Below are 105,880 nucleotides of genomic sequence, written 5' to 3' on the forward strand. Positions count from 1 at the left end.
GGCCCGGCCGCGCATCACTGCTCGCTCCCCGCGGTGCTGCCGGACTCCCGGCGGCTGCCGCTCGTCCTGCCCGGACGGCCCGGCGGCCTGGTGACGGCGGCCGCTCGCCGGGATCCCGCGGGCAGGCGCCCCCGGCGCGGCTCCCGGCGCCGCCGCTCCTCCCGCAGGCACTCCCGCAGCCCCTCCGGGTCGATCCCCTCGTTGCAGGCGTGGTGGAGCAGCTGCGCGAAGCGGTACCCGTCGTCCGCCCGCAGGGCCAGCCCCAGGGCGATCCTGGCCGTCGGCTCGTCCCCGGTGGACCAGGAGACCCAGCCCGCCAGGGTGAGGGGAGCCGCCGCGTGCTCCCCGTAGGCCCCGACGCAGCGCCGGGCCAGGGCCCGCCACAGCCGCAGGGCGGGGGCGGCCTCCTCGCCCTCCATCCACTCGGCGGCGATGTCGCGGATCTCGCGGTCCTGGAGCCCGAGGATCAACGAGGCGGCCTCGTCGTGGCCCAGCAGCCCGTCGTCCCGGGCGTCGGCTCCGGCGCCGCCTTCGGCCGGCGGGGCCAAGGTCATGCGCTGGATCAGGGCGCGGGCGAGCAGGACCGTCTCGGCCCCCACCTCCTCCCGGGTGGCCCCGTCGAGGATCTTCGGCACCAGGGCGACGGCCGCCCGGTCCAGAGCCGCCTCCATCTCGTCGGCCACCGCCCCGCCCAGCGGTGTCAGCCGGCGCTCGATCTCCCGGAGGGAGCCGCGCACCTGGAGGCCGGCGAAGGTGGCCGCGGCGGCCATCACCGAGGTGCCGGGCGCGGCCAGCGCGCTGCCCTCGGCGGGGCAGCACCGCTCGTCCGGGCAGCAGTAGGACCAGTACCGCCCGGCGGAGAGGCACAGGGCCTCCAGTACGGGGACGTCCAGTGCTCCGCAGGCCAGCCGGATCCGCTGCGCGAGCGGGCGCAGCCTGGTCATCACCCGCTGCGGACTCTCGCTGCGGTGCGGGTCCTGGCAGAGGAAGACGATGATGCCGTCGGGCCTGGATCCGCGCCGCACGCTGCCGCGGATCAGACAGTCGGCGACCTGACGGGCGGTGTCCTCCCATTCGTCGGGGGCGGCGGGGATGCCCACCCGGAGCCGGCCGCCGAAGCGGCCGGCCTCCCCGTGGACGGCCACCATGACGAGGGAGTCACTCGGATGGAACCCGAGCATGTAGGGCAGCGCGTCGGCCAGTTCGGCCGGGCTGCGCAGGGTGATCCTGGACGCGTCGACTCCTCCGGACGAACCGGTGGACGACGGGGACGCGGAGGACCCGGGCCCCGACGCGGAGAACGCGGAGGACCCCGGTCCCGACGCGGAGGACGCGGATTCGGACGGGTTGTGTGCCGCTTCGTGGTTGTTGTTCGTCATGTCCCGAAGGTCCCGTGTCCGGCCGGATCCGGAAACCCCTGTGGATAAGTCCCCGGCACCGGCGGGCCGGTGGCGCCATGGGGTGGGCTCCGCCGGCCACCGGCCGCCTCCTCACCCAGCCGACCGGATACCCGGCGCGCCGCGCCACACCTTCGGCATAGGAGGCTCCCCCCTCCTATGGGGATCGACCGCCCCGTCAATGGGGCGGTCGAGGCGCTCTCACCCCGCCAGGGCGAGGGTCAGAGGGAGCACCTGCTCGGCCCCGCCCTGGCGCAGGACGCGGGCGCCCACGGCCAGGGTCCAGCCGGAGTCGGCGTAGTCGTCGACGAGCAGGACCGGTCCCGGGGTGGCGGCCAGGGCCGCCGCGAGCTCGTCGGGGACGGCGAAGGAGGCGGCCAGGGCGCGCAGCCGCTGGGCGGAGTTGCTGCGGTGCGCGCCGTACTCGCCGGCCTGCGCGGTGTAGGCGAGGGTGCCCAGCAGCGGGAGCCGGCCGACCCGGGCCAGGCCCTCGGCCAGTGAGCCCACCAGCTGCGGGCGGGAGCGGGAGGGCATGGCCACGATCCCCACGGGCCGGGCCATCGCGCCGGCCGAGCCACTGGCCCAACCGCCCGGGGACCGGGCCCAGTCGGCCACCACCGTCACCACGGCCGCCAGTACGTCGTCCGGGACCGGCCCGTCCGCGGCCCGCTCCGACAACAGCGGGCGCAGGCGGTTGCCCCAGCCGATGTCCGACAGCCGTCCCAGCGCGCGACCCGTGGCGGCCTGCTGGCCGACGGGGATGCGGCCCTTGAGATCGACGCCGACCGCGGGCATGCCCGAGGGCCACATCCGGCGGGGCTCGACCTCGACCCCCGGGCGGTCCAGCTCGCCGGTCGCCGTGTCGAGGGCCCCGTGGGAGACGGCGGGGTCGAGCCAGGGCCCGGCGCAGGAGTCGCAGCGGCCGCACGGGGTGGCCTTCTCGTCGTCGAGCTGCCGCTGCAGGAACTCCATGCGGCACCCCGTGGTCGCCACGTAGTCCCGCATGGCCTGCTGCTCCGCCTGCCGCTGCCGGGCCACCCACTCGTAGCGCTGCGCGTCGTACTCCCAGGGCTGCCCGGTGGAGGTCCAGCCGCCCTTCACGCGCTTGACCGCGCCGTCCACGTCCAGAACCTTGAGCATGGTCTCCAGCCGCGAACGCCGCAGGTCCACCAACGGCTCCAGCGCCGGCAGCGACAACGGCCGGCCCGCCTGCTCCAGCACGTCCAGGGTCCGCCGCACCTGCTCCTCGGGCGGGAACCCCACCGAAGCGAAGTGCGCCCAGATCGCCTCGTCCTCCCGCCCCGGCAGCAGCAGCACGTCGGCGTGGTCCACGCCGCGCCCCGCACGCCCCACCTGCTGGTAGTAGGCGATCGGAGACGAGGGGGAGCCCAGGTGCACCACGAACCCGAGGTCCGGCTTGTCGAAGCCCATGCCCAGCGCGGAGGTCGCCACCAGCGCCTTCACCCGGTTCGCGAGCAGATCCTCCTCGGCCTGCAGCCGGTCGGCGTTCTCCGTCTTCCCGGTGTACGAAGCCACCGGATACCCGCGCTGCCGCAGGAACGCGGCCACCTCTTCGGCGGCCGCCACCGTCAGCGTGTAGATGATCCCCGAGCCCGGCAGGTCCCCCAGCCGCTCCCCCAGCCACGCCAGCCGGTGCGCCGCGTTCGGCAGCTCCAGCACCCCGAGGCGCAGGCTCTCCCGGTCGAGCGGGCCGCGCAGCACCAGGGCGCCGCCGCCTCCCGTGCCCAGCTGCTCGGCCACGTCCGCCGTGACCCGGGCGTTGGCCGTCGCGGTGGTGGCGAGCACGGGCACGCCGGGGGCGAGCTCGGCGAGCATGGTGCGCAGCCGGCGGTAGTCGGGGCGGAAGTCGTGGCCCCAGTCGGAGATGCAGTGCGCCTCGTCGACCACCAGCAGGCCGGTCGTGGCCGCGAGCTTGGGCAGGACCTGCTCCCGGAAGTCGACCGAGTTGAGGCGCTCCGGACTCACGAGGAGGACGTCGGTCTCGCCCCGCTCGACCTCCCCGTAGATCGTCTCCCACTCCTCCGGGTTGGCCGAGTTGATCGTCCGCGCCTGGATTCCGGCCCGCGCAGCCGCCTCGACCTGGTTGCGCATCAGCGCGAGGAGCGGCGAGATGATCACCGTCGGACCCGCGCCGCGACGGCGCAGCAGGGCCGTCGCGACGAAGTAGACCGCCGACTTTCCCCACCCCGTACGCTGCACCACCAGCGCCCGCCGGCGCTCCTCCACCAGGGCCGACACCGCCTGCCACTGGTCCTCCCGCAGCCGCGCCGCACCCCCTGGGGCACCGACCAGCTCAGCGAGGATGGCGTCGGCTTCAGCGCGGAGCTCCAGGTTGTCCATGCCCCCATGCAACCCGATGCCTAGGACAATCGGCCAATTCACCCAGCGTGACGCGCGGCCCACAAGCCGTCCGGATCGCCGCGCCACCACTGACGGCGGGCGGCCGCAAGGACGGTGTTCCCCCCGGCGGCCACGCTCCGGACTTGACGGAATGAGTCATCTTCGGCGTGGCGGGGCAAGGATATGAACGGCATACCGGCGAATTCCGGTCGGCGGCTCCAATTGCTCGTTGCCGCATGCTCACGGGCCACGCGAGAATTGTGTTGCTCCCGCTCGGCTCGACGGCGCTCTCCTGGGCCGTGCCGCGGCGCGCCCGCACCCCAGCTGTGCCCGTTCGCGGGCGTGTACCCGAAGGGAGGACAGTGTCCTTCGGATTCGCCCGGCCATCGACCACGTCCCTGACCACGACCACCGGCGGCGTCAGCCGGCACGGCAGACTGCTGGAGCCCTCCGAGTGGATGGCGTCGGGCGTCCCCCTGCTGCGCAATCCGCGCGAGGTCGTCAGCGGACTGCATTCACGGCACGGCCCCGTCCCGTCCACAGCGATCATCGCCGTCCTCGGGCCCGAGGAGCGGCTCGTGGCCAGCGCCTCCTTCGTTCAGCGCTCCACCGCCGCCGACGGCTGGGAGTACCGCAACGCGCTGCTCTCCCGGCTGCGCCGGGTCATCCCGCACGACCTGCGCCGGCGGACCCCGGTACGGACCGCCGTGCTGTTGTTCTGCCGAGACGGCGACGAGCGCTGGACCGAGGAGGACGGGGCCTGGATGTGGGGGCTGCGCGACGCCTGCACCCTGCACGGGCTGCGCTGCGGCGCGTACATCACGCTGACCCGGGGCGGCTGGCAGGTGCTGGGCGAAGGCCGCGGCGGCCGGAGTCCCAGTTCGGACTCCCGGCCCGAGCGCCTCGGTGAGGCGCCGTCCGAGTTCGCGCCGCTCGCCCTGCGCGGGGGCGGCGGAGCCTCGGAGGCCCTGCGCCGCACCGCCGCACGCTGAGCCGGCGGGCCCGCGTACGCACCACCGCACCGCCTACGCACCTGCCTCTACGCGCCTGCGCCTGCCCTGCGCCTACGCACCACCGAGCCCGCGGGGCCGCGTACCCGGGAACGACCAACGGCCGTACACCCGGATGCGGGCGTACGGCTGGTCAGGCCTCGGACTTCGGCAGGGCCGGCTACGAGCCCGGCCCGCCCCTCGACCGTGCGGGGGTACGGGGCGTCAGACGCCCGCCCCCAGCACGGAGTTGATCTGCTGCGGCTCGCCGCACACGATCAGGATCGCGCCGGCTCGCGCGAGGGCGACCGGCAGGGCTCCGGTGGCGGCTTCGACAGGTCCGCCGTTGACCGCGAAGACCACGACGGGACGGCCGGCCGCGCGCTGCGCCTGCGACGCGTCGGCGTAGAAGACGTCGTCCCCGGCATCGTGCAGGGCCCAGTACGCGGCCTCGCCGAAGGACAGCTCGTGCGCGGCCCACGGGTGCGGGTCGCCGGTGGTGAGCACCAGGATGTCACCGGGCGCGCGCCCGGTGTCGAGCAGCAGGTCGACGGCCTCTTCGGCCGCGTCCAGCGCACCCTCGGCGGAGGCCGGGATCAGCTGGACCTGCGGCACGGACGCCGAGACCGAGGGGGTGGTGGGGGCTACGGGACCGCGGGCGGCCTGCGGCTTCCGCGGGGCGGGCGGCGCGGGCCTGGGAGCGGGACGGGGACCGGGAACGGGACGGGGGGTCTGCGCGCTGCGGCTCGCGGCCGGAGTGACGCGGGGACCCTGGGCACTCTCGTGAATCTGAGGCTCCTCGGGGGCGGGGGTGAGAGGCATGAGCTGATATTTATCAAACACCGGTGCGAAACGTACCGGTTGGTGGCACCTTCGTGCGATCAGAAATCGAAGCCGAGTTGGCCTCCGTTTTCCAGCTCCATCGCTTCCTCGCTGCGGCGCACCTTCTTGAGGTGGCTCCAGCGGGGCAGCGCGTCGAGGTAGGACCAGGAGAGCCGGTGGTACGCGGTCGGACCCTGCTCCTCCAGTGCCGCCCGGTGCACGGGCGAGGGGTATCCGGCGTTGGCGGCGAAGGCGAAGTCCTCGATCCCGGCGCCCTGTTCACCGATCTCGGCCATCATCCGGTCGCGCCGGACCTTGGCGATCACCGAGGCCGCGGCGACGGCGACGCAGGACTGGTCGCCCTTGATCACCGTCCGGACCTGCCAGGGAGCACCGAGGTAGTCGTGCTTGCCGTCGAGTATCACCGCGTCGGGCCGCACGGGCAGCGCCTCCAGGGCGCGCACCGCGGCGAGGCGCAGGGCGGCGGTCATCCCCAGCTCGTCGATCTCCTCCGGGGAGGAGTGGCCCAGGGCGTAGGCGGTGACCCAGTCCTCCAGGACGCCGACGAGCGCGTCGCGGCGCTTGGGGGTCAGCAGTTTGGAGTCGGTGAGTCCCGCGGGCGGCCGGCGCAGACCGGTGATCGCCGCGCAGACGGTGACGGGACCGGCCCAGGCCCCTCGTCCGACTTCGTCGACCCCGGCGATGACCTTGGCGCCGGTGGTCGCTCGGAGGGAGCGTTCGACGGTGTGAGTGGGTGCTTCATACGGCATGGCGCCAGCAAGGTTACGCCGCCCCGGGCCGCCTGCACACCCCGCCCCCTCCCCGCCGGGCCGCCGTGCCCTCCCCGCCGGGCCGCCGCCCCCTCCCGGCCGGGGTCCGGCCACCTCCGCGCCGCGCCGGCGACCCCGGCCCGTCTCACACCCTGAGCAGCGGGACCATCACCCCGTCGATCATCTCGGCGATGTCCCCGTCGGCCCATTCGCTCCCGCACACCTTCGCGCGATACATCATCAGCGCCGGGACCACGTCCACGAGAAACGGACCGGTCGCGTCCGATCGGACGTCCCCCCGGTCGATTCCGCGATGGACCAGCTCCCCGATCAGCCTGTGCGCCGGCTCGTGCAGCCCGGACCAGATCAGGCCGTGGAACCGCTCCGCATGACTGTGATCGCATTCGTGAAGCACCGCCCGCAGGGCCTGCCCGGCCCGGGAGTGCATGACGTCCCGCATCCGCACGCACAGCGCGTACAGGTCCTCGCGGATCGACCCCAGGTCCTGGATCTGGCCGAGCGGGGGCAGTCGCGTCCGCAGCGCCTCGGCCACCAAGTCCGCTTTGGAGGGCCAGCGCCGGTAGAGCGCCGCCTTGCCGGTGCGGGCGCCCGAGGCCACGCCCTCCATGGTGAGGGCGTTCCAGCCGACGGTGCCCAGCTGCTCCAACGCGGCGTCGAGAATCGCCCGTTCGAGTTCGGGCCCCCGCCTGCGCCCCGGGGCCGCCACTGACCAGCGCGAACTCATCACTCCCCAACCCTCCGCCCCGCACGCGCGTCCCACGCACGCACGTACAAGCTTAGTGAACGCTTGCGTTCACTAAGGCTGGCTCCTACCTTGTTCTCGCTGTGAACGCCTACGTTCACTATTTCACTTTGGGGGGATCCACAGTGACAACTCCTCAGCTCTCCAAACTCCGGATACCCGGCGCGGCCCGTCGGGAGGGGCGCCCGGGAGTGGCGCTCGCCGTCATCGCCGCCTGCCAGCTGATGGTCGTCCTCGACGCGACGATCGTGAACATCGCGCTCCCGCACATCCAGACCGACCTCGCGATCTCGACCACCGACCTTTCCTGGGTGATCAGCGCCTACACGCTCGCCTTCGGCGGCCTGCTGCTGCTCGGCGGCCGCGCCGGCGACATCCTGGGCCGCCGCCGGGTCTTCCTGACCGGCATCCTGCTCTTCACCCTGGCCTCCCTGCTCGGCGGATTCGCCGAGGAGCCCTGGCAGTTGCTCGCGGCCCGCGCGCTGCAGGGCGTCGGCGGCGCCATCGCCTCGCCGACCTCCCTCGCCCTGGTCACCACGACCTTCGCCGAGGGCCCCGCACGCAACCGCGCCTTCGGCGTGTTCGCCGCCGTTTCCGCGGGTGGCGGCGCGGTCGGCCTGCTGGCCGGCGGCATGCTCACCGAGTGGCTCGACTGGCGCTGGGTCTTCTTCGTCAACGTTCCGATCGGGTTGCTGATCGCGTTGCTGACCCCGCTCTACATCAGCGAGTCCGAGCGCCACCCGGGCCGCTTCGACATCGCCGGAGCACTCACCTCCACGGTCGGGATGACCTCGCTGGTCTACGGGTTCATCCGCGCCTCCCAGGACGGCTGGCGCGACGGCGTGACCATCGGCGCGTTCGTCCTCGCCGTGATCCTGCTCGCGGCCTTCGTGCTCGTCGAGTCGCGGGCCGCCGATCCGATCATCCCGCTGCGCATGTTCGCCGAGCGCAACCGCACCGGCGCCTACGTGATCATGCTCAGCCTCGCCGCCGCGATGTTCGGCATGTTCTTCTTCATCGTCCAGTTCGTGCAGAACGTGCTGGACTTCAGCCCGATCCGATCCGGCATCGGCTTCCTGCCCATCACCGTCGCCATCGTCACCGCCGCCGGACTCTCCCAGCGGCTGCTGCCGCGCTTCGGCCCCAAGCCGTTCATGGTCCTCGGATCGGCGCTGACCGGCATCGGCCTGACCTGGCTGACCTTCATCGAACCCGACAGCTCCTACGCCTCGGGGGTGTTGGGTCCCATGCTGCTGTTCGGTTTCGGCATGGGCCTGAACTTCGTCACCCTCACCCTCACCGCCGTCTCCGGAGTGGCCCCGCAGGAAGCGGGCGCGGCCTCCGGACTTCTCAACGCCAGCCAGCAGGTCGGCGGCTCGCTCGGACTGTCCATCCTGGTCACCGTGTTCGGCACGGCCGGCCGCAACGAGGCCCACCAGCAGGTCCCCGACTTCATGGCCCACGCCGACCAGGGCCAGGCCGCGGCCTTCCAGCAGACCGGCATGCTGCCCGACCCCTGGGGGGACGCCGTCCTCACGCAGGGGATCTCCACCTCGTTCATCGCCGCCGTCGCCATGTCGGGGCTCGCCCTCGTCACCGCGCTGCTAGTGATCCGGGTCCGCAAGAGCGACCTCGAGGCCCTGAACGGAGCCGCAGCCCAGGCCGGTCCGGCCGCCTGAGCGGGCGGTCCGTACGAGGGGCCCGGCGCGGGAAGCCTCCGCGCCGGGCCCCTCGTCGGCCAAGACGGGTCCTGGGGGTGTCTAGTACTCGATCCGGCTCCCGAAGGTTCCCAGGCTCCTGCACTGCCCGTACGAGGCGTTCGCCCCGCGCTCGCCCAGGATCTCCCGGGCCCGGCGCTCCGCCAGGCTCGTCGCGTACCAGGGTGTGCGGCCCGCCGCCTCCAGCTCCCTGGCGATCCCGCGCAGGGCGCAGGAACGTTGAGGCTCGGGCAGCCGGTCCAGGGCGGGCACCGCGTCCGCCGACAGCGACTGGAAGTAGGCCAGGTCGATCTTTCCGGACCGCTCGTACCGCGTGACGTTCCCCTCCGCGATCACCCCGTCCGGGGACATCAGCCCGAAGGCCAGTACGGCCGCCACGGCGCTCCCCGCGACCGCGCGGGGCAGCCACCGCGCGCCGAACAGCCCGCCGGCCATGATCAGTACGATCACCAGCCCGAGCCACAGCTCCATACCGGCGACCGAAAGCCGCAGCCTGGTCAGCCCGTACGCGTCCACGTACAGGTCCATGCGGCGGAGCGCCGAGGCGACCACCACGAGGGTGAGCGCGCAGAGCGTGCCGAGCACGACGCGCACCAGCCGCCGGTCGCCGGCTCCCGCGCGCGGGGCCCAGCGCAGGGCCAGCGCGATGACGGCGAGGGTGAGCAGGGTGGCCCAGAGCAGCTGCCAGAAGCCCTGGCGCGCGTACGCGGCGTAGGTGAGGCCGGTGGCCTCCAGGACCTTGCGGTAGCCGCCGAAGAGGACGGCGAGCTGGACGGCGTTGAACGCGGCGAAGAGCAGGTTCAGCACGATGAGCGGAAGGGCCCATTCGACCCGGGAGCGCGCCTTCCCCGGACGCACCTCGATCCGGTCCCAGCGGGAAGGGGCGGCGCCCGCGCGGGCGACGGCGATCGCGACGAGCAGGCCCAGCCCGAAGAGCAGGAAGCGGACCGGGCCGCCGATGCCGCTGATATCGGGGGTGAGCCCGCTCAGCAGGTCAGCGAACGCGGCGTCCGCGGAGGCGAACAGGGCGCCGAAGAGAACCAGCAGGACCACCGCCACCACGACTGCCTTCAGCACCGGCAGCAACCGCTCCCGGCGCCCCTCGCCGCGCGAGCGCAGGCCCTGCCAGACCCAGCGCACGCCGAGGACGGCCGAGTCCAGGAGGCCGACCGGGCCGAGCAGGATGCCGGGCCAGGTCCGGCTGCCGTGCAGGGCCAGGGCTCCGGTCAGGAGGGCCGCGAACAGGGCCGCCACGACAGGCCAGGCGGAGGCGCGCAGGGCGGGCACGGCGAGCAGCGCGAGACAGCCGAGCGCCCAGAGGGCGGTCCACGGCCGCAGCCTGCGGCCGGCCGCACGGGCCGCCGCGTGGGCGGCGACGAGCGCGGGCAGCACCGCGAGGAGCAGACCCGGGCCGAGCCCCTCGCCGAGGAGCAGGGAGACGGCGATGCCGGAGGCGATTACGGCGCCCAGCACGACGGCCGGCACCGGTCCGACGGCGGCCGGGCGCGCGGCCTCGGCCCAGGCGAGCGGGGCCATCGACCAGGCACCGGAGGCGGCGCGCTCCTTGCGCGTCTGGTGCCTCTGCCAGCCCTTGGGATCCCACCCCGGCGGCGCGGGTGGAGTGGCGTTCCCCGGCCCGGCGTTCCCCGGCCGGGCGTTCCCCGCACCGCCGGTGTTCTCCGTCCCGGCGTTCCCCGCACCGTCGGTGTTCTGCGTCCCGGCGTTCCCCGGCCCGGTGTTCCCCGCACCGTCGGTTTTCCCTGCTGACATCGGGTTCCCCTCCCCTGTCGGCCTCCCCCCGCCGTCGGGCGGGGATGGCGAAGCCGACAGGGTAGGCCGGTCCTATGCGGTTTTGAACAGGCTCAAAAGATGCCTGTGGCAGGACCGTGACAAAGGGAGGGCCACCCCTTGCACCGCTACCCGCTACCCCGCCGCCTCCGGCAGCCAGGCCGGCAGCGCCTCGGTCCGGGCCAGCCAGGCCGACGGCAGCACCGCGTCCCCGCGTGCGCCCAGCACTCCGCCGACGATCGCGCAGGTCGTGTCCACGTCTCCGCCCACCTGGGCGGTGGTCCAGAAGGCCCGCTCATAGTCCTCCAGGCCCCGCGCCGCCGACCACAGGGCGAACGGCACGGTGTCGTGGGCGCTGGTGCGCCGCCCGCAGCCCAGTACGGCGGCCACCGTGGTCGCGTCGCCGTAGTCGAGCATGTCGCGCGCCCGCCGCACCCCGGCGCCCACCGCGCTCCGCGGGACGAGCGCGATCACCCCGTCCAGCAGGTCCGCGGCCTTCGGCGGCCCGGCCGGATCGGCCGCCAGCGCGGCCGCGGCGGCGACGGCCATAGCGCCGCACACCGCCTCGCGGTGCTGGTGGGTGGTGTAGGCGGAGATCTCCGCCTGGTGGGTGGCCTGCTCCGGGTCGTCGGCGTACCAGGCGCCCAGCGGGGCGACCCGCATGGCCGCGCCGTTGCCCCAGGAGCCCTGGCCGTTGAACAGCTCCGCGGCGAGCGTGCGCCAGTCGGCGCCCTCGCGGACCAGGCGCAGCATCCGGTTCACGGCGGGCCCGTAGCCGCGGTCGAAGTCGTGGTGGTGGGCGAAGGAGGCGGCCAGCGCGTCCTGGTCCACCCGGCCGTGCCCGGCGAGCACGGCCACCACCGAGCAGGCCATCTCGGTGTCGTCGGTCCACTGCCACGGATCGCTGCCCTCGGGCAGCTCGCGCCGCTTGAGCAGCGGGTAGTTCACGGGGACGAAGTACTGGGAACCCAGTGCGTCGCCCAGGGCCAGCCCGCGGAGGCTGGCCATGGCGCGTGCGTAGCGCCCTTCGGGAGAGGAGTCAGCGGTCATCGCGCGTCACTCTAGCCGTCCAGGTCGTAAGGCTCGGGTGTGGTCCACCGCTCAAACGGGCGGTCCATCCGGTACCGGCCGTCGGAGCCCAGCATCAGCACCCGGTACTCGCCGTTGCACGGGTTCGACAGGGCCTCGAACTCGGCCACGGACCAGTGGAACCAGCGCATGCAGAACAGCCGCATCGTCAGGCCGTGGGTCACGAGCAGCACGTTCTCCGGGTGGTCCGGGGCCTCGAAGCTGCGGTAGAGGCTCTCCAGGAAGGCCCCGACCCGGTCGTACACGTCCGCGCCCGACTCCCCCTGTGCGAAGCGGTAGAAGAAGTGCCCGTACGCGTCCCGGTACGCCTTCTGCAGCCGTACCTCCTCCCGCTCCTGCCAGTTCCCCCAGTCCTGCTCGCGCAGCCTCGGCTCCTCGCGCATCCGTACGCGCGTGGGGTCCAGGCGCAGCTCGCGGAAGGTCTGCAGGGTCCGGCGGTAGGGGGAGACGTACGCGCTGACGTGCTCGTCCCCGAAGAGATCGCGCAGGCGTACGCCGGCCTCCGCCGCCTGCTCGCGGCCGGTGGGGGTCAGCCGGAGGGCGTGGTCGGGCTCCCGCTCGTACACCGTGTCATCGGCATTGCCCTCCGATTCCCCGTGTCGGACAAGGACGATGCGCCGTGGTCGAACCATCCCACGACCCTATTCGGCCACCGCCGGGCCCACCGACCGGGGCTCGCCGGTCGGACCCGGCGGCCATACAGTCAGGTCGTCAGTCAGGGCGCCGGCCAGGTCCTCGGGCAGGTCCTCGGGCATCCTCGGGCAGGTCGCCACCCAGGCCGTCAGCCAGGCCCCGTCACACCGTCCAGGACGGTTCGAGGTCGACGACGTCCCCGGTGAGGGCCTCCACGTCGGCCTGGATCTGGGCCCGCAGCGACAGCCGCTCCACGCGCTCCTGCCGGTACTTGCCGTGTTCGGCCGCCGCGTGCCACATCGACAGCACCAGGAACTCGCGGCCCGGAGCCTCACCGAAGAGGCCCCGGACCATGCCGGGCGATCCCGCCATGGCCGGGTTCCAGACCTTCTCCTGCATGAGCGCGAAATGGTCCACGCGACCCTCCCGCACCCGGGTGTGGGCGACCCGGACGACGTCGGCGTCGGTGAAGCGCGGCTCGAAGCCGGTCTTCACGTCGAAGCGGTGGTCGAAGAGCGTGACCCGCGCGTCGGTGTAGGTGCCGTTCTGCGAAGCGGCCAGCCGGTCGTGGGAGCGAGCCATGAAGGAGTCGTAAAAGGAACGGCTCTCCCAGAAGGTGAAGACGTGCGCCACCCCCTGCCGGCCCCGGCTCCAGCCGCCGCCCTGCCCCCGGAATCCCGGTTCGCCGGGGAGCCCGGCCCATTTGCGCTGCCCACGCTCGAACCCGCGTCGGTCCGTCACCGTGCAGCGAATCCACTTGACCAGCACTGCGCCATCGTACGGGCCCGACGGGGCCCGGGTCAGTCCTCGGCGCGGTATAGCCGAAGGAGTTCGGTCTCGTCCCGCTCGGACAGCCGAATCCCGAACTCCCGCCCGATCAGGGCGAGCAGCTCCCCGGCAGGCACCTCCCGCCGCTCGATCCGCCCGTCGGGGAGCAGCCGGGAGAGCTCCCGCCCCACGAGGGCCAGGCGCTCGGAGTCGGCCTGCTTCTGGACGACGACCCGGCCGACGAAGGAGGAGCGGGGGTGCGAGGAGCTGTAGTGGTTCAGCACCACGTAGTCGACGGGGTGGTAGGGCTGCGGGGAGAAGGCGTACAGGTCCCGCCAGACGCCCTCGCGCGGTACGCACAGCACGAGGACCCCGTCCGCCTCCTCCCGGACGCGGAACACCCACTCCCCTTGCCGCACTTCGGCGCCGGGGCGCGCCAGCGGCACGGGTTCGCGCGGCCCCTGCCACCCGAACCCGGCGTCGCAGAGCCAGGGCTCCCCCTCGACGGTGACGACGAGGACGGCGTGCGTCACCGCGGTCAGGGCGTCCCCCCGGGTGCGGTTGCGGGCGCCGCGTCCCGAGACCTCGAAGCCGATCCGCTCCAGGGCGGCGGCCAGCAGGGTGTTCTGCTCGTAGCAGTACCCGCCGCGGCGGTCGTGCACGAGCTTGCCCTCGACCGTCTTGACGTCCAGCCCGACGGTGCGGCCGAACAGTACGTCCAGGCTCTCGAAGGTGATCACACCGACGTGGGCCCGGTGTACTGCCTTCAACGTCGCGAGGTCCGCACGGAGTTCCCCGCCCTCCCAGCCGATCCTCGCCAGGTAGGCGTCCAGGTCCAGTTCGTCACCGCTCCACATGGCTTCCCCGTTCTGCGCATCACGATTTCGCGGGGAGTTCCCCGTCCCCGCCTCGCACCATCATCCCGGCACGGAAAACGGGGACCGGCACCCGGCCGGTCCCCGTTCCTTCGACCACCCGGTCAGATCGGCGGTCAGGCGCGGCAGCGCAGCATCTCCAGCGGGGGGTTGGCGTGGAGGTCCGCCCAGTGGTCCGCGCCGAACTCGCGCAGACCGGCCTCCGACACCTCCAGCGGGACCCAGGTCAGCTCGCTGAACCCGGCCGCCTCCAGGGACTTCTCGTAGACCTCGCGACGCGGGCGGTTGGCGACGAAGGAAACCGGCGGTTCGAGCAGCGCCGTAGTCCTGACCTTCGGTCCGGTCTCGCCCTCCTCGCCGGTGAGCACGCTGCGGAAGCCGTACTTCTCCGGCGTCGGCCCGTCGAAGCGGTAGTCGGGCGACTGGTTGAGCAGGAACAGCTCCGCGCCGGGCTTCAGGCTCCGGTGGATGTTGCGGCACATCAGCTCGGTGGTGGCGGTGTCCGGCGCGTAGTTGAGCAGCTGGACCGCCAGACCGACGTCGAAGCGCTGCTCGAAGGCCCGCAGTTCGGACGCGTCGCCCACCTCGTAGCGCACACCCAGCGGATTCTGTTCCTCCAGCTTCTGCGCGACGGCGACCATCTCGCCGGAGATGTCGATGCCGAGCACGTCCGCGGCACCGCGCCGCTTGAACTCGCGGCTGTAGAAGCCGGTGCCGGAAGCCAGGTCGAGGACCGACTTGCCGCTCACGTCCCCGACCAGGGCCAGGAAGCCGGGCACCACCACGAACTGCTCCAGAGGCAGGGCCTTGAATCCCTCGTACGCCTCGCCTATCTCGTCATACTGCTGTGCACTCATCGTGTTCTCCCCCGTGGTTCGTCGTGTTCACGGCCTCGGCCCCCGTCCCCGGGGTGCGCCTCGGCCTCCGACGGGCAGTCTTCCCGCCCGCCGGCGGACCGCCGTACTGGCAAAACCCACAAAGATCATTGCCGCGCACAGGCCACAAACACGACGAAGGGGACCGACCCCAGGCCGGTCCCCTTCACGAAGCTGCTGGTCGACTCCCTGCACGCACTACGTCGGAGCGCGCCCGAGGCGATGCCGCCAATGTACTGGCGGAGACCACCTATTCCTGGCGTCCGCTATTCCGCGACATCCGGATCTCGATCGGGGAACGCACGCAGCCTGAGCCGCGGCGCCCTGTGGTCGGCGAGCCACCGCATCCGGTTGTCATCCGCCGCGAAGCCGGCGCGAGCGGTGTGGGTCCACGCCTCTCGGTCGAGGACCTCGAGGTACGTCAACCGGAACTCTTCCTGCTGCGCCGCAGTGCACCCCGCAGCCTTGGGAGGCTCCGTGGTCAGGTGCTGAGTGAGCAGCGCGATGGTGAAGTAACGCTCGATGGTCGGGCTGAGCGAACCCACATGTCGAGCATGAGCTTCCAGGACCATTCCCGAATGGGGGTAGTGAGCGAGGGTGAGCCCCATCCCCGCGCAGTCGCTCATCATATGGAGCAGCCGCCCCATATGGTCGACCATCTCGCTGTCTGAATCGAGGTCTGCAAGCGCCTCATGGAGCTTGGCCACTGTGGCGACCTTGCCGGCGAAGTATCCGTTGAGGAAGTCGCCGTCACAGGCCCGGCGAAGCAGCCAGGGCCGGGCAGTTGGATCGTCGAGTCTGCAGAGTGCTTCAACGACATAGACGCGTCCCCAGCCTGTGACTCGCTCCGCGAGCCAGAGCAGGGCTTCGACTCCTCCGGCCTGCCGCTCGAAGGCATGTGCCGCCAGCGGCCCGAAGCGGTCGGAGAGCAGCCCGATCGTCTGGATCAGTGGGATGTCGTCGACGGTTCCCACAACGGCGAGCAGGGCAAGCCCGACGGTTACTGAGCAGCGATCAAGGCCATGGCGGACGAGCCAGCGGCCCGTTTGACGAGCGCGTTCCGTGTCCACCCGCTCAGCCACGGCGGCGATGTGCTCGTTGTGGTGGATCGGGACGTAGACGTCGTGGAAGACATCGGCCAGTTCGCTGGGCAGGGCAGAGGCCCTCGCGAAATGCGCGTCCAGAATGCGTGCAATATCCCTGCCGGCCGAGTGCCGGTCTTTGGGTGCCTTCGAGCCTCGGCGACGGTGCGACGCGTCGTCGGGAAAGGGGTACCCATCGCGCGGAAGCGGCTCATCTGGAGCCAGGAGATGCAGCCGCAGCGCGTGGTCGAACAGTGTTGTCGGTGATCCGGGCAGTCCCATCCCGGTCGTCTCGCTCATCGGCGGACGGAGGACTCGATTCTCTTGATCATGGCCAAGAGGATGTCACGACACCGGTTGCCGCAACAAGCCGTCGACGCAGCGGCTCGTTGCATCGGCAGCCACGCGCGGGTCCCCCGCCGTGAGTTCCTCCACCAGCCGGTGAGTTTCCGCTGAACAAGTTCAGCGTCAGATCCGCCCCTCTGCTCATGTTGCATGGAACGCAACATCGTCGAATTGCTTACGCAGCCCAGGTCACGGGCACGACGAAGGGGACCGGCCAAAGGTCGGTCCCCTTCGTGAGCTGCTGGTCAGCTACGTGCGCGGGCTACGTCGGATGTTGCGTCCGACGCGATTCCGCTCAGTTTCAGCTGCAGCCGCTGGTGGAGCCGCAGCCCTCGCAGATGTAGCAGGAGCCGGCGCGCTGCATCTTCGTACCGCAGGAGAAGCAGAGCGGGGCGTCGGCGGAGACGCCGAGCTGCATCTCGACCAGTTCGGCGTTGGAGTGCGCCGTCTTGGGGGCCGGGACCGGGGCGAGCGTGACCGGCTTGACGACCGGGACGGTCTGGACCGCGGCGACCGGGGCCGCCTGGGTCAGGGACTCCGTGTCGAGCTCCTCTTCGAGGGGCTCGTAGGAACCGGTGTCCAGGTGGCGCTGACGCTCCTCGGCGGAGTGGATGCCGAGGGCCGAGCGGGTCTCGAAGGGCAGGAAGTCGAGCGCCACGCGACGGAAGATGTAGTCGACGATCGACTGCGCCATCCGCACGTCCGGGTCGTCCGTCATGCCGGCCGGCTCGAAGCGCATGTTCGTGAACTTCGCGACGTACGTCTCCAGCGGGACGCCGTACTGCAGACCGACCGAGACGGCGATCGAGAAGGCGTCCATCATTCCCGCGAGGGTCGAACCCTGCTTGGACATCTTCAGGAAGACCTCGCCGAGACCGTCGTCCGGGTAGGAGTTCGCGGTCATGTAGCCCTCGGCGCCACCGACCGTGAAGGAGGTGGTGATCCCCGGGCGGCCCTTCGGGAGGCGCTTGCGGACCGGGCGGTACTCGATGACCTTCTCGACCGCCGTGCGGATCGTGTCCTCGGCCTTGGCCGTGACCTCGACCTTCTCCTCTTCCTTCTTCTTCGCGGAGAGGGGCTGGCCGACCTTGCAGTTGTCGCGGTAGATCGCGAGCGCCTTGACGCCCAGCTTCCAGGCCTCGAAGTAGATCTCCTCGATCTCTTCGACGGTCGCCGTCTCCGGCATGTTGACCGTCTTCGAGATCGCGCCGGAGATCCAGGGCTGGATCGCGGCCATCATGCGCACGTGGCCCATCGCGGAGATGGAACGCTCGCCCATCGCGCAGTCGAAGACCGAGTAGTGCTCCTGCTTCAGGCCCGGGGCGTCGACGACCACGCCGTGCTCGGCGATGTGGGCGACGATCGCCTCGATCTGCTCTTCCTGGTAGCCCATGCGACGCAGGGCCTGCGGCACGGTGCCGTTGACGATCTGCATCGAGCCGCCGCCGACGAGCTTCTTGAACTTGACCAGGGCCAGGTCCGGCTCGACGCCCGTGGTGTCGCAGGACATCGCGAGACCGATGGTGCCGGTCGGCGCGAGGACGGAGGCCTGCGAGTTGCGGAAGCCGTTCTTCTCGCCGAGGCGGATCACGTCCTGCCAGGCCTCGGTGGCCGCGGCCCAGATGATGTTGTCCAGGTCCTCGGTGCGCGGCGCGACGGCGTTGGCGTCGGCATGCTGCTTCATGACGCGCTTGTGGGACTCGGCGTTGCGGGCGTAGCCGTCGTACGGGCCGACGATCGCGGCCAGCTCGGCGGAGCGCTTGTACGCGGTACCGGTCATCAGCGAGGTGATCGAGGCGGCGAGGGTGCGGCCGCCGTCGGAGTCGTACGCGTGGCCGGTGGCCATCAGCAGGGCGCCGAGGTTGGCGTAGCCGATGCCCAGCTGGCGGAAGGCGCGGGTGTTCTCGCCGATCTTCTGCGTCGGGAAGTCCGCGAAGCAGATGGAGATGTCCATCGCGGTGATGACCAGCTCGACGACCTTGGAGAAGCGCTCGGCGTCGAAGGACTGGTTGCCCTTGCCGTCGTCGTCGAGGAACTTCATCAGGTTCAGCGAGGCGAGGTTGCAGGACGTGTTGTCCAGGTGCATGTACTCGCTGCACGGGTTGGACGCGGTGATGCGGCCGGACTCGGGGCAGGTGTGCCAGTTGTTGATCACACCGTCGTACTGGATGCCCGGGTCGGCACAGGCCCACGCGGCCTCGGCGAGCTTGCGGAAGAGCGACTTGGCGTCGACCGTCTCGATGACCTCGCCGGTCATGCGGGCGCGCAGGCCGAACTCGGTGCCGTTCTCGACGGCCGTCATGAACTCGTCGTTCACGCGGACGGAGTTGTTGGCGTTCTGGTACTGGACGGACGTGATGTCGTCGCCGCCCAGGTCCATGTCGAAGCCCGCGTCGCGCAGGGCGCGGATCTTCTCCTCTTCCTTCACCTTGGTCGCGATGAAGTCCTCGACGTCCGGGTGGTCCACGTCCAGGACGACCATCTTGGCCGCGCGGCGGGTGGCGCCGCCCGACTTGATCGTTCCGGCGGACGCGTCGGCGCCGCGCATGAAGGAGACCGGACCGGAGGCGTTGCCGCCGGAGGAGAGGAGCTCCTTGGAGGAGCGGATGCGGGAGAGGTTCAGGCCGGCGCCGGAGCCGCCCTTGAAGATCATGCCCTCTTCCTTGTACCAGTCGAGGATCGACTCCATGGAGTCGTCGACGGCCAGGATGAAGCAGGCGGATACCTGCTGCGGCTGGGGCGTGCCGACGTTGAACCACACCGGGGAGTTGAAGCTGAAGATCTGGTGCAGGAGCGCGTAGGTCAGCTCGTGCTCGAAGATCTCCGCGTCGGCGGGGGACGTGAAGTAGTCGAAGTCCTCGCCGGCCTTCGTGTACGTCTTCACGATCCGGTCGATGAGCTGCTTCAGACCGGTCTCGCGCTGCGGGCTGCCGACCGCACCGCGGAAGTACTTGCTGGTGACGATGTTGACCGCGTTCACCGACCAGAAGTCGGGGAACTCGACGCCGTACTGCTCGAAGTTGACCGAGCCGTCGCGCCAGTTGGTCATGACGACGTCGCGGCGCGCCCAGGTCACCTCGTCGTACGGGTGCACGCCCGGGGTGGTGTGGATGCGCTCGATACGCAGGCCGCTCTTGGCAGTCTTGGTGCCCTTGGCGCGGGAACCTCGTGCCGAGCTGCTCGCCGTCTCTGTCATGCCGTTCCTCCCAATGCGGGCAAAACGCCCTAAAGTGCCAGCGCTATTCCGCGGCACGGTGCTGTGTGTCTTGTATCTACGTCTTCTTCGCCGGACCCACCGACCGTTCCGCGACGCGCGTGCGACGGGGAACGGGCAGGCCGGTCAGTCGGCGGCGGAGGCGGGCACGGGGACCGGAGCGGTCCCACCGGGCTCGCACTCTTCATGAGGCCGCGGCACGCGGAGTTCCGCGATGGCGGTCTCGAAGTCTTCGAGTGTGTCGAACGCCTTGTAAACGGACGCGAACCGGAGGTACGCGACCAGATCGAGGTCCTGCAACGGGCCGAGTATGGCCAGACCCACGTCGTGGGTGGTCAGCTCGGCGCTCCCGGTGGCGCGCAGCGCCTCCTCGACCCGCTGGCCGAGTTTGGCGAGGGCGTCCTCGGTGACCGGCCGCCCCTGGCACGCCTTGCGCACGCCGGAGATGACCTTGGTACGGCTGAAGGGTTCGGTCACCCCGCTGCGCTTGATCACCATCAGTGAGGCCGTCTCCACCGTCGTGAAGCGACGGGAGCAGTCGGGGCACTGGCGGCGCCGGCGGATCGACGTGCCGTCGTCGGTGGTGCGACTGTCGACGACACGGCTGTCGGGGTGCCTGCAGAAGGGGCAGTGCATGGTTCCCTCACCCTCCTCTTGACACGACTGAATCACCTCGTGAGACCCCTGAACGGCAGAGTCGAAGCTCTGTCGGAGGCTCTCGAAGCAGCCACAAGCATATGCGATGTCGGGGGCCCCGGCAGACCGAGGACCACAACTTCTGGGTGGCAGCGCTCATCCAACCACTAGATCTTGGGTTGTGGTGGATTTACACCGCTCCGCGTGTCGCGGCGTCCGGTGGCCGGATAACAGGCCTCGCGGTGCCACACTGGGCGCAGACCCGGACGGTGGCGACCCGACCCGGAAGGGTACCGTAAGCAGTGGCTCCGGAGCCGAACCTCCGTTCGGCCCGGACGGCCCCAGCGGCGGCATATACACCTCACGAAGTGAACACGGTGGGTGATCTCCGATTTTTCACTCGAACGTGTGTTTGGCGCAACCTTTCGAAAGCAACTACCGTTGTCCAGCTAGGGAGAACATTTCGAGAGGGGCCGACGTGACCACCACCGCAGACAGTGCCACCATCACTGCCCAGAACCGCTCCCAGAGCCGACTTGAGCCGGTGCATGCCATGAATGACGCAAGTCTGAACCCGGAGGCGGAGCCCGTACGCCCCGCACGCTCGCTGCCCGGGCGACCTCCAGGCATCCGCGCCGACAGCTCCGGGCTCACGGACCGGCAGCGGAGGGTCATCGAGGTCATTCGCGACTCGGTGCAGCGGCGCGGCTACCCGCCGTCGATGCGGGAGATCGGCCAGGCGGTCGGCCTGTCCAGCACCTCGTCGGTCGCGCACCAGCTGATGGCCCTGGAGCGCAAGGGCTTCCTGCGCCGCGACCCCCACCGCCCCCGGGCGTACGAGGTCCGCGGCTCCGACCAGCCCAGCTCGCAGCCCACGGACACCACGGGCAAGCCCGCGGCCTCGTACGTCCCCCTGGTCGGCCGGATCGCGGCCGGCGGCCCGATCCTCGCCGAGGAGTCGGTGGAGGACGTGTTCCCCCTCCCCCGCCAGCTCGTGGGCGACGGAGAGCTGTTCTGCCTCAAGGTCGTGGGCGACTCGATGATCGAGGCCGCGATCTGTGACGGCGACTGGGTGACCGTCCGCCGCCAGCCCGTCGCCGAGAACGGCGACATCGTCGCCGCCATGCTCGAAGGCGAAGCCACGGTCAAGCGCTTCAAGCGCGAGGACGGCCACGTCTGGCTGCTCCCGCACAACGCCGCCTACCAGCCGATCCCCGGCGACGAGGCCACCATCCTCGGCAAGGTCGTGGCGGTACTGCGCCGGCTCTGACTGCCCGCGCCCTCATCCAGCTCCGGGACCTACTGCGCCGGTCCCGGAGCTGCTTTGTGTCTCGGCGCTACGTGCCTTCGGCCTGGGCGGCCGCATCGATCGCGGCGAGCGAGCGGCGGACCTGGTTGCGGTCCGTGGTGTACCAGAAGTCCGGCAGCGTGGCCCGCAGGAAGCTCCCGTACCGGGCCGTGGCCAGCCGGGGGTCCAGGACCGCCACGACACCCTTGTCCCCGGTGGCCCGAACGAGCCGACCCGCGCCCTGGGCCATGAGCAGCGCCGCGTGCGTCGCCGCGACGGACATGAAGCCGTTCCCGCCGCGCTCCTCGACCGCCTTCTGGCGGGCGCTCATCAGCGGGTCGTCGGGGCGCGGGAACGGGATCCTATCCATGATCACCAACTGGCAGCTGGGCCCCGGAACGTCCACGCCCTGCCACAGCGACAGGGTCCCGAACAGGCAGGTCTTCGGATCGGCGGCGAAGGCCTTGATCAGCTCACCGAGCGTCTCCTCGCCCTGGAGCAGGATCGGGTTCTCGAGCCGGCCGCGCAGTTCCTCGGCGGCGGCCTTCGCCCCGCGCATGGAAGAGAACAGTCCGAGGGTGCGGCCGCCCGCCGCCTCGATCAGTTCCGCGAGCTCGTCCATCATGTCGCCGCGGGTGCCCTCGCGGCCGGGGGTGGCCAGGTGCTTGGCGACGTAGAGGATGCCCTGCTTGGGATAGTCGAAGGGCGAGCCGACGTCGAGGCCCTTCCACTGCGGCACGTCCTCGCCCTCGACGCCCTCCGGGGACAGGCCCATGGACGCCGCGACGCCGTTGAAGTCGCCGCCGAGCTTGAGGGTCGCCGAGGTCAGGACCACCGAGCGGTCCGCGAACAGCTTCTCGCGCAGCAAGCCGGACACCGACAGCGGAGCCACCCGGAGGGTCGCTCCGAAGCGGTCGTGGCGTTCGTACCAGACCACGTCGTACTCGGAGCCGGCCGTGATCCGCTCGGCCACCCCGTGCACGCTCTCCACCGCGGCGAGCGCCTGCTTGCGGACGGCGTCCTCGTCGTGGACGGACTTGTCCCGCGTGTTGCCGATCGCGGAGATCACGGTGCGCGAGGCGTCCCGCAGGGCCATCAGCGCGTACCCGAGGTCCTCGGGGATCTCCTCCAGCCGGCCGGGGAGCGCCAGCTCCATGACCCGCTCGAAGGTCTCGGACGCGGTCTGCAGGGAGTCGGCGGTCTTCTCGTCGACCAGCTTCGCCGCACGCTTCACGGCGCGGTTCACCTGACCCGGGGTGAGCTCTCCCGTGGCGACGCCGGTCACCCGGGACACCAGCTCGTGGGCCTCGTCGACGATCAGCACCTCGTGCTGCGGGAGGACCGGGGCGCCCTCGATTGCGTCGATGGCGAGGAGCGCGTGGTTGGTGACGACCACGTCCGCGAGCTTGGCCCGCTCACGGGCGGCCTCCGCGAAGCACTCCGCGCCGTACGCGCACTTCGTCGCGCCCAGGCATTCGCGGGAGGAGACGGAGATCTGCGCCCAGGCCTTGTCGGAGACGCCCGGGGTGAGGTCGTCGCGATCGCCCGTCTCGGTCTCGTCCGCCCAGTCGCGCAGCCGCAGCAGGTCCTGCCCCAGCTTGCTCGTCGGGGTGGCCGCCTCGAACTGGTCGAAGAGGCCCTCCTCCTCGTCCTGCGGGGCACCCTCGTGCAGACGGTGCAGGCACAGGTAGTTGGAGCGGCCCTTGAGCATGGCGAACTGCGGGCGGCGGCGGAGCTGCGGATGCAGCGCCTCCACCGTCCGGGGCAGGTCGCGCTCGACGAGCTGGCGCTGGAGGGCCAGCGTCGCGGTGGCCACGACCACGCGCTCGCCGTGCGCGAGGGCCGGCACCAGGTAGCCCAGGGACTTACCGGTGCCGGTACCGGCCTGGATGAGACGGTGGGAACTGTCGTCGATCGCTTCGGCGACGGCTTCGGCCATGGCCACCTGGCCGGGGCGCTCCGTGCCGCCGACGGCGGAGACGGCGGCGTGCAGCAGGTCGGGGAGGGAGGGCTTCGTCATAGCAGTGCCAACCCTACGGGGCTCCACCGACAGTGACCGCACGGGCGAGCGTTCATGACCGGTGGAGGGGGTTCGGCACGGTGCCGTACCGCACGGCGTGCGGGCGGTCCGGCCGGTCGCGGTAGCCGTCCTCGTAGAGGCGGTTCCTGTTCAGGCAGAGCCTCACGATGCGTTCACCGAGGAGGTCGAAGAGCTCGTAGCGCTCCTTGAGCTCCGGGAAGCGGGCCTGGTGACGCAGGATCTCCGCCCGTACGAGGGACCAGAACGTGTCCTCCGGAACCCCGAGCCGGTCCTCGCAGAGGGCGGAGAGGTAGCGGAAGACGCCGACGAAGAGCCCCGAGTGGATGAACTGGGGCAGGAAGTCCGCGGGCGCGGTGAGCAGGACCGCACGTACCTCGTCGGGCATGGCCGCCAGCTCGGGCAGCGGTTCCGCGCTGATGTTGACGTCGTCCACGAAGTCCTTCACCGCGAGCCGGACCGGGACGTCGTGCTCGTCGAAGATCACGACGGCGTTCTCGCCGTGCGGGGAGAAGACGGTGCCGTAGCGGTAGAGGAAGCGGAGCAGCGGAGGCAGCAGGGCGGCGAAGAGGTGCTGGAGCCAGACCGCGGGGCTCAGGCCGGACCGGGCGACGAGCTCGGCGGTGAAGGACCGGCCGCGGGGGTCGGTGTGCAGGAGCGAGGAGAGGGTACGGGCCCGCTCGCCCGGGGCGAGGTGGCCGGCCAGCGGCTCGCGCCAGATCGCGCCGAGGAGCTCCTTGTACTGGTACGGGACTTCGGGGAGCGCGTCGTATACGGGGTGGCGGACCGTGACGGAGGCGACTTCGCCGAGCAGGATCACTCCGCATTCCTGGCGGAGGAAGGGGTCGCCGTCGCGCAGCGAGTGGATCCAGGCGGTGACGGCGGGCGCCGCGAGGGCCAGGTCCGAGGGCAGGCCGCGCCAGACCATGGTGTTGAAGACGGAGAGCGGAAGTTTGACGCTGTGGCGGTCGGGGCGGGTGAGGTTGAGGAAGGTGCGGATCGACTGCTGGGGCAGGCGCAGGTCGGGGTCCGCGGGGAGCGGCACCAGGGTGCCCTCGGCGAGGGCCGGGGCGAAGAGGGGCAGCAGGACCTCGTCCCACTGCCAGGGGTGTACGGGGAGGTAGAGGTAGCCGAGCGGATCGAGGCCGCGGTCGCGCAGGGTCCGGTCGAAGAGGGCTCGGGTGACGGGGTCGAGCTCGGCGGAGTAGAGGCGGGCGGGATCTTCCAGGCCGGCGGTGCCCCGGTAGTGCGCGAGGGAGGTGTGGGCCGCCAGCCAGGGGAGGCGCTGGGCGGTGCGGGCCTCGGGCGCCCAGGCGGCGGTGTCGGAAGCGGAGAGTCCGATCCGCCCCTTGTTGAGGACCAGCCAGGGATGGCCGGTCTGGTGCCCTTCGAGGGCCGCGTAGTCGAGGTCGGCGAGGACGTCCGCGGTGAGCGCGGTGTGGTCGATGCGCGCGTCGGCCGCGAGCGTGGCGCTGAGCTCGCGGACCAGGTGGCCGAGGGTGGCGCCGTCGAGGCCGAGGAGGGTGCGCGCGCGGATGAGGAAGGCGTACGGGTCCCCGAAGGCGGTCGGTGACCCGGCGGAGGCGGGCTGCGGGGTGAGGGTGATCGTGTCGGGTGTGACGTGCCAGCTGCCGTACGCGCGGCGGCGCGCACGGAAGCCGAGGCTGCTGCCGTCGTCGAGGGTCAGCGTCCAGGCGTCGCCGGAGGCGGCCGGGGCGGGGACCGGGGTGATGATCTCCTCGTACGCGAACTCGCCGAGCATCTTGGCGAGCAGGCGGCGGGCGGCGAAGTCCCAGGTCAGCCGGTTCAGTTCGGGCGGCGTGCACGGATGCTGGGGCGACAGGGGCACGGTGTCCGGGAAGTGCGGACCTGAGGAGTCGGGGGCTGCGGAGAAATTCTGCACGGGACTCCTCGGGTCGGAAATTTTGCTGCGCGACGCAGGGTTTTAGGGGTGATGCGTGCGGGCACTGACGAGGTAGACGTGAACTGCGGGACTCCGGGGCAGTGCTCAGAGGTCGTCCTCAGAGGTCGCCCTCAAAGGTCGTTCTCAGAGATCTCAGAGACGTCGGAGGCCTCAGAGGAGATTGCGCAGCGCCCGCTCGCGGATCATCAGGGCGGCACGTTTGCCGGGCAGTTCGATCTCGGCGGGACAGCGGAAACCGGAGTTCAGGAAGGCTGATACGGAGGGGGTGTTGCGGATGTCCGGTTCGGCGATGACGCGCATGCAGCGGGGGCGGTTGTCGAGCACCAGGTCGGCGACGGCGCGCAGGAGCGCGGTGCCCAGACCTCGGCCGCGGTTCGTGCCGTCTCCGATGAGCAGGTGGATACCCGTGTCGTGGGGCCGCGCCGGGTAGTGGGCGGAGAGCGGGTCGAGGTCGGCCCGGTAGATCTCCCAGTAGCTCATCGGCGTGCCGTCGAGGAGGCCGAGACACGGGATGCTGCGGCTGTCCCCGTCCAGCTGCGCCCGGACGTGGGCGGCGGTGACGGCTGCCGGGCCGGAGAGTTCCCAAAACGCGTCCACCTCCGGGTCGTTCATCCACCGCGCGAGCAGCCCCAGGTCGCGGGCGAGCCGTACGGGTTCGAGGCGAAAGACTCCAAACCGCGTCGTGACGCCGCCCCAGGCCGCCGGGGAGTCGAGTAGATCCGCTTCGGCGAGCCGGGGCAGCGACTCGGCGCTGAGCCGCGGCGACGCGATGGTGCGGTGCCCATCGGTCGCGACGGTGCGGTGCACATCGGTGAGGAGCACGCCGGTGTGGAAGTCGGTGGAGGGCATCGGGGGCTCTTCTCCGTTTCGAAGCTGACGGATCAATCGTGGAGGGGGTTGGCGATGGTGACGTAGACGGACTGGGTATCGACGGGGCCGACGAGCTCGTCCAGACCTCCGAGGCGGGTGAGCAGATTCGCCTTGCAGCGCAGGGTGGGCGAGTCGAGCAGCCTCTCGGGGAGCGGGCCGAGGCCCCTGGCCTTGTTGAGGAAACGACGGAAGGCGGCCAGCAGAATGCGCTCGTCGGCGAGCCGCTGGGATCCGAAGGCCCCGATGAGACCGAGCACGTTGTTGATGCCGAGGTAGTAGGCGAAGCGTTCGTCGGTGACGGCGTCCGAGACGAAGGTGTCGCTCGTGGCACCGATTCCGGGGAGCCTGCGCTCCAGTTCCGCGCGACGGGAGGAGCGGAAGTAGTAGCCCTGGTTGTCGCGGTAGCGGCCGCCGACCGGCCAGCCGGCCGGGTCGAGGAGGACCAGCGTGTTCTGCTGGTGCGCTTCGAGGGCGATACCGGCGAGTGCGTCGAAGGCGAGGACCGGCAGGACGACGTGTTCGAGGTAGCGCAGGAACCACTCGGCGGCGACGGCGGAGGTCGTCCGCCCGGTGGTGGTGGCGAGGCGCGAGACCGTCTCGGCGAGCCGGGAGCTCATGGTGGTCCGCCCGGGCCAGGGGCGGGGTGCGGTGAGCGCGGCGATACAGAGGGCGTCGTCGCCCGGTCGGAAGGGGTTGTGCCGGAGCAGGACGTCGAGTCCGGGGACGGGGGTGCCGTCCGGGGCGTCGGCGGCGACCCACGCGGGATCGCGGACGATGTCGAAGCCGGGGTGGGCGGCCTGCCACCGCTCTGCCAGTCCGGTGCGGAGCAGCCGGTGCACCTCGATGCCGCGGTGCAGTTCCTTGCGGAGGTTCTCGCGGCGGGAGTTGGTGATGCGCAGGCCCAGGGAGAGCTTGAGCATCGCGGGGGCGCCGGGCTGGTGGACGGTGCGGATGGAGGAGGTCGGATACCAGGGGGCTCCGTACGGGCCCAGGTCGTGCAGGAGTCCCGCGTCGCGGAGGGCGGCCGCCGCGGGGCGCTGGAGCAGGTCGCGGGCCTGCCAGGGGTGAAGGGGAAGGGGGGTGGCGCCGTCGGGCACCGGAAGCCCTGGGGCGAGGCGGCCCAGGAGCCGGGCGGCGGAGACCGGGCGACCGCGTTCGGTCCAGGCGGAGTCGGTGGCGAGAGCGGCGGGTGCGATCGCCACCCAGTGCAAGGGGAAGGAGCCGTGCAGTTCGGGTGAGTAGCGGCGGACTTCGGCTTCGGAAAGCCCTTCGCGGCTCTTCGGGGTCGGGTGCAGGGGATGGCCGAGGAGAAGGGACTGTTCGGCGGTGAGGAACCGGTCCCCGGCGACGGGGACGGGTGCGGCCGGGCGTTGACGGCGGTCCGTGATGAATTCGGCGGTCCGGCGAACGGAGTCGGCGACCCGCCCGACGAGGTCGGCGCCGCCGGGGGCGCCGACGTTGGGAGCGCCGGTTGCGGGAGCACTGGTTGCGGGGTCGTCAGTTGCGGGATCGTCGCCGTGTTCGTGGGGGCCGATCGCGCGGGCGCCCTCCCCGTGGGCGGGGTTCCCGTGGGCGGAGGTCCCGTGGGCGGAGGTCCCCTGGGCGGCTTCGCCTTCGCGGGAGATCAGCGCCGCGAGGGTGACCGCGTCGACGGCGGGGGCGGCGGCGGGAACGCCTTCGATGCGGGCCGGGCCGAAGCGGTGCCAGCCGGCTGCGGACCAGTAGCGGATCGCGACGAGCAGGGCAGCGCCCGATGCGGGGAGGGGGATGCGCAGGACGGGACCGGCGGGCTGTTCGAGTCCGGTCTCACGGACCCAGCAGCGCAGCAGGTTCTCCACCGAAGCGGCCTCGGCGGCGACCCTGGGGTCGGGGTGGTCCAACGGATCGGCCGCTCCCGCGCGGGGGCGGGCGGAGCCGTCCTTCTGCCGTGGCACCGCGGCAGGTTGCTGCGGCTCGGCCGGCGGCCAGGGCATGCCCGCGGCCGGCATGCCCGGGAAGGCGCCGGCGGGACCGGTGAAACCCTCACCCGGCGCCGCAGACGCTGCGGCCCGCTCCCCCGGTCCGGCTGCACCCTGTCGCGAGGACACCGGGTCCGCGGCGGCGGTGGGCGTACCGGTGGAACCCGACGCCGAAGTGGCCGCCACGGAAGTCCCCTCGGGCGCGGCCTGGCCCTGTCCTCCCGAGGACGGCTCGTCCGCACGTCCCCCGCCGGGCGGCGCCGGGTCGGCCGACGAGCCGGGGCCGGACGCAGCTCCCCGAACCTCCGCCCCGCGGGAGCCCGTCGGCACATCAGCGGACCCCTGCGCGGGCCGACCCTCCGCCAGGTCTGCCACACCGGGGACCGACCGCGAAGCCCCGGTCGAGGACGCACTGTCCACAGCGTCACCGAGAGCCGGTGTCCCGGGGCGCGCCAAGGAACCGGCCAACGGCGGCCGGCCGGTGGGGGCGGCCGAATCATCGGCGGCCTGATGGGGACGGCTCGCTGAAGCCAGCAGCGGCGGCCAAGCGGTGGGGGCAGGCATAGACCCGCTTGGCACAGCCGCATCGGCGGCGGACCGGGGGGAACCGCCCTCCGGAGCGAGCAACGGCGGCCACACCGTGGAGGGAGGCATGGACGCACCGGATCCCTGCGGATCCAGGGCGGGCCGGGGGTATCCGCCCTCCGGAGCGAGCAGCGGCGGCCACGCCGTGGGAGGAGGTGTCGCCCCGCGGGGCACGAGCGGCTCGGCGGCGGGCCGGGCAGAACGTTCCGCCAGTGCGGGTGGCGGCTGCCAAGCCGCGGGAGGAGGTGTCGCCCCGCCGGGCTCGGTGGCGGACGGGGTAGAACGTTCCACCGGTGTGGGTACCGGCTGCCCTGCGGGGGCGGCGAGTGAGAGCTCGCTGCCCGGGGCTGTGGGAGAAGCAGGCGACTCAGGTCCGGGCGTAACACCCGCAGGTGACGGAGCGGGCCAGGTGTCCGAGGAAGGGGAGAGGCCTGCCCATGCCGAGACAGACGTTTCGGAGGAGGTGGCGCTGACCGGGGCCGCCGCCTCCGGGGCCCCCGGGCCTGCCGGGTCCGTGAGCGGACCGGGAGCAGCGGGCTCGGTACCGACGGCCGTCGCCGCCCGGGTCGCCGGGTACCCGACGGATGCCGCCAGGGACGGTGAGGGTCCATCGTCCAGAGGCGCCGCCAACCCTGCACCCGGGGCCGCGGCCGGGGCCGACGGCGGCACGGTCCCGTCTCCCGGGGCCGGGGCTGAAATCGGCGTAGGCGCAGCACCCCAGGCCGGGGCCGATGGCGGCATGGGCGCCTCTCCCGAGGCCGGGGCCGGGGCCGACGGCGGCATGGGCACGGCTCCCGAAGCCGAGGCCGGGGCCGACGGTGGCATGGGCACCTCTCCCGAGGCCGGGGCCGGGGGCGGGGGCGACATAGGCGCGGCTTCCGAGGTCGAAGACGACAACAACAGGGAGCCAGCACCCGGGGCCAGGTCGGCTGGCGGCGTAGCCGCGGCTGTGGAGGCCGGGAGCGACGGCGACACGAGCCCGTCTCCCGAGGCCGGGGCCGAAAGCGGCATGGGTGCGGCTGCGGAGACTGGGGACAACGGCAACATAGGCGCGGCTTCCGAGGTCGAAGACGACAGCAACAGGGACCCAGCACCCGGGGCCAGGTCAGCTGGCGGCGTAGCCGCGGCTGCCGAGGCCAGGAGCGACGGCGACACGAGCCCGTCTCCCGGGGCCGGGGCCGGGGCCGGGGCCGGGGCCGACGGCGGCATAGGCGCGGCTGCGGAGACTGGGGGCAACGGCAACATAAGCGCGGCTTCCGAGGTCGAAGGCGACAGCGACAGGGACCCAGCGCTTGGGACCGGGGCAGGCAGCGGTGTGGGCGCGGCTGCGGAGGCTGGGAGCGACGGCGGCATGGGCGCGGCTTCCGAGGTCGGGGTCGGGATGGGTGCGGGTTCGATGGTCGGGGGCGACGGCGGCTTGGAGACGGCTGGGCTGACGGGGGACGGCGTAGGCGCGCTCTCCGCTACGGGCCGGGTCTCGGGGGCGGGCGGCGGCTGCGGGAGCCCTGCGTTCGGAAGCCGCGAGGGCCGGTGTCCGGCCGCAGCAGGCGAACCCTGCGCGGCCGCCGGGGGCGCCCCGACCATGGGTGGGACATCGGGATGAAGGGCTGACGCCGTCGAGGGGAGCCCGGGTTCTCCGAGTGCAGGCCCCGGTGGGGAGCCGTCGGGGAGGAGCATCGAGGGCGTGTGCCCGTACCCGAGAGCAGCGGAGGGGCCTGAGGTGTCCGGAGAGGGGGCCGGACCAACCCCTCCACCGAGTGGCATATCCAGGGCCGGTACCGACATCGCCGGTGGCTCGGCGGACACCGGGAGCGGCGCCGTCGCAGCGATGGGGGACCGTAGCGGATCGGGATACGCAGACAGCGGTAGCCCGGTGGCGGGCGCGGACGGCACCGGCGATGGGGGCACGGGGTCACCCGGAGCGGACAGGGAGCGTGGCTCATCGCCAGGCGGCACGGGAGGTCTCACCGAAGCAGTCGGCGCGAGCAGCGAGCCCTGTCGATCAGTGGGCACCGAGGGAGGAGGGGACGCGTGGGTGGGCGAGGAAGCCGATGGCAGCAGCGGATTGACCGGCGACCACGACGGCGACCACGACGGAGTAGCGGACTCAGGCGCCGCGGATAGGTGCCGTGGTGCGCCATCGAGCACCGCGGCGGGTGCCGCGGATGTAGTCGGAGGGAGCGGCGGACCCAGTCGATCAGGAGAACCCGTCAGAGCGGGGACGGGAGCCGACGGAGAGTCCGGCTGCGCCGGCAGTGGCTCAGCGGGCGTCGGCACCAGCGGCGCAGGCTCGGCCGGAGCGAGCCCCGGCCGTTGTGGATCGGCAGCCACGGACGAGGGCGGCGCGGAAGCAGCCCTCAGGGCGGGAGAAGGCAGAGAGTCCGGCGAAGCCGGCGGATCGGCGGGCATCGGCATCCGCATCGGCATCGGCATCGCGGGCTCGGCCGGAGCAAGTGGGGACCGTAGCGGAATGGTTCGCGCCGGCGACGGGTCGGGCTCGGTCGGAAGGTGTGCGGACCACGGCGGCGTGGGGAGCTGCGAGGGCGAGGTGGCAGCGGCCTGAGGTCGTACAGACCCGAGCGGAGCCGGGGGCGCGGGAGGTTGGCTGGCAGCGGCCGAAGTCGGCGCTGCTTGCGGGGGGTTGGCGGGCGGTTGCGCGGACACCGGCACCCCGAGGGCGGGGCCCGCGGGGGTGAGCGGCGGCGCGATGGACGGGGCCTGGGACTCCGTGGGCGCCGCCGAGGTGGACGCGGCGCCCGACACCGCTGCCGGCGCCACCGCCGAACTGGCCGAGTACCCCGTAGGGGCGGGCGAGAAGAGGACAGCCCCCGACGCTGCCGACGGCTCCGTGAGCGCGGCCGAGGTGGGGGTGGGGGGTGGGGAGGGGGGCGAGGGGTGGAGGGGGTCGGGCATGGGGGTCCTTAGCGGCGGGTGGCGGCGGAGATGGCGTCGGCGAGGCGGTCGAGGACGGCCGCGGCCTGTTCGTCGGTCAGGGTGAGAGGCGGAAGGAGGCGGACGACGCTGGAGTGGCGGCCGCCGAGTTCCACGATCAGACCGCGGTCCAGACAGGCCTGGCGGACGGCTCCGGCGAGGGCGGGCGCGGCCTCCCCCGTGTCCGGGTCGGCCAGTTCGACGCCGAGCATCAGGCCGCGGCCCCGTACGTCCACCACGCACGGATGCGTCGGCATCAGGCCGCGCAGCGCGGCGAGCATGTGGGCGCCCAGGGTCCGCGCGCGCTCCGCGAGGCCGTTCTCCCGGACGTAGGCCAGGGTCGCGGTGCCCGCCGCCATGGCGAGCTGGTTGCCGCGGAAGGTGCCGGCGTGGGCGCCGGGGGCCCACTGGTCCAGCTCCGCGCGGTACACGATCACCGCGAGCGGCAGGCTGCCCCCGATGGCCTTGGAGAGCACCATCACGTCGGGGACGACCCCCGCGTGGTCGACCCCCCAGAAGGCCCCGGTGCGCCCGACCCCCGTCTGCACCTCGTCTGCGATCAGCGGGATCCCCCGCTCCGCCGTGATCTCCCGCATCCTGCGCAGCCAGGCGTCGGGGGCGGGGTGGACTCCGCCCTCTCCCTGGACGGGTTCGAGGATCATCCCGGCGGGTTCGGGCACCCCGCTCTTGGGGTCGTCCAGCAGGCTCCGCGTCCAACGGGCCGACAGTTCCGCCCCCTCGGCCCCGCCGACTCCGAACGGGCAGCGGTGGTCCTGCGGATACGGCAGCCGGGTCACCCGGACGTCCGTGGCCCCGCCGGAAGCGGCCAGCGCCCCCGTGGTCATGCCGTGGTAGGCGCCGGTGAAGGCGAGCAGCCCCGACCGGCCGGTCGCGGTGCGGACGAGGGTGAGCGCGGCCTCCACCGCGTCCGTCCCGGCCGGTCCGCAGAACTGGATGCGGGCATCGGCGGCCAGCTCCGCCGGCAGGTTGGCGAACAGCTCGGTGGTGAAGGCGTCCTTGACCGGGGTCGCGAGGTCCAGAACGTGCAGCGGGGCCCCCGAGTCGAGGACCCCGCGGATGGCTTCGAGCACCACCGGGTGGTTGTGGCCGAGGGCGAGGGTTCCGGCGCCGGAGAGGCAGTCGAGGTAGCGGCGTCCGTCCGCGCCCTCGATGGTCAGCCCCCGTGCGCGCACGGGCACGATGGGCAGGGAGCGCGCGTACGTCCGTGCCGCGGACTCCCGTTGTGCCTGTCTGCGCAGGATCCCCTCCCCCGCACCCCCGTCGGGCGCCGGACCCGGCCCGGCGAAGTGCCCTGTCTCCGTCGCCCGGTCCGCCTGCGGCGGGACCTGCGCCCCGGCCGTGGCCCGCTCGGCCTGCTCGCCCGTCCAAGCCGTCAAAGGCACGAGTGTCGCTCCTCCCGCACGGTTGCTCTTCCGGGGTGCGCCTCGAACACCCACGCTGCTCCCCCATCCCCCGTACGTACCAACGACGGTGGCGGCGACGGATCACGGGTGGTCCCAAGATCCTTGCTCCGGCCCAAGATCCATGCCTGGGCCCAAGATCCATTCCCCGCCCCAAGCCCCTTGCCCCAGCCCTTGCCGCGGCCCGGGCCCCACCCCGCCCCCGCAACCGCGGAACCGGCGCCCCGGGCTGTGCCGTCCCCCAAGGCAGCGGCATAGTGGGGTGCTGCAACCCCGGCGCCCGTCAACACAGGCACCATCCCGAACCACCGAACCACCAGGGGGATTCACGACATGCGACCGATCCGACCGGTCACCGCGATCCTGTGCTCGGCCGCGCTCGCACTGACCGCCGCGGCGTGCGGGCCCGGCGACAGCGAGGCCGACGCCAAGCCGAGCGTGGCGGTGAGCCTCCCCACCAGCCTCGACGGGGTGCAGATCCCGGACGGGCTCAAGGACAAGCTCAAGGAGCACGGCATCGACCTGGAGAAGTGGAAGGGGGGTGAGTGGAAGAACTGGAAGAAGGAGGACTGGCTCCGCGAGGCGGGCGACTACATCAACCCGATCATCGAGGACCTCTGGGACCCGGACCGGATGCGCGACGCGGCCAAGACGCCGCAGCCGCCCGCCGTCGATCCCGATGCGGGCAAGGACCAGGGCGTCACCGACCCGACGCCGCCTCCGGTACGGGCCAAGGCCGCGGCCGCGCCCTACCACCAGAGCGTCCCCGCCTCCGGCAAGGTCTTCTTCGACGGCCCCGAGGGCTCGATGGTCTGCTCGGCGACCGTGGTCAAGGACCCGGCGCACCCCGGCAAGTCCAACATGGTCTGGACGGCGGGCCACTGCGTGCACGCGGGCAAGGCCGGCGGTTGGTACCGCAACATCGCCTTCGTCCCGTCGTACAACAACAAGGGCAAGTCCGCGGCCGCGCTCAAGGGTGCGCCCCGCGAGGAAGTGGCCCCGTACGGCGTGTGGTGGAGCGACTGGGCGCAGACCTCCGACCAGTGGATCGCGACCGGCGGTCCGACCGGCGGCGCGGGTGCCCCGTACGACTTCGCGGTGCTGCACGTGACCCCGGAGAAGGGTGGCGGCAAGTCGCTGGAGGAGACGGTCGGTACGGCGCTTCCGGTGGAGTTCAACGCCCCGGCCGCGCCCAAGATCGCGAAGATGACGGCCACCGGCTACCCGGCGGCGGCTCCGTTCGACGGCCAGAAGACCTTCCAGTGCGTCGACAAGCCGGGCCGGCTGTCGCTGAACGCGACCGACCCCACGATGTACCGCATCGGCTGCACGATGACCGGCGGTTCCTCGGGCGGCGGCTGGGTCGCGGCGGGCAGTGACGGCAAGCCCGCGCTAGTGTCGAACACTTCCATCGGCCCCGCCAAGGCGGGCTGGCTGGCCGGGCCCCGGCTGGGTCCGGAGGCGAAGGGCGTCTTCGACGCCGTGAGCGGCAAGTTCAAGTAACCGCACCCGCGCACCACATGACTGAGGGCCCCCGCTGCTGCGGGGGCCCTCGGCCGTTCATCCGGAAGGCGTTACGCGTTCCTCGTTACGCGTTCCTCGGCACGCGTAACGCGTTCCTCGGCAGGCGTCACCCGGTACGCATTACGCGGTACGCGTCAGTGCTTCGCGAGCACGTACGGAGCGAACTCCGCCGCCAGTTCGGCGTGCACCCGCGCCTTGAGCAGGGTGCCCTCCTCGATGTGCTCCTCGGAGATCACCTCGCCCTCGGCGTGCGCCCGGGCGACCAGCCCGCCGCGCGTGTAGGGCACCACGGCCTCGATCTCGATCGCCGGCCGCGGCAGCTCGGCGTCGATGAGCGCGAGGAGTTCCTCCATGCCCTGACCCGTGCGGGCCGAGACGGCGATGGAGCGCTTCTCGATCCGCAGCAGGCGCTGGAGCACCAGCGGGTCGGCCGCGTCCGCCTTGTTGATCACCACGATCTCGGGCACCTTGACGGCGCCGACCTCGCGGATGACCTCGCGGACCGCCGCCAGCTGCTCCTCCGGCGCCGGGTGCGAGCCGTCCACGATGTGCAGGATGAGGTCGGAGTCGCCGACCTCCTCCATCGTGGAGCGGAACGCCTCGACGAGGTGGTGCGGCAGGTGCCGGACGAAGCCGACCGTGTCGGCCAGGGTGTAGACCCGGCCGGACGGCGTCTCGGCCCGGCGCACGGTCGGGTCGAGGGTGGCGAACAGCGCGTTCTCCACCAGCACGCCCGCGCCCGTGAGGCGGTTGAGCAGCGAGGACTTGCCGGCGTTGGTGTATCCGGCGATGGCGACCGAGGGCACCTTGTTGCGGCGCCGTTCCTGCCGCTTGATGTCGCGGCCGGTCTTCATCTCCGCGATCTCCCGGCGCATCTTCGCCATCTTCTCGCGGATCCGGCGCCGGTCCGTCTCGATCTTGGTCTCACCGGGGCCGCGGGTGGCCATGCCGCCACCGCCGCCGCCACCCATCTGCCGGGACAGCGAGGCACCCCAGCCGCGCAGTCGCGGCAGCATGTACTGCATCTGCGCGAGCGCGACCTGTGCCTTGCCCTCTCGGGACTTGGCGTGCTGGGCGAAGATGTCGAGGATGAGCGCGGTCCGGTCGACCACCTTCACCTTGACGACGTCTTCGAGGGCGATGAGCTGGCCGGGGCTGAGCTCGCCGTCGCAGACGACGGTGTCGGCGCCGCTCTCCATCACGATGTCGCGCAGCTCGCGCGCCTTGCCGGAACCGATGAAGGTGGCCGGGTCGGGCTTGTCGCGGCGCTGGATGACGCCGTCGAGCACGAGCGCGCCCGCCGTCTCGGCGAGGGCGGCGAGCTCCGCGAGGGAGTTGTCGGCGTCCTGCACCGTGCCGGAGGTCCACACGCCGACGAGCACGACCCGCTCCAGGCGGAGCTGGCGGTACTCGACCTCGGTGACGTCTTCGAGTTCGGTGGAGAGGCCGGCCACGCGGCGCAGGGCCGCGCGCTCGGAGCGCTCGTACTGGGCGCCGTCCCGGTCTCCGTCGACCTCGTGGCTCCAGGCGACGTCCTCTTCCATCAGGGCGTCGGCCCGAAGGCTCTCGGTGAAGCTCTGCGGACCCGGCGCATCCTGTGCGTCGTCCCGCGCGTCCTGGGAAGGGGAAGAAGAGGAGGTCATTGGATCCTTACGTCGTTTTCGAATGCGTCCGCGTCAGGCGAAGCGGAGCCAAGGCCAAAGCTACTCCCGCGCGTGACATAACACTGTCACGTCCAACGTGTGACACTCCCCTGGGATTCCCCCGGACTGCGGAGATTCCCCGGGTGGTGCCCAGCGCGGCGGCCCCGTCGATGGTGGCATGCCCGTTCCGCGGACGTCACACGCTTTTCGGGGCGCTCCACTCCGGGTGCCCCGGCATGGCGGGGGTCTTCTTCCCGTACAGCCACGGCTCCAGGAACGCGCCCAGGTCCCGGCCCGCCTCCTGCGAGGCCAGCCGTACGAAGTCCTCCGTACCCGCGATCGCGTCCCGGTGCTCCCCCACCCAGCGCCGCTCCACCCGGTCGAAGGCCTTGACCCCGATCTCCTGCCGCAGCGCGTACAGGATCAGCGCGGCGCCGTCGTAGACCGCCGGCCGGAACAGCCCGATCTTCTCGCCCGGGGCGGCCGGCTTGGGCGCGGCCGGGGGGCCGCCGGCCGCCCGCCACTGGTCGGAGCGCTGGTACGCCTCGCGCATCCGCCGCTCCAGGGAGTACTTGCCGAGGCCGTCCGCGTACAGGGCCTCGTACCAGGTGGCGTGGCCCTCGTTGAGCCACAGGTCGGACCAGGTGCGCGGGCTCACGCTGTCACCGAACCACTGGTGGGCCAGCTCGTGGACCATCACGGACTCGACGTACCACTCGGGGTAGCCGCCCCCGCCCGCGAACAGCGCGCTCTCGAACAGGGACAGGGTCTGCGTCTCCAGCTCGAAGCCGGTACGGGCCTTCGCGATCAGCACCCCGTAGTTCTCGAAGGGGTAGCGGCCGACCCGGGCCTCCATCCACTCGATGTGCCCGGCGGTCTTCTTCAGCCACGGCTCCAGCCGTTCCCGGTCCGCCGCCGGGACCACGTCGCGCAGCGGCAGTCCGTGCGGCCCGGTGCGGTGGATCACGGCCGAGTCGCCGATCGAGACCTGGGCCAGCTCGGTGGCCATCGGGTGCAGGGTCCGGTACGTCCACGTGGTCGCGGCGCCCGCCCGGTGGGCCGGGAGCGCGCCCGGCACCCCGTTGGCCACGGCCGTCGTCCCGGCTGGCGCGCTCACCCGGAAGGTGAAGTACGCCTTGTCGGCGGGGTGGTCGTTGCACGGGAAGACCCGGTGGGCGGCGTCGGCCTGGTTCGCCATGGCCAGCCCGTCATCGGTGACCACCCAGCCGCCGTCGCCGCGGCCGCGCGGGTCGCTGGTGTGCCGGATCGTGATGTGGAGGGGCAGGTCCGGTTCCACCGGCCGGGCGGGGGTCAGGACGAGGTCCTCGCCCACGCTCGCGAAGGCGGCGGGTTCCCCGTTGACCTCGGCCGAGGCCACCTTCCCGTGGGTGAAGTCGAGGTTGACGGTCTCCAGCCGGGTGAGGCTGCGCGCGTCGATGACGGTGACCGCGTCGAGGGGGCTGCTGTTGTTCTTGTAGGCGAAGGACAGGTCGTACGAGAGCACGTCGTAGCCGGGGTTCCCGAGCTCGGGGAACAGCACGTCGCCGATGCCGAGCGCCTTGGGCGGGGGCACGACGGCGGCGACGAGGGTGAGGGAGGCCGCGGCCAGCAGGGCGGCGCGCAGGCGCGGGGAGGTGAGCTGCATCCCCCACCGCTTATCAGCGCCCGCCACGCGCCCGCGAACGGCGCGCGACGGCTCCACCCGAAAGGGGTCGGACCGGTTACGCCCGGCTGACGTCGTAGACCCCCGGCACGTCCCGCATGGCCCGCATCAGCGCCGGGAGGCCCGTCGCGTCGGGCAGCTGCAGGGTGTAGCTGTGCCGCACCCGCTGTTCGACGGGCGGCTCCACGGTCGCGGACACCACCTCGACCCCCTCGCGGGCGATGGCCTCGGTCAGATCGGCCAGCAGGTGTGGGCGGCCGAACGATTCGGCGAGCAGGGTGACCCGGCAGTCCGCGGTCGCCCGCCAGTGCACGGCGACGGGGGTGCGACCCACCGCCCGCATCTGGGCCACGCTCGCGCAGTGGACCCGGTGCACGGTGACGACCCCGCCGCGGATGACGAACCCCTCGACGGCGTCGGGCGGCACCGGGGTGCAGCACCCCGCGAGCCGCACGGTGGCGTCCGGCAGGTCGGCGACGGCGTTGCCCCCGCCACTGCGCAGGCCGATCACCGAGAGCGGTGCCCTGGGGGCCGCGTCGGCGGGCCGGGCCCCGTCGGGGTGGGCCTCCAGCCAGCTGCTGACGGCGATCCGGGCGGCCGGGGTCCTGGCGTGGTCCAGCCAGTCGGCGGTGGGTCCCGAGGAGGCGTCGTGCGAGAGCAGGAGCTGGACGGTGTCCCCGTCCGAGAGCCGGGAGGACAGGGAGGTGAGGCGCCCGTTGACCCGGGCGCCGATACAGCCGTGGGCCGCCTCGCCGTACTGCGCGTAGGCGGCGTCGATACAGCTGGCACCGGCCGGCAGGCCCAGCGTGCCCCCGTCGGCCCGGAACACGGTGATCTCGCGGTCCTGGGCCAGCTCCGAGCGCAGGACGTCCCAGAAGGTGTCGGGGTCGGGCGCCGACTGCTGCCAGTCGAGCAGCCGCGAGAGCCAGCCGGGCCGGGTCGGGTCCACCCGCTCCTCGTCGCAGTCGGACGCCGCGATCGGCTCCGCCGACGGCGGGGAGGTGTACGGATTGCCCAGCGCCACCACGCCCGCCTCCGCGACCCGGTGCATCTGCCGGGTCCGGACGATGACCTCGGCGACGTACCCCTCGGGCGTGGCGAAGGCGGTGTGCAGGGACTGGTAGAGGTTGAACTTCGGGGAGGCGATGAAGTCCTTGAACTCGGAGATGACCGGGGTGAAGCAGGTGTGCAGCTCCCCCAGCACGGCATAGCAGTCCGCGTTCTCCCCCACGAGGACCAGCAGCCGGCCGAAGTCGGAGCCGCGCAGCTCCCCGCGCTTGAGGGAGATCCGGTGCACGGAGACGAAGTGCCGGGGCCGCACCACGACCTCGGCCGCGATGCCGGCGTCGCGCAGGACGGCCCGTACCGAGTCGGCGATGGCGGGCAGCGGGTCGCGCTCGCCCGCGTGGGCCGCGATGAGCGCGCGGGTGTGCTCGTACTCCTCGGGGTGCAGGATCGCGAAGACGAGGTCCTCCAGCTCGGTCTTCAGGGCCTGCACGCCGAGCCGTTCGGCGAGCGGGATGAGGACGTCGCGGGTGACCTTCGCGATGCGGGCCTGTTTCTCCGGCCGCATCACCCCGAGGGTGCGCATGTTGTGCAGCCGGTCGGCGAGCTTGATGGACATCACGCGGACGTCGTTGCCGGTGGCGACGAGCATCTTGCGGAAGGTCTCGGGCTCGGCGGCCGCGCCGTAGTCGATCTTCTCGACCTTGGTGACGCCGTCGACGATGAAGCAGACCTCGTCGCCGAACTCCTCGCGGACCTGATCGAGGGTCACGTCGGTGTCCTCCACGGTGTCGTGGAGGAGCGAGGCCGTCAGGGTCGTGGTTTCGGCGCCCAGTTCGGCCAGGATGAGCGTGACGGCGAGCGGATGTGTGATGTACGGCTCACCGCTCTTGCGCATCTGGCCGCGGTGCGAGGTCTCGGCGAGCAGGTACGCGCGGCGCAGGAGCGACAGGTCCGCGTCGGGGTGATGGGCGCGGTGCGCTTCGGCGACATGGCCGATGGCGTCCGGCAGCCGGTCCCGGGGCGTGGGTCCGAGCAGCGCGGCCCGTCCGAGTCGTCGCAGGTCAAGCCTGGTCCTGCCACGTCTGCGAAGTTCAGGCAGCGCTTCGGGACGTGCTTCGGGGTTCGTGGCCTCTGCACTCATGGGCACCTCCGACGGCATCGACCGGCGGTGGTGGGCATGGGGTGAGCCCTCAGGGCCGGTGCCTGATGCTACCGACCCCACCACGTGGCGCAGTCCACCTCTCGCTCAGCGTGAAACGGATCACCCATTAGAGGGAAGCTTCAGGCGAAAGCCGTTTCGGTGAGCCAGGCGGGATCGAACTCGCCCTCGGCCACGATCACGGCGGGTCCGGTCATCTCGATCCGCCCGTCGGGGTGCTCGGTGATGACCAGCGTGCCGCCGGGCAGATCGACGGTGTACGTGGCCGGCGCGCCGGTGACGGCCGGGTCGACGCCGTCGCGGCGGATGGCCGCCACGGCGACCGCGCAGGCGCCGGTGCCGCAGGAGCGGGTCTCGCCGGAGCCGCGCTCGTGGACGCGCATGGCGACGTGCCGGGGGCCGCGGTCGACGACGAACTCGACGTTGACACCCGTCGGGTAGGCGGACGCCGGGCTGTACGGGGGCGGGTCCAGCAGCTTCCCGGCGTCGTCCAGGCTGTCAACGAAGGCCACCGCGTGCGGGTTCCCCATGTTGACGTTGCGCGCGGGCCAGGAGCGCTCGCCGACGGAGACGGTGACCTCGCCCTCGGGCAGCTCGGCCCGGCCCATGGAGACGGTCACGTCGCCGGTCTTGTCGAGGTGCACCCGCTTGACCCCGCCGCGCGTGGCGACGGCCAGGTCGCCCGGCTCCACGTGTCCGGCGTGCTGGAGGTAGCGGGCGAAGACGCGGACGCCGTTGCCGCACATCTCGGCGATGGAGCCGTCGCTGTTGCGGTAGTCCATGAACCACTCGGCCTCGCCGGCCAGGTGCGCGGCCTCGGGGTGCGCGGCGGAGCGCACGACGTGCAGCACGCCGTCCGCGCCGATCCCGGCGCGCCGGTCGCACAGCCGCGCCACGGCGGAGGCCGACAGCTCGATGGCGTTGTCCGGGTCCGGGACGATCACGAAGTCGTTCTCGGTGCCGTGGCCCTTGAGGAAGGAAAGGCTGGTCTGCGTCACCCGCCCATCGTACCGAGGCCGCGCACCGTACGGCCGGGCCGCCCCGCTAGCGGAGCCGGGCCACCCGGTACACCGCGAGCGCCACCACACCCAGCGCGACCAGCGCGTACAGCAGGGCGAGGCGCCAGTCGGGGCGCTGCCCCGAGCCGCGGGCCGGGAGCCCCGGCAGGGCGTAGCCCACGCGGCGCGCGGCCATCAGGCCCCAGCCGCCGGCGCAGCAGCTGATGAGGAATCCGAGCATCGCGACGACCGCTCCGCCGTCGCCGAACTCGAAGGCGAGCGGGAAGGCGAACATCAGGGAGCCGGCCGCGGCCAGCATGACGATGGGGGCGATCTGCCAGAGCCTGAGCCTGCGCTGCGGGCGCAGTTCCACCTCGAAGGCGGGGGCTGCGGCGGCCTCCGCCTCGGCGGAGTCGGGCGCGTCCGGACCGTCGGGGGTCAGCCGCGCGGGATCGGCGGGCAGTCCGAGACCGTCGGCGTCGGCGGGCAGGGCGAGGGCGTCCGCGTCCACCGGCGTTCCACCGAGCGGGCCGTCGCCATCGGCGAGGGCGCTGTGTAGCGTCGGGTCCGCTTCCGGCCGGGTGTCGTCCCGACCGGTGTCACGAGGGCCGGCCTCCATCGCCACGCGCCCTCCCCACGTTGGACTTCGTACGCTGCCGTACACCGCCGGTGACGGCACCGGCGGAAGTTTGATGATGGCACGCCGTCAGGCCCCGGACGGGCGTGCGGGGCGTCCCGATGCCATCACGTGATCAGGCTGTGACCGCTCGTTCGACCAACGACTGCGCGAGTCCGGCCAGTTCTCCCCGGTCCTCGGCGGCCCCGCTGAGCCAGTGCACCCGCGGGTCGCGGCGGAACCACGAGTCCTGTCGGCGGGCGAACCGCTTGGTGGCGCGCACCGTTTCGGCGCGCGCCTCCTCCTCCGTGCAGTCCCCCGCGAGGGCGGTCAGCACCTGCTGGTAGCCGAGCGCCCTGGAGGCGGTGATTCCGCCCCGCAGGCCCGCGGCCTCCAGCGTGCGGACCTCGTCCACCAGCCCGTCCTCCCACATCCGGTCCACGCGCAGCGCGATCCGCTCGTCGAGCTCGGGCCGGGCCACGTCCACGCCGATCTGGACCGTGTCATAGACGGACTCGTGGCCGGGCAGGTTGGCGGTGAACGGCCGCCCGGTGATCTCGATGACCTCCAGCGCGCGCACGATGCGGCGGCCGTTGCTGGGCAGGATGGCCTGCGCGGCGGCCGGGTCGGCGGCGGCGAGGCGGGCGTGCAGGGCGCCGGGGCCGCGCAGGGTGACCTCGGCCTCCAGCCGGGCCCGGACCTCGGGGTCGGTGCCGGGGAACTCCATGGCGTCGAGCGCGCCGCGCACGTAGAGGCCGGACCCGCCGACGAGGACCGGCGTACGGCCCTGGGCGAGCAGCTTGTCGATCTCGGCGCGGGCGAGCCGCTGGTACTCGGCGACGCTCGCCGTCTCGGTGACGTCCCAGATGTCGAGGAGGTGGTGGGGGACCCCGCCGCGCTCCTCGGTCGTCAGTTTGGCGGTACCGATGTCCATCCCCCGGTACAGCTGCATCGAGTCGGCGTTGACGACTTCGCCGTCGAAATGACGGGCCAGGGCTACGCCCAGATCGGACTTTCCGGCCGCGGTGGGTCCTACGACGGCGATGACCCGCGGGGCGGGGGCTGCTTTCCTCACCGCACCAGTCTCGCAGCCCTCCGTCAAGGCATCGCCATGTACCCGATCGAGCTACGTGACGGGACCTGAGCGGGGTCGTTGCCCTGACGGGGTTCCGGCCGGGCGTACGCCTGCCGTGCGGCGGCCCGTCCACGGCGGAACTTCACTCACACGAGTAACGTTATAGGAGTAGACATGGGCATTTTGGACCGGCTTCTCGGCCGCAAGACCCCGGCGACGACCGAAGAGGCCGTTTCCGCGGATCTGACGGCGGAGTCCGCGACGGCCGACGAGGCCGGGACCGAGCAGGCTGTGGCGGAGGAGAGCGCGGCGGCCGAGGCCGTCGAGATCCCGAAGCAGCAGACGGCGGAGGTCAGCGCGGACAGCGAGGCCGCAGAGGGTGCCCGTACGTAGCCTCGCTATTGGAAGGTGACCCATGGGCCTGCTGGACAATCTGAAGGCCAAGCTCGCGCCCGCCAAGGACAAGGTCGGCGACCTCGCTGCACAGCACGAGGGCAAGATCACCCAGAATCTGGAGAAGGTGGCCAAGGCCGTCGACTCCAAGACCAAGGGCAAGTACAGCGGCCAGATCTCTAGCGGCGCGGACAAGGCGAAGGACGCCCTGGGCAAGATCGCGCACAAGGACGCTCCCGGCGGGCCGACGCCGCCGGCCGCTTCCTGACGCGGTCCCGGAATCCTCCGGACTCCCCGGTACGACGGAAGGGGCCCGGCACCACGTGGTGCCGGGCCCCTTCTCCGTTCCATGCAGCCGCCGCTACGGCCTACGACCAGGCGGCGACGAAGTACCCGACCCCGTACGGGGCGTCCTCGTACAGCAGCCGTCCTTCGAGTCCGGCTCCCTCGGCGGCGCCCGCGAGGACCTGCCAGGGGGCCCGGCCGGCGACCTGCAGCTCGGCGGCGAGTCCCGCGTCGAGGGCGGCGAGGGCGGGCAGGTCGGCGGCGCCGAGCGCGCGGGCGGCCTCGGCGTCGAAGCCGGCGGCCCGTTCGTCGAGGTAGCCGGGGGCCTTGAGGGTGCGCCGCGCACTGCCGTCGCCCATGACGAGCAGGGCGACCCGGTCCTCGCGTACGGCGAGCTCCCGGCCGGCCTCCAGGCACCGCTCGGTGTCCAGCGGCCCGGCGACCCCGAACCCCTCCAGGGGCGCGGCGCCCCAGCCCGCCCGGCCGAGCAGCCAGGCGCCCACGGCGAGCGGGGTGGGCAGCAGCCGCGGCCCCTCCTCGCCCTCGCCCAGCCGTACGTCGGCCGCGACCCCGAACCCCCGGAAGGTGCCGCGGGCACCCTGGGGGTAGGCGCCGTGATGGTCGGGATCGCAGGCTCCGACCACGACGAGCAGATCGGGCCGGGAGGCGGCGAGCACGGACAGCGCGTCGGAACAGGCGGTCCGGGCGTCGGCGAGTTCGGCGGCGGCGCCCGTGGCGAGCTCCGGCAGGAGCATCGGCGGGGCGGGGCAGACGGCGGCGGCTACGAGCATGATCCGCAGCGTAGCCGCCCGTGCTTCCTTACGCGCCGGACTCCGTCCGGCGGTGGCCGGTCGGGGTCCTGCGCAGCGGGGCGGAGCCGGTAAGGCCGCCAAGGGGCCGCACCGCGCGAGCGACGCCCTAAGAAGGCGTGGGGCTGGCGCAGCCCGAGGTCGTGGCCGGGAGGGGGGCCGGGACGCCCAGGGTCGGGATGCCCAGGAGGACGCCCTTCGGCTGCGCCGGAGCCGCGTTGCGCTTCTCCCACGCGTCGCCCGCGCGGGTACGGCGTACCGCACCCGTCGGGCCCTCCGCGAGGAGGTGGTGGGGGGCCGCGTAGGTGATCTCGACGGTCACCACGTCGCCCGGGCGGACCTCGTCCTCGGGCTTCGTGAAGTGGACCAGGCGGTTGTCGGGGGCCCGCCCGGACAGCCGATGGGTGGCGCCGTCCTTGCGGCCCTCGCCCTCCGCGACCATGACCTCCAGGGTCCGGCCGACCTGCTTCTTGTTCTCGTCCCAGGAGATCTCCTCCTGGAGGGCGACCAGGCGCATGTACCGCTCCTGGACGACCTCCTTGGGGATCTGCCCCTCCATGTCGGCGGCCGGGGTCCCGGGGCGCTTGGAGTACTGGAAGGTGAAGGCGTTCGCGAAGCGCGCCTCGCGGACCGCGTGCATGGTCTGCTGGAAGTCCTCCTCCGTCTCACCGGGGAAGCCCACGATGATGTCGGTGGAGATCGCCGCGTGCGGGATGGAGGCGCGGACCTTCTCGATGATGCCGAGGAAGCGGTCCTGGCGGTACGAGCGGCGCATGGCGCGCAGGATCGTGTCCGATCCCGACTGCATCGGCATGTGCAGCTGCGGCATGACGTTGGGGGTCTCGGCCATGGCCGCGATCACGTCGTCGGTGAAGTCGCGCGGGTGCGGGGAGGTGAAGCGGACCCGCTCCAGGCCCTCGATGGCCCCGCAGGCGCGCAGCAGCTTGGAGAAGGCCTCGCGGTCGCCCAGGTCGGAGCCGTAGGCGTTGACGTTCTGGCCGAGCAGGGTGATCTCGGAGACGCCCTCGGCGACCAGTGCCTCGACCTCGGCGAGGATGTCGCCGGGCCGGCGGTCCTCCTCCTTGCCGCGCAGCGCCGGGACGATGCAGAAGGTGCAGGTGTTGTTGCAGCCGACGGAGATCGAGACCCAGGCGGCGTACGCGGACTCGCGCCGGGTCGGAAGCGTGGAGGGGAAGGCCTCCAGCGATTCGGCGATCTCGATCTGCGCCTCTTCCTGGATGCGCGCGCGCTCCAGGAGGACGGGCAGCTTGCCGATGTTGTGCGTGCCGAAGACCACGTCGACCCAGGGGGCGCGGTCCACGATCGTGTCGCGGTCCTTCTGCGCGAGGCAGCCGCCGACGGCGATCTGCATGCCGGGGCGCTTGGTCTTCATCGGCGCGAGCCGGCCGAGGTTGCCGTAGAGCTTGTTGTCGGCGTTCTCGCGGACCGCGCAGGTGTTGAACACGACGACGTCGGCGTCACCGTCGGAGCCCTGGGGCGCGCGGACGTACCCGGCGTCCTCCAGCAGGCCGGACAGCCGCTCGGAGTCGTGCACGTTCATCTGACAGCCGTACGTCCGGACCTCGTACGTTTTCACAACAGTCGCCTCGCCGCTCTCGGTACTCACCCAGCAAGGGTACGGGTCGGGCGTGGCGGCCCGGGCCGGGCGTGGGCCGGAGCGGGCCGGGGAGGCCCGGCGGGGCGGGCGGGCCGTGACAGGACGGCGGGTCGGTGGCAGGATCGCGGCCATGCCTCTCGTACCGCCCCGGATCAGCAGGCGCCGTGCCCTGCGGGCCCTGGTGGCCGTCCTGGCGGTGCTCTGTGCCCTCGTCTGGTGGCTGCGGCCCTTCGGCCGGCCGGAGCTCACGGGTGAGATCACCTTCAGCACCGGCGTCCAGCAGGGGGTCTACCACCGCTACGGCCTGCTGCTGGAGAAGGCGCTCGCCGAGGACGTGCCCGGGGTCCGGGTCCGGCTGAACACGAGCGAGGGTTCGCAGCAGAACCTGCAGCGGGTGGCCGCGGGCGAGGCCGACTTCACCGTGGCGACGGCCGACGCGGTGGCCAAGTACCAGGTCGACCGGAAGCCCGGAGCGGACCGGCTGCGCGGGCTGGCCCGCCTCTACGACGACTACGTCCAGCTCGTGGTCCCCGCCGGCTCGCCCGTCCAGTCCACCCGGGACCTGCGGGGCAAGCGGGTCGCCGTCGGCCAGGAGGGCTCGGGCGTGCGGCTGATCTCCGAGCGGATGTTCAGGGCCGCGGGCCTGGACCCCGCCCGCGACGTCACCCCGGTGGCCATCGGCATCGACACCGTGCCGGCGGAGCTGGAGGCCGGCCGGATCGACGCGTTCTTCTGGTCGGGCGGGCTGCCCACCACCGCCGTGCGGGAGCTCTCGGAGCGGTTCGAGATCCGGCTCGTGCAGCTCGGCGACCTGGTGGAGGCGCTCCAGGCCAGCGGCAGCCCGGCGCGGTACTACCGGGCGGCGGTGATGCCGCAGGACGCCTACGACCACATCCGCAGCAACGCGGCGGTGTCCACCGTCGCGGTGCCGAACCTGCTGGTGACGCGGGACGACGCGGGCGCCGAGCTGACGGAACAGTTCACGCGCACGGTGATCGACAGCCGCGACCCCATCGGCAAGCAGGTGCACGCGGCCCAGCTCGTGGACCTGCGGACGGCGATCTACACGGATCCCCTGCAACTGCACGAGGGCGCGGCCCGCTACTACCGCTCCGTCAAGCCCTGAGACCCGCCGCTCACTGCCGCAGCAGCATCGCCGCCGCGGCGGCGGCCCCGATCAGGCCCGCGTGGGTGCCCAGCGTCGCCGGGACGACCTGGAGGTCCTTGACGAAGGACAGGGTCGCGTACGAGGCCAGGTGCGCGCGGACCGGCCCGAAGAGGGTGTCCCCGCAGGCGGCGACGCCGCCTCCGATGACGGCGATGTCGGTCTCGACGAGGGTGGCGGTGGCCGCGATGGCGGCGGCCAGTGCCCGGCCCGCGCGGTCGAAGGCGGCGAGGGCGACGGGATCGCCCGCGGCAGCGGCGGCGGCCACCCCGGCCGCGGTGGCGTCCCCGGCCGGGACCCATCCCTGGGCCAGGGCCCACGCCGCGATGGCGGTGCCGGAGGCGAGGGACTCCACGCAGCCGCGGCCGCCGCAGGCGCAGGGCTCGCCGTCGAAGGCGACGCTGATGTGGCCGATGTGACCCGCGTTCCCGGTGGGGCCGGTGTGGAGCTGGTTGTTCAGGACGAGTCCGCCGCCGACCCCGGTGGAGACCACCATGCAGAGCGCGTTGGCGTGCCCGCGGGCGGCGCCCAGCCAGTGCTCGGCGGCGGTCATCGCCACCCCGTCGCCGGCCAGCACCGTCGGGATCCCGGCCCCGTGCCGCGCGAGCTCGGCCTCCACCCGGGCCTGGACGGGGAAGCCGCGCCAGGCGCCGATGTTGACCGGGCTGACCGTACCGAGCGCGGTGTCCACCGGGCCCGCGCTGCCGATCCCGCACCGGACGGCCGAGGACCACAGCGGGGACTTCGCGAGCTCCGCGAGGACCTCCGCGACGGCGGCGAACACGGTGTCCCCGTCGGCGTCGCGCGGGGTGGGCCGGCGGGTGGTGGCCGTCATCGAGCCGTCGGAGTCCACCAGTGCTCCGGCGATCTTCGTACCGCCGATGTCGATCGCGACCGTCGGCCCGGAGTCGGCCGGCGCACCGGCGCGCGGGGCGGGGAATGCGGAGGTGGGGGTGGGAGTGGTCACGATGGCGCTCTCCAGGAAGGGGTCGGTTTCAGTATGCGGCCGGCGGCGGCGCCGTACTCTCGCGGGGCTCCAGCCTGGGCAGCTCGCTCTCGCGGGACCTCGGCGGGCCCCCCGCGAGGAGGGCGAGGAGCTCCTCGGCGGCGAGCCGGCCGAAGCCGGCGGTGTCGCGGACCAGGGCGGTGAGCCGGGGGCGGGTGACCCGGCAGAGCGCCGAGTCGTCCCAGGCGACGACGGAGAGCCCGCCCGGGACCGGGATGCCCAGCTCGGAGGCGACGGCCACGCCGGCCACCGCCATCACGTCGTTGTCGTAGACGATCGCGGTCGGCGGCTCCGGCTCGGCGAGGATCCGCCGGGTGGCCTCCGCCCCCTCGGCGTCGGAGTAGTCGGTGGTGACCGAGCGCACCTGACCGGGTCCGAGGCCCAGGCGCCGGGCCTCCGCGCGCAGCGAGACCATCCGGCGGTCGGTGTGGGCGAGTCCCGGCATTCCCGCGACGTGCGCGATCCGGCGGTGGCCGAGCCCGTAGAGGTGGTCGAGCACCTGTGCCATGGCACCGGCGTCGTCGGCCCGGACGGCGGACAGGGCGACGGGGGCGGCGGGGGCAGCCGAGTCGAGGCCGGCGGGGTCGGGGACGGCCGAGGCCGGTCCCGCCTCCCCCACCGTGACGGCCGGCAGCGCGAGCTGTTCGAGCAGGGCGGGGCGCGGGTCGTCGGTCCTCGGGTCCACGACGACGACCCCGTCGACGCGCCGCTCGGCCCACCAGCGGCGGTAGACGGCGCATTCCGCGTCGAGGTCCTCGACCACCTGGAAGAGCAGCGCGATCCGGCCGGCGGCCAGCACCTCCTGGATGCCGGAGACCAGCTGGAGGAAGAAGGACTCCACGCCGAGGGTGTGCGCGGGCCGGGCGAGGACCAGGCCGACGGCGCCGGAGTGTTCCCCGGAGAGGGCGCGCGCGGCGCTGTTGGGCTGCCAGCCGAGTTCCTCGGCCACCCGCCGGACGCGGGCGCGGGTGTCCTGGGAGACCCCGGGCCGGTTGTTGAGCGCGAAGGAGACGGCGCTCTCGGACACCCCGGCTTGGCGGGCGATGTCCTTGATGGTGGGTCTGCGGGCCATGGCCTGTCTCATCCCTCGCTGACGTGGACGGCAATGGCCGGACCGTACGCGATCCTGCCCTGGCAGACCGCCTTGACCACGATCCAGTACTCCCCGGCGGGGGTGGTGAGCGGCGGCCGCAGCTCGAAGAGGACTTGCGTCTCGCCGTCCGCCGGAACCTCCACGGGCAGCACGGCTGGGGCCGTCAGCTCCCAGGTGCCGAACGGGGAGACGGCGTACGCCTGCCCCGTCAGGGCGCTGCGGATGCCCGTGGAGCCGATCCGCGCCCGTACGAGGCCCCGCCCGCCGGGGGCGACGGTGACCGTGTCGACGGGGTCCGGCGCGGCCACCCACAGCCCGGCCGGCGACGCGGCCGGGCCGCCGGGCACGGTGACGGTGAGCACGTCCTCGAAGGTGCCCCCCGGGGTGGTGGCGAGGATCCGGACCAGGTGTTCGCCGGGCCGCGCTCCGGCGGCGGGCTCCACGGCGAGCGGGAAGGAGAGGTGACCGCCGGCCGGGAGCTCGGCCCGCCGCCGGGTCCAGGAGGTGGTCCAGCCCTCCGGGGCCCGGACCTCCAGCCCGACGGGACCGCCGTCCGCCCGGCCGTGGGCGGCGAGGGTGACCGTGGCTCCGGCGGGAACGCCCTCGCACGTCACCGTGTACGGGGCGTCGCCGAGCGGGGCCGTCCCGGTGTTGTGCAGCCAGTACCGGCTGAACACCGGCTGGTGCGCCTCCCGTTCCGCTTCGCGCAGCGGCATGCCGGATTCCGTGAGCAGCAGGAGCGTGGTCGTCGCGGCGCCCTGGACCTGCCCCTCGAAGAACCCGGTGGGGCGGTCCAGCAGATCGGCCTCGGCGGCCGGATCCGTCGGCCACAGGGTGTCCGCCATCACCGGGCGGCCGTGCGTTTCGCGCAGCCGGACGGCGAGGTCGGCGCGGTCGCCGGAGCCCTCGGCCCGCTTGACCGTCTCGATCAGCACCCGGTCGGCCGGCTCCACACCGAGCAGCGAGCGCGCGGGTGGCCGGGGCCCCTCGGCCGGGGCGGCCGTGACCGCGGTGAGCGGCTTGTTGAACTCCCGTCCGCGGCGTGCGAGGTCCACCGCCCGCCAGTCCCCGGAGCCCGCGACCAGCGCGTGCTCGAAGACGTGGGTCCAGTGCTGGAGTTGGAAGGAGCTGCCGTCGGGGGCGGTGCGGCGCGGCGGGTCCATCCACTCCCCGCTCGGGCGGCCGGTGCAGGACCGCATCAGGGTGCTGTGCAGCCGCCCGGCGGTGTCGACGGCGAAGCTGGGCGTGCCGCGCACCAGGATCCCGACCGTGCGGTCCGCGTACGCCTCCCCGTGCGGGTCGGCCGTCCCGTGCGGGTCCGCCGTCTCGTGCGGGTCCGCCGTCTCGTGCGCATACGCCTCCTCCTGCGCGCCCGCTCCCATGGCGTAGCCCGCCGGAGTCGTGGCGTCGATCCGGCCCGACGCGGCGACGGCCCGGGCGAGTTGCTCCGGGGGCCCGGCGTGGACCAGGACCGGCAGGTCCCGCGGGCCCGTCAGATCGCAGCCGGGGCTCCAGAGCGAGCGGAGCCCCGCTCGGGCCGCGATCCAGACCTGCCCGTGTTCCCGTAGGGCTTCTCGCAGGGCCTTCTCGTGGACGGGACCGGCCGATTCCAGCAGGGCCGCCGTGAAGGGGTTCTCCGCGGGGCCGCCGAGCGCGATGCGGAAGTCGGGCAGGCTGCTGTCCGCCGCCAGGTCGCCCCAGCGCGGCCCGGCCGCCCGGGTCGGGGTCGCGGTGACCCCGTACCGCCCGAGGGCGGTGACCAGCTCCCGGAGTCCGGGCGGGGTGAACGCGTCCGGAAGGACGATCTCCGCCGCGCCCAGGGCCCGGCCTCCCGGCCCGGTCATCGGCGCCGAGAGCGCGAACCAGTTCAGGCAGGGGCTGTCCAGGGTCCAGGGCGCCCGGGTGTGGTCGGCTCCGGTGTCCGCCTCGGGGAAGGCGAACCCGCGCCCCACCGCGGCGGCGGCCGTCTCGGCGACGGGCAGTGCCCCGGGCACGTCGGCCGGGATCCGCAGCCGCAGCAGTTGGTCGGAGCCTTCGAACGCGTGCACCGTCGTGGTGAGTTCCGCCCGGTCCAGGCCGTCCCACAGGGTGGTGGTCCGGGTCCAGCGGACGGGCCCGGTGCTCCCGGTGGCCACGATGCGCGAACCGAGCGGCCCGCGCTCCGCCCGGCAGGACTCGGCGGGCCCGGCGCCCGAACCGGTGCCCGGCCCCTTGGGCAGCAGGTGCCAGGGGCCCTCCTCGAAGTAGGGGTGCTTGTCGTACTCCTCCTGCACGACGAGCTCGTCCACCTCGCCGGGGGTGAGGATCTCCTGCCCGGTGCGCCGGTCCAGCAGCCGGGCGAGGCCGCCGCCGCGCGCGGGGTCGGCTTCGGCGCGCAGGAACTCGTTCTCCACGGTGTGCCCGGGCGCCGGCTCCCAGCCGCCCGAGAGCGGCAGCTCCGACGCCGCGAGCCACCAGGTGCGGTGCCCGAGCGAGGGCACGTCCGCGGCGAGGAAGATCAGCTCGGCGGTTCCGTCGGCCACTCCTTCGACGTGCACGGGCGCCGCGCGGCCCGCCTCGTCCAGGACGCTGATCAGGTCGGCGCGGTCGTCGGCGAGGCCGAGCGCCGCCGGCTCGACGCGGGTGCGGACCAGGTCGGTACGGGTCCACGAGACCGGGTTGTGCACGGTGACCGCGAGCGGACCGGGGCCGCGGGTGTCGGCCTCGGCGGTGAGTGCGGCGAGCGCCTCCTCCCGTACGCCGTCGGCCAGTTCGCGGGCCTCGCGCCAGGTGGGGAGCAGGTCGAGGTACACCTGGTCGGAGAAGGTGCCGGTGACGGCGTCGTGGTGGGCGGCGTGCAGCAGGTGGCGCCAGGCCTTGGCCAGGGTCTGCCCGGGGTAGGCGGTCAGGCCTTCGGCGCAGGCGAGCGCGGCGAAGGTCTCGGCCTGTTCGAGGAGGTTTTCGGCGGCCCGGTGCGCCTGTTTCACATCGCCGTAGGTGACGTCCTTGCCGGTGTAGACCGGGCCCATCTCCCGGGTGACCGGGAGCGGCTGCTCGCCGCGCGCCGCGAGTTCGGCGCGGACGGCGTCGAAGTGGGCGCGCGGGCCGGTGTGTTCCATGCGGGGCCAGCAGTAGCGGCGGTTCCAGGCGTGCTGCACGTCCAGGCCCCAGCGGTGCGGCCAGGAGAAGTCGGTGCCCATCGGGATCAGGACGTTCTTCGTCGCGGCGGCGGTGCGCAGCAGCTCGTACAGGTCCAGCAGTTGTTCGGCGGCGGCCTCCGCGTCCGGTGCCTGGTGGGAGAACCAGCCGGCGGAGTAGTGCGCGGGCAGGTAGTGCAGGAGCAGGCCCTGCCCGCCGCTGTCGCCGGGGGCGATCCACTCGTACTCGGCGGGCAGCTGCATGGCGGCGGGTGCGCGCAGCTCGTCGCCCCAGGTGTCCATCATCGGGCCCCACTGGTGGTGGGGGCCGCGGGCGAGGACGGCGGAGTCCAGTCCCACGCCGGCCATCAGGGCGGGGAAGGAGGGGTCGTGGCCGAAGACGTCGAGCTGCCAGGCGGTGCGCGGGTCGGCGCCGAGGGTGCCGCGGTGCAGGGCCAGGCCGTGGACGGCGGAGCGGATGGTGGTCTCGGCGGAGGTGAGGTTGGTGGAGGGCTCGTTGTAGGTGCCGCCGACGATCTCCACGCGGCCTTCGGCGATCAGCGCGCGCAGCTCGGCGCGTTCGGCGGGGTGGGTGTCCCAGTAGGGCTTGAGGTAGTCGACCTCGGAGAGCACGAAGCGGTACGCCGGGTCCTCGCGCGCCTGCTGGAGGTGGAGCGGGATCAGGGTGAAGGCCGGGACGCCGGTGTACTCCCAGCCGCGCTCGGCCTCGCCGGGTTTCAGCGGGGCGTCCCACAGGGCGGTGTAGGCGGCCTGGGTGTTCCACCACATGGGGTCGTAGTGGAAGTGCGGGACCAGCCGTACGGTCCAGCCGGGCTCGGCGACGACCAGGCCGAAGGGCAGTTCGGCGAGCGGCCGGCCGTCGGGGGTGGTGACGCGGACGGTGGCGGGCAGGACGGTTCCGGGGGCGGCGCCCGGGGTGCGGACGGCGACCTCGACGGTGGACTCCACAGCCGCGGCCCCCGGCCCGGCCGGATCCGCGCGGGCATCGGTGCCGGCGTAGGCCTCGGCGGTGTCGGCCCGCACGACGCGGGGGTACGGGGTGGTGATGCCGTCGCCGTGCACCGCCACGTGCAGCGGGCCGGCCGGGCGCGTCCTGCGGATGCGGACCCGGACGACCTGCGAGGGGGTTTCCGGCGCGCCCGTGAAGAGGGCCGGCGTGGTGACCGACGTGACGGTAATTCCACTGTCCATTTCCGCACACTTCCTTGGGTGACAACACCGCTCAACAAGAACTAAACCGCATTAGTCCGCCCAGTTTCAAGCGGCTGAAATCCGCCTGTCAACTGGGCTGAAGCGCATAAGTACCAGTGTCCCCGAGGTCAGGACTTTCATCCCGCCACGTCGGGACGTTCGGAGATAAGGCCGCTGTTGACTTATCCCCCGCGCAGGCGGCAGGTTGTGGGCATCCGGCGAATTCCCCCTGAACTCCAGGACCCTTCATGCACGACGGCAACGCCGCCTCCGCACCCGCCCCCGCTCCCGGCTCCGCACCCGCCGCGGCTCCAGCCTCCGCACCCGTCCGGCCCTTGCGTTTCGGCGCCAACTACACGCCGACGCGCGGCTGGTTCCACCACTGGCTCGACTTCGACCTCGACGAGGTCAGGGCCGACCTCGACTCGATCGCCGGCCTCGGCCTGGACCACGTACGGGTCTTCCCACTGTGGCCGGTGTTCCAGCCGAACCGGACGCTGATCCGCCCGCGCGCCGTCGAACAGCTCGTCGCGCTCGCCGACGCGGCCGCCGAACGCGGCCTCGACGTCAACGTGGACGGGCTCCAGGGGCACCTGTCGAGCTTCGACTTCCTGCCCGCGTGGACCGGCACCTGGCACCGGCGCAACATCTTCAGCGATCCGCAGGTCGTCGCCGGGCAGGAGGAGTACCTGCGCACGCTGGCCGCCGCCCTCGCGGACCGGCCGAACTTCCTGGGCATGACGGTCGGCAACGAGATCAACCAGTTCTCCGACGATCCGCACCCGTCCCCCGACCGGATCACCCAGGAGCAGGCCGGGCGCTGGCTGGAGCGGATGCTCACCGCCTGCGAGGAGGGCGCGCCGGGCCGCATGCACCTGCACGCCGAGTACGACGCCGCCTGGTACCAGGACGGCCATCCCTTCACCGTGGCCCAGGCGGCCCGGCTGGGCGCCGCGACGGCCGTGCACTCGTGGGTGTTCAACGGCACCGCGCAGCGCCACGGCCGGACCGGGACGGCGACCGAGCACCACGCCGCGTACCTGATCGAGCTGTCCAAGGCCTGGGCCCGCGATCCCCTGCGCCCGGTCTGGCTCCAGGAAGTGGGCGCGCCCGCGCCGCTGATCCAGCCCGAGCACGCCGCCTCCTTCACCGAGGCGACCGTGGCGAACGCCCTGGACTGCCCCGGCCTGTGGGGCGTGACCTGGTGGTGCTCGCACGACGTGTCGCGCGAGCTCGCGGACTTCCCCGAGCTGGAGTACGGGCTCGGGCTGCTCACCAACGACCGCCGGACCAAGCCCGCCGGCGAGGTCATCGCCCGGATCACCGGGGAGTGGCGGGGCCGCGAGCACCGCCCGGCCGTGCGCGGGGCCGCGCTCGCCGTGGACGTCGGCGGCGCCGAGTCCGCGCCGAACCGCTCGGTGTGCGCCCCCGGCGGGGCGTTCTTCGAGGCCTGGGCGGAGCTCACCGCCCAGGGGGTCCGGCCGGCGGTGGTCCTGGCCGAGCTCGCCGGGGACGCGGAGCACCTGGCCGCCCGCAGCATCACCGAGGTACTGCACGTGTCCGACGTCACCGCCCGGGCCTGACCGGCCCCGGCCCCTACGGAGGAGATCCCTCATGTCCGAGACCGACAACGGCGTCGATCCTCGAACCGCCCGCCGCCGCCCCGGCACCCCGCTCCCGACCCGGCGCGGGATGCTGCTCGCCGGAGCGGGGGCGGGCGCGGGCGCGGCCGGCCTGCTCTGCGGGACGGCCGCCTCCGCGGTGGCCGCTCCCGCGGTGGCCGCCCCGGCCGCCCTCACACCGGCCGGACCGCCCGCGGACCTCGCCCCGTACGCCTCGTACTGGTTCCCGGACTCGCTCCCGGCGGGCACCCCGGGTCCCGGGATCACCTGGCGTTCCCTGCTGCGGTGGACCCCCGAGTCCGACCCCGATCTGGCCCACAACACCGCGACCGTGCCGCTGGCGCCCCGCTTCACCCCGGTGCCGCCGAACACCACGGCCCGCGCCGGCCAGGCCCGTATCGCCTCGCTCGTCTCCTTCGGGAACACGGCCGGCAACCCGGCGCAGGGGGCCCCGACCGCCGACTACTACGCCCTCACCCACTGGGCGTACATCGACGAGCTGGTCTTCTGGGGCGGCTCCTCCGGCGAGGGCATCGTGCTCGCCCCGAACGCGCCCGTCACCGACGCCGCGCACCGCAACGGCGTCCGGGTGATGGGCAACGTGTTCCTGCCGCCGGTCGCCTACGGCGGCGACCTCCGGTGGACCCGCGACCTGGTCCGCCAGGACTCCCTCGGCCGGTTCCCCGTCGCCGAGAAACTGGTGGAGGTGGCGCGGGCGTACGGGTTCGACGGCTGGTTCGTGAACGCCGAGACCGCGGGCGGCGACAGCGAACTCGCGGGCCGGACGCAGCGGTTCCTGCGGGCCCTGCGCGCCGCCGGCGAACCGCACGGCCTGAGCATCACCTGGTACGACGCGATGAACTCCACCGGCGGGGTCGGCTGGCAGGGCGCGCTGAACGAGCTCAACCAGGAGTTCTACGAGGACCGCCGCGGCAAGGTCTCGGACACCATGTTCGTGGACTTCCGCTGGACCCCGGCGAAGCTCGCCGCCTCCGGCGACCTCGCCGACCGGCTCGGCCGCAGCCGCCACGAACTGTGGGCGGCCGTGGACATGGAGTCCAACGGATGGAACTCGAAGGTGAACTGGGACGCGATCGTCCCGCGCGGGGGCGACCACATCGTCTCCTACGGCTTCTACCGGCCGGAGTGGACCCGCAACCATCTCACCGACCGCTCCCCCGGCGCCTTCCACCGCGCCGACGACCGGTTCTGGACGGGCGAGTCCCTCGACCCGGCCCACCCCTCCCCCACGGACGCCTGGCGCGCCCCCGCCACCGTCGTCGCCGACCGGTCCACCGTCACCGCGCTGCCCTTCGCCTGCTCCTTCAACACCGGGCACGGGGAACGCTGGTACGAGGACGGACGGCCCGTCTCCGACACCGGCTGGAACCACCTCGGCCTCCAGGACCGGCTCCCGGGCCGCCGCTGGGCCGTGCACACCACCGGAACCCGCCCCGAGGTCACCCTCGACTTCGCCGGGGCCTGGCGCGGCGGCTCCAGCCTCCTCGTCACCGGTGAGCTCACCGCCCCGGCGACCGTGGGACTGCACGCCACCCGGCTGCCGCTGACCGGCTCCTGCTTCGCCGAGCTGGTCCACCGCACCGAGCGGGGCCCGGTGACCGTCGAGCTCGGCGTGGCCACCCGCGAGCCGTCCGGCCCGGGGCAGGAGGTCCCGTACACCTGGCTGACGGCGGAGACCCTCGGGACCGGGCAGGGCTGGCGCACGACGAGGGTCCGGCTGTCGGAGCTGGCGGGCACCACCGCCCACGCCCTGGCCGTACGGATCACCCGACGCGGGAAGGAGCCGGTGCGCTGGCGGCTCGGCGCGGTGACGGTACGCGAAGCCGCCGCGCGGCCCCGCCCGGCGACTCCGGGCACCCCGGCCGTGTCCGCCTCGGCCCAGCGGTCCGGCAAGGCCGCCGTCCGACTGGCCTGGCAGCGTTCCGCCGGGCCCGTCCGCCATTACGAGGTGTCCCGCGTCCTGCCGGACGGCGCCCGCCGCTTCCTCGGCGGCACCTGCGGAACCGCCCTCTTCCTCCCGTCCGTCGAACGCGCCGGCCGGGAGAAGGCGGCCGTCTTCGAGATCCGGGCCGTGGATGAGCTGTACGCCGTCTCCGCCCCCGCCCGCACCACTCTCACCTGGACCGAAGCCCCCGCGCCGGCGGCGTACGGCTCGGTCCGTTCGAGCCGGTGACCCTGCGGTTCGCTCGGCCCTAGGGGTTCAATCGGGCCCGGCGGTTCAATCGGGCCCGGCGGGTCAATAGGGCAGGGCGGCGGGATCGGTGCGCGGGACGGCCAGCGTCACGCGCAGCCCGTGCGGCGGGTTCTTCTCGTAGGAGAGGGACCCGCCGCCCGCCGCGAGCAGGATGCGGGAGATGGAGAGGCCGAGCCCGGAGCCCTTGATGTTCTGGTGGCGTCCGCTGCGCCAGAACCGGTCCCCGATCCGCAGCAGCTCCTCCTCGGTGAGCCCGGGGCCCCGGTCGGCGACCACGATCAGCACCCGGTCGCCCTCCACGGAGAGCGCCACCTCGACGTCCTCACCCGCGGGAGTGAACTTGAGGGCGTTGTCGATGACGGCGTCGAGGGCGCTGGAGAGCGCGATCGGGTCGGCCCAGCCGGTGGCGGCGCTCCGCCCCGTCCCGGTGAGCCGCACGCCCTTCTCCTCGGCGAACGGACGCCAGGCGGTCACCCGCTCCGCGGCCAGCCCCGCGATGTCTATCAGGCTGATCTCGGCGGCGGCGTGCTCGGCCAGGGCCAGGTCGAGCAGGTCGTCCAGGACCTGGGTCAGGCGCTTGCCCTCGGTCCGCACCGAAGCGATCTCCTCGTTGCCCTCGGGCAGTTCGAGGGCGAGCAGCTCGATCCGCAGGAGCAGCGCGGCGAGCGGGTTGCGCAGCTGGTGGGAGGCGTCGGCGACGAAGGCGCGCTGCTGTTCCAGCACCTCTTCGACGTTGTCGGCCATCTCGTTGAACGAGCGGGCCAGGCGCCGGAGTTCCGGGGGGCCGCCGCCCGCCGCGACGCGGGAGTTCATCCGCCCGGTGGCGATGCCGTGGGCGGCGGCGTCCAGGGTCTGCACGGGCTTGAGCACCCAGCTGGTCAGCCGCAGGGCCGCGCCGAAGGCCACGAGCATGGCCGCGCTGAGCCCGGCGGCGATGAGCAGCCAGCCCCGCAGGGTCCGGGCGCGCATCTGGTCGGTGGGCGACTCGGTGGCGACCACGGCGACCACGTCCCCGTCGAGGACGACCGGGGAGGCGACGAGGAGCTTGCCGTTGGTCTGCCAGGGCCACACCTGGCCGGGGTCGTGGCTGCGGCGTCCGGCGAGCGCCTGGATGAAGGCGTCGTCCGCCTCCCACTCCGCGGGCAGCTTCCACCCGTCGGTGGAGCGGGCGATGGCGGTGCCGTCCCGGCGGAAGATGCCGGCGCGGATCCCGTACAGCTGCTGGTACCGGGCCAGTTCCTGCTTGAGGGTTTCGAGGCGTTCGTCGGCACCGCTGGACTTCGAGCCCTCGGCGTCGATGACGAACTGGGTGAGCGCGGCGAAACGGGCGCTGTCGTCGATCCGGTCGACGACCACCCGCTGCTGCTGTCCCGCGGCCAGGGCCACCGCGAGCGGGAAGCCGAGGGCGAGCAGGACGCCCGCCATCAGGACGACGAGCAGCGGGAGCAGACGGGCGCGCACGACGGGTGGCCGCTAGACGGCGGGCGGCGCGGAGGCGGCGGGCGGGGCGGGGGCCGCCGGGGCGGGCGGTACGACGAGCCGGTAGCCGACACCGCGGACGGTCTCGATGAGGGCCGGCATGCGCAGCTTGGACCGCAGCGAGGCCACGTGCACCTCCAGCGTCCGGCCGGTGCCTTCCCAACTGGTGCGCCAGACCTCGCTGATGATCTGCTCGCGGCGGAAGACCACGCCGGGGCGCTGCGCGAGCAGGGCCAGCAGGTCGAACTCCTTGCGGGTGAGCGCCACGTCGACGCCGTCCACGCTGACCCGGCGGGTGGACAGCTCGATGCCGACGCTCCCGAGCCGGACCACGCCGGGCGTGCCCGCGGTACCGGTGGCCGCGCTCTCATCGGGGGCGCCGGTGCGCCGGGCCACCGCGTGGATGCGGGCGAGGAGTTCGCCGGTGTCGTAGGGCTTGGTGACGTAGTCGTCGGCGCCCATGTTGAGTCCGTGGATGCGCGAACGCACGTCGGCCCGCGCGGTGACCATGATGACGGGCGTGCTGGTGCGCTTGCGGATCTTGCCGCACACCTCGTACCCGTCCTGGTCGGGCAGGCCGAGGTCGAGCAGGATCACCCCGTACGGGGAGGCCTGCGGCGGGGCGCCCGCCGACAGCAGGGCCTGCAGGGCCTCCTCGCCGCTGCGGGCATGGGTGACCTTGAAGCCGTGCCGGGCGAGGATCGCGGACAGGGCGGCGGCGACGTGATCGTCGTCCTCGACGAGCAGCAGTCTCATGTCGTCCCCCTCTCCATCTCTTGATCTCTTCGCGTTCGCATGGCGGACATCATGGGCCACCAAGCATCCACGCCGATGTGGACTCCCACGTCAAGACGGTTCCGGTCCGTCGGGGGTTCCGTTATGGACCCGGTACGGCCACGGCCGGTGCGGGACGCCCGCGAGTACGGAGCGTATCGGTGCGAGGCCGGATCGTTATGCTCAATTCTCCCTCAGATGTGATGACGCTGTGCGCGCCACGTCACTACTGTCCTCCCAACCGAGGAGGACGGAGCCACAAGCCGATGAGCGGAGTATCAGTGACCAAGGACGTGCAGGACGCGGCAGGTGCCGCGGACGACCTGGTCGTGCTGAGCAACGTCAACAAGCACTTCGGCGCGCTGCACGTGCTTCAGGACATCGATCTGAGCATTGCCCGCGGTGAGGTCGTCGTCGTGATCGGCCCTTCGGGGTCGGGCAAGTCCACGCTGTGCCGGACCATCAACCGCCTGGAGACGATCGATTCGGGCAGCATCACCGTCGACGGCAAGCAACTGCCGTCGGAGGGCAAGGCGCTGGCGAAGCTGCGCGCCGATGTGGGCATGGTCTTCCAGTCGTTCAACCTCTTCGCGCACAAGACGGTCCTGCAGAACGTGATGCTGGGCCAGCTCAAGGTCCGCAAGGCGGACTCGGCGGCGGCGACGGAGAAGGCGAAGTCCCTCCTCGACCGGGTGGGTGTCGGCTCGCAGGCCGACAAGTACCCGGCGCAGCTCTCGGGCGGCCAGCAGCAGCGCGTGGCGATCGCACGCGCCCTGGCGATGGACCCGAAGGTGATGCTGTTCGACGAGCCGACCTCGGCCCTCGACCCGGAGATGATCAACGAGGTGCTGGAGGTCATGCAGCAGCTCGCCCGGGAGGGGATGACCATGGTCGTCGTCACGCACGAGATGGGCTTCGCCCGCTCCGCCGCGAACCGGGTCGTCTTCATGGCCGACGGAAAGATCGTCGAAGAGGCCACGCCCGAGCAGTTCTTCAGCAACCCGCGGAGCGACCGCGCCAAGGACTTCCTCTCGAAGATCCTGCACCACTGACCTTCGCATCTGGTAGTGATCCGGTGACGGATCGTCGTCCAGCACGCACGTCGTACGTCGTACGTCCCACTTCACCGCTGTCTCACGTCTCACTTCGAGGGAAGTCCACCATGAAGCTCTCCAAGGTCGGCGCGGCCGCCGCCATCGCCGTTGCTCTCGCCCTGACCGCGACCGCCTGTGGCGGCAGCGACAGCACCAAGCCCGGTGACGCCGGTTCCTCGGCCGGTGCCAAGAAGGACAAGATCGTCATCGGCATCAAGTTCGACCAGCCGGGTGTGGGCCTCAAGACCCCCGACGGCAAGTTCACGGGCTTCGACGTGGACGTGGCGACGTACGTGGCCAAGGAGCTCGGCTACGCGCCGGACCAGATCGAGTTCAAGCAGGCCGTCAGCGCCGAGCGCGAGAACCTGATCGCCAACGGCGACGTGAAGCTGGTCGTCGCGAGCTACTCGATCAACGACAAGCGCAAGGCGCGGGTCGACTTCGCCGGTCCGTACTTCCTCGCGCACCAGGACCTGCTGGTCCGCGCCGACGACACCTCGATCACCAAGGCCGAGGACCTCAACAAGAAGAAGCTCTGCTCGGTCACCGGCTCCACCTCGGCGCAGAACGTCAAGGACAAGCTGGCCCCGCAGGCCGACCTGCAGCAGGTGGGCGGCTACTCCGAGTGCCTGACCGGCCTGGAGAACAAGAACCTCGACGCGCTGACCACGGACAACTCGATCCTGGCCGGCTACGCGGCGCAGGACAAGAACAAGGGCAAGTTCAAGCTGGTCGGGCTGAGCCTGAGCAACGAGAACTACGGCATCGGTCTGAAGAAGGGCGACAAGGAGCTCCAGACCAAGGTCAACGCCGCCATCAAGAAGATGGAGGCCGACGGTGCCTGGGCCGCGGCCATCGAGAAGAACTTCGGCCCGGCCGGCTACAAGGCCGAGCCGGCGCCCGCGGTCACCGAAGGCAGCTGACCCGGCGGCCGGTCCGCCGGCCGATCCATCGGTGAGGAGCGTCGCCGCCCGCCTGCCGCGGGCGGCGCCGTGACCCACCGGCCCACCTGGCCATCCTGGGGAGAGCGCAGGCCATCGTGTTCGATTTTCTTGATTCCGGGCAGTACGACGTGCTCGGAGCCTTCTGGGTGACGGTTCAGCTCACCCTCTACTCGGCCGTCGGGTCCCTGATCTGGGGCACCGTACTGGCCGGGATGCGGGTCAGCCCGGTCCCGCTGATGCGGGGCTTCGCCACCGCGTACGTGAACCTCGTGCGCAACACCCCGCTGACCGTGCTGATCATCGGCTGTTCGCTGGGCCTCAACCAGACCCTCGGCGTCACGCTCGGCGGCGGCACGTTCAAGGAGATCGGCTTCCGGCTCGCGGTCCTCGGGTTCATCGCCTACACCGGCACCTTCGTCTGCGAGGCGATCCGCTCGGGCATCAACACGGTCCCGGTCGGCCAGGCCGAGGCCTCCCGCGCCCTGGGCATGAGCTTCGTCCAGACGCTCACCCTGATCGTGCTCCCGCAGGCCTTCCGAGCGGTCGTCGCACCGCTCGCCAATGTGCTGATCGCCCTCACCAAGAACACCACGGTGGCTGCGGCGATCGGTGTGGCCGAGGCCGCGCTGCTGATGAAGGAGATGGTCGAGAACGAGCCGCAGGACCTCTTCGCCGTCTTCGGCGTCTTCGCCCTCGGATTCGTTCTTCTGACCCTGCCCACCGGCCTGCTCCTGGGCTGGGTGGCCAAGCGCGTGGCGGTGAAGCGATGACCTCGGTGCTGTACGACGCCCCGGGCCCCAAGGCCAAGGCGCGCAACTGGATCTACAGCGGGATCTTCCTCGCCGTGGCCGCCGCCCTCGCATGGTGGGTGGTGTCCGCCTTGGCGGACAAGAACCAGCTCGACGCAGACAAGTGGAGGCCCTTCCTCACCGGCGAGGTGTGGACGACGTTCCTGCTCCCCGGACTCGGCGAGACCCTGCGGGCCGGCGCCATCTCCATGGTGATCGCTCTGCCCCTGGGCGCCCTCCTCGGCATGGGCCGGCTCTCCGACCACGCGTGGGTACGCAGCATCGTGGGCACCTGGGTCGAGTTCTTCCGGGCCATCCCGGTCCTGATGCTGATGCTCTTCGGCTCCGCCTTCTACGTGCAGTACACGGGCGTCGACTCCGAGGTGCGGCCGCTGTACGCGGTGGTCACCGGGCTGGTCCTGTACAACTCCGCGGTCATCGGCGAGATCGTCCGGGCCGGCGTCGAGTCGCTGCCGAAGGGCCAGACCGACGCCGCGAAGGCGATCGGCATGCGCAAGGGCCAGGTCATGACCTACGTCCTGATCCCGCAGGCCGTGACCGCGATGCTGCCCGCGCTGGTCAGCCAGCTCGTGGTGATCCTCAAGGACACCGCCATCGGCGGTGCGGTCCTGGGCCTCGCCGAACTGCTGACCCAGTACCGGCAGATCTCGGCGAACTTCAGCAACACCATCCCGACCCTCATCGTGATCGCGGCGATCTACATCGCGGTGAACTTCGCCCTCACCTCCTTCGCCTCCTGGCTGGAGGGCCGGCTGCGGAAGTCGACGCGGTCCACCGGGGCGATGGTCCCGGTCAGCCAGTTCGACGCGGGCAACAACGCGGGCGGCGGCGCCGCCTGACCGGACCCCCGGCAGAACATCGGACATGCGCTCGAACCCGCGTCCGGCACCCGGCCTGACAGACGGTCAGTACACTTGCGGGACACGTGTGGTGCGGCGGAACTCATCCGTCGCACCACACAGCCTTGTCCGGCCCGGCGTCACTTGACGCAGGCACCTCCAGTGGGTTGCATACGTTCTGTGATCACATACCGGACACCGGGAGCCACATCATGGACCCGGTGATCGTCGTCGGCGCGGGGCCCGTCGGGCTGTCCCTGTCCCTCGCCCTGGCCGGCCAGGGCGTGCCCTGCGTCGTGCTCGACGAGGGATCCGGCAAGGACGAGCTCCGCCCCGCCCGCACCGTCGCCCTGCACGCCGACACCGCCGCGATGGTGCACCGGCTGGGCTGTACGACCCTGCGCGACGAGGGCGCGTACTTCACCGCCTGGCGCACCATGCGCGGCGGCCGCGAGTCCCAGCGGATCACCTTCGAGGACGGCCCGGCGCCGATCCACTTGCCCCAGCACGCCCTGACCCGCGGACTGCGCGACGCCGCCACCGCGCACCCCCTGGTCCAGCTGGTCACCGAGAGCAAGCTCGACGCCCTGGAGCAGGACGACCGCGGGGTCACCGCCCACACCCGGGGCGCCGAGACCACGTGGTGGCGCGGGAGCCACCTGGTCGGCTGCGACGGGGCCCGCTCCACCGTGCGCAAGCTGCTCGGCATCCGCTTCCCCGGCCGCACCGCCGTGGAACGGCACGCCGTGGCCGCCCTGCGCACCGAACTGCCGTGGCCCGGCGAAGCGTTGCTGCACCGCAGCCCGCCCGAGGAAGTCACCGCCCGGCCGCTGGCCGACGGGGTGTACCGGCTGGACTGGCTGCTCCCGGCGCGCGGCGAGCTCGTCACCCCCGACGCGCTGGTGACCCGGATCCGCGACAGCCTCGCGCTGTGGTGCGGGGGCACGACACCCCCGTACGAGCTCCTCGACACCGGAGTCCACACCCTGCACCACCGGCTCGCCCGGCGCTGGCGCGACGGCCGCTGCTTCCTCGCCGGGGACGCCGCGCACCTGCTCGGCGCGCTCGGCACCCAGGGCGTGGAGGAGGGGCTCCGCGACGCGGAGAACCTCGCCTGGAAGCTCTCCCTGGCCTGGCACCAGGGGGCTTCCGAGGAACTCCTCGACAGTTACGAGGCCGAGCGCCGCAGGGCGGTGGCCGCCCGGCTGCGCGCCGCCGACCAGGCCATGCCCGTCCTGCGCACCGGGGGCGGCCTGCGCGCGTACCTCCCCGGAGCCTCGCGCGCCGCGGAACTCCTCCTCACCGACGGCCACTTGGGTCGCGGCCCGCTCGGCGCAGGGCCGGTGTACGCCCCGCCCGTGGCCGTCCACGACGTGCCCACCACCACCGAGCCGGGCGGGCCCGTGGAGAACGTCCCGGTGACCGCGCCCGACGGCTCGACGGTGCCGCTGCGCGACCAGCTGGGGCGGGGCCGGCTCCTCGTCGTCCTCGTCGCCCCGGGCACCGGGGTCTGGGACCGGCGGCACTGGGTGGGCGCAGGCCTGATGCCCCGCCTCGCGGCGGCGGTCTCCGCGCTGCCGGTCCGGGCGGAGCTGCTCGTGGCGGACGGCTACCCGGGGGCCGCGGCGCACACCGTGCTCCTCGTACGACCGGACGGGCATCTCGCCGCCACCTTCGCCGGGGTCCAGCCCGCCGAGCTGTACGAGGCCGCCGACGCGCTCCGGCACGGCGCGCCGGAACCTCCCCCGACCAGGCCGGCCCCCAGGGCACTGCCCGCCGCCGCACCCGTGATCGATTGACCCTCCGGCCGAGTCGTGCTTCACTCGCGGACATGACCGGCAACGACGTACGCCTGTGGCGGAGGGTCCATATGGACCTGCTCCGCTACGCGGGCTGCGTGTGTCGCCCTTCCTGCTGATTCGCCTTCCCTTCGCGCGCCCCCATGTGGATGTGCCGCGCACTCTCGCGAACCCCCAGGACGGTCACCCTCCATGTCTGCACCCACGCACGCCCCTGCCCCGGCCGTCTCGGCGGTCTCGGCGGCGGATCTCCTCGCCTTCACCCGGCGCATCGCCTCCGACCCCGAGCTGATCGCCGCCCTCCCGCTCGACCCCGAGGGCCGGACGTGGATCCGCCTCGACGGCCCCGGCGGCAGCGAGGCCTGGCTGATCGGCTGGCCGCCCGGCACCGGAACCGGCTGGCACGACCACGCCGAGTCGCGGGGCGCGTTCACCACCGCGCGCGGGCGCCTCACGGAGAACTCCCTGGCGGTCCGCCTCCCTTCGGAGGGCTGGCAGTCCCTGTCCCTGGCCCCCGACGTGGACCGCACGCGCGCCCTGGACGCGGGCACCGGGCGGGCCTTCGGCGAGCACCACGTGCACGAGGTGCTGAACGAGTCCGCGACGGAGCACGCGATCTCCGTGCACGCGTACTACCCGCCGCTCCCCCTGATCCGCCGCTACAGCCGCACCGGTCCGGTGCTCACGCTGGAGCAGGTCGAGCGTCCGGCGGACTGGCAGTGAGCGGCATCGACGCGCTGATCGACCGGCTGCGGACCACGTACACCCGCGTGGACGCGGCTCAGGCGCACGCGGAGTCCCTGACCGGGGCCCTGCTGGTCGACATCCGTTACCAGGCCCTGCGCGAGCGGGACGGACTCATCCCGGGGGCGCTCGTGATCGAGCGCAACGAACTGGAATGGCGCCTCGACCCCGAAGGCTCCCACCGCCTCCCGGAGGCGGTGGACCACGACATCCGCGTCATCGTCATCTGCAACGAGGGCTACGCCTCCACCCTCGCGGCGGCCTCCCTCCACGCCCTGTCCCTCCCCCGCGCAACGGACCTCACGGGCGGCTTCCAGGCCTGGAAGGCCGCGGGCCTCCCCGTGGCTCCTTGACGCACCCCTCGCGCCGCCGCGCGGGCTTCGCGCCGCCGCGCCGGGGCTGGGGGCGGCCCTCGGGTGTACCGCTGCGACCGTTGCCGCTACGCGGGGCCGGGCCCTCCGCCAGAGCCGGGCTGCGGGTGTGCCGCTGCGCGGGGCGGAGTTCCCCGCTGCGGCCCTTTTCCGCTGCGGGGGGCAAGGTCCCCGCTGTAACCCTTTGCCGCTGCGCGGGGCAAGGTCCCCTACCCGCCCTTCCACCGTTCCCAGGGCGCTGCCCTGACCCGGTCCTCAAGCGCCGGACGGGCTGGGAAGGGGTCCCGGGCTGCGCCCGGACCCCCTGGGGCTCCGCCCCAGACCCCGCTCCTCAAACGCCGGCGAGGCTGAATGAGCCCGGTCCGGGAGGCGCCGGGGGCTGGCCCCCGGCAACGGGTCCGGGCGGAGCCCGGGGAACGGGCGAAGGGCGGGTAGGGGACCCAGCCCCGCAGGGCCAACCCACCCGCACCCGCCCACCGGCCCCGCCACAGGCGGCCATGGCGCCACAGCCGACCAGCCACCGCCGGACAGAGTCCGGCGCAGCGGCGCGAAGCCCGCGCAGCGGTGCGAGCGGCGCGTCGGAAAGGTGCCCCGCCGGCGCCTGAGGCGCGAGGGGCCAAAGGGGGGAGCCCACGGGCGGAGTCGCGAGGGCTAGGCCTTGGCCGTCGCCAGGTCCACCGGGCGGGGCCGCATCGCCACCCGCCCGGCGAAGCCCGTGGCGCACAGCGCCACCAGCCCCGCCCCGCCCACGACCATCGCGTACACCAGCGGAAGCACCACCGCCCCCGCCGTCCCCGTCATGCCCACGCTGAACGCGGTGAGGACCGCCAGCGAGATCCCCGACCCCAGCACCACCCCCATCAGGAGCACCGCCAGCGCCTCCACCCGCAGCATGCCCCGCAGTTGCCGCCGCGTCGCGCCCGCGAGCCTCAGCATCGCGAACTCCCGCAGCCGCTCCCCCGTGGACATCGCCAGGGTGTTGGCCACCGCGATCGCGGTGAAGGCCAGGACGAGCCCCATCGCCAGCAGGTTGATCTCCGCCCCGGCCGCCTGCCGCCCGGCCCGCGCGCCGTCCGCTTCGGCCGCCGACAGCACGGCCACGCCGGGGTAATCCCGTACCGCCGAGGCGAGCGCTTCCCGCGCCGCCGGCCCCGCCACCAGCACGCTCGAAGCCAGCGGATCGTCCACGTGGGCGGCCACCAGACCGTGCGGCAGCGTCACGTCCCCGAAGCCCAGCCCGCGCGCGTACACCGCGGACACGGTCAGGGCGACCGGCGTGCCGTCCCCCAGCGTCAGCGCGAGCGGGCCGCCCGGCTTCAGGCCCAGCTGGTCCGCGGCCAGATCGCTCACCGCGACGCTCTTCTCCCCGAATCCCGCCAGGCTTCCGGCCGTCACCCCGGGGTCCCAGGTCCTGTCGAGCCCGGCCGGGGTCACGCCCTGCGCCGCGTACTTCGTCAGCCCCACCCGGATCGAGGTGTGCACGATCTCGGTGGCCGCGAGGACCCCGGGGGTCCGGCGGATCCGCTCGGCGGCGGCGCCGGGAACCCCCGGCCCCCGGCCCTGGAGCACCCACTCGGCCCGTACGCCCTCACGGGCCTGCGCCCGGGCGGCGTCGCCGAGCGTCGGCGTGACGAAGAGCACCGTGCAGGCCATCCCGATCAGCAGGGTGAGCGGGGTGACGGCGGAGGCCATCCGGGTCGCGTTGCCGCGCAGGTTCGCGGTGGCCAGCCGGCCGCCCGGGCCGGCGAGCCGCAGCGGCCCGGCGAGCAGCGCGGCCGCGCCCTTGACGATCAGCGGGCCCAGCAGGGAGACGGCTCCGGCGAGCACCACGACGGCGAGGAAGGTGACCGGAGTCGAAGCCGGCTCGGTGCGCAGCGTACTGAGTACGGCGACCAGCACCACCCCGGCCGCCAGCAGCAGCGCCCCGGCGACGAGCCGCGCCCAGGTGGGCCGGCTCCGCTCGACGGCGGCCTCGGCCAGTGCCTCGGCGGGACGCACGCGGGCCACGCGCCGTGCGGTGATCCGGGCCGCGGCCCATGCTCCGAGCAGGCTCGCGCCGACGGCGGCGATCATCGGGAAGATCCCGGCGGTGCGCTCCAGCGTCACGGGGACGACGCCCGCGTCGACGAAGCGGCCGTGCAGCCAGGCGGCCAGCGGCAGTCCGGCCAGGGCTCCGGCGATTCCGGCGGCGAACCCCACGAGCAGCGCCTCGCGGCCGATCATGCGCCGGAGCTGCCGGGGCGTGGCGGCGATGGCGCGGAGCAGGGCGAGTTCGCGGTGGCGCTGCTGGATCGACAGGGAGAAGGTGCCGACGACCACGAGGACCGCCACGAGGAGCGAGGTGCCGCCCATCGCGCCCCCCATGGAGACCAGCTTGATCCGGGCGCCGGCCGCGTCGAGGAACTCCACGGGGCCCCGCTGGTCGCCGGTGGCCACCTGCGCGGTGGTGCCCTGGAGCGCCTGGCGGATCCGCCCGGCCAGCTCGCCGGGGTCCACTCCGGCCTCGGGCAGTACCCCGATGGCGCTGACCCGGCCGTCGCGGGCGGCGAGCCGCTGCGCCTCGGCGTCGCCGAAGAACAGCGCGCTCTGGTGCGCCAGGCTCCCGCCGGAAGTGGCCGGATCCGCGATCCCGCTGACCGTATAGGTCTTCGGCGCGCTGGTGGACTGCACGGTGAGCTCGGAACCGGGCTTCAGGGACGCGCGGGCGGCGAGTCCACGGTCGACGACGACCTCGTCACCACCGTGGGGGGCGCGGCCTTCGGCGAGCGCGAAGGGGGTGAGCGCGGCCGAACTCCAGGCGTGCCCGTACGAGGGCTTCGCGCCTTCGCCGCCCGGGGTGAGCGGCACGGCCTGGAAGGTGAGCTCGGGCACGGCCCGCTCGACTCCGGGCACCGCGCGGACGGTGTCCACGGTGGCGGCCGGCAGCCAGGCCCGTTCGGCGACGGGCTTGGCCTTGTGCTTGGTCTTGACCTTCGGCGGATCGCCCTTCTTCACCTTGACCGTCGTCGCGTGGACGTTCTGGTCGGCGGAGACGACCACCGGGGCGCCCGCGTAGCGCTCGGTGGCGATCGTGCCGCGCAGGCCCGTCTCCAGGAGGGTTCCGCAGGCGGTCACGAGGGCCGCCGCGCACAGCAGGGCGAGGAAGGCGCCGAGGAAACCGGCTTTGCGGTGCCTGACGGTCTGGAGTGCGTAGCGCAGCATCATGGGGAAAACTCTGCCGCCGGGGCCGCCTTGAGACATTGGAGCGCCCCGGCGTCCCCGGCCGGGGGCTAGCCCCACCCACGTGCCACACCCCCTGCCCCCGGGGGCCGCGGGTCACCTCGTCAGACCATCACGCATCAACCATCGACCGTCAGCCCATCAGGCCGTCGGGGTCTTCGCCTTCCGCCTCCAGTGCGCGACGGACCACCCGCAGGGCCATGCCCTCGGGGTACCCCTTGCGGGCGAGCATTCCGGCGAGGCGCCGGATCCGCTTGTCCCGCTCCAGGCCCCGGGTCGCGCGGAGCTTGCGCTCCACGAGCTCCCGGGCGGTCTCCTCCTCCTGGTCGGAGTCGAGCTGTTCCAGGGCCTCCTGTACGAGGGTGGGCGCCACCCCCTTGGTACGGAGCTCCTGCGCGAGCGCCCGGCGGGCCAGCCCCCGTCCCCGGTGCCGGGACTCGACCCAGGCCCCGGCGAAGGCGGCGTCGTCGATCAGGCCCACCTCCTCGAACCGGGAGAGGACCTGCTCGGACACCTCCTCGGGGATGTCCCGCTTGGCCAGGGCGTCCGCGAGCTGCCGCCGGGTGCGCGGCATCCCCGTGAGCAGGCGCAGACAGATCGCCCGCGCCTGCTCCTCGGGACTCTGGGGCGGCAGTTCCGGGCGGGCCTCCCGGCCCTCCCGACCCTCCCGGTCCCCCCAGCCTTCCGAGCGGCGGCGGCCCCGGCGACTGCCCTCGCGGCGGTCTTCAGCCCCGTCCGCGCCGTCCGCGCCGCCCCTTTCCTGCTCCCACACGGGTCAGCTCTTGGCGACGGCGGCCTTGACCGCGGTCTTGGCCTTCGACGCGGGAGCGGGCACGGCCGCGGTCTCGGCGGACGCGTCCGCGCCGGCCTCGGCAGCGGCCGGCGCGGCGGCGTCCTTGCGGATGCCGACGCCCAGCTTCTCCTTGATCTTCCGCTCGATCTCGTCGGACAGGGCGGGGTTGTCGCAGAGGAACTTGCGCGCGTTCTCCTTGCCCTGGCCGAGCTGGTCGCCCTCGTACGTGTACCAGGCACCGGCCTTGCGGACGAAGCCGTGCTCCACGCCCATGTCGATCAGGCCGCCCTCGCGGCTGATCCCGTGGCCGTAGAGGATGTCGAACTCGGCCTGCTTGAAGGGCGGCGCGACCTTGTTCTTGACGACCTTGACGCGGGTGCGGTTGCCGACCGCGTCCGTGCCGTCCTTGAGGGTCTCGATGCGGCGGATGTCGAGGCGCACGGAGGCGTAGAACTTCAGCGCGCGGCCACCGGTGGTGGTCTCCGGCGAGCCGAACATCACACCGATCTTCTCGCGGAGCTGGTTGATGAAGATCGCGGTGGTCTTGGACTGGTTGAGCGCACCGGTGATCTTCCGGAGGGCCTGGCTCATCAGACGGGCCTGGAGACCCACGTGCGAGTCACCCATCTCGCCCTCGATCTCCGCGCGCGGCACGAGCGCCGCGACGGAGTCGATGACGATGAGGTCCAGCGCACCGGAGCGGACCAGCATGTCCACGATCTCCAGCGCCTGCTCGCCGGTGTCCGGCTGGGACAGGATGAGGTTGTCGGTGTCGACGCCGAGGGCCTTGGCGTACTCGGGGTCGAGCGCGTGCTCGGCGTCCACGAAGGCCACGGTGCCGCCGGCCTTCTGCGCGTTGGCCACGGCATGCAGCGTCAGGGTCGTCTTACCGGAGGACTCCGGGCCGTACACCTCGATGACACGGCCGCGCGGCAGTCCACCGACGCCGAGCGCGATGTCCAGCGCGGTCGATCCGGTGGGGATGACCTCGATGGGGTCGTTCGGCTTGTCGCCGAGACGCATCACGGCACCCTTGCCGAACTGCCGTTCAATCTGTGCGAGCGCGGCTTCGAGAGCCTTCTCGCGGTCGTTGCCTGCTGCCATGGGTTCCACCCGATTTGCTTGAGTCGATCGCTTCACGCCATTGACGCTAACGCCTGCCACTGACAACGCGGTCCCACGTCCGTTTTGACTGTGGATAACCCATGAGAATGCGTGTTCGATTTCCCTGTCAAGCGCGCCACGCCGGACCCGTACGCCCCACCGGCGGCTGGCATGATCCACTCCCATGACGGACGACACCACCAGCATGTTCCCCGCCGGCCGCACCGCGCTCATCGTGCGGATGCCCGAAGCGGAACCCGTCGTACGGGACTGGCAGGAACGGATCGACCCCGCGACCCGGGCCGGGGCCGGGGTCCCGGCGCACGTGAGCGTGCTCTACCCGTTCCTCCAGGAGCACCTGATCGACGCCTCGATCCTCGCCGGGATCGCTGCGGCCCTGAGCCCCCACCACGCCTTCGACCTGCGCTTCGAGCGGACCGGCCGGTTCCCGGGGATGCTCTACCTCGCCCCGGAGCCGGACGCCCCGCTGCGCCGCCTGACCCGCGCGATCACCGGGCGCTGGCCGGACGTCCGGCCCTACGGCGGCCGCTACCCGGATCCGGTCCCGCACCTCACGGTGGCCCAGCGCGCCCCCGAGGCCGACCTGGACGCCGCAGAGGCGGACCTGAACGGCCGGCTGCCCCTCACCGCCCGCGCCCGCGCCGTCGACCTGGTGGCCTACGACGGGACGGCCTGGCGCGAGCGCGCGAGCTTCACCCTGCGGGAACCAGGAAAGTGACAACCCAAGGTTGACACCCTTTCGACTGTCAACCTAGGGTTGCCTCTATGACGAACCCTTCGGTGGAACCCGTTCGCATGACCAATCCGGTACGCCTCGACGACCTCATCGAGGCCATCAAGAAGGTCCACACCGACACCCTGGAGCAGCTCAGTGGCGCGGTCGTCGCCGCCGAGTCCCTCGGGGACGTCGCCGACCACCTCATCGGCCACTTCGTCGACCAGGCCCGCCGCTCCGGCGCCTCCTGGACCGACATCGGCCGCAGCATGGGCGTCACCCGCCAGGCCGCCCAGAAGCGCTTCGTCCCCAAGGCCGACAAGGCCGGGGAGGGCGCCGAAGCCGACGCCGCGCAGGGCTTCGGCCGGTTCACGCCGCGCGCCCGCAACGTCGTCGTCACCGCCCAGAACGAGGCCCGCGCGGCCGGCAACGCCGAGATCGGCGCCGCGCACCTGATCCTGGGGCTGCTCGCCGACACCGAGTCCCTCGCCTCGCTCGTCCTGCGGGGACAGGGGGTCGCCCTGGAGGACGTGCGCGCCGCCGCGACCGCCTCCCTGCCGGCCGCCGCCGGGGAGCTGCCCGCGCTCGTGCCCTTCGACGCCACCGCCAAGAAGGCCCTCGAACTCACCTTCCGCGAATCGCTGCGCCTGGGCCACGCCTACGTCGGCACCGAGCACATCCTGCTCGCGCTCCTCGAACTCGAGGACGGCGAAGGCGTGCTGTCCTCCCTCGGCATCGACAAGGCCGCCACCGAGGCGGCCGTCACCGACGCCCTGGAATCCGTACTCGGCGACGCCGGGGCTCAGTAACACCCGTACCGCTCCCTCCGGGGGCGTCCTCCCCCGTCACCGCGTACCGCGTCACGTACGCGCCGAGGAAGGCCTGCATCGTGGCGACGGCCGGGATCGCGATGAGCGCCCCGACCGCGCCCAGCAGGGCGGTGCCGGCGATGACCGATCCGAAGGCCACCGCCGGGTGGATGTCGACGGTCTTCGAGGTGAGCTTCGGCTGGAGCACGTAGTTCTCGAACTGCTGGTACACCACCACGAATCCGAGGACGTACAGCGCGTACCAGGGGTTGACCGTGAAGGCGAGCAGCATCGGCAGCGCACCCGCCAGGTAGGTGCCGATGGTGGGAATGAACTGCGAGACCAGCCCCACCCACACCGCGAGCGCGGGCGCGTACGGCACGCCCAGCACCGCGAGGACGATGTAGTGCGCGATCCCGGAGATCAGCGCCATCAGCCCGCGCGAGTAGAGGTATCCGCCCGTCTTCGTGACGGCGATCTCCCACGCGCGCAGCACCTCCGCCTGCTTCCTGGGAGGCAGTACGGAGCACAGCGCGCGGCGCAGTCGCGGCCCGTCGGCGGCGAAGTAGAAGGAGAACAGGCCGATCGTCAGCAGCTTGAACAGTCCGCCGAGCACGGTGGCGGACACGTCGAGCACGCCGCTCGCGCTGTTCTGCACGTACTTCTGCAGCCAGTCCGAGTGCAGGAGGCTGTCCTGGATGTCCAGCCGGGACAGGTCCGTGTGGAAGGTGTCGTTGATCGAGCCGATCAGCGAGTCGAGATAGCCGGGGAAGCCTTCCACCAGGTCGACGATCTGTGCGGCGAGGACCGAGCCGAGCAGGACGACGAAACCGACGGCGCCGACGAACACCCCGAGGAACACCAGGAAGGTGGCGAGCCCGCGGCGCACGCCGCGGGCCGCCATCCGGGCCACGGCCGGTTCGATCGCGAGCGCGAGGAAGAACGCGATCAGGATGTTGACGAGCAGCCCGATGAGCTGGTGGAAGGCCCAGCTGCCGAGCTGGAAGCAGGCCACCAGGGCCAGTACGAGGACCACCGCGCGCGGCAGCCAGCGCGGCATCCGGGCATCCGGCGGAGCCGGTTCGGCGGTGCCGCCCGGCCCCTCGGGTCCTCCCCTTGCGGGGCCTGCGGCCGAGGGGTCCGCCGCGGCCGCCGGGCCCGTCGGCGGCGCGCTCCGGGGGGCTTCGGGCCGGTCGGTCGTCTCATCACTGGCTGCCACGCCGACCAGTCTGTCCCACCGGCGCCGCGAACCACGAAGCGTTCGCCGCGGACCGGCCCGGGAGAGGCCGTCCGGGAGCCGGAACGACCCGCGCGACGGCCGGTGTACGGGCCTGCCGGGCGCGCCGCGCTAGCGCAGCGAGGCGGGCACGTCCACCGCCGAACACACCGCGCGCCACACGTCCTTGGTCTCCCAGCCCGCGTCCAGCGCCTCGTGGACCGTGCGTCCCCCGAGCTCCGTCATGACGTGGTCCCGCGCGAAGGAGTCCGCGTAGCCCGCGCCGAAGTGCTCGGCCATCCGCTCCCAGAAAATCGTCAACCGCATGCCTCCAGTATCCCGCCCCGGAGAGTGCACCCTCCCCGTTCGGGCCACCTCCGCGCGGCCCCGGCCCCTACGGTTCCTGGCATGCCTGGAGACGAAGCCCGCGCCCCGGCGGCGACCACAGCGACGACGGTGACCACGGCGACGGCGACGAGCGCGCTCGCCCGTGCCGAGCGGTTCATCTGGCTCACGGCCCGCGTGCTGGAGCAGCGGCGGTTCGCGTTCCACTTCCTCGGCGGGGACGCCGACCCGGTGGACACCGCCCTCGGCGCCTATCTGGGCGGTGACGGCGGCTACGGCCACGCCCTCGACCCGGATCTGCGCGGTCCGCTGAGCCACCCGCTGCACACCGCCCACGCCCTGCGCGTCCTGGACGGCCTGGGCCGCTGCGCCGGACAGCGCATCGAGCGGCTCTGCGCCCACCTGACCCGGGTCTCCACCCCGGACGGGGCGCTCCCGGCGACCGCTCCGGGCGCCGGCGGCTACCCGGCGGCCCCCCACCACCCGCTGCAGGACGATCCGCCGGGCGACCTGCTGGCCACCGGCCCCGTCGTCGGGATCCTGCACCGCAACCGGGTGTGGCACGCGTGGCTGTTCCGTGCGACGGACTTCTGCTGGGACCGGGTGGAGAACCTGCACCACTGGCACCCGGACGAGGTCCGCGGCGCGGTGGCCTTCCTGGACGGGGTCCCCGACCGGGCCCGGGCCGCGGCGGCCGCCGACCGGCTGGGCCGCCTCGTCCGCGAGCAGCGGCTCGTCGTGCTGGACTCCGTACCGGCACCGGACTCCGCGCCGGCCCCGGCGGCGCCGGGCGAGGACCTGTACCCGTACGACTTCGCCCGCCGCCCGGAGTCCCTCGCCCGCGGCTGGTTCACGGACGCGGAGCTGTACGGCTCGCTGCGCTTCCTGGCCGGCCTGCAGCAGCCGGACGGCGGCTGGCCGGCGGGCCGCGGGGCCTGGGCGCCGGGCAGCTCGCTGGAGCGGCGCCCGATCGCCACGCTGGAGGCGCTGCTGACCCTGCGCGCGTACGGCCGCCTCCCCGCTGCGGCTAGCCTCCCAGGGCCCGCAGCCCCGCGGTGACGGCCACGGCCGCCGCGACCACGACGAGGAACGGGGCCCGCAGCAGCAGCGCGACCGCGGCGGCCGCGAGCCCGGCGGCGCGGGCGTCCAGTACGAGCTGCTGCCCGGTGGCGAAGGTCTGCTGCGCGGTGAGCGCGGCGAGCAGCGCGACCGGCAGGAGGGCGGCGAGCTTGCGCACCGCGGGCCGCTCCAGGGCGCCGGCGGGGACGAGCAGTCCGGCGAGCTTCACGGCGTAGCAGCCGAGGACGGTGAGCCCGATGGCGATCCAGACGTTCACGAGCGGCGTCCCTTCATCCACAGCACGATCGGCGCGGCCAGCGCCGCGATCAGTACGGGCACCCCGGCGGGCAGTACGGGCAGCAGGCCCAGCCCGAGGACGAGGGCGAGCGCGGCGACGGCCCGCTCGGTGCCGCTCTTCAGCATCGGCGCGAGCAGCGCCAGGAACACGGCGGGCCCGGCGGCGTCCAGCCCCCACGCGCGGGTGTCCCCGATGGCCTCGGCGCCGAGCGCGCCGAGCAGGGTGGTGAGGTTCCACAGGACGTAGAGGCTCAGCCCGGTCACGGTGAAGCCGAGCCGCGCGGACTTGCGGTCGGGCTGGGCCAGGGCCACCGCGGTGGTCTCGTCGATCACCCAGTGCGCGGCGAACGGGCGTACGCCCTTGGGCAGCGCGAGCAGCTGGGACAGCCGCAGCCCGTAGAAGGCGTTGCGGGTCCCGAGGAAGAATGCCCCGGCGGCGGCCGTGAACGGGTTTCCGCCCGCAGCCAGTGCTCCGACCAGCGCGAACTGCGAGGCCCCGGTGAACACCAGCAGGCTCAGCACGCAGGCCTGGAGGGTGCTGACCCCGGCCCCGGCGGCGGTCACCCCGAAGGCGAAGCCGGACAGCCCGACCGCCACTCCGACACCGAGCGCGTCCCGGACCACGGCGGCGCGCGGCTTGTCCACCACGGGCGCGCCGGGAGCCGCCCCGCCGGGGGCCTCCCGGTCGGGTTCTTCTCGTATGACCATCCGCTGTTCTCCCACGCCCCGAAATTACGCAGGCCACGCCGTCCCGGTCTTGTACGTTCTTGCACCATGCACGAAAAGATCAAGGAAATGGCGGACCGGCTGGCCGAGGTGCCCGGCGTGCGCGGAGTCATGCTCGGCGGCAGCCGGGCCCGCGGCGAGCACCACCCCGCATCGGACTGGGACCTCGGCGTCTACTACCGAGGCCCCCTCGACCTCGCCGAGCTCGGCGCACTGGCCGGCCCGGACGTGGAGGTGGCCGGACCCGGCGGCTGGGGGCCCTGGGTCAACGGCGGCGCCTGGCTGCGCGTCGACGGGGTGGCGGTGGACTGGATCCTGCGCGACCTGGACCGGGTGGAACGGGTGTGGCAAGAGTGCCGCGAGGGCCGCTACGAGGTGGGCGTGCAGCCGGGGCACCCGCTCGGCTTCTGGTCCCCCTGCTACCCGGGCGAGGTGGCCCTGGGCCAGGTCCTGGCGGACCCGACGGGCGAGCTGACCGCCCTGCGCACCACGGCCTCGGCCTACCCGGAACCCCTCCGCGAGGCCCTGATCGCCGGGGCGTGGGAGGCGGAGTTCCTCGCGGCGGGCGCCGCGAAGGGCGCGGCCCGCGCGGACGCCCTGTACGTCTCCCTGTGCCTGTCCAAGGCCTTCGGCATCCTCGTCCAGGCCCTGTACGCGGCGGACCGCCGCTGGTGCCTCAACGAGAAGGGCGCCCTGGCCGTCGCCGAGCTCCTGCCCTCGGCGCCGCCCGCCTTCGGCACGCGCGTACGGACCCTGCTGGGCGCCCCAGGCACGACCCCGGAGTCCCTGACGGCCACGGTGACCGAGGCCCGAGCCCTGATCGAGGAGACCCGCGCGGGCCTCGGGTCCTAGCGGTCCCGCCGCCGCAGCGGCTCACCGAGCGATGCGGTGAGCCCGCCCTCCACGGCGACGAGCAGTCCGGCGCCCCAGACGCTCAGGGTCTGCTCCCAAGGGTGTCCGAAGGTGCCGAAGCGCAGGTCGGGGTGGACGTAGAGGTAGTAGTCGCCGTTCGGGTAGACCCGGCCGGGCCACCGCGGTTCGCCGGGACCACCCACCCGGTGCGGGTCGAAGTCGTGACAGACGTGCTGCCAGTCGAGCCAGTGCAACCGCTGCCCGGGCCGGGTCAGGGCCCGCAGGGCGGGGCGCAGGATCCGGTCCGGCTCGTCGGTCGGCGCCTGCGGGAGCCGCCAGGTGACGGACGGGGCCGGCGGTTCGACGTCGGGAAAGCCGAACCCGTCCTCAAGGCGGTTCCACAGCAGGGACTCCTCGGCCACGCTCATCCACCGCGCCGGCCGGGTCGCCTGCGGCTTTCCGGGCGGGGCCCAGCGGTAGGTCCGTACGGTCGTCAGTCCGGCGAATCCGGCGCCCCGGGCCGCCTCCCGCAGCTCGCCCCCGGCCTCCAGCACGCAGTGCGTGGCGTCCCGGAGATCCGGGCGCTCCGACAGTGCCAGCTGCCCCCAGGCGCGCAGGAGTTCGGGGTGCGGGCCGGTCACCCCGCCGATGACCACGAAGTCCGTGCGCGGGTGGCGCCGTGCCCAGCCCAGGGCCGTCACCCGGCCGCCCTCGAGGAGCACGGCCGCATCGGCGCGGCCGTACCAGCAACCGCCGTCCGCCTCGAACTCCTCGTACGGGGTCTCGTGCGGTCCGGACCCGGCCGCCAGTGCGCGCAGTGGTCCACCGGGGCCGACGGGCCGCACCGGGGCGTCGGCCGGCTCCGGCGCGAGCACCGCGCACTGCGCCACCATCAGCGACCGCTCCGGCTCCGCCGTGAACCCGGCCGCCTCCAGCTCCCGCGCCAGGCCCGGCGGATCGGCCCCGTACGCCTTCCACTCCACCGGCTCGCTCCGCGCCCCGAAGGCCTCCTGCTGCCTGCGCACCAGCTCCGCGAGCTCCCCGCGCCCGGTGTCCGTCAGCGGCCGGTGCCCGACCGTCCCGTGCGTGCCGTAGTGGGTCCGTACGAGGGGTCCGTCCAGCTCCACCACCGCGCCCGGCGGCGCCCACTCGGGCACCCGGCCGCGCACCTGCTCCGCGTACGCGCCCCACACCGCGGCCTGCTCCAACCGGTCCATGCCCGGGACCCTAACCGGCCGCCCGCCCCCGCCGGTAGGCGCCCGGCGGCACCCCCACGATGCGGGTGAAGTGCCGGTTCAGGTGCGGCTGGTCGGTGAAGCCCACGGCGACGGCCGCCTCCGCCGGCGGGATCCCGGCGTCGAGCAGCCGCCGCGCCCGCCGGACCCGGGCGTCGGTCAGCCAGGTGTGCGGGGGCATGCCGTACCGGTCCCGGAACGCCCGCAACAGGGCGAAGGGGCTCGTGCCCAGCTCCGCCGCGAGCTGCTCCAGCGACGGGGGCTCCCCCATCCGCTCCTCCAGCACGGCCCGGGCCCGCTCCGCGTCCGCGGCCCCCGCGCGGCCCGCCGTACGGGCCGGCAGCGGCCCGGCGTGCCGGGTCAGCATCCGCGCCACCACCCCGCGCAGCAGGGTGTCGGCGGCCAGCGCGTTGCCGGCCTCGGCGGCCCGGTGGACCTCGGTGATGGCCCGCGAGGCCTGCGGGTCGGCGACCATGTCGGCGGTGAAGCCGGGGGTCCCGCGCAGGGTCCCGATCTCGGTGGCGACCTCGGTGATCAGCGCCCGGGAGGGGTACAGGGTCGCGTAGGCCCAGCCCTCGGGGACCCCGGCGCGGGCGGTGTGCGGGACCTCGGGGTTGATCAGGACCACGCTGCCGGGCCCGGCGCGCAGGGTGTCCCCGGGCAGGCCGATCTCCTCGACGCCGCCGGTGACGGCCGCGATGACGTACCCGTCGTGGGCGTGGCGCGGGAAGGTGTGGCGCACGTAGTGGGCGCGCAGGAGGTCCAGCCCGGGCAGTTCCGCGTACCGCCAGTGCCGCGCCCACTCCTGGCGACCCTCGTCCGCTCCGGTCGTCCCCGTGCCCATCCCCCCATTCTGCGCCCGTCCCGGCCGGGCCGTTCCCGCACGTCCGGCCGGGCCGTTCCCGCACGTCCGGCCGGGCTGTTCCCGCGCCTCCGCCCCCGCTGTGTTTCCAGAGGTCCGGCCGGTTGTCAGTGGGCGGGTGCACGATGGGGGCATGTCCGGTACCGCGCTCGACTCGTTCTCCCCCGCGACCCGTTCCTGGTTCACGGGGGCCTTCGTCTCGCCCACCTCCGCCCAGGAAGGCGCCTGGCGGGCCATCGGTGCGGGCTCGGACGTGCTGGTGGTGGCCCCCACCGGCTCCGGCAAGACCCTGGCCGCCTTCCTCGCCGCCCTCGACCAGCTGGCCTCGACCCCGCCCCCGGCGGAGCCGAAGAAGCGCTGCCGGGTGCTGTACATCTCGCCGCTGAAGGCCCTGGCGGTGGACGTGGAGCGCAATCTGCGCAGCCCGCTGACCGGCATCCGGCAGGAATCGGTGCGCCTGGGCCTGCCCGAGCCGGAGATCCGGGTCGGGATCCGCTCCGGCGACACCCCGCCGGCCGAGCGGCGGGCGCTGGTGACCCGGCCGCCGGACATCCTGATCACCACGCCCGAGTCGCTGTTCCTGATGCTGACCTCGGCGGCCCGCGAGGCCCTGGCCGGGATCGAGACGGTGATCCTGGACGAGGTGCACGCGGTCGCGGGGACCAAGCGCGGCGCCCATCTCGCGCTGTCCCTGGAGCGGTTGGACGAGCTGCTGCCCCGCCCCGCGCGCCGGATCGGACTGTCGGCGACGGTCCGCCCGGTGGAGGAGGTGGCCCGCTACCTCGCTCCGCGCGGCAAGGTGGAGATCGTCCAGCCGCCCTCCACCAAGGAGTTCGACCTGTCGGTGGTCGTCCCGGTCGAGGACATGGGCGAGTTGGGCGGCTCCCCCGCCACCGAGGGCAAGGAGGGCGGCGACAAGCCCTCCATCTGGCCGCACGTGGAGGAGCGGATCGCCGACCTGGTCCAGGCCCACCGCTCCACCATCGTGTTCGCCAACTCCCGCCGCCTCGCCGAGCGCCTGTGCAACCGGCTCAACGAGATCGCGTACGAGCGGGCCACCGGCGGCCCGCTGCCCGAGGGCCCGCCCCCGGCCGAGATCATGGCCCAGTCGGGCGCCGCCCAAGGCGCTCCGCCACTGCTGGCCCGCGCCCACCACGGCTCGGTCTCCAAGGAGCAGCGGGCACTGGTGGAGGAGGACTTGAAGGCGGGCCGGCTGCCCGCCGTGGTCGCCACCTCCAGCCTGGAACTGGGCATCGACATGGGCGCGGTGGACCTCGTCATCCAGGTGGAGTCCCCGCCGTCGGTGGCCTCCGGGCTCCAGCGGGTGGGCCGCGCCGGGCACCAAGTGGGCGCGGTCTCCACCGGGGTCGTCTTCCCCAAGTACCGGGGCGACCTGGTCCAGGCCGCCGTGGTCACCGAGCGGATGCGCACGGGCTCGATCGAGTCCCTGCGGATCCCCTCCAACCCGCTGGACGTCCTCGCGCAGCAGCTCGTCGCGATGACCGCGATGGACACCTGGCAGCTGGACGACCTGCTCGCCCTCGTGCGCCGCGCCGCCCCCTTCGCGGCGCTGCCCGACTCGGCCTTCACGGCGGTGCTGGACATGCTGGCCGGCCGCTACCCCTCGGACGCCTTCGCCGAGCTCAGACCCCGCGTCGTGTGGGACCGCGTCGCCGGAACGATCACCGGCCGGCCGGGCGCGCAGCGGCTCGCGGTGACCTCGGGCGGGACCATCCCGGACCGCGGGCTCTTCGGCGTCTTCCTGGCCGGGTCCGACCCCAAGAAGGGCGGGGGCAGGGTCGGCGAGCTTGACGAGGAGATGGTCTACGAGTCCCGCGTCGGCGACGTCTTCACCCTCGGCACCACCTCCTGGCGGATCGTGGACATCACCCGCGACCGCGTCCTGGTCACCCCCGCCCCCGGCGTCCCGGGCCGCCTCCCGTTCTGGAAGGGCGACCAGCTGGGCCGCCCGCTGGAGCTGGGCCGCGCGGTCGGCGCGTTCCTGCGCGAGCTCGGCGCCCTTGACCCCGAGGACGCCCGCCTGCGCCTGCTCGCGGCGGGCCTGGACGCCTGGGCCGCGGAGAACGTCCTGTCCTACCTCGCCGAACAGCGCGCGGCCTGCGGCCACGTACCGGACGACCGGACCATCGTCGTCGAGCGGTTCCGCGACGAGCTCGGCGACTGGCGGGTCGTCGTCCACTCCCCCTTCGGCGCCCAGGTCCACGCCCCCTGGGCGCTGGCGCTCGGCGCCCGCCTCTCCGAGCGGTACGGGATGGACGCGCAGGTCATGCACGCCGACGACGGCATCGTGCTCCGCCTCCCGGACGCGGACCTGCTGGGCATGGACCTGGACCTCCTGGACCACGACCCGGCGCCGAAGGGCGCGGCAGCCTCTTCGGCCTCTTTCGACTTCGACGACGACAAGCCCCCGCTGGGCGCGGCCGACGTGGCCTTCGACCACGGGGACGTCCAGCAGATCGTCACCGACCAGGTGGGCGGCTCCGCCCTGTTCGCCTCCCGCTTCCGCGAGTGCGCGGCCCGCGCCCTGCTGCTCCCGCGCCGCAATCCCGGCAAGCGCACCCCCCTGTGGCAGCAGCGCCAGCGCGCCTCGCAGCTGCTCCAGGTCGCCTCCGAGTTCGGTTCGTTCCCGATCGTGCTGGAAGCCGTACGGGAATGCCTCCAGGACGTCTTCGACGTGCCGGGCCTGACGGAGCTGATGGGGGACATCGAGGCCCGCCGGGTCCGCCTCGTCGAGGTCACCACGACCGAGCCCTCCCCCTTCGCCCGCTCCCTCCTCTTCGGCTACGTCGCCCAGTTCCTCTACGAGGGCGACTCGCCGCTCGCCGAGCGCAGGGCGGCCGCGCTGTCGCTGGACTCCCGGCTGCTGGCCGAGCTGCTCGGCCAGGCGGAGCTCCGCGAACTGCTCGACGCGGAGGTGCTGACGGAGCTGGAGCGGGAGCTCCAGTGGCTGACCGAGGACCGGCGGGCCAAGGACGCCGAGTCGGTGGCCGACCTGCTGCGCCTGCTCGGCCCGCTCACCCCGGCGGAACTGGCCGCCCGCGGCGCGGAAGCCGAGTGGGCCGCGTCCCTCTCCGCTTCCCGCCGGGCGATCCGGGTCCGGATCGGCGGCGAGGACCACTGGGCGGCCATCGAGGACGCCGGCCGGCTGCGCGACGCGCTGGGCACGGCGCTCCCCGTGGGCGTCCCGGAGGCGTTCACCGAGCCGGTGAAGGACCCGCTCGGCGACCTCCTGGCCCGGTACGCCCGCACCCACGGCCCCTTCACCACGGTCGGCGCCGCCGCCCGCTTCGGGCTGGGCACCGCCGTGACGGACGGCGCGCTGCACCGGCTCGCGGCGGCCGGGCGGGTGGTCCAGGGCGAGTTCCACCCGGCGGGCATCGGCCAGGAATGGTGCGACGCCACCGTGCTCCGCCGGCTACGGCGCCGCTCCCTCGCCGCACTGCGCCAGGAACTGGAGCCGGTCCCTCCCGCCTCCCTCGCCACCTTCCTCCCCCAGTGGCAGCACTTGGGCGGAGCCCTGCGCGGCATCGACGGCCTGGCCCGCGCGATCGAGCAGCTCCAGGGCGCCGCGGTGCCCGCCTCCGCCCTCGAACGGCTGATCCTGCCCTCCCGGGTCGCGGACTACTCCCCCACCCTCCTGGACGAGCTCACCACCACCGGCGAGGTCGTCTGGGCGGGCGCGGGCGCCCTGCCGGGCAAGGACGGCTGGGTCTCCCTCTACCTCGCCGACTCCGCCCCCCTCCTCCTGCCTCCCCCGCACCCCCTGGAGCTCAGCCCGCTCCACGAGGCGCTCCTGTCCGCCCTCTCCGGGGGGTACGGCCTGTTCTTCCGCCAGCTCACGGACCGCGCCCGCGCCCTGGTCCCGGACGCCTCGGACGCGGACCTGTCCTCCGCCGTCTGGGACCTGGCGTGGTCGGGCCGCCTGACCAACGACACCCTGGCCCCCCTGCGCTCCCTCCTCGGCTCGGGCCGCACGGCGGGCGCCACCGCCCACCGAGCCCGCCGTACGATCCCGCGCGGCCGGTACGGCACCCTCACCACCCCTGCCTCCCGGACGGGCCCGCCCACGGTGTCGGGCCGCTGGTCCCTGCTCCCGGTCCACGCCCCGGACCCGACCCACCGCGCACACGCCCTGGCCCGCACCCTGCTCGACCGGCACGGGGTGGTGACCCGGGGCGCGGTGGCCGCCGAAGGCGTGGAGGGCGGCTTCAGCGCGATCTACCGCGTCCTCTCCGCCTTCGAGGACAGCGGCCAGGCCCGCAGGGGCTACGTGGTCGAAGGCCTGGGCGCGGCCCAGTTCGCCATGGACGGCGCGGTCGACCGGCTCCGTGCGGCCGAGCGCACCCCGCCCCCGCTGGCCGCGGTGGTCCTCGCCGCCGCCGACCCGGCGAACGCCTACGGCGCGGCCCTCCCCTGGCCGGAGCCCCCGGCCGGAGCCACCCACAAGCCGGGCCGCAAGGCGGGCTCCCTCGTGGTCCTGGTCGACGGCGAACTCACCCTCTACCTGGAGCGCGGCGGCAAAACCCTCCTCGCCTGGCCCGACCCGGACGACCCCCGCCTCACAGCCGCCCTGACGGCCCTCACCACGGCCTCCCGCCAGGGCACCCTGCCCACCCTCACGGTGGAACGCATCAACGCCGCCCCCTCCCTCACCTCCCCCTACGGCCCACCCACAGAAGCCACGGGCTTCCACGCCACCCCCCAGGGCCTGCGCCTGCGCCACTGACCGAGGGGGACCGGCTCACTTCCGCCAGAACAGGTGGTGCGTCACCCCGCTCGGGCTGGGCACCACCTCCAGGTGGAAGCGGTCGCGCAGCTCGTCGGGGGACTCCCAGAGCCGCAGTCCGGACCCGAGCTTCACCGGCGAGACCGCCACGTGCAGGGTGTCGACGAGGTCGGCGTCGAGGAACTGCCGGATGGTGGTGACCCCGCCGCCGAGCCGCACGTCCTTCCCCTGCGCCGCCTCCCGCGCCCGGGCGAGAACGGCGGCCGGGTCGCCGCCGACGAAGTGGAACGTGGTGTCGGAGAGCGTGATCGAAGGCCGCTCGTGGTGGGTCATGACGAACACCGGGGTGTGGAACGGAGGCTCGTCACCCCACCAGCCCTGCCACGTGTGGTCCTGCCAGGGCCCGCGCTGGGGCCCGAACTTGTTGCGCCCCATGATCTCGGCACCGATGTTGTGGGAGAAGTCCCGGGCGAAGTAGTCGTCGAGCCCACGGCTCCCGCCGGGCTCGGTGCGATTGGGCCAACTCGCCGTGGCCCCGGCCCAGGCGAACAGCCGCGCGGGATCCGCATCCCCGAACGGCCTCTCGAGCGTCTGCTCCTCACCGGCACCGATGCCGTCACTCGAGACACTGAAGTTCTGCACCCTCAGGAGTTGAGCCACAAGTTCCTCCTCTGACGTCGACAACAACGATGAGACTCCCCGCCCCGCCCAAACTCATCGCCCGAACCACAAACACCGCCCCCAATCCATCCCACAGCCACCCGTCCGGATCCCACCCCGGCAACGGCACCCGGTGCACAGCCCGGAGTCAGGCCCGGCGGCACAGCCCGGACCGGGCCTCGGCGCACAGCCCGGAAACGAGGCCCGCCGGCACACTCCGGAAACGCGGTCCGGGCCACAGCCAAGAGAACGGGGTCCGGGGCGCAGCCCGGAGACGGGGCCCGAGGCACGGCCCGGGAACGGGGCCAAGCGCACAGCCCAGCAGCAAGCCCCGAGACCCAGCCCGGAAATCGGGGTCCGGGGCGCAGCCCCGAGAAGCAGGGGTCCGGGGCTCAGCCCCGAAGAGCGGGGATCCGGGGCGCAGCCCCGAAGAGCGGGGATCCGGGGCTCAGCCCCGGGGAACAGGGGTCCGGGGCTCAGCCCCGGGGAACGGAGGAAGGGCGGGGCGGGGAGCACGCCCCGCGCAGCGGCGGCCCCGTCCGCACCCGCCGAGCCCGACTCCGCAGGAGAATGAACGCATGCCCGAAGGAGACAGCGTCTACCGCGTCGCGGCCCGCCTCCGCGAAGCCCTCGCGGGCAAGGAACTCACCCGCTCCGACCTCCGCGTCCCCCGCTTCGCCACCGCCGACCTCACCGGCCTCACCACCCTGGAGGTCGTCCCCCGGGGCAAGCACCTCCTCATGCGCTTCGGCCACCCGGCCCTCGGCACCCACCCGGGAGCCACCCCCCGGACCCGCCTCACCCTGCACACCCACCTCCGCATGGACGGCACCTGGCGCATCATCCCGACCACACCCACCACACCCACCACACCCACCACACCGGGCGCCCCAGGCGCTCCCCGCACACCACCCGGCCCCGCCCACGAGATCCGCGTCATCCTCGGCACCGCCGACCACACCGCCTTCGGCTACCGCCTCCCCGTCGTCGAACTGCTCCGCACCGCCGACGAACACCGCGCCGTCGGCCACCTCGGCCCCGACCTGCTCGGTCCCGACTGGGACGAGGCCACCGCCGCCGCGAACCTCCTCGCCGCCCCCGCCCGCCCCCTCGGCGAAGCGCTCCTCGACCAGCGGAACCTGGCCGGCATCGGCAACATCTACAAGGCCGAGCTCTGCTTCCTCGCCCAGGTCACCCCCTGGACTCCGGTGGGCGATCTGCCACCCAGCACCCTCCCCCGCCTCGCCGCCGCCGCACACCGGCTCCTCGACGCGAACAAGGCCCGCCACCGCAGCACCACGGGCAGCCTCCGCCGAGGCCAGGAGCTGTTCGTCTACGGTCGCGCCCACCGCCCCTGCCTGCGCTGCGGCACCCCCGTCCGCGAAGCCCCCCAGGACGACCGCCCCACCTACTGGTGTCCGCGCTGCCAATCCGGGCCGACACGTTAGTTGACGGCCCGTCAGATGCAGTCGTACCGTCCCCGCATGCCTACACCCAGCGCGTACGAACTCACCGGCCGCACCGCCCTGATCACCGGCGCCGCCAGCGGCATCGGCCGGGCCACCGCCGTGCTCCTCGCCGAGGCCGGAGCCGCCGTGCACTGCGCGGACCGCGACGCCCAGGGCCTCCAGGAGACCGTCGAACTCGTCACCAAGGCCGGCGGCAGCGCCACCGCCCACCCCCTCGACGTCACCGATCGTGCCGCGATCAGGGCGGCGATCTCGCAGGCCGGCCCGCTCGACATCACCGCCGCGATCGCCGGGATCATGCACAGCAGCAGCGTCCTGGAGACCTCCGACGAGGACCTCGACCGGGTCCTGGACATCAACTTCAAGGGGGTGCTGCGCACCTGCCAGGAGGCGGCCCGCGCCATGATCGCCGCCGGCCGGCCCGGTTCGATCATCACCATGGCCTCGGGCGCCGTGGACGCCGCCCAGCCCGGCCTGCTCTGCTACAGCGCCGCCAAGGCGGCCGTCGTCCAGCTGACCAAGACCCTCGCCACGGAGGCCGGCCCGCACGGCATCCGCGTCAACGCCGTCGCGCCGGGCTGGATCCGCACCCCGATGACCGGCCGGCACAGCCCCGAGGTCCAGGAGCAGACCGAGGCGATGATGACGCGCATGTCCCCGCTGCGCCGCGTGGGCGAGCCCGAGGACATAGCCCAGGCGGTGCTCTACCTCGCCTCGGACGCCTCGTCCTTCATGACGGGCCAGATCCTTCGCCCGAACGGTGGAGTCGCCATGCCCTGGTAACCACACACCCACCCCGACCCACCCGACCCGACGCCACCCGCCCCCGCCCACACCCAGGCCCCGGATCAGCCGGACCCCTGCTCGCCGCCCTCCGAAGCTCCAGCCACCGCCGCCCCCGGCTCCCGGGCCCCCACCGACCCGGCGGCAGCCCACTCCCCGTCCTCGCCCGTGACGCCGCCGGCACCCGCGGCTCCGCCCCCGTCACCCCGTACGCCTCCCGCCGCCCCACGGCGGCGACGGCCACCCACCGGCCCCGGTACGCAGTGCACCGGAAGCAGGCCCAGCCCCCACCCCCCGACGGCGACCGCACCCTCCACCGGCCCGGCCTCGGCCGGAGCCAGCACGAGCCGCAGCACGGCCCACCACCACAGGACGCCCACCGACAGCGCGAGGGCCAGACCCACGGGTATACCCAGCAACCGCCGCACGGCCACCTCCAGGGGCCGGAGACCCGAACGGGCCCATCCTCCCGCACCCCGCCCGACCCCGCACCCCCGTCGCGCCCCCGCGGCACCGCCACCGGAACGCCGCACCACGCACCCCGCACCCCGCACCGGAACCCACCCCCGGAACAGCAAAGAGCCCCACCCGGCACCCAAGGGCACCGGCCGGGGCTCCGGCCACACTCATACGCTCAGCACACACGCACACGCATCACGCGGCTACGACATTCACCGCTTCCACGGGTGCCTTGATGGTCACCCGTTCCGGGCCACCCGTGACCGAGGCCACGGATACCGAATTGAGCATCGGACGGACCGGTGCGGACACCGGTTCGCTCGCCGCGGCGGACTGGGCCAGCTCGGCGAGCGAAAGCTCGTCGCTGACTTCCCGCATCAGCTCTGACATCCGTACGTCAAGCGCGTCGCAGATCGCGGAGAGCAGCTCGGAAGATGCCTCCTTCTGCCCCCGCTCCACCTCGGAGAGATAGCCGAGCGAAACTCGGGCGGACGAGGAGACTTCGCGCAGAGTACGGCCCTGGCGCTGGCGCTGCCGACGCAGCACGTCACCCAGCAGGCGACGGAGCAGAATCATCGGTGGCTCCCTCCTCTGACCGTGTAGCCGTAACCTTCACGCCCCACCGTACCGCCTCGCGCGGCGGCCGTGCGGGGAGCGATGTCGTGTTCACTCAGGGCTGCAAACATCAAATCCCCCCGTCCTGTTCCGTATCCTGCCCCCGCAGATTCTCGCGGAGTTCGCTCGCGAGCAGCTCGAGCACTGTCCGTGCACTCTCCCTACGAATTTCCTCACGGGAGCCTTTCAACCGCAGCCGGGCCGTTTTCCTGCCCCCGGGACCCGCCACGGCGATGAAAACCGTGCCCACCGGCTGACCGTCCTGCGGGTCGGGACCGGCCACCCCGGTGGTCGCGATGCCCCAGGAAGCGCCGAGCACGCGCCGCACTCCGGCCGCCATCTCCTCCGCGACCTGCGGGTTCACCGCGCCTTCGGCCTCCAGCAGCCCGGCGTCCACGCCCAGCACCCGGTGCTTCAGCTCGGTCGCGTACGCGGTGACGGACCCGCGGAAGGATTGGGAAGCGCCGGGGACCGCCGTGAGCTCCGCGGCCACCATGCCGCCGGTCAGCGACTCCGCAACCGCAACCGTACCGTTACTCTCCGCGAGGAGTCGAAGCACATCGGCCGCAACCTCCCCGCTGCCCCCGGCAGCCCCCGCGGGATTCCGCACCGCTTCACCGGCCACCGAAGAACCGCCCGTCTCTTGCAACACCGCGCCATTGTCCGTCAGGTTCACCGCGCGGCGCGCTCCGCGGCGAGCCCCTTGCGCCGGAGCACGACGGCCTCGCGGATGTAATCCAGACCGGTCACGACGGTCAGGACGACGGCGGCCGCCATCACCCAGAACCGCAGCGTCGCCAGCGGCCCGGTCAGCGCGAGCACGTACATGCCCACCGCCACGCCCTGGGTCAGGGTCTTCAGCTTCCCGCCCCGGCTCGCCGGAATCACTCCGTACCTGATGACCCAGAAACGCAGGAGCGTGATCCCGAGTTCCCGGCCGAGGATCACCCCGGTGACCCACCAGGGCAGATCACCGAGCCAGGACAGACACACCAATGCCGACCCCATGATCGCCTTGTCGGCGATGGGGTCGGCGATCTTCCCGAAGTCCGTGACCAGGTTGTACGTACGGGCCAGATGCCCGTCGAAGATGTCGGTGATCATGGCGACGGCGAACGCCGCCCACGCGAGCGCCCGCCAGACGGGGTCGTAGCCCCCGTCGGCGAGCAGCAGCATCACGAATCCCGGCACCAGGACCAGCCGGATCATCGTCAGGATGTTGGCGATGTTCCACAGGCTGGCCTGATTGACCGCCGCGGCGCCCAGCTTCGCGCCGGGCGCCGGCCGGCGGCCGGTCCCGCCCGCCGCAGATGCCGGGGCTCCGGTCATCCGGCCGCCTCCTCAAGATCCACACCCAGGGGCTCCGCCACCAGGTCCACGCCCAGGGTGCCGACCACCTTCGCGGTGACGATGCGTCCCACGACCAGGCCCGCGCCGTCCGTGAAGACGACCTGGCCGTCGGTCTCGGGCGCCTGGTGGGCGGCGCGCCCGTAGGCTCCCTCGCCGTCCTCCGCCTCGTCGATCGGGACGACCGTCTCGACGAGCACCTCCAGCGTCTCCCCGATCCGCTCCTCCGCGCGCTGCGAGGTGAGCTCCTCGGCGAGGCGCTGCATGTGGGCGAGGCGCTCGGCGATGGTGTCGGCGTCCAGCTTGTTCTCGTACGTGACGGCCTCGGTGCCGTCCTCGTCGGAGTAGCCGAAGACGCCGATGGCGTCGAGCCGCGCGCTGGTCAGGAAGCGCTCCAGCTCGGCGAAGTCCGACTCCGTCTCGCCGGGGAAGCCGACGATGAAGTTGGACCGGACGCCGGCCGTCGGGGCCTTGGAACGGATGGTGTCGAGCAGTTCCAGGAACCGGTCGGTGTCACCGAAGCGGCGCATGGAGCGCAGCACGTCGGGGGCCGAGTGCTGGAAGGAGAGGTCGAAGTACGGGACGACCTTGGGGGTCGAGGTGAGTACGTCGATCAGCCCGGGCCGCATCTCGGCGGGCTGGAGGTAGCTGACGCGGACGCGCTCGATGCCGTCCACCTCGGCCAGCTCGGGCAGCAGGGTCTCCAGCAGGCGGATGTCGCCCAGGTCCTTGCCGTACGAGGTGTTGTTCTCGGAGACCAGCATGATCTCCTTGACGCCCTGCTCCGCGAGCCAGCGCGTCTCGCCCAGCACGTCGCTGGGGCGGCGGGAGATGAAGGAGCCGCGGAAGGACGGGATGGCGCAGAACGAGCAGCGCCGGTCGCAGCCGGAGGCGAGCTTCACGGAGGCGACGGGGCTCTTGTCCAGGCGGCGGCGCAGCGGCGCGCGCGGCCCGGAGGCGGGCGCGAGGCCGTCCGGAAGGTCGGCGGGAGCCGCCGCCGGCTCCTCGGCGGGCGTCGACTGCGCGTGACCCGGGAGGGCCACCTCGGTGTCCTGGCGCTCCGCCGGGCTGATGGGCAGCAGCTTGCGCCGGTCGCGCGGGGTGTGGGAGGCGTGGACGCCGCCGTTGAGGATCGTCTGGAGGCGGTCGGAGATGTCGGCGTAGTCGTCGAAGCCGAGCACTCCGTCGGCCTCGGGGAGCGCTTCGGCGAGTTCCTTGCCGTAGCGCTCGGCCATACAGCCGACGGCTACGACGGCCTGCGTGCGGCCGTGATCCTTGAGATCGTTGGCCTCCAGCAGGGCGTCTACGGAGTCCTTCTTGGCGGCTTCGACGAAGCCGCAGGTGTTGACGACGGCTACGTCCGCATCGGCGGCGTCCTCGACGAGCTCCCAGCCATCCGCCGCCAAGCGGCCTGCGAGCTCCTCCGAGTCCACCTCGTTACGGGCGCAGCCAAGAGTGACAAGGGCGACGGTACGGCGTTCGGGCATGGACTCAAGACTACTTCGTCCCGGCACCGGCCCCCGCCTCCCGTCCCGGACGGCAAGATCCCCGGAGTGCGGCGCGGCACTCCGGGGATCCGGAACGTTCTATTCCCTGCTGGTCAGCCCCGCTGATCAGCCCGCCTGGGCCTGGCCCTGACGCGGGTCGTCCTTGGTGTATGTGAGGCGTTCCACCTGTCCGGGCTGGAACTCGTCCTTGATCTCCTTGCCGTTCACGAAGAGCTTCACGACCCCGGCATCGCCGAGCACCAGGTCGATGGACTCCTTGTCCGTGAACGTCTTCGACTGACCCTGTTCGAGGGTGCCGTCGAAGAGGAGCCGGCCGCTGTGGTCCTTGGCCGAGATCCAGCTCTCGCCGTCGTTGGCCGTCAGGACGACCGTGACGAGGTCCTTGGGCGCGGCGGCGATGGCACTGTCCGAAGGCTCCGGCTTGGGAGACGTGGGCGCCGGCGGTGCCTGGACCGAGGGCTTGGACGCGTTGGGAGTGGGTGCGGGCTTCGGCGCGGCGGAACCTTCCGCCACCGGCCGCTTGGTCTTGTCGTCGGCGCCGCCGAAGGCCGTGAAGCCGACGAAGCCGATCACGGCGACGATGGCGGCGACCATGGCGGCGGTCCAGTTGGGCCGCTGCCGTTCGGGACGGATCCGCTCGGCTTCGAACATCGGCGCGGCGGGGGTGGGTGCCGGCCGGCCGCCGTGGGCCGCGTCGTACGACTCGATCAGGGGTTCCGGATCGAGGCGCACGGCACGGGCGAGCGTACGGATGTGGCCGCGGGCATAGACATCGCCGCCGCAGCGCGAGAAATCGTCGGATTCGATCGCGTGCACGATCGGAATGCGCACGCGGGTGGTGGAACTGACCTCGTCGACAGTCAGCCCGGCGGCGATCCGGGCCTTCTTGAGGGCCGTCCCGATCGACGGCTCTTCGACGGAACGTTCGACGAGGCGGTCCTCGGACCGGTCGTCGGTCGAAGGCCGTTCATCTTCGGGGGATTTGGCGTTGCCGATGGACACGAGGGCGCCTTTCGAGCGTGTAGCCACCTGCTGGAAGTCCAGTCTAGGGGGGTGACGAAAGGGTGGAGCAACCGGAGGGGCACCTCCCTACGCCATACGAATGGTCAGGGGGCTCCCGCCCGGTGCGGCGACCCGGAACGGACCGCCACCTCCCTCAACTAGACACGCGACCGGGGGAAACGGTTGCCCCCGATCCTTTGCGCATTACTCGGGAGTCTCCCCGCGGATCATCGCGAGCACGCCGTCCAGCTCGTCGGCCTTCAGCAGCACGTCGCGCGCCTTCGACCCCTCGCTCGGTCCGACGATCCCCCGCGACTCCATCAGGTCCATCAGCCGCCCGGCCTTCGCGAACCCGACCCGCAGCTTGCGCTGGAGCATCGAGGTGGACCCGAACTGCGTGGAGACCACCAGCTCGGCCGCCTGGCACAGCAGGTCCAGGTCGTCGCCGATCTCCTCGTCGATCTCCTTCTTCTGCTTCTGCCCGACCGTGACGTCGTTGCGGAAGACGGGCGCCATCTGGTCCTTGCAGTGCTGCACGATCCCGGCGATCTCGTCCTCGGTGACGAAGGCGCCCTGGAGCCGCACCGGCTTGTTCGCGCCCATCGGCAGGAACAGCCCGTCGCCCTTGCCGATCAGTTTTTCCGCGCCCGGCTGGTCCAGGATGACCCGGCTGTCGGCGAGCGAGGAGGTGGCGAAGGCGAGCCGCGAGGGCACGTTCGCCTTGATCAGACCGGTCACCACGTCCACCGAAGGGCGCTGGGTGGCGAGCACCAGGTGGATGCCGGCCGCGCGGGCCAGCTGGGTGATGCGGACGATCGAGTCCTCCACGTCGCGCGGGGCCACCATCATCAGGTCGGCGAGCTCGTCGACGATCACCAGCAGGTACGGGTAGGGGCTGAGCTCCCGCTCGCTGCCCGGCGGCAGTTTGATCTTGCCGTCGCGGATCGCCTTGTTGAAGTCGTCGATGTGCCGGTACCCGAAGGCCGCCAGGTCGTCGTAGCGCAGGTCCATCTCGCGCACGACCCACTGGAGCGCCTCGGCGGCCCGCTTCGGGTTGGTGATGATCGGCGTGATCAGGTGCGGGATGCCCTCGTACGCCGTCAGCTCCACCCGCTTGGGGTCCACGAGCACCATCCGGACGTCCTCCGGGGTGGCCCGCACCATCACCGAGGTGATCAGGCAGTTGATGCAGGAGGACTTGCCGGAACCGGTGGCTCCGGCGACCAGCACGTGCGGCATCTTCGCCAGGTTGGCCATGACGTAGCCGCCCTCGACGTCCTTGCCGAGCGCCACCAGCATCGGGTGGTCGTCCTCGGCGGCGTCCGCCAGCCGCAGCACGTCCCCCAGGTTGACCATCTCGCGGTCGGTGTTCGGGATCTCGATGCCGACCGCCGACTTGCCCGGGATCGGGCTGATGATGCGGACGTCGGGCGAGGCCACGGCGTAGGCGATGTTCTTCGCCAGTGCCGTGATCCGCTCGACCTTCACGGCCGGACCCAGCTCCACCTCGTAGCGGGTCACCGTCGGGCCCCGGGTGAAACCGGTGACCTTCGCGTCGACCTTGAACTCCATGAACACGTTCGTCAGCGAGGCCACGACCGCGTCGTTCGCGGCGCTGCGGGTCTTGCCCGGCCCGCCCTTCTCCAGCAGGTCCAGGGAGGGCAGGGAGTACGTGATGTCCCCGCGCAGCTGGAGCTGCTCGGCGCGGGGCGGCAGCGCCTGGGTCTCGGGCGGAGCCTTGGTCAGGTCGGGCACGGACAGCGTCCCGGAGGCCGCCGCGGTGGTGGCGTGCGGCGGGGCCGCGCCCTCGGACGCCGGCGCCGGCTTCTCCTCGGGGGCGGGCCCCTCCTCCCGGGCCGCCGGGACCGGAGCGGTGATCTCCGAGCCTTCGCGACCTTCGCGCTCCACCGAGATGCCCTGCGTGAGGTCGGCGACCAGCGGGGAGGGCGGCATGCCGCCGTACACCACCCCGTCCAGTGCGGCGGCGGCCGCCGCGGCCACGTCGACGGCGTCCATCCCGCGGTCCATGGCCGGCCGGCCCGCGGACCGGCGGGGGCGCCGCCGCCGGGCGAGCGCCTCCTCCTCGGCCGCGTCCGCCGGATCTCCCGACCCGGCGGCGCCGGCGAGGGCCCGCCAGCGCTCGGCATCGTGCCGGTCCGCGGCGGCCGAGCCCGGGGATTCCCCGGACTCCGCGTGCTCGGCGTACTCGGCATCGTGTTCGTTCGGAGCGATGACCCCGAGACGGATGCCCGCGCTCCGCAGCCGCTGCGGGATCGCGTTGACCGGGGTGGCGGTGACCACCAGCAGCCCGAACACGGTGAGCAGCACCAGCATCGGCACGGCCAGCGGCGCGCCCATCGTGAAGATCAGCGGCTTCGAAGCGCCCCAGCCGATCAGCCCGCCGGCGTTCTGCATGGCGGTGGTGCCCTCGTCGCGCCCGGGGGCTCCGCAGGCGATGTGCACGAGCCCCAGGACTCCGACGACCAGCGCCGAAAGCCCGATGCCGATGCGGCCGTTGGCGTCGGCCTGTTCGGGATGGCGGATGAAACGTACCGCCATGACGCCGAGCAGGACCGGCACGAGCAGGTCGAGCCGCCCGAAGGCGCCGGTGACCAGCATGGTCACCAGGTCCCCGACGGGCCCGCTCAGGTTCGACCAGGTCCCGGCGGCGACGATCAGCGCGAGGGCGAGCAGCAGCAGGGCGAGGCCGTCCTTGCGGTGGGCCGGGTCGAGGTTCTTCGCGCCCTGGCCGATGCCGCGGAAGATCGCGCCGACCGCGTGCGCGATGCCGAGCCAGAAGGCGCGCACCAGCCGCAGCACTCCCCCGGTGGGGGACGGCGCGGGCTTCGGCGCGACCTTCCTGACGGGGCCGCGCTTGGCCGCGGGCGCCGCCTTCTTCGCGGGCGGCTTGCGTGCTGGGGCAGCCTTCTTCGCCGGCGCCGTCGTACGGCCGGTGCGGCCCTTCGCGGTGCCCGCCGTGCTCTGGGAACCCTTACCGGACGTACTTGAGGCCATGCGACCGAGGTTACCGGTGCGCGCGCCGGTGGACACGCGTGCCCACCCCTTCACCCGTTCGTGTCGTTCCGGGCCCGGGGTGGGAGACGCCCGCGCCCTCGGCCCTACCGGTGGCCCGCCCTGACGCTCCGCCAGACCTGACGACCCGCCAACCGGGCCCGCACACGGCCCTGGCGGACCACGAACGGCTGCCTCCGACGGCGCCGGCGAACCGCCGGCGGACGGCGAACCTCAGCCCTGGGCTGGCAGTACGGGAGCCCCGCCGCCGGTTCCCGGCTCCAGCGCGTCGAGCGCCCGCCGCAATCCGGTGAGCTTGCGTTCCAGGTGGGCCGCGGTCGCCACCACCGAGGGATCGGCCGACTCTTCGCCGAGCTGCTTGGTCAGCGCCTCCGCCTGCTCCTCCACCGCGGCGAGCCGCGCGGAGAGCTCGGCCAGCAGGCCGGCCGTCTCCTTGGAGCCGTCCACCGCGCCGTTGGAGCTGCCGCCCTCCAGCTGGAGCCTCAGCAGCGCCGCCTGCTCGCGCAGTTGGCAGTTCTTCGTATACAGCTCGACGAACACCGAGACCTTGGCCCGCAGCACCCACGGGTCGAAGGGCTTGGAGATGTAGTCCACCGCGCCCGCCGCGTACCCGCGGAAGGTGTGGTGCGGACCGTGGTTGATCGCCGTGAGGAAGATGATCGGGATGTCCCGGGTCCGCTCACGCCGCTTGATGTGCGCGGCCGTCTCGAACCCGTCCATGCCCGGCATCTGCACGTCGAGCAGGATGACCGCGAAGTCGTCCGTCAGCAGCGCCTTGAGCGCTTCCTCCCCCGACGACGCCCGGACCAGTGTCTGATCGAGCGCGGAGAGGATGGCCTCCAGCGCCAGCAGATTCTCCGGCCGGTCGTCGACCAGGAGGATCTTGGCCTTCTGCACCATGCCCTGTCCTCCTCGCCCCGGCATGGGGCCTCCCCGGCTCCTGGCTCCGGCCTGTGCGCCGGGCCCCGCCCCAGAAGACGGCATCCTTGCGCCGTCCGTCCTTGTGCCGGTCATCGTAGCCCCAGTCCCGAGATCGCCACACCCTGTCACCAAGATGTCACAGCGCACGAACGAGAAACGTGGTGGAAGGGCAGAAGGTTCCCTCGGGAGTCCCCCTCGGCCCGCCCGGTCACGCTCCGGCCCCGCGCATGTGTCCTTCCATGACCGACAGGAGGTAATCGGGCTCGACCGGCTTGGTCACGTAGTCCGAGGCACCGGACTCGATCGCCTTCTCCCGGTCCCCCTTCATGGCCTTCGCCGTCAACGCGATGATCGGCAGCCCCTCGAACTGGGGCATCCGCCGGATCGCCGAGGTCGTCGCGTACCCGTCCATCTCCGGCATCATGATGTCCATCAGCACGAGCGCCACGTCGTCGTGCTGTTCCAGGACCTCGATGCCCTCCCGGCCGTTCTCCGCGTACAGCACCGCCAGACCGTGCTGTTCCAGCACGCTGGTCAGCGCGAAGACGTTGCGCACGTCGTCGTCCACGATCAGCACCCGCTCACCGTGGAAGTCGTACGTCCGCGGCGCCGTCGGCAGCGGCTCCTCCACGGCCCACGCGTCCGCCTCGCCCTGTCCGGGCACCTCCGCCCGCAGCGGCGGCTCGGCCATCGCCTTGCGCCGCCGCCGGAACAGCGCCGAAGAACCCTGCCCGTGCCCTTCCCCGGCCCGCGGCAGCGCCATCGGCGCCACCGGTCCTACGGGGCCCTGCGCCATCGGCGCCGCCGGCAGCTCGGGCCGCGTCTCCTCGGCGGCCGGGCGGCGGTACAGCTCCCCGCGCGCCCCGCCGGGCGTCGGCGGCGCGTACCCCTGCGGGGGCAGCTCGCTCGGGTGCAGCGGCAGGTACAGCGTGAAGGTCGACCCGCGGCCCGGCTCGCTCGCCGCGTGGATCTCCCCGCCCAGCAGCCGGGCGATCTCCCGGCTGATGGACAGCCCGAGGCCGGTGCCTCCGTACTTGCGGCTGGTGGTCCCGTCGGCCTGCTTGAACGCCTCGAAGATCACCAGCATCTTGCTCGCGGCGATCCCGATCCCGGTGTCGGTCACCGAGAAGGCGATCAGGTCGGCGTCGGCCTCCCGCAGCGAACCGGCCTCCAGGAGCTGCTCGCGGATCGCGATGGGCACATCGGCGCCGGCGGGCCGGATCACCAGCTCCACCGCCCCGGTGTCGGTGAACTTCACCGCGTTCGACAGCAGGTTGCGCAGTACCTGGAGCAGCCGCTGCTCGTCGGTGTGCAGGGTGGCCGGGAGCTCCGGGGAGACCCGTACCGAGAAGTCGAGGCCCTTCTCCGCGGTCAGCGGCCGGAAGGTGGCCTCCACGTAGTCGACGAGCTGGACCAGCGCGATCCGGGTCGGGGAGACGTCCATCTTCCCGGCCTCGACCTTCGACAGGTCGAGGATGTCGTTGATCAGCTGGAGCAGGTCGGAGCCGGCCCCGTGGATGGTCTCGGCGAACTCCACCTGCTTGGGCGAGAGGTTCTCGTCCGCGTTGTCGGCGAGCAGCTTGGCCAGGATCAGCAGGGAGTTGAGCGGGGTCCGCAGCTCGTGGGACATGTTCGCCAGGAACTCGCTCTTGTAGCGCATCGAGACCGCGAGCTGCTCGGCGCGCTCCTCCAGGACCTGCCGGGCCTCCTCGATCTCGGTGTTCTTCACCTCGATGTCCCGGTTCTGCTGGGCCAGCAGCTCGGCCTTCTCCTCCAGCTCGGCGTTGGCTGCCTGGAGGGCCTTCTGCCGGTTCTCCAGCTCGTCGGAGCGCTCGCGCAGCTGCTCGGTCATCTCCTGCGACTGCTTGAGGAGCATCTCCGTCTTGGAGTTGACGGAGATGGTGTTGACGCTCGTACCGATCATCTCGGCGATCTGACTGAGGAAGTCCTTCTGGATCTGCGTGAAGGGCTGGAAGGAGGCCAGCTCGATGACGCCGAGCACCTTCCCCTCGAAGAGCACCGGCAGCACGATCACGTGCGCGGGCGGGGCCTCGCCGAGCCCGGAGGAGATCTTCAGGTAGCCGGGCGGGGTGTTCTCGATGAGCACCATCCGCTTCTCCTCGGCGACCATGCCGATGAGCCCCTCACCCGGCCGGAAGGAGATGGGCATCTGCCCGCCGGCGTACGCGTAACTCCCGCGCATCCGCAGCTCGTACGAGCCGTCCGCGCCGCCGTCGGTCCCGATCTCGGTGGTGCCCCCGGTCGGCAGCGCCAGGAAGAACGCCCCGTGCTGCGCGGAGACCACCGGGGTCAGCTCGCTCATGATCAGCGAGGCCACGTCGTCCAGCTCGCGGCGGCCCTGCATCAGGGCGGAGATGCGGGCGAGGTTGCCCTTGAGCCAGTCCTGCTCCTTGTTGGCCAAGGTGGTGTCGCGCAGGTTGGCGATCATCGTGTTGATGTTGTCCTGGAGGACCTGGATCTCGCCCGCCGCGTCCACGTCGATCTTCAGGTTGAGATCGCCCCGCGTCACCGCGGTGGCCACGGCCGCGATGGCGCGCACCTGCCGGGTGAGGTTCCCGGCCATCTCGTTCACGGACTCGGTCAGGTCCCGCCAGGTGCCGTCCACGTCCCGGACCCGGGCCTGGCCGCCGAGGATGCCCTCGGTACCCACCTCGCGGGCCACCCGGGTCACCTGGTCGGCGAAGGAGGAGAGCTGGTCGACCATCGTGTTGATCGTGGTCTTGAGCTCCAGGATCTCCCCGCGCGCGTCGATGTCGATCTTCTTGGTCATATCGCCCTTGGCGATGGCGGTCGTGACCATGGCGATCTGCCGCACCTGGCCGGTGAGGTTGGAGGCCATGAAGTTCACCGAGTCGGTGAGGTCCTTCCACGTCCCGGAGACCCCCGGCACGTGCGCCTGGCCGCCGAGGCGGCCCTCCGTACCCACCTCGCGGGCCACGCGGGTGACCTCGTCGGCGAAGGAGGACAGCGTCTTGACCATCGTGTTGACGGTGTCGGCGAGCTGCGCGACCTCGCCACGCGCCTCGACGGTGACCGTCTTGGTCAGGTCGCCGTTGGCCACCGCGGTCGACACCTGCGCGATGCCGCGCACCTGGGCGGTCAGATTGCCGGCCATGGTGTTGACGTTGTCGCTGAGGTCCTTCCAGATGCCGGTGACCCCCCGCACCCGGGCCTGGCCGCCGAGGATGCCCTCGGTACCCACCTCGCGGGCCACCCGCGTCACCTGCTCGGCGAAGGAGGAGAGCTGGTCCACCATCGTGTTCACGGTGGTGACGAGCTCCAGGATCTCGCCCTTGGCATCGACCGTGATCTTCTTCGACAGGTCGCCCATGGCGACCGCCGTGGTCACCTCGGCGATGTTGCGCACCTGCGAGGTCAGGTTGTTCGCCATGAAGTTGACGGACTGGGTGAGGTCCTTCCAGGTGCCGGAGACGCCCTTCACCTCCGCCTGGCCGCCCAGGATGCCCTCGGTACCCACCTCCCGGGCCACCCGGGTCACCTGCTCCGCGAAGTTCGAGAGCTGGTCCACCATCGTGTTGAGGGTGTTCTTGAGCTCCAGGATCTCGCCCCGGGCGTCGACCTCGATCTTCTGCGACAGGTCGCCGCGCGCCACCGCGGTGGCCACCTGCGCGATGTTGCGGACCTGGGAGGTCAGGTTCCCGGCCATGCCGTTCACGGAGTCCGTCAGATCGCGCCATACGCCGGCCACACCGGGCACCTGCGCCTGACCGCCGAGCCGGCCCTCCGTACCCACGTCCCGGGCCACCCGGGTCACCTGCTCGGCGAAGGCCGAGAGCTGGTCGACCATCGTGTTGATGGTGTTCTTCAGCTCCAGGATCTCGCCGCGCGCGTCCACGTCGATCTTCTGCGACAGGTCGCCGCGTGCCACCGCCGTGGTCACCTGGGCGATCTGACGCACCTGGGAGGTCAGGTTCCCGGCCATGAAGTTGACGGAGTCGGTGAGCTCCTTCCAGGTGCCGGACACCCCCTCGACCCGCGCCTGGCCGCCGAGCCGGCCCTCCGTGCCCACGTCCCGCGCCATCCGCGTGACCTGGTCGGCGAAGGAGGACAGCTGGTCCACCATCGTGTTCACGGTGTTCTTCAGCTGGAGCATCTCGCCGGAGACGTCGACCGTGACCTTCTGCGACAGGTCGCCGTTGGCCACCGCCGTCGTCACCTGGGCGATGTTGCGGACCTGACCGGTGAGGTTGCGGAAGGCCGTGTTCACCGAGTCGGTGAGGTCCTTCCACGTTCCGGCCGCGCCCGGCACCTGCGCCTGGCCGCCCAGTTCGCCCTCGACGCCGACCTCACGGGCCACCCGCGTCACTTCGGCACCGAAGGACTGGAGCTGGTCCACCATCGTGTTGACGGTGTTCTTCAGCTCCAGCATCTCGCCGGCCACGTTCACGGTGACCTTCTGCGACAGGTCGCCGTTGGCCACCGCCGTCGTCACCTGCGCGATGTCGCGCACCTGCGTGGTGAGGTTGCGGAAGACCGTGTTCACCGAGTCGGTGAGGTCCTTCCACGTCCCGGCCGCGCCCGGCACCTGCGCCTGCCCGCCGAGCAGGCCCTTCGCCCCGACCTCGCTGGCCACGCGCGTGACCTCGTCCGCGAAGGTCCGTAGCGTCTCGGTCATCTGGTTGATCGTTTCGGCCAGCTGCGCGACCTCGCCGCGCGCGCTGACCCGGACCTTCTGCGACAGGTCGCCGTTCGCGACCGCCGTGGTCACCTGCGCGATCCCGCGCACCTGGGCCGTCAGGTTCCCGGCCATCGTGTTGACCGAGTCGGTCAGGTCCTTCCACACGCCCGCGACCCCGGGCACCTTCGCCTGGCCGCCGAGCTCACCCTCCGTACCCACCTCGCGGGCCACGCGGGTCACCTCGGAGGAGAACGAGGAGAGCTGGTCCACCATCGTGTTCACGGTGTTCTTCAGCTGCAGCATCTCGCCGGCCACGTGCACCGTGACCTTGCGCGACAGATCGCCCTTGGCCACCGCCGTCGTCACGAGAGCGATGTCACGCACCTGAGCGGTGAGCCGGTACGCCATCGTGTTGACGGAGTCGGTCAGGTCCTTCCAGGACCCGGACATCCCGCGCACCTGCGCCTGGCCGCCGAGCTTGCCCTCGGTACCCACCTCCAGCGCCACCCGCGTCACCTCGTCGGTGAACGCGGAGAGCTGGTCGACCAGGTTGTTGACCGTCCGCCCGACCTTCAGGAACTCCCCGCGCAGCGGGTGCCCGGCACCCTCCGCGGCCTGGGTCCGCAGGTCCATGCGCTGGTCGAGATCACCCTCCGCGACCGCCGACAGCACCCGGCCCACCTCGGACACCGGCCGGGCCAGATCGTCCACCAGCTGGTTCGAGGCATCGATCGCGGCCGCCCAGGAGCCCTCGCAGGCACCTGTTTCCAGCCGTTCGCTGAGCTTGCCCTCGCGGCCCACCATCCGCCGCACCCGGGACAGCTCCCCGGTCAGGTGGAGATTGCGGTCGGCGACCTCGTTGTAGACGGCGGCGATCTCCGCCATCACCCCGTCGCCGGACACCGTCAGGCGCTTGCGGAAGTTACCGTCCCGCATCGACACCAAGGCCGTGAGCAGCCTGTTCAGGGCCGCGGTATCGACCTCCGTCGTCGTGCCCCGCCGGGAGCGACCTCCCTTAGGGCGCGTTCCCGTACGCCGCACCGCCGCGCCAGCCTCCACCGTGTCCCTCCCGAAGGGGTCATCCTCTGTTCCACCGGGCATCTTGCTCATCAGACTGCGCCCACTTACGCCGTGCCCATCTACGCCGTGCCCGTTTACGCCGTGCCCATGTACTGCCCGACTTCAAGCCTGCCCAGTGTTTCACCCTGGCCGAACCCGGCCATAACACTCCGGCACCATCGCACACCGTCCGCACCCTGCGGGTGGATTCCCGGACGACGGCACCATGGCGACCGCGAAGGTAAGTAACCTGGCATCCGTTGTCCACCGCGTCGAAGGAGACTTGTGATCACGGCACGGGCGGCTGCCAGTTTCGATCCACAGGGGCGTTCGGTCGCTGCTGCCCGCGCATTCGTCCGCGACACCCTCCAGGGCTGGGGCTTCGGGGACATCATCGACGACGCGGTCGTCCTCACCAGCGAGCTCGTCACCAACGCCGTGGTCCACGCCGGAACCCGCGCCGAGGTCCTGTGCCTGCGCACCGAGGACGGCGTACGGGTCGAGGTCGCCGACCGCTACCCGGAGCGCGAGCTCCCCCTCCAGCACCCGGGCGACCGCCCGTACGCCGATCCCGACCGCGAGAACGGCCGCGGGCTCATGCTCTGCGCCGCCCTCGCCACCCGCTGGGGCGTCGAGTACACGGCCACGCACAAGCACGTCTGGTTCCGGCTCGACATGCCGGACCGTCCGGTCGGTACCCGCTCCGCGGGACCCGTCGTCCCCGACCAGCTCCTCCCCCTGGCCGACAGCCGGGTCCGCGTCGCCGTCCTGCAGATCGACTCCGCGGGCACCGTCTCCGCCTGGAACGAGGACGCCGAGATCATCTTCGGCCACCTCGCCTCGAAGGCGGTCGGCCGCCCGCTCGCCGAGCTCGCCGCCTGGCCGCAGACCCCCGGCACCGGCACCGGCATCGCCGAGGCCCTGCGCCTGTCCCGCTGGGAGGGCAGCTACGGCATCCGCGGCGCCGACGGCCGCGTCATCCCGATCTACGCCTCCCACCTGCGGGTCCGTGATGCCCACGGCGAGCCCTCCATCGTCTGCCTCCTCGTGCACGACGACGAGCGCGCCCTGCTGCAGAGCCCCGTACGGGCCCCCATGGACGGCGGCCACCTCACCGAGACCCGCCCCACGGACCCCTTCGAGATCTTCATCGGCTCCCCCGCCCCCGACGACCTCGACGGCCTGCTCCAGCGCACCGTGGAACGCGCCCGCGACCTCCTCGACGCCGACTCCGCCTTCCTCCTCCTCGCCACCGACGACGAGACCGAGCTCGAAGTCCGCGCCACCACCGGCCTGCCGTCCACCCGCCAGCGCTTCGCCCGCGTCCCCGTCGAAGCCGGCACCAACCGGTACGGCAGCGCCCGCATGCCCGCCGTCCACGAGGACCTCGTCGTCGTCCCCGGCGCGGTACCCCTCCTGGAAGCCACCGGCATGCGCTCCGCCATCACCGTCCCCCTCAAGGTCGAGGGCCGCCTCACCGGTTCCCTCGGAGTCGCCGCCGAGATGCCCGGCCGCTACTCCAACGACGACGCCCTGCGCCTGCAGTTCGCCGCGGACCGCATCGCCCTCGCCGTGGAATCCGCCCGCCTCGGCGAGCTCGAACGACTGCGCCGCGGCTCCCTCTCCTTCCTCGTGGAGGCCTCCGACCTGCTCGCCGGCACCCTGGACCGGGACCAGACCCTGGCCCTCATGGCCCAGATGACCGTCCCCACCCTCGCCACCTGGTGCGCCGTCTACACCATCGCCGACCAGGCCTCCGACCCGTTCCTCTCGTACGTCCTGCACGAGGACGAGGAACGCATCGACGGGCTCAAGGCCCTGCTCGCCCAGGTCAGCCCGCCCGAGCCGGTCCGCGAGTCCGGCGCCCGCCCCTGGCCCGAGACCTCCCTCGCGGTCGGCGGCGAGACCGTGGTCCTCCCGCTCCTCGCCCGCAACCGGGTCATCGGCATGCTGACCCTCGGCAAGCCCTCCGAGGAGCACTTCCGGCAGGAGATCCTCGAACTCGCCGAAGACCTCTCCCGCCGCGCCGCCCTCGCCCTGGACAACGCCCGCCTGTACTCCGAGCGCACCGCGATCAGCCGCTCGCTCCAGCGCAGCCTGCTGCCGCCCGGCTCCCCCACCATCCCCGGCATCGAGGTCGAGGTCATCTACCGCGCGGCGGGCGAGGGCAACGAGGTGGGCGGCGACTTCTACGACGTCTTCCCCATCCGCCCCGGCGTCTACGGGTTCGCCATCGGCGACGTCTGCGGTACGGGCCCCGAGGCGGCCGCCGTCACCGGCCTGGCCCGCCACGCCCTGCGCCTCCTGGCCCGCGAAGGCCTCGGCGGCCCGGCCGTACTGGAACGCCTCAACGCGGCGATCCTCGACGAGGGCGACCGCAGCCGCTTCCTCACCCTCCTCTACGGCGAGCTGCACCCGCAGCCCGACGGCGGCGCCCACATGAAGGTCGTCTGCGCGGGCCACCCGCTGCCGCTGCGCCTGCGCCCGAACGGCGAGGTCATCCCCGCCGCCGACCCGCAGCCCCTCCTCGGCGTCCTCGACGACCTGGAGCTCTACGAGCAGACCCTCACCCTGGACCCGGGCGACGTCCTCCTCTGCGTCACGGACGGCGTCACGGAACGCCGCGAGGGCACTCGCATGCTCGGCGACGACGGCCTCGCCGAGGTCCTCACCACCTGTACGGGCCTCACCGCCGGCGCCGTCGCCTCCCGCGTCCTGCGCGCGGTGGAACGCTTCGCCGCCGAACCGGCCTCCGACGACATGGCCATCCTGGCCTTCCGCATCCCCCGGCAGCGCGACGGCGACTGAGCACCGCCGCGCCACTCGCCCTAACGGCGGGGCCCCGCGACCAGGATCATGAACGACGGGGCCGCCATTTCCCCGGTCCAGGGCGCACTGCCCGTCTCCACGACCGAATCCCGGCCGGTGTCGGACAGGGAAGCGGACCGGGACGGCTGCACGGACGGGGAGGCGGCGTCACCGGCCAGAGCGATCCTGACAGTGTGGGCGAGATATCGAATCCGTTCGTTGTTCATGAGCTTTCCTCCCGTGGATCGAAGGCCTGGGAACTCCTGCTGATCCCATTGCGCCCCGGCCCCCACCCCCGGTCACGGCCCGAAGATTCGGGGCTTGACGAGGAGCCCCGGACCCCCATCACGCACAAAGGGCCCCCGCCACAAGGCGGAGGCCCTCCTTTACGCCGTCCCTCGGACCCTCAGACGTCGTCCCGGCGCGTCAGCGCGATCCCGAGCACGTCCCGGACGTACAGCTCGAGGAACTCGGGCAGCCAGGGATCACTTGCCATCCGGTCGAAGACCTTCACCAGCCGCTCGTCAGGCTCATCCGTCAGCAGGACGATCCGCCAGGTATTGAGCGGCCGCTCATCCGTACCGGCGACCCCGTGCTGTACGTGGAACAGCGGCTGCCGGCCGTCCGCGCGCAGGGGCACGCCCCGCACGTCGGAGAAGGTCTCCCGGCCCAGGAAGGTGACCACCTGCCGGTCATGGTTCAGGTACGTCTCCTCGAGCACGAGTCCGTACTCGTCCGGCTCCAGCCACAGCCTCTGCCGCGACTGCCGGACGAACTCGGCCCCCAGGTCCGCCCCCGCCCGGCCCGGAACCCAGGCGGAGGCAGAGCCTTCCTGGATGACGTACGGAATGAAGGCACCGGGATTGCCGGCCTTCCGGACCTCCATGTCCCAGATCCCCGCCCGGTCCAATACCACCGGCTCCGCGCCGACGTACCGCTCCCCCAGGATCCGGTTGACATCCACGGCCGGCAGAACCGCCCGGGTATACCTCCCGTCGGCCCAGGCCTGCTCGAACTCGGCCTCGGCCGGAGTCTGATCCGACATCACGCGTCCCTCCCCAGCAAAACCCTCAAGATCATTCCAACCCGAAGGATACTCAGGAGGAGATCGCGGAAAGGGTGGGGGAAACGCAAAAAGGCCCCCGCCATTGGCGGGGGCCTTCTCGTTTTGGAGCCCTTTAACGGAATCGAACCGTTGACCTTCTCCTTACCATGGAGACGCTCTACCGACTGAGCTAAAAGGGCGGGTTGTTCGGCGGCGTCCTACTCTCCCACAGGGTCCCCCCTGCAGTACCATCGGCGCTGAAAGGCTTAGCTTCCGGGTTCGGAATGTAAACCGGGCG

The 105,880-nt window shown here is 72.7% G+C and carries 78 protein-coding genes, 1 tRNA gene and 1 rRNA gene; 25 read left to right on the forward strand and 55 right to left on the reverse strand.

The features are described from left to right. Window positions 1–14 precede the first annotated feature (14 nt). Together ACFYYB_RS30810 and ACFYYB_RS30815 are read right to left on the reverse strand one after the other, a co-directional pair. Window positions 15–1,379, reverse strand: coding sequence for a DUF4192 domain-containing protein (locus ACFYYB_RS30810; protein ID WP_389439324.1), 1,365 nt, complete (start codon window positions 1,377–1,379; stop codon window positions 15–17). A 219-nt stretch (window positions 1,380–1,598) separates the two neighbouring features. Beyond that, a complete protein-coding gene (locus ACFYYB_RS30815; RefSeq protein WP_389439326.1) occupies window positions 1,599–3,758 on the reverse strand; it encodes a RecQ family ATP-dependent DNA helicase in 2,160 nt (719 codons plus the stop codon). Window positions 3,759–4,120: 362 nt separating this feature from the next. On the opposite strand from ACFYYB_RS30815, the gene ACFYYB_RS30820 reads away from it, so the two are divergent. Continuing rightward, entirely contained in the window at window positions 4,121–4,750 is a 630-nt protein-coding gene (locus tag ACFYYB_RS30820; protein WP_389439328.1) for a hypothetical protein, read from the forward strand. A gap of 222 nt (window positions 4,751–4,972) precedes the next feature. Here ACFYYB_RS30820 and ACFYYB_RS30825 read toward each other — a convergent pair whose 3' ends face one another. From ACFYYB_RS30825 to ACFYYB_RS30835, 3 genes are all read right to left on the reverse strand, one after another. Further along, window positions 4,973–5,569, reverse strand: a complete 597-nt coding sequence (locus tag ACFYYB_RS30825) for a hypothetical protein (protein WP_389439330.1) — start codon at window positions 5,567–5,569, stop codon at window positions 4,973–4,975. A gap of 59 nt (window positions 5,570–5,628) precedes the next feature. Continuing rightward, a complete protein-coding gene (locus ACFYYB_RS30830) occupies window positions 5,629–6,339 on the reverse strand; it encodes a ribonuclease HII (protein ID WP_389439332.1) in 711 nt (236 codons plus the stop codon). 145 nt (window positions 6,340–6,484) lie between these two features. After that, on the reverse strand, window positions 6,485–7,087 hold the full coding sequence (locus ACFYYB_RS30835; RefSeq protein ID WP_389439334.1) for a TetR/AcrR family transcriptional regulator: 603 nt from the start codon (window positions 7,085–7,087) through the stop codon (window positions 6,485–6,487). Between the two features lie 140 nt (window positions 7,088–7,227). On the opposite strand from ACFYYB_RS30835, the gene ACFYYB_RS30840 reads away from it, so the two are divergent. Further along, window positions 7,228–8,781 carry an MFS transporter gene (locus tag ACFYYB_RS30840; protein WP_389439336.1) on the forward strand — a complete coding sequence of 518 codons (1,554 nt, stop codon included), beginning with the start codon at window positions 7,228–7,230 and terminating at the stop codon, window positions 8,779–8,781. An 81-nt stretch (window positions 8,782–8,862) separates the two neighbouring features. Here ACFYYB_RS30840 and ACFYYB_RS30845 read toward each other — a convergent pair whose 3' ends face one another. The 9 genes from ACFYYB_RS30845 to nrdR form a co-directional block, all read right to left on the reverse strand. Further along, window positions 8,863–10,590: a DUF4153 domain-containing protein gene (locus ACFYYB_RS30845; RefSeq protein WP_389439338.1), complete on the reverse strand. Its 1,728-nt coding sequence runs from the start codon at window positions 10,588–10,590 to the stop codon at window positions 8,863–8,865. Window positions 10,591–10,743: 153 nt separating this feature from the next. After that, window positions 10,744–11,658 carry an ADP-ribosylglycohydrolase family protein gene (locus tag ACFYYB_RS30850; protein WP_327304194.1) on the reverse strand — a complete coding sequence of 305 codons (915 nt, stop codon included), beginning with the start codon at window positions 11,656–11,658 and terminating at the stop codon, window positions 10,744–10,746. A gap of 11 nt (window positions 11,659–11,669) precedes the next feature. Continuing rightward, entirely contained in the window at window positions 11,670–12,329 is a 660-nt protein-coding gene (locus ACFYYB_RS30855; protein ID WP_389439341.1) for a histidine phosphatase family protein, read from the reverse strand. A 163-nt stretch (window positions 12,330–12,492) separates the two neighbouring features. Beyond that, window positions 12,493–13,098 carry a YdbC family protein gene (locus ACFYYB_RS30860; RefSeq protein ID WP_250748831.1) on the reverse strand — a complete coding sequence of 202 codons (606 nt, stop codon included), beginning with the start codon at window positions 13,096–13,098 and terminating at the stop codon, window positions 12,493–12,495. A 32-nt stretch (window positions 13,099–13,130) separates the two neighbouring features. Beyond that, window positions 13,131–13,955 (reverse strand): arylamine N-acetyltransferase, encoded by an 825-nt coding sequence (locus ACFYYB_RS30865; RefSeq protein ID WP_389439343.1) that lies wholly within the window; start codon window positions 13,953–13,955, stop codon window positions 13,131–13,133. A gap of 134 nt (window positions 13,956–14,089) precedes the next feature. Further along, window positions 14,090–14,830, reverse strand: a complete 741-nt coding sequence (locus tag ACFYYB_RS30870; protein WP_389439345.1) for a class I SAM-dependent methyltransferase — start codon at window positions 14,828–14,830, stop codon at window positions 14,090–14,092. 284 nt (window positions 14,831–15,114) lie between these two features. Beyond that, window positions 15,115–16,230, reverse strand: coding sequence for a hypothetical protein (locus ACFYYB_RS30875; RefSeq protein WP_389439347.1), 1,116 nt, complete (start codon window positions 16,228–16,230; stop codon window positions 15,115–15,117). Between the two features lie 346 nt (window positions 16,231–16,576). After that, window positions 16,577–19,471 carry a vitamin B12-dependent ribonucleotide reductase gene (locus tag ACFYYB_RS30880; protein WP_389439349.1) on the reverse strand — a complete coding sequence of 965 codons (2,895 nt, stop codon included), beginning with the start codon at window positions 19,469–19,471 and terminating at the stop codon, window positions 16,577–16,579. A 144-nt stretch (window positions 19,472–19,615) separates the two neighbouring features. Then, on the reverse strand, window positions 19,616–20,125 hold the full coding sequence (nrdR, locus tag ACFYYB_RS30885; RefSeq protein ID WP_250748823.1) for a transcriptional regulator NrdR: 510 nt from the start codon (window positions 20,123–20,125) through the stop codon (window positions 19,616–19,618). 478 nt (window positions 20,126–20,603) lie between these two features. Between nrdR and lexA the strand changes: the two genes are divergently transcribed. Further along, the gene (gene lexA, locus ACFYYB_RS30890; protein WP_327304201.1) at window positions 20,604–21,395 is read left to right on the forward strand and encodes a transcriptional repressor LexA; all 792 of its coding nucleotides are present in this window, start codon (window positions 20,604–20,606) and stop codon (window positions 21,393–21,395) included. A gap of 67 nt (window positions 21,396–21,462) precedes the next feature. Here the strand turns inward: lexA and ACFYYB_RS30895 are convergent, their stop codons facing one another. The 5 genes from ACFYYB_RS30895 to ACFYYB_RS30915 all read right to left on the reverse strand — a co-directional run bounded on the left by ACFYYB_RS30895 (window position 21,463) and on the right by ACFYYB_RS30915 (window position 32,981). Further along, window positions 21,463–23,433 (reverse strand): ATP-dependent DNA helicase, encoded by a 1,971-nt coding sequence (locus tag ACFYYB_RS30895; protein WP_389439352.1) that lies wholly within the window; start codon window positions 23,431–23,433, stop codon window positions 21,463–21,465. 52 nt (window positions 23,434–23,485) lie between these two features. Then, window positions 23,486–25,354: an IucA/IucC family protein gene (locus ACFYYB_RS30900; protein WP_389439354.1), complete on the reverse strand. Its 1,869-nt coding sequence runs from the start codon at window positions 25,352–25,354 to the stop codon at window positions 23,486–23,488. Between the two features lie 171 nt (window positions 25,355–25,525). Continuing rightward, window positions 25,526–26,224, reverse strand: coding sequence for a GNAT family N-acetyltransferase (locus tag ACFYYB_RS30905; RefSeq protein ID WP_389439356.1), 699 nt, complete (start codon window positions 26,222–26,224; stop codon window positions 25,526–25,528). Window positions 26,225–26,256: 32 nt separating this feature from the next. After that, on the reverse strand, window positions 26,257–28,233 hold the full coding sequence (locus tag ACFYYB_RS30910; RefSeq protein WP_389439464.1) for an IucA/IucC family protein: 1,977 nt from the start codon (window positions 28,231–28,233) through the stop codon (window positions 26,257–26,259). A gap of 3,476 nt (window positions 28,234–31,709) precedes the next feature. Then, window positions 31,710–32,981: a diaminobutyrate--2-oxoglutarate transaminase family protein gene (locus tag ACFYYB_RS30915; protein WP_389439466.1), complete on the reverse strand. Its 1,272-nt coding sequence runs from the start codon at window positions 32,979–32,981 to the stop codon at window positions 31,710–31,712. Window positions 32,982–33,473: 492 nt separating this feature from the next. On the opposite strand from ACFYYB_RS30915, the gene ACFYYB_RS30920 reads away from it, so the two are divergent. Next, window positions 33,474–34,643 (forward strand): hypothetical protein, encoded by a 1,170-nt coding sequence (locus ACFYYB_RS30920; protein WP_389439358.1) that lies wholly within the window; start codon window positions 33,474–33,476, stop codon window positions 34,641–34,643. Between the two features lie 155 nt (window positions 34,644–34,798). On the opposite strand, the gene hflX is transcribed toward ACFYYB_RS30920, so the two are convergent. The 6 genes from hflX to miaA form a co-directional block, all read right to left on the reverse strand. Next, window positions 34,799–36,307 (reverse strand): GTPase HflX, encoded by a 1,509-nt coding sequence (gene hflX, locus ACFYYB_RS30925; protein ID WP_389439360.1) that lies wholly within the window; start codon window positions 36,305–36,307, stop codon window positions 34,799–34,801. A 196-nt stretch (window positions 36,308–36,503) separates the two neighbouring features. After that, a complete protein-coding gene (locus ACFYYB_RS30930; protein WP_389439362.1) occupies window positions 36,504–37,952 on the reverse strand; it encodes a M1 family metallopeptidase in 1,449 nt (482 codons plus the stop codon). A 76-nt stretch (window positions 37,953–38,028) separates the two neighbouring features. Then, complete coding sequence (locus ACFYYB_RS30935; RefSeq protein ID WP_389439364.1) at window positions 38,029–40,119, reverse strand: RelA/SpoT family protein; 2,091 nt, start codon at window positions 40,117–40,119, stop codon at window positions 38,029–38,031. Between the two features lie 140 nt (window positions 40,120–40,259). Continuing rightward, window positions 40,260–41,135, reverse strand: a complete 876-nt coding sequence (gene dapF / locus ACFYYB_RS30940; RefSeq protein ID WP_389439366.1) for a diaminopimelate epimerase — start codon at window positions 41,133–41,135, stop codon at window positions 40,260–40,262. Window positions 41,136–41,181: 46 nt separating this feature from the next. Further along, on the reverse strand, window positions 41,182–41,760 hold the full coding sequence (locus tag ACFYYB_RS30945) for a hypothetical protein (RefSeq protein WP_389439368.1): 579 nt from the start codon (window positions 41,758–41,760) through the stop codon (window positions 41,182–41,184). Between the two features lie 127 nt (window positions 41,761–41,887). Continuing rightward, window positions 41,888–42,826 (reverse strand): tRNA (adenosine(37)-N6)-dimethylallyltransferase MiaA, encoded by a 939-nt coding sequence (gene miaA, locus ACFYYB_RS30950; protein ID WP_389439370.1) that lies wholly within the window; start codon window positions 42,824–42,826, stop codon window positions 41,888–41,890. 174 nt (window positions 42,827–43,000) lie between these two features. On the opposite strand from miaA, the gene ACFYYB_RS30955 reads away from it, so the two are divergent. Both ACFYYB_RS30955 and ACFYYB_RS30960 read left to right on the forward strand, forming a co-directional pair. Beyond that, window positions 43,001–43,219 (forward strand): gliding motility protein, encoded by a 219-nt coding sequence (locus ACFYYB_RS30955; RefSeq protein ID WP_327304211.1) that lies wholly within the window; start codon window positions 43,001–43,003, stop codon window positions 43,217–43,219. Between the two features lie 22 nt (window positions 43,220–43,241). Continuing rightward, window positions 43,242–43,487 carry an antitoxin gene (locus tag ACFYYB_RS30960; protein WP_266881466.1) on the forward strand — a complete coding sequence of 82 codons (246 nt, stop codon included), beginning with the start codon at window positions 43,242–43,244 and terminating at the stop codon, window positions 43,485–43,487. A gap of 100 nt (window positions 43,488–43,587) precedes the next feature. Here ACFYYB_RS30960 and ACFYYB_RS30965 read toward each other — a convergent pair whose 3' ends face one another. Together ACFYYB_RS30965 and miaB are read right to left on the reverse strand one after the other, a co-directional pair. Then, window positions 43,588–44,295, reverse strand: a complete 708-nt coding sequence (locus ACFYYB_RS30965) for a class III extradiol dioxygenase subunit B-like domain-containing protein (RefSeq protein ID WP_389439373.1) — start codon at window positions 44,293–44,295, stop codon at window positions 43,588–43,590. A gap of 127 nt (window positions 44,296–44,422) precedes the next feature. Next, window positions 44,423–45,940 (reverse strand): tRNA (N6-isopentenyl adenosine(37)-C2)-methylthiotransferase MiaB, encoded by a 1,518-nt coding sequence (miaB, locus tag ACFYYB_RS30970; RefSeq protein ID WP_389439375.1) that lies wholly within the window; start codon window positions 45,938–45,940, stop codon window positions 44,423–44,425. Window positions 45,941–46,061: 121 nt separating this feature from the next. On the opposite strand from miaB, the gene ACFYYB_RS30975 reads away from it, so the two are divergent. After that, window positions 46,062–47,057, forward strand: coding sequence for a TAXI family TRAP transporter solute-binding subunit (locus ACFYYB_RS30975; RefSeq protein WP_389439377.1), 996 nt, complete (start codon window positions 46,062–46,064; stop codon window positions 47,055–47,057). Window positions 47,058–47,067: 10 nt separating this feature from the next. On the opposite strand, the gene ACFYYB_RS30980 is transcribed toward ACFYYB_RS30975, so the two are convergent. The 3 genes from ACFYYB_RS30980 to ACFYYB_RS30990 all read right to left on the reverse strand — a co-directional run bounded on the left by ACFYYB_RS30980 (window position 47,068) and on the right by ACFYYB_RS30990 (window position 53,523). Beyond that, the gene (locus ACFYYB_RS30980; RefSeq protein ID WP_389439468.1) at window positions 47,068–47,985 is read right to left on the reverse strand and encodes an ROK family protein; all 918 of its coding nucleotides are present in this window, start codon (window positions 47,983–47,985) and stop codon (window positions 47,068–47,070) included. A gap of 106 nt (window positions 47,986–48,091) precedes the next feature. Next, complete coding sequence (locus tag ACFYYB_RS30985; RefSeq protein ID WP_389439379.1) at window positions 48,092–49,174, reverse strand: LacI family DNA-binding transcriptional regulator; 1,083 nt, start codon at window positions 49,172–49,174, stop codon at window positions 48,092–48,094. A gap of 8 nt (window positions 49,175–49,182) precedes the next feature. Further along, window positions 49,183–53,523 (reverse strand): NEW3 domain-containing protein, encoded by a 4,341-nt coding sequence (locus tag ACFYYB_RS30990; protein WP_389439381.1) that lies wholly within the window; start codon window positions 53,521–53,523, stop codon window positions 49,183–49,185. A gap of 248 nt (window positions 53,524–53,771) precedes the next feature. On the opposite strand from ACFYYB_RS30990, the gene ACFYYB_RS30995 reads away from it, so the two are divergent. Further along, window positions 53,772–55,106, forward strand: a complete 1,335-nt coding sequence (locus tag ACFYYB_RS30995; RefSeq protein WP_389439383.1) for a glycosyl hydrolase — start codon at window positions 53,772–53,774, stop codon at window positions 55,104–55,106. 31 nt (window positions 55,107–55,137) lie between these two features. Continuing rightward, a complete protein-coding gene (locus tag ACFYYB_RS31000) occupies window positions 55,138–57,339 on the forward strand; it encodes an endo-beta-N-acetylglucosaminidase (protein WP_389439385.1) in 2,202 nt (733 codons plus the stop codon). Between the two features lie 63 nt (window positions 57,340–57,402). Here the strand turns inward: ACFYYB_RS31000 and ACFYYB_RS31005 are convergent, their stop codons facing one another. After that, window positions 57,403–58,821 carry an ATP-binding protein gene (locus tag ACFYYB_RS31005; RefSeq protein WP_389439387.1) on the reverse strand — a complete coding sequence of 473 codons (1,419 nt, stop codon included), beginning with the start codon at window positions 58,819–58,821 and terminating at the stop codon, window positions 57,403–57,405. A gap of 12 nt (window positions 58,822–58,833) precedes the next feature. Further along, window positions 58,834–59,595 (reverse strand): response regulator transcription factor, encoded by a 762-nt coding sequence (locus ACFYYB_RS31010; RefSeq protein WP_389439389.1) that lies wholly within the window; start codon window positions 59,593–59,595, stop codon window positions 58,834–58,836. 284 nt (window positions 59,596–59,879) lie between these two features. On the opposite strand from ACFYYB_RS31010, the gene ACFYYB_RS31015 reads away from it, so the two are divergent. The 8 genes from ACFYYB_RS31015 to ACFYYB_RS31050 all read left to right on the forward strand — a co-directional run bounded on the left by ACFYYB_RS31015 (window position 59,880) and on the right by ACFYYB_RS31050 (window position 66,195). Then, the gene (locus ACFYYB_RS31015; protein WP_389439391.1) at window positions 59,880–60,665 is read left to right on the forward strand and encodes an amino acid ABC transporter ATP-binding protein; all 786 of its coding nucleotides are present in this window, start codon (window positions 59,880–59,882) and stop codon (window positions 60,663–60,665) included. A gap of 110 nt (window positions 60,666–60,775) precedes the next feature. Further along, window positions 60,776–61,630, forward strand: a complete 855-nt coding sequence (locus ACFYYB_RS31020; RefSeq protein ID WP_389439393.1) for a glutamate ABC transporter substrate-binding protein — start codon at window positions 60,776–60,778, stop codon at window positions 61,628–61,630. 116 nt (window positions 61,631–61,746) lie between these two features. Continuing rightward, window positions 61,747–62,421 carry an amino acid ABC transporter permease gene (locus ACFYYB_RS31025; RefSeq protein ID WP_382973383.1) on the forward strand — a complete coding sequence of 225 codons (675 nt, stop codon included), beginning with the start codon at window positions 61,747–61,749 and terminating at the stop codon, window positions 62,419–62,421. Then, window positions 62,418–63,299, forward strand: a complete 882-nt coding sequence (locus ACFYYB_RS31030; protein WP_389439395.1) for an amino acid ABC transporter permease — start codon at window positions 62,418–62,420, stop codon at window positions 63,297–63,299. Before ACFYYB_RS31025 ends, ACFYYB_RS31030 begins: the two co-directional genes overlap by 4 nt. 212 nt (window positions 63,300–63,511) lie before the next feature. Further along, window positions 63,512–65,098 (forward strand): FAD-dependent monooxygenase, encoded by a 1,587-nt coding sequence (locus ACFYYB_RS31035; protein ID WP_389439397.1) that lies wholly within the window; start codon window positions 63,512–63,514, stop codon window positions 65,096–65,098. 32 nt (window positions 65,099–65,130) lie between these two features. Continuing rightward, complete coding sequence (locus ACFYYB_RS31040) at window positions 65,131–65,217, forward strand: putative leader peptide (RefSeq protein WP_311318651.1); 87 nt, start codon at window positions 65,131–65,133, stop codon at window positions 65,215–65,217. Between the two features lie 73 nt (window positions 65,218–65,290). Beyond that, window positions 65,291–65,821, forward strand: a complete 531-nt coding sequence (locus ACFYYB_RS31045; RefSeq protein WP_389439399.1) for a cysteine dioxygenase — start codon at window positions 65,291–65,293, stop codon at window positions 65,819–65,821. After that, a complete protein-coding gene (locus tag ACFYYB_RS31050; protein WP_389439470.1) occupies window positions 65,812–66,195 on the forward strand; it encodes a rhodanese-like domain-containing protein in 384 nt (127 codons plus the stop codon). The genes ACFYYB_RS31045 and ACFYYB_RS31050 overlap by 10 nt, the downstream gene beginning before the upstream one ends. A 669-nt stretch (window positions 66,196–66,864) precedes the next feature. Here ACFYYB_RS31050 and ACFYYB_RS31055 read toward each other — a convergent pair. The 3 genes from ACFYYB_RS31055 to recA all read right to left on the reverse strand — a co-directional run bounded on the left by ACFYYB_RS31055 (window position 66,865) and on the right by recA (window position 71,329). Next, window positions 66,865–69,417, reverse strand: coding sequence for an FtsX-like permease family protein (locus tag ACFYYB_RS31055; RefSeq protein ID WP_389439401.1), 2,553 nt, complete (start codon window positions 69,415–69,417; stop codon window positions 66,865–66,867). Window positions 69,418–69,565: 148 nt separating this feature from the next. Further along, window positions 69,566–70,204, reverse strand: a complete 639-nt coding sequence (recX, locus tag ACFYYB_RS31060) for a recombination regulator RecX (protein WP_389439403.1) — start codon at window positions 70,202–70,204, stop codon at window positions 69,566–69,568. A gap of 3 nt (window positions 70,205–70,207) precedes the next feature. Further along, window positions 70,208–71,329 carry a recombinase RecA gene (gene recA, locus ACFYYB_RS31065; protein WP_389439405.1) on the reverse strand — a complete coding sequence of 374 codons (1,122 nt, stop codon included), beginning with the start codon at window positions 71,327–71,329 and terminating at the stop codon, window positions 70,208–70,210. Between the two features lie 184 nt (window positions 71,330–71,513). Between recA and ACFYYB_RS31070 the strand changes: the two genes are divergently transcribed. Together ACFYYB_RS31070 and ACFYYB_RS31075 are read left to right on the forward strand one after the other, a co-directional pair. Next, window positions 71,514–72,068 (forward strand): 2'-5' RNA ligase family protein, encoded by a 555-nt coding sequence (locus ACFYYB_RS31070; RefSeq protein WP_389439407.1) that lies wholly within the window; start codon window positions 71,514–71,516, stop codon window positions 72,066–72,068. Window positions 72,069–72,115: 47 nt separating this feature from the next. Further along, window positions 72,116–72,874 carry a Clp protease N-terminal domain-containing protein gene (locus ACFYYB_RS31075; RefSeq protein ID WP_389439409.1) on the forward strand — a complete coding sequence of 253 codons (759 nt, stop codon included), beginning with the start codon at window positions 72,116–72,118 and terminating at the stop codon, window positions 72,872–72,874. Here ACFYYB_RS31075 and ACFYYB_RS31080 read toward each other — a convergent pair. Both ACFYYB_RS31080 and ACFYYB_RS31085 read right to left on the reverse strand, forming a co-directional pair. Beyond that, entirely contained in the window at window positions 72,828–73,934 is a 1,107-nt protein-coding gene (locus ACFYYB_RS31080; RefSeq protein WP_389439472.1) for an AI-2E family transporter, read from the reverse strand. The genes ACFYYB_RS31075 and ACFYYB_RS31080 overlap by 47 nt on opposite strands. Window positions 73,935–74,222: 288 nt before the next feature. Then, complete coding sequence (locus ACFYYB_RS31085) at window positions 74,223–74,417, reverse strand: DUF3046 domain-containing protein (protein WP_254386113.1); 195 nt, start codon at window positions 74,415–74,417, stop codon at window positions 74,223–74,225. A gap of 81 nt (window positions 74,418–74,498) precedes the next feature. On the opposite strand from ACFYYB_RS31085, the gene ACFYYB_RS31090 reads away from it, so the two are divergent. After that, window positions 74,499–75,494: a hypothetical protein gene (locus ACFYYB_RS31090; protein WP_389439411.1), complete on the forward strand. Its 996-nt coding sequence runs from the start codon at window positions 74,499–74,501 to the stop codon at window positions 75,492–75,494. On the opposite strand, the gene ACFYYB_RS31095 is transcribed toward ACFYYB_RS31090, so the two are convergent. Beyond that, window positions 75,463–75,771, reverse strand: coding sequence for an AzlD domain-containing protein (locus tag ACFYYB_RS31095; RefSeq protein WP_389439413.1), 309 nt, complete (start codon window positions 75,769–75,771; stop codon window positions 75,463–75,465). The genes ACFYYB_RS31090 and ACFYYB_RS31095 overlap by 32 nt on opposite strands. Beyond that, window positions 75,768–76,499, reverse strand: a complete 732-nt coding sequence (locus ACFYYB_RS31100) for an AzlC family ABC transporter permease (protein WP_389439415.1) — start codon at window positions 76,497–76,499, stop codon at window positions 75,768–75,770. Before ACFYYB_RS31100 ends, ACFYYB_RS31095 begins: the two co-directional genes overlap by 4 nt. A gap of 66 nt (window positions 76,500–76,565) precedes the next feature. On the opposite strand from ACFYYB_RS31100, the gene ACFYYB_RS31105 reads away from it, so the two are divergent. After that, entirely contained in the window at window positions 76,566–77,369 is an 804-nt protein-coding gene (locus ACFYYB_RS31105) for a nucleotidyltransferase domain-containing protein (protein WP_389439417.1), read from the forward strand. Here the strand turns inward: ACFYYB_RS31105 and ACFYYB_RS31110 are convergent. Beyond that, the gene (locus tag ACFYYB_RS31110) at window positions 77,366–78,586 is read right to left on the reverse strand and encodes a DUF2716 domain-containing protein (protein ID WP_389439419.1); all 1,221 of its coding nucleotides are present in this window, start codon (window positions 78,584–78,586) and stop codon (window positions 77,366–77,368) included. The two genes, ACFYYB_RS31105 and ACFYYB_RS31110, sit on opposite strands and share 4 nt — an antisense overlap. A 10-nt stretch (window positions 78,587–78,596) precedes the next feature. Further along, window positions 78,597–79,448 (reverse strand): AraC family transcriptional regulator, encoded by an 852-nt coding sequence (locus tag ACFYYB_RS31115; protein ID WP_389439421.1) that lies wholly within the window; start codon window positions 79,446–79,448, stop codon window positions 78,597–78,599. A gap of 151 nt (window positions 79,449–79,599) precedes the next feature. Here ACFYYB_RS31115 and ACFYYB_RS31120 point away from each other — a divergent pair, with 151 nt between their 5' ends. Further along, complete coding sequence (locus ACFYYB_RS31120) at window positions 79,600–84,213, forward strand: ATP-dependent helicase (protein WP_389439423.1); 4,614 nt, start codon at window positions 79,600–79,602, stop codon at window positions 84,211–84,213. 15 nt (window positions 84,214–84,228) lie between these two features. On the opposite strand, the gene ACFYYB_RS31125 is transcribed toward ACFYYB_RS31120, so the two are convergent. Then, window positions 84,229–84,873, reverse strand: a complete 645-nt coding sequence (locus ACFYYB_RS31125; protein ID WP_389439425.1) for a dihydrofolate reductase family protein — start codon at window positions 84,871–84,873, stop codon at window positions 84,229–84,231. Window positions 84,874–85,451: 578 nt separating this feature from the next. Between ACFYYB_RS31125 and ACFYYB_RS31130 the strand changes: the two genes are divergently transcribed. Both ACFYYB_RS31130 and ACFYYB_RS31135 read left to right on the forward strand, forming a co-directional pair. After that, entirely contained in the window at window positions 85,452–86,321 is an 870-nt protein-coding gene (locus tag ACFYYB_RS31130; protein ID WP_389439427.1) for a DNA-formamidopyrimidine glycosylase family protein, read from the forward strand. 36 nt (window positions 86,322–86,357) lie between these two features. Then, on the forward strand, window positions 86,358–87,125 hold the full coding sequence (locus ACFYYB_RS31135; RefSeq protein ID WP_389439429.1) for an SDR family NAD(P)-dependent oxidoreductase: 768 nt from the start codon (window positions 86,358–86,360) through the stop codon (window positions 87,123–87,125). Window positions 87,126–87,190: 65 nt separating this feature from the next. On the opposite strand, the gene ACFYYB_RS31140 is transcribed toward ACFYYB_RS31135, so the two are convergent. From ACFYYB_RS31140 to ACFYYB_RS31180, 9 genes are all read right to left on the reverse strand, one after another. Continuing rightward, on the reverse strand, window positions 87,191–87,544 hold the full coding sequence (locus tag ACFYYB_RS31140; protein WP_389439431.1) for a hypothetical protein: 354 nt from the start codon (window positions 87,542–87,544) through the stop codon (window positions 87,191–87,193). Window positions 87,545–87,779: 235 nt separating this feature from the next. Beyond that, on the reverse strand, window positions 87,780–88,160 hold the full coding sequence (locus tag ACFYYB_RS31145) for a helix-turn-helix domain-containing protein (RefSeq protein WP_112451800.1): 381 nt from the start codon (window positions 88,158–88,160) through the stop codon (window positions 87,780–87,782). 109 nt (window positions 88,161–88,269) lie between these two features. Continuing rightward, on the reverse strand, window positions 88,270–88,809 hold the full coding sequence (locus ACFYYB_RS31150; protein ID WP_389439474.1) for a CinA family protein: 540 nt from the start codon (window positions 88,807–88,809) through the stop codon (window positions 88,270–88,272). 62 nt (window positions 88,810–88,871) lie between these two features. Further along, window positions 88,872–89,528, reverse strand: coding sequence for a CDP-diacylglycerol--glycerol-3-phosphate 3-phosphatidyltransferase (pgsA, locus tag ACFYYB_RS31155; protein WP_327304242.1), 657 nt, complete (start codon window positions 89,526–89,528; stop codon window positions 88,872–88,874). After that, entirely contained in the window at window positions 89,525–91,033 is a 1,509-nt protein-coding gene (rimO, locus tag ACFYYB_RS31160) for a 30S ribosomal protein S12 methylthiotransferase RimO (RefSeq protein ID WP_389439434.1), read from the reverse strand. The genes pgsA and rimO overlap by 4 nt, the downstream gene beginning before the upstream one ends. 126 nt (window positions 91,034–91,159) lie before the next feature. Beyond that, complete coding sequence (locus ACFYYB_RS31165) at window positions 91,160–92,056, reverse strand: RodZ domain-containing protein (RefSeq protein ID WP_389439436.1); 897 nt, start codon at window positions 92,054–92,056, stop codon at window positions 91,160–91,162. Between the two features lie 204 nt (window positions 92,057–92,260). Then, the gene (locus ACFYYB_RS31170; RefSeq protein WP_389439438.1) at window positions 92,261–95,071 is read right to left on the reverse strand and encodes a DNA translocase FtsK; all 2,811 of its coding nucleotides are present in this window, start codon (window positions 95,069–95,071) and stop codon (window positions 92,261–92,263) included. 231 nt (window positions 95,072–95,302) lie between these two features. After that, the gene (locus ACFYYB_RS31175; protein ID WP_266881432.1) at window positions 95,303–95,989 is read right to left on the reverse strand and encodes a two-component system response regulator; all 687 of its coding nucleotides are present in this window, start codon (window positions 95,987–95,989) and stop codon (window positions 95,303–95,305) included. Between the two features lie 229 nt (window positions 95,990–96,218). Continuing rightward, window positions 96,219–101,606, reverse strand: coding sequence for a HAMP domain-containing protein (locus ACFYYB_RS31180; protein WP_389439440.1), 5,388 nt, complete (start codon window positions 101,604–101,606; stop codon window positions 96,219–96,221). Window positions 101,607–102,014: 408 nt separating this feature from the next. On the opposite strand from ACFYYB_RS31180, the gene ACFYYB_RS31185 reads away from it, so the two are divergent. Then, on the forward strand, window positions 102,015–104,537 hold the full coding sequence (locus ACFYYB_RS31185) for a SpoIIE family protein phosphatase (RefSeq protein ID WP_389439442.1): 2,523 nt from the start codon (window positions 102,015–102,017) through the stop codon (window positions 104,535–104,537). A 20-nt stretch (window positions 104,538–104,557) separates the two neighbouring features. Here ACFYYB_RS31185 and ACFYYB_RS31190 read toward each other — a convergent pair whose 3' ends face one another. The 4 genes from ACFYYB_RS31190 to rrf all read right to left on the reverse strand — a co-directional run. Continuing rightward, complete coding sequence (locus ACFYYB_RS31190; RefSeq protein WP_389439444.1) at window positions 104,558–104,764, reverse strand: hypothetical protein; 207 nt, start codon at window positions 104,762–104,764, stop codon at window positions 104,558–104,560. A 179-nt stretch (window positions 104,765–104,943) separates the two neighbouring features. Continuing rightward, a complete protein-coding gene (locus tag ACFYYB_RS31195; protein WP_389439446.1) occupies window positions 104,944–105,582 on the reverse strand; it encodes a hypothetical protein in 639 nt (212 codons plus the stop codon). 124 nt (window positions 105,583–105,706) lie between these two features. Continuing rightward, window positions 105,707–105,782, reverse strand: a tRNA-Thr gene (locus tag ACFYYB_RS31200). A gap of 5 nt (window positions 105,783–105,787) precedes the next feature. Continuing rightward, window positions 105,788–105,880: ribosomal RNA gene (gene rrf, locus ACFYYB_RS31205) — 5S ribosomal RNA — on the reverse strand; the annotation flags it as partial.

The sequence above is a fragment of the Streptomyces sp. NPDC002886 genome (assembly GCF_042888445.1).
GTDB lineage: Bacteria > Actinomycetota > Actinomycetes > Streptomycetales > Streptomycetaceae > Streptomyces.

Coding starts and splice junctions, on each gene's coding strand:
- ACFYYB_RS31000 (WP_389439385.1), top strand. CDS start 55,138: ATGTCCGAGACCGACAACGGCGTCGATCCTCGAACCGCCCGCCGCCGC.
- ACFYYB_RS31010 (WP_389439389.1), bottom strand. CDS start 59,595: ATGAGACTGCTGCTCGTCGAGGACGACGATCACGTCGCCGCCGCCCTG.
- recA (WP_389439405.1), bottom strand. CDS start 71,329: ATGGCAGCAGGCAACGACCGCGAGAAGGCTCTCGAAGCCGCGCTCGCA.
- ACFYYB_RS31100 (WP_389439415.1), bottom strand. CDS start 76,499: ATGGTCATACGAGAAGAACCCGACCGGGAGGCCCCCGGCGGGGCGGCT.
- ACFYYB_RS31135 (WP_389439429.1), top strand. CDS start 86,358: ATGCCTACACCCAGCGCGTACGAACTCACCGGCCGCACCGCCCTGATC.
- ACFYYB_RS30880 (WP_389439349.1), bottom strand. CDS start 19,471: ATGACAGAGACGGCGAGCAGCTCGGCACGAGGTTCCCGCGCCAAGGGC.
- ACFYYB_RS30855 (WP_389439341.1), bottom strand. CDS start 12,329: ATGGTTCGACCACGGCGCATCGTCCTTGTCCGACACGGGGAATCGGAG.
- ACFYYB_RS31015 (WP_389439391.1), top strand. CDS start 59,880: ATGAGCGGAGTATCAGTGACCAAGGACGTGCAGGACGCGGCAGGTGCC.
- rimO (WP_389439434.1), bottom strand. CDS start 91,033: ATGCCCGAACGCCGTACCGTCGCCCTTGTCACTCTTGGCTGCGCCCGT.
- ACFYYB_RS30825 (WP_389439330.1), bottom strand. CDS start 5,569: ATGCCTCTCACCCCCGCCCCCGAGGAGCCTCAGATTCACGAGAGTGCC.
- ACFYYB_RS30990 (WP_389439381.1), bottom strand. CDS start 53,523: ATGGACAGTGGAATTACCGTCACGTCGGTCACCACGCCGGCCCTCTTC.
- ACFYYB_RS30955 (WP_327304211.1), top strand. CDS start 43,001: ATGGGCATTTTGGACCGGCTTCTCGGCCGCAAGACCCCGGCGACGACC.
- ACFYYB_RS30995 (WP_389439383.1), top strand. CDS start 53,772: ATGCACGACGGCAACGCCGCCTCCGCACCCGCCCCCGCTCCCGGCTCC.
- ACFYYB_RS30930 (WP_389439362.1), bottom strand. CDS start 37,952: ATGCAGCTCACCTCCCCGCGCCTGCGCGCCGCCCTGCTGGCCGCGGCC.
- ACFYYB_RS31105 (WP_389439417.1), top strand. CDS start 76,566: ATGCACGAAAAGATCAAGGAAATGGCGGACCGGCTGGCCGAGGTGCCC.
- ACFYYB_RS31090 (WP_389439411.1), top strand. CDS start 74,499: ATGCCTGGAGACGAAGCCCGCGCCCCGGCGGCGACCACAGCGACGACG.
- ACFYYB_RS30910 (WP_389439464.1), bottom strand. CDS start 28,233: ATGCCGGCCGCGGGCATGCCCTGGCCGCCGGCCGAGCCGCAGCAACCT.
- ACFYYB_RS31070 (WP_389439407.1), top strand. CDS start 71,514: ATGACGGACGACACCACCAGCATGTTCCCCGCCGGCCGCACCGCGCTC.
- ACFYYB_RS30850 (WP_327304194.1), bottom strand. CDS start 11,658: ATGACCGCTGACTCCTCTCCCGAAGGGCGCTACGCACGCGCCATGGCC.
- ACFYYB_RS30875 (WP_389439347.1), bottom strand. CDS start 16,230: ATGAGCGAGACGACCGGGATGGGACTGCCCGGATCACCGACAACACTG.
- ACFYYB_RS30965 (WP_389439373.1), bottom strand. CDS start 44,295: ATGCTCGTAGCCGCCGCCGTCTGCCCCGCCCCGCCGATGCTCCTGCCG.
- ACFYYB_RS31030 (WP_389439395.1), top strand. CDS start 62,418: ATGACCTCGGTGCTGTACGACGCCCCGGGCCCCAAGGCCAAGGCGCGC.
- ACFYYB_RS30920 (WP_389439358.1), top strand. CDS start 33,474: ATGCGACCGATCCGACCGGTCACCGCGATCCTGTGCTCGGCCGCGCTC.
- ACFYYB_RS31120 (WP_389439423.1), top strand. CDS start 79,600: ATGTCCGGTACCGCGCTCGACTCGTTCTCCCCCGCGACCCGTTCCTGG.
- ACFYYB_RS31080 (WP_389439472.1), bottom strand. CDS start 73,934: ATGCCGCGCTGGCTGCCGCGCGCGGTGGTCCTCGTACTGGCCCTGGTG.
- ACFYYB_RS31190 (WP_389439444.1), bottom strand. CDS start 104,764: ATGAACAACGAACGGATTCGATATCTCGCCCACACTGTCAGGATCGCT.
- hflX (WP_389439360.1), bottom strand. CDS start 36,307: ATGACCTCCTCTTCTTCCCCTTCCCAGGACGCGCGGGACGACGCACAG.
- nrdR (WP_250748823.1), bottom strand. CDS start 20,125: ATGCACTGCCCCTTCTGCAGGCACCCCGACAGCCGTGTCGTCGACAGT.
- ACFYYB_RS30830 (WP_389439332.1), bottom strand. CDS start 6,339: ATGCCGTATGAAGCACCCACTCACACCGTCGAACGCTCCCTCCGAGCG.
- ACFYYB_RS30905 (WP_389439356.1), bottom strand. CDS start 26,224: ATGCCCTCCACCGACTTCCACACCGGCGTGCTCCTCACCGATGTGCAC.
- pgsA (WP_327304242.1), bottom strand. CDS start 89,528: ATGACCGGAGCCCCGGCATCTGCGGCGGGCGGGACCGGCCGCCGGCCG.
- ACFYYB_RS31055 (WP_389439401.1), bottom strand. CDS start 69,417: ATGATGCTGCGCTACGCACTCCAGACCGTCAGGCACCGCAAAGCCGGT.
- ACFYYB_RS31170 (WP_389439438.1), bottom strand. CDS start 95,071: ATGGCCTCAAGTACGTCCGGTAAGGGTTCCCAGAGCACGGCGGGCACC.
- ACFYYB_RS31195 (WP_389439446.1), bottom strand. CDS start 105,582: ATGTCGGATCAGACTCCGGCCGAGGCCGAGTTCGAGCAGGCCTGGGCC.
- ACFYYB_RS30845 (WP_389439338.1), bottom strand. CDS start 10,590: ATGTCAGCAGGGAAAACCGACGGTGCGGGGAACACCGGGCCGGGGAAC.
- ACFYYB_RS31020 (WP_389439393.1), top strand. CDS start 60,776: ATGAAGCTCTCCAAGGTCGGCGCGGCCGCCGCCATCGCCGTTGCTCTC.
- ACFYYB_RS30960 (WP_266881466.1), top strand. CDS start 43,242: ATGGGCCTGCTGGACAATCTGAAGGCCAAGCTCGCGCCCGCCAAGGAC.
- ACFYYB_RS30870 (WP_389439345.1), bottom strand. CDS start 14,830: ATGAGTGCACAGCAGTATGACGAGATAGGCGAGGCGTACGAGGGATTC.
- ACFYYB_RS30975 (WP_389439377.1), top strand. CDS start 46,062: ATGCCTCTCGTACCGCCCCGGATCAGCAGGCGCCGTGCCCTGCGGGCC.
- ACFYYB_RS30865 (WP_389439343.1), bottom strand. CDS start 13,955: ATGTGGAGCGGTGACGAACTGGACCTGGACGCCTACCTGGCGAGGATC.
- ACFYYB_RS31180 (WP_389439440.1), bottom strand. CDS start 101,606: ATGCGGGACGGTAACTTCCGCAAGCGCCTGACGGTGTCCGGCGACGGG.
- ACFYYB_RS31075 (WP_389439409.1), top strand. CDS start 72,116: ATGACGAACCCTTCGGTGGAACCCGTTCGCATGACCAATCCGGTACGC.
- ACFYYB_RS31130 (WP_389439427.1), top strand. CDS start 85,452: ATGCCCGAAGGAGACAGCGTCTACCGCGTCGCGGCCCGCCTCCGCGAA.
- ACFYYB_RS30935 (WP_389439364.1), bottom strand. CDS start 40,119: ATGAGTGCAGAGGCCACGAACCCCGAAGCACGTCCCGAAGCGCTGCCT.
- ACFYYB_RS31145 (WP_112451800.1), bottom strand. CDS start 88,160: ATGATTCTGCTCCGTCGCCTGCTGGGTGACGTGCTGCGTCGGCAGCGC.
- ACFYYB_RS31175 (WP_266881432.1), bottom strand. CDS start 95,989: ATGGTGCAGAAGGCCAAGATCCTCCTGGTCGACGACCGGCCGGAGAAT.
- ACFYYB_RS30985 (WP_389439379.1), bottom strand. CDS start 49,174: ATGGCCCGCAGACCCACCATCAAGGACATCGCCCGCCAAGCCGGGGTG.
- ACFYYB_RS30895 (WP_389439352.1), bottom strand. CDS start 23,433: ATGACGAAGCCCTCCCTCCCCGACCTGCTGCACGCCGCCGTCTCCGCC.
- ACFYYB_RS31115 (WP_389439421.1), bottom strand. CDS start 79,448: ATGGGCACGGGGACGACCGGAGCGGACGAGGGTCGCCAGGAGTGGGCG.
- ACFYYB_RS31035 (WP_389439397.1), top strand. CDS start 63,512: ATGGACCCGGTGATCGTCGTCGGCGCGGGGCCCGTCGGGCTGTCCCTG.
- ACFYYB_RS30810 (WP_389439324.1), bottom strand. CDS start 1,379: ATGACGAACAACAACCACGAAGCGGCACACAACCCGTCCGAATCCGCG.
- ACFYYB_RS31085 (WP_254386113.1), bottom strand. CDS start 74,417: ATGCGGTTGACGATTTTCTGGGAGCGGATGGCCGAGCACTTCGGCGCG.
- ACFYYB_RS31110 (WP_389439419.1), bottom strand. CDS start 78,586: ATGGACCGGTTGGAGCAGGCCGCGGTGTGGGGCGCGTACGCGGAGCAG.
- ACFYYB_RS31045 (WP_389439399.1), top strand. CDS start 65,291: ATGTCTGCACCCACGCACGCCCCTGCCCCGGCCGTCTCGGCGGTCTCG.
- ACFYYB_RS30815 (WP_389439326.1), bottom strand. CDS start 3,758: ATGGACAACCTGGAGCTCCGCGCTGAAGCCGACGCCATCCTCGCTGAG.
- ACFYYB_RS31040 (WP_311318651.1), top strand. CDS start 65,131: ATGACCGGCAACGACGTACGCCTGTGGCGGAGGGTCCATATGGACCTG.